The sequence below is a fragment of the Kitasatospora herbaricolor genome (assembly GCF_030813695.1).
GTDB lineage: Bacteria > Actinomycetota > Actinomycetes > Streptomycetales > Streptomycetaceae > Kitasatospora > Kitasatospora herbaricolor.
Genome location: NZ_JAUSVA010000002.1, coordinates 5,879,264 through 5,994,606, shown reverse-complemented (window position 1 = coordinate 5,994,606; position 115,343 = coordinate 5,879,264). Strand labels below are relative to the sequence as shown.

The window sequence follows — 115,343 nt, the reverse complement described above, 5'->3', positions numbered from 1 at the left end:
GGTCAGCGCAGGTCGACCGAGCGGGCGAACTTGGCGCCGATCTCGGCCGCGATCGCCGACAGGACCTCCTGCGGGATCTGGCTGTCGACGGTGATCGAGGCGAGCGCGCCCTCACCGTCACGGGCGACCTGCATGCCCGCGATGTTGATGCCCGCGTCACCGAGGTGACGGCCGAGGATGCCGACCACGCCGGGGCGGTCCTCGTACTTGAAGAAGGCCATGTGGTCGGTGAGCGCCACGTCCACGTCGAAGGCGTCCACGCCGACGATCTTCTGGATCTGCTTCGGGCCGGACAGCGTGCCCGAGATGGCGATCTCGCCGCCGCCGGAGAGCGTGCCGCGCACGGTGATGACGTTGCGGTGCTCGGGGCTCTCGCTGCTGGTCGTCAGGCGGACCTCCACGCCGCGCTCCTGCGCGAACAGCGGCGCGTTGACGTAGCTGACCGTCTCGGCCACGACGTCCTCGAACACACCCTTGAGCGCGGAGAGTTCGAGCACCTTGACGTCGTGCTGGGTGATCTCGCCGCGGACCTCGACGTCCAGGCGGACGGCGACCTCGCCGGCCAGCGCGGTGAAGATCCGGCCGAGCTTCTCGGCGAGCGGCAGGCCCGGGCGCACGTCCTCGGCGATCACGCCGCCCTGGACGTTGACCGCGTCCGGCACCAGCTCGCCGGCCAGCGCCAGGCGGACCGACTTGGCCACCGCGATGCCGGCCTTCTCCTGCGCCTCGTCGGTGGAGGCGCCCAGGTGCGGGGTGGCGACCACGTTGTCGAAGGCGAACAGCGGGGAGTCGGTGCAGGGCTCCTTGGCGTACACGTCCAGGCCGGCGCCGGCCACCCGGCCGTCGCGCAGGGCGCTGGCGAGCGCGGCCTCGTCCACGATGCCGCCGCGGGCCGCGTTGACGATGCGCACGGTCGGCTTGACCTTGTGCAGCGCCTCGTCGCCGATCAGGCCGATGGTCTCGGGGGTCTTCGGGAGGTGGACGGTGATGAAGTCCGACACCTCCAGCAGCTCCTCCAGGGTCAGCAGCTTGACGCCCATCTGGGCCGCGCGGGCGGCCTGGATGTAGGGGTCGTACGCGACGATCTTCATGCCGAAGGCGGACATCCGCTGGGCGACCAGCACGCCGATCCGGCCGAGGCCGACGACACCGAGCACCTTCTCGGAGAGCTCGACACCGGTGTACTTGTTGCGCTTCCACTCGCCCTGCTTGAGAGCGGCGTTGGCGGGCGCGATGTGCCGGGCGCTGGCGATCAGCAGGCCGCAGGCCAGCTCGGCCGCGGTCACGATGTTGGAGGTCGGCGCGTTGACGACCATCACGCCTGCCTTGGTGGCGGCGGAGACGTCGACGTTGTCGAGGCCGACGCCGGCCCGGGCGACGACCTTCAGCTTCTTCGCCGCGGCGAGCGCCTCGGCGTCCACCTTGGTGGCGCTGCGGATCAGGATCGCGTCCACGTCGGCGATGGCGGTCAGCAGCTCGGTACGGTCCGCGCCGTTGCAGTGGCGGATCTCGAAATCCGGACCGAGGGCGTCAACGGTGGCGGGCGACAGCTCTTCGGCGATCAGTACGACGGCGTTTTTGGAAGTCACAGTGCTCACGACAGTGTGTCCTTAACTGTCCGGTTCTCCCCGGTCCATGGCACGAAGGTGGCGTGACCAGCGGGGGAAGGTGGCATGCCGCGTAGATAGACGCACGACGCTGTGGGCCTGACGCGCACTCGGAAGTGTATCGACGGGCGGAGGGCCGGGCTGCTCCCGTACGGCGAAATCACTCGCACGGGATCAACCAGATGTACAGACGGGGCAGGCCTGGCCCAGGCCTGCCCCGGCGCAGCTGCGCGTCGCGCCCGGCGCGCGCCCCCGTGGGGTGCGCGCCGGGCGCGACGGGAGGCCTACGCCTCTTCCTTGACCCAGCTCATGAGCTTGCGGAGCTTCTTGCCGGTGGTCTCCAGCAGGTGCTCGGAGTCGGCGTTCTTGTACTCGTTGTACTTCGGCAGGCCGGCCTTGTACTCGGCGATCCAGGTGTTGGCGAAGGTGCCGTCCTGGATCTCGGCGAGGACCTTCTTCATCTCGGCCTTGGTGTCGGCGGTGATGATGCGCGGGCCGGTGACGTAGTCGCCCCACTCGGCGGTCTCCGAGATGGACCAGCGCATCTTCTCCAGGCCGCCCTCGTACATGAGGTCGACGATGAGCTTCAGCTCGTGCAGGCACTCGAAGTAGGCGATCTCCGGCTGGTAGCCGGCCTCGACCAGGGTCTCGAAACCGGCCTTGACCAGGGCGGCGGTGCCACCGCAGAGGACGGCCTGCTCACCGAACAGGTCGGTCTCGGTCTCCTCGGTGAAGGTGGTCTTGATGACGCCGGCCTTGGTGGCGCCGATGCCCTTGGCGTACGAGAGCGCCAGGTCGAAGGCCTTGCCGGTGGCGTCCTGCTCGACGGCGACGATCGCGGGGACGCCGCGGCCCTCGACGTACTGGCGGCGGACCAGGTGGCCCGGGCCCTTCGGGGCGACCATGCAGACGTCGACGTCGGCCGGCGGCGTGATGAAGCCGAAGCGGATGTTGAGGCCGTGGCCGAAGAAGAGGGCGTCGCCCGCCTTCAGGTTCGGCTCGATGGCCTCCTTGTACACGTCGCCCTGGATGGGGTCCGGCACCAGGATCATGATGACGTCGGCCTCGGCCGCGGCCTCGGACGGCGACACGACGCGCAGGCCGGCCTCCTCCGCCTTGGCACGGGACTTCGAGCCCTCCAGGAGGCCGACACGGACGTCCACGCCCGAGTCGCGCAGCGACAGCGCGTGGGCGTGGCCCTGGCTGCCGTAGCCGATGACCGCGACCTTGCGGCCCTGGATGATGGACAGGTCGGCGTCGTCTTCGTAGAACAGCTCGGCCACGGGGGCACATCTCCTTGCGTGATGGTGATGCCGGGTGGTGCGGTACCCACGGTACGTGGACCCGGCGGGGGTGTGGGGCGTTGCTTCAGGTGGTGAGACGGGTCGCGTCGCCGGGGCGAGCGCCCGTCACTACGCGCTGCGGTCGAGGGCGCGCAGCGAGCGGTCGGTGATCGAACGGGCGCCGCGCCCGATGGCCACCAGGCCGGACTGCACGAGCTCCTTGATGCCGAAGGGCTCCAGCATCCGGAGCATCGCCTCCAGCTTGTCGGAGCTGCCGGTGGCCTCGATGGTCACCGCATCGGGTGACACGTCGACCGTCTTGGCGCGGAACAGCTGGACGATCTCGACGATCTGCGACCGGGTGTCGTTGTCGGCGCGGACCTTCACCAGGACCAGTTCCCGCTGGATCGCAGCGGACTGGTCGAGTTCGACGATCTTTATCACGTTGACCAGCTTGTTGAGCTGCTTGGTGACCTGCTCCAGCGGGAGGTCCTCGACGTTGACCACGATGGTCATCCGGGAGATGTCCGGGTGCTCGGTCGGGCCGACCGCGAGGGAGTCGATGTTGAATCCCCGACGGGAGAACAGGGCGGCGATGCGGGCGAGCACGCCGGGCTTGTTCTCGACCAGGACGGAGAGGGTGTGCTTGGACATTTCGTAGCTCTCTCTGGTTCTGGTGGTCGGGGGTCAGTCGAGGTCGTCGCCGAAGTCCGGGCGCACGTCCCGGGCGGCGAGGATCTCGTCGTTGCTGGTGCCGGCCGCGACCATCGGCCAGACCATGGCGTCCTGGTGCACGATGAAGTCGATCACGACCGGGCGGTCGTTGATCTCCATCGCCTGCTTGATCACCGCGTCCAGGTCCTCCGGGCGCTCGCAGCGCAGGCCGACGCAGCCCATCGCCTCGGAGAGCAGCACGAAGTCCGGGATCCGGGTGCCCTGGGCCGGTGCGGCGATGCCGTCGTGCTCCGGGCCCGCGTGCAGGACGGTGTTGGAGTAGCGCTGGTTGTAGAAGAGGGTCTGCCACTGGCGGACCATGCCCAGCGAGCCGTTGTTGATGACGGCGACCTTGATCGGGATGTTGTTCAGCGCGCAGGTGACCAGCTCCTGGTTGGTCATCTGGAAGCAGCCGTCGCCGTCGATGGCCCAGACCGTGGCCTCGGGCCGGCCGGCCTTGGCGCCCATCGCCGCCGGGACGGCGTAGCCCATGGTGCCCGCGCCGCCGGAGTTCAGCCAGGTGGCCGGCTTCTCGTAGCTGATGAACTGCGAGGCCCACATCTGGTGCTGCCCGACGCCCGCCGCGTAGATCGCGTCGGAGCCGACCAGCTGCCCGATCCGCTCGATGACCTGCTGCGGGGCGAGCCCGCCGGCCGGGGCGGGCTCGTAGCCCAGCGGGTAGGTGGTCTTCCACTCGTTGAGCTTGACCCACCAGTCGGTGTAGTCGGCCTTGTGGCCGGCGTCGAACTCGGCCTGGACGGCCACGATGAGGTCGGCCAGCACCTCGCGGGCGTCACCGACGATCGGCACGTCCGCCGGGCGGTTCTTGCCGATCTCGGCCGGGTCGATGTCGGCGTGGACGACCTTGGCGTACGGCGCGAAGCTGTCCAGCTTGCCGGTGACCCGGTCGTCGAAGCGCGCGCCGAGGGTGAAGAGCAGGTCCGACTTCTGCAGCGCGGTGACGGCCGGGACGCTGCCGTGCATGCCGGGCATGCCCAGGTGCTGCGGGTGGCTGTCGGGGAACGCGCCGAGCGCCATCAGGGTGGTGACGACGGGGGCGCCGGTCAGCTCGGCGAGGATCCGCAGCTCGGCCGTGGCGTTCGCCTTGAGCACGCCGCCGCCGACGTACAGCACCGGCTTCTTCGCGGAGACCAGCATCTTCGCGGCCTCGCGGATCTGCTTGGCGTGCGGCTTGGTGACCGGGCGGTAGCCGGGCAGCGAGGTCTCCACCGGCCAGCGGAAGGTGGTGGTGGCCTGCAGCGCGTCCTTGGCGATGTCGACCAGGACCGGGCCGGGGCGGCCGGTGGCGGCGATGTGGAAGGCCTCGGCGATCACCCGGGGGATCTCGGCCGGGTCGGTCACCAGGAAGTTGTGCTTGGTGATCGGCATCGTGATGCCGCAGATGTCCGCCTCCTGGAAGGCGTCGGTGCCGATCGCCTTGGAGGCGACCTGGCCGGTGATCGCGACCAGCGGGACGGAGTCCATGTAGGCGTCGGCGATCGGGGTGACCAGGTTGGTCGCACCGGGGCCCGAGGTGGCCATGCAGACGCCGACCCGGCCGGTGGCCTGCGCGTAGCCGGTGGCGGCGTGCCCGGCGCCCTGCTCGTGGCGGACCAGGATGTGACGGACCTTCTGCGAGTCCATCAGCGGGTCGTACGCGGGAAGGATGGCCCCGCCCGGGATCCCGAAGACGGTGTCCGCGCCCACGGCCTCCAGCGAGCGGATGAGCGACTGCGCGCCGGTCATGGTCTCGACAACGTGCTGGGGACCCGGCGCGTGGGCGGCCGGGGTGTCCCCGCGGCGGGGGGATGCGGCGTGCTCAGTCATCTGCCTGTCTCTTCTCGGGTTCTGCCGGCCCCGGTGGTGTGCCCTCCCAGAGGAGAGGGATGCCTGGGTGGGCCGGTCGCCGGCTCTGCCTCAATCGTCCGCCTGTTCCCGTCGGAACGGGAGGTGCGGACCTCATGGTCAGTGGTCTTGCAGTGTTTCAACAGCTGTGCCGCACCGGGTGTCAGTGCAACAAAAAACCCCTCGTGCCCAGGGCATGCGAGGGGTGGCGCGTCGGTCTGTCACGAGCGGGGCGTCTCAGCCCGCTCAGCCGACGCGCCCGCCAAGTACGAGAATTCGGGTGCGCATGGCAACGACCTTCCTCCCGGGCGGTGTCGAGTGTCAAGCGGGTGGGACGGCGGTCTCACCATGCGGACCATGTCCCGGACCGCCCACCGAGCGGCGTTCCGGCAGGTCGGAGGCCACGTGGTGATGTACGACACGCCCCGGTCCGGGCTCCGTCCGGCCACCCGAACGGGCCTCTGCGGCCAGGTACGCGCGGCGGGCCGACAGCGCTCCGAGCGGTCTCGGCAGCGGGTAGACCCGCCGTCCCAGGGCCCGGCGCAGCCGCTGCTCGTCCATCGGCTGCGCGAAGGCGGTGCCCTGCCCCTGCCGGCAGCCCAGCTCCTGCAGCACCACCACCTGGCGCGGCAGGTCCACCCCCTCCGCGGCGGTGACCAGGCCGAGGTCCCGGCCGAGCCGCAAGGCGTGGCCGGCCAGCGCGCGGCTGAGCGCCGACTCGGCGAGGTCCTGGACCAGCGTCCGGTCCAGCTTCAGCGAGTCGAACGGGAGCCGGGCGAACGCGCCCAGCGAGCCGCCGCCGGCGCCGAAGCCCGCGATCGCGGTGGACACCCCGAGCCGGCGCAGCGCGGTCAGCCGCCGGCCCAGCTCGTCCGCCGTCGCGTCCGGGCCGGTCCTGGCCACCTCGATGACCAGCTGCGCGGCCGGCAGGCCGGTGTCCCGCAGCGCGGACGCGATGGTCTCGTACATCCCCGGGGCGCAGAGCCGCTCCGCGGAGAGCCGCACCGACACCGGGACGGCCGCACCCCGTGGGCGCGCCTGGGCGGCCCCGCGCAGGGCGGCGGCGGCCACCACCTCCTGGACCAGCCACCGGGAGAACCGGGTGGCGCCGTCGCCCTGCTCGGCGCTGCGCAGGAACTCCGCCGGGGTGAGCAGCAGGCCCTGCGCCGAGCGCCAGCGGGCCTGCGCCTCGACCGCGGCGACGGCGCCGGTGGTGAGGTCCACCACCGGCTGGTGGAGCAGGGTGAAGCCGCCCTCCCGGACGGCCACCCGCAGCCGCTCCTCCAGCTCGCTGCGGCGCTCCAGGTCGGCCCGCATGCCCGGGGAGTACAGCACCACCCGGCCCTTGCCCTCGGACTTGGCCCGGTACATCGCCAGGTCGGCGTTGCGCATCAGCTCGTCGGTGGCGGCCTTCGGGTCCGCGGCGGCGGCCCGGGACGGCGCCGCGAAGGCGATCCCGATGCTGGCCGCGACGCCCAGCTCGGCGCCGCCGATCCAGTAGGGCTCGGAGAGCGCCGAGCGCAGCCGCTCGGCCAGCTCCTGCACCTGGACCCGGCCCAGCCGCCCGCAGACCAGGGCGGCGAACTCGTCCCCGCCGAAGCGGGCCACCGTGTCGCCGGAGCGCACCACGCTCTGCAGCCGCCGGGCGGCCTGCACCAGCAGTTCGTCGCCGACCTGGTGCCCGGCGGTGTCGTTGACCGCCTTGAAGCCGTCCAGGTCGAGGAAGAGCACCGCGACGGTGGCGCCGTCGGCCGCCCGCTCCCCGCGCGGCCGGCCCTCGGCCCGCTCCGCCGCGGCCCGCTCGCCGAGCGCGGCCCGCACCCGCTGGGCGAACAGGGCCCGGTTGGGCAGGTCGGTGAGCGGGTCGTGGAAGGCGTTGTGCTGCAGCTGGGCCTGGAGTATCACCCGCTCGGTGACGTCCCGGCTGTTGAGGATCAGGCCCTCGCGGTAGCGGTTGACGGTGGACTCCACGTGCAGCCACTCGCCGCTGCCCGAGCGGATCCGGCACTCGACCCGGGCCGAGGGCTCGGGGGATCCGGGGGTGCGGTGGGCCGTGTGCTGGCACTTCACCAGCAGCCGGCGTACCTCCAGCAGCACCCGGTCCACGTCGTCGGGGTGGACCAGGTTGAGCAGGTTCCCGCCGACCAGTTCGGCCGGGTCGCGGTTGTAGACCCGCAGCGCAGCCGGGCTGACGTAGGAGAGCACGCCGTTCGCCCCGGCGATCATGATGACGTCGCTGGAGCCCTGCACCAGGGAGCGGAAGTGCGCCTCCTTCTGGGCGAGTTCCTGCGCCAGCGAGAGGTTGTCCAGCAGCATCACGCCCTGACGCAGGATCAGCGCCAGCCCGACGGTGCAGGCCGCCGAGGCGACCACCCGGTCCAGCGCGTGGCCGCCGAGGGCGTTGTACAGGATGCCCGCCGTGCAGACCGCCGCGGCGACGTACGGCGTGAGCGCGCTGAAGGTGGTCGAGACCCGGCGCAGCGGGGCGCCGGCCGCCGACGGGTGCTCACGGCTGGGCCGGCGCCGGCGCGGCGACCACGGGGCCCAGGCCAGCAGCAGGCTGCCGGCGAACCAGCCGGCGTCCAGGAGTTCGCCGGAGTGGTAGCTGCTGCGCAGTTCGGGCGAGGTGAACAGGGCGTCGCAGACCACGGTGAGGGCCAGGCCCACCATGGCGGTGTGCACGGCCGCCCGGTTGCCGTCCCGGCTGCGGAACCGCAGGCCGACCACCAGGCTGACCAGCAGGATGTCCAGCACCGGGTAGGCCAGGCCGAGGGCGAGGCGCAGCGGGTCGCCGGTCTCGCCCTCGGCCGTGCGTCCGAGGGCCAGGCTCCAGCTGAGCGTGAACAGCGAGCCGGCCACCAGCCAGCCGTCCAGCACCAGGTAGACCCAGCCGGCGGCGGTCCGGGGGCGCTGGGCGAGCACCAGCAGGCCGGTGATGGCCAGCGGGGCGAAGAGCAGGAAGGCGTACTCGGCGAGCGAGTCCTCGGGGAGGGTGGTGCCGAGCACCACCTCGTACCAGCCCCAGGTGCCGTTCCCGAAGGCCACCATGGCGGAGGAGAGGCCGAAGAGCAACCAGGCCTGGCGCAGGTGGCCGCCGACGGTGCAGCCGTGCACCAGGCAGGAGAGGGTGGCGGCCAGGGCCGCGGCGGCGAGGCCGAAGTCACCCATGAAGACGGCGAGCCCGGGCGAGCCCCAGCCGACGGCGGCGCCCAGGGCGTACGCCAGGCAGAGCGCCGCCAGCAGGGCGCCGGGCAGCCGGGGGTTGCGCAGCAGTCCGCGGAGCCGGGCCCGGTGGGACTCGGCGGCCGGTCGGGGACCGGGGATGCGGCCGGTCGGCCGGAACGGGCCGGGGTGCGCGTTCGGGCCCGCGGCCGGATACGCGTCCGGTCCGGCGCAGGGGTACTCGGGGCCGGGGCCCGGTTGCGGGCCCGGTGCGGGGGGAGGACCGTCCTCGGGGGCGTCGGAGCCGGCCGGCCCGGGCAGCACCGCATCGGTGGAGCTCACTGGACATCTCCCCCTCCGGCCCGGGGCCTGGCGGCATCCGGGCGTGGGCCGCGCCGCCGACCGGTGTGGCCATGGGCCACCCGCCGCGCACAGTGACCCGGCACCCCGTCAGGGCGGTGGCCCAGGGTGCCGGCGGCCCTGGGACCGCCGCGCCGCACCGATGTTCCCAACCGGGACACTACACCACTTCCGTCACTCAATGACACGCACACTCCACTTAGAGTAATGGTCGAAGCGTGCGGAAACAGGCCTGTTCCGGGCGGATCCACCCCATTCGGCGGCGGCGCCCGCCCAGGGGCTCACACGGCGCGCACGGGAGCACGGCGGCGGCCGGCCGGCGCTCCCGGCGGCCGTCAGCGCGCCGCCGGGATGAGCGTGTCGGGGAAGAGCCGCAGCCGGTGGGCCATCGCCGCGGCCTCGCCGCGGCCGGTCACGGCCAGCTTCGCCAGGATGTTGGACACGTGCACGCTCGCGGTCTTGGGGGAGATGAACAGTTCCTCGGCGATCTGCCGGTTGGTCCGGCCGAGCGCGAGCAACCGGAGCACGTCCCGCTCACGGGGGGTGAGACCGAGCGCCTCGGCCGTCGCCGACACGCCCGGCGACGGCGCGCCGCCGGGCGTGTCGGCCCCGGCCCGGTCGGCGTCGCCGGCCGGTGCCGGACGCGCCGGGCCTTCGATCGTCGCTCGGTCGAGGCCGGCCCGGTCCGCGAGGTGGCCGATCTCGCCGAGGAGGAAGACGTCCCCCCGGCGGCCGGCCAGCCCGGCGGCCTCCCGGAGCAGTGCGGCGGCCGCGTCCCGGCGACCGGCGGTGGCCTCGGCCCCGGCCGCCCGGAGCAGGGCCAGGGCCAGCGGGTAGGGCAGGCCCGTCCGCCGCAGCGGATCGAGCGCCGCCGTCCAGTGCTCGGGCGTGTCGGCGCCCACCGCGCGGGCCAGCTCGGCGTCCAGCAGCCGGGCCCAGCCGATGTGCAGCGGCACCTTGGGGGTCAGCCCGGCGGCGGCCGCGGCGATCCGCTCCAGGACCGCCGGACGCTCCTGGTCCGCCGCCGGCAGGCCGCGCGAGTCGGCCTCGGCGCCGGCCGCCAGCGCCAGCAGCGGGAGCAGCAGTGCCTCTCCCCCGGCCGGGAGTTCGCCGTCAAGCACCGCGAGCAGCTCCGCCCTGGCGGTCAGCGGCTGCCCGGTGCGGGTGGCGACCTCGACCGCCAGCAGGGCGATCGGCAGGGTGTGCTGGAGCTGGCCCAACCGGTGCGAGGCGCGGGCCTGGGCGAGCAGCCCGGACGCGGCCCGGACGTCCCCGCGCATCAGGGCGAGGTCCGCGCGCAGCCGGTCCAGGAACTCGGCGTGGGTGCCGCTCGGGCGGCCCGTCTCCGAGGCCTCCAGCAGCTCGGCGGCCTCCTGCGGGCGCCCGGTGGCGATCAGCGCCTCGGCCAGGTTGCCGGTGAGGATGGCGCCGGTGTTGCGCAGCAGCCCGGTGCCGCCGGCCGCCTCCAGCCCCTCCCGGGCGTACTCGGCGGCCTCGTACGAGCGGCCCTGCGAGTGCAGCAGGCTGGCCAGGTTGTTGAGCCCGCGCAGCAGCAGGTCGGGGGAGGCGCCAGCCGTCCTGGTGGCGGCGACCGCCTCGGTGAGCAGCGCGACGGCCGCCTCCGGGTCCTTGCCGAGTTCGCTGCGCAGGGTGCCCAGCGTCATCAGGGCGTGCTGCTCGACGTCGCAGGCGCCGACCTGCCGGGCGATCTCCACCGCCCGCTCGGCCAGCTCGATGTGCTGCCGGGTGGGGTTGCTGAGCATCCCGGCGGCGGCGTCCAGGGCCAGCACCTCGGCCTGCACCGCGGACGGCGGCAGGCCCTCGACCAGCCGGCGGGCGTACGCGAGCTCCTCGTCGTGGCCGGGCCGGTTGAGGTGGCCGAGCATCCGGGAGCGGTACATCCGGAACCAGGCGGCGCGGGCCGGGCCGGCCGTCTCGTCCACCAGGTGCAGGGCCCGCTTGGCCAGGCTGAGGCCGCGGTCGCGGTCCCCGCTGCGGCGGGCGGCGACCACAGCCTCGGCCAGCACGTCGACGAGCTGCAGTTGCTCGCAGGTGTTGTCGTGGGTGCCGGGGGCGCAGCCGCACGGCGGGTAGGTCTCGGCCCAGTCGTGGGGGCGAAGGGTGTTCTGCAGCACCTCGGCGGAGACCTGGTCCCAGAGTTCCAGGGCGCGCTCCAGCATCCGCAGCTGCTCGGCGAAGGCGTTGCGGCGGCGGGCCGCCCGGGCGGCGTCCAGCGCGCTCGGCAGGGCCCGGGCGCTGTCGTGCGCGTGGTACCAGTAGTTGGCCAGCCGGGCCGGCCGGACGTCGGGGCCGACCAGCGCGGGCTGTTCCTCCAGCGCGGTGGCGTAGCGGCGGTTGATCCGGTGGCGCTCGCCGGGCAGCAGGTCGTCGGAGACCGCCTCACGGACCAGGGCGTGCCGGAACCGGTAGCCGTCGCCGTCGGTGTCCGGGCGCAGGATGTTGGCGCCGACGGCGGTGCGCAGCGCCTCGATCAGCGCCTCCTCGCCGTCGTCCAGCACGGCGGCGAGCAGCGCGTGCTCGACGTAGGAGCCGCCCTCGGCGGCGATCCTGACCACCCGTTGGGTGTCCTCCGGCAGGGCCTCCACCCGGACCAGCAGGATGTCGCGCAGGGAGTCGGTGAGGCCGGCCGAACAGCCGCTCTGGAAGGAGGTGGCGAGCTCCTCGACGAAGAAAGGGTTGCCCTCGGAGCGGCGGTGGATGCGGTCGACCAGCTCGCGGTCGGGGGCGGCGGTGCCGAGGATGCCGGCCAGTTGCTCGGCCACCTCGCCGCGGACGAAGCGCTCCAGCTCCACGCGCTGGACGGTGCGCAGCCGTTCGAGCTCGACCAGGAAGGGCCGCAGCGGGTGGCGGCGGTGCAGGTCGTCGGTGCGGTAGGTGGCGACGATCAGGACCCGGCTGCGGTGCAGGGTGCGCAGCAGGTAGGCGAGCAGTTCCCGGGTCGAGCGGTCGGACCAGTGCAGGTCCTCCACGGCGAGGACGAGTGTGCGGTCGGCGCCGAGCCGTTCGAAGAGGCGCGCGGTGTGCTCGAAGAGATGGGCCCGGCCGTGCTCGTCGTTGGGTCCGCCGTCGGGTTCGCCGAAGTCGGGGAAGAGCCGGGCGAGATGGCCCTCCATCCCGGCGGCGGCGGCCTCCAGTTCGGGGCCGAGCGAGCGGTGCAGCCGGCGCAGCGCGGTGACCAGCGGCGCGTACGGCAGGCCCTCGGCGCCGATCTCGGGGCAGCTGCCGAGGGTGGTGACCACGGTGCCGGCCCCGCCCGGGCCGACGTTGCAGGCCTGGTCGAGGAACTCCTCCAGCAGGCGGGTCTTGCCGACGCCGGCCTCGCCGCCGATCAGCACGGCCTGCGGGCGGCCCTCGCCGGCCCGGCGCAGCGCGTCCGTCAGGGTGGTGATCTCGGGGTCACGGCCGACGAAGACGGGACTCACCGATATCTGCTGCATGGGCCAGAGCATGCCACAGGGCCCGGCGGCGGGCCGAGTAGTTATTGCGGTCGCCGGGCGGCCCGAGGGGGAGGCGCCGGTGGCGTCCTCCCCCTCGTCCTGCACGGTGGCACCTGTCGTGTGCCGGTCCGTCAGCATCCTTCGGCGCGGGCCGTGCGGGCCGGGCGGGCGACCCGCGGCTCGGCCTGCGGCCGGGCGGCGGTGGTGCGGCGCACCGCTCCGGCGAAGCGGCCGAGCAGGCCGTCGGTGCGGCCGGCCCCGTCGGTCCGGGCGGCCCGGACCATGCGCTCGCGCTCGGCCCTGACCCGCAGTTCCTGGGTCCGCTGCTGGATGAGCTCGTACTCGATCATGGTGTTCCCCTCGGTTGAGGACGCTTCTTCGTCCTGGGAAGAGCCTCCTCCCCCAGGGGGGTGCACCACATCGGCAGCCTGCCGCATCTTCCGGGCCCCGGGGGCCTTAGCCGGGGGTGCCCGGACACGGCGGGAGCCCGTACGCACCCGTGGGAACGGGGTACGTACGGGCTCCGGTGCCTTACCCGGGCCCACCCGGGGGCCCGCCGTCGCCGGCGGGGCCTAAGGGGGCCTTAGGAGGGTGCCTACTGCGCCTCCACGCCGAGGCGCTCCAGGATGAGGTCCTTCACGCGGGCCGCGTCGGCCTGGCCGCGGGTGGCCTTCATGACCGCGCCGACCAGCGCGCCGACCGCGGCGACCTTGCCGTCGCGGATCTTGTCGGCGATGGCGGCGTTGTCGGCGATGGCCTGGTCGACGGCCGCGCCGAGCGCCGAGTCGTCCGAGACGACGGCCAGGCCGCGGGCGGCGACGACCTCGTCCGGCTCGCCCTCGCCGGCCAGCACGGCCTCGATGACCTGGCGGGCCAGCTTGTCGTTGAGCTTGCCCTCGGCGACCAGCGCGGTGACCCGGGCCACCTGCGCCGGGGTGATCGGCTGCTCGGCGAGGTCGGTGCCGGTCTCGTTGGCGCGGCGGGCCAGCTCGCCCATCCACCACTTGCGGGCCTGGTCGGCGGGGGCGCCCGCGGCGATGGTCTCCAGGATCGGCTGGACGGCGCCGGCGTTCAGCACCGACTGCATGTCCTTGTCCGACAGGCCCCACTCGCCCTGCAGGCGGGCCCGGCGGACCCGGGGCAGCTCGGGCAGGGCGGCGCGCAGTTCCTCGACCCAGTCGCGGGCGGGCGCGATCGGCACCAGGTCCGGCTCGGGGAAGTACCGGTAGTCCTCGGCGTTGTCCTTGATCCGGCCGGCCGTGGTGGAGCCGTCCTCCTCGTGGAAGTGCCGGGTCTCCTGGACGATGGTGCCGCCGTCGGTGAGGACGGTGGCGTGCCGCATGATCTCGAAGCGGGCGGCCCGCTCGACGCTGCGCAGCGAGTTGACGTTCTTGGTCTCCGAGCGGGTGCCGAACTTCTCGGTGCCGTTGGGGCGCAGCGACAGGTTGACGTCGCAGCGCATCTGGCCCTTGTCCATCCGGGCCTCGGAGACGCCGAGCGCCTTGATCAGCTCGCGCAGCTCGGCGACGTACGCCTTGGCGACCTCGGGCGCGCGGGCGCCGGCGCCCTCGATCGGCTTGGTGACGATCTCGATCAGCGGGATGCCGGCCCGGTTGTAGTCGAGCAGCGAGTGCGAGGCGCCGTGGATGCGGCCGGTCGCGCCACCGATGTGCGAGGACTTGCCGGTGTCCTCCTCCATGTGGGCGCGCTCGATCTCGACCCGGAAGATCTCGCCGTCCTCCAGCTGCACGTCGAGGTAGCCGTTGAAGGCGATCGGCTCGTCGTACTGCGAGGTCTGGAAGTTCTTCGGCATGTCCGGGTAGAAGTAGTTCTTCCGGGCGAACCGGCACCACTCGGCGATCTCGCAGTTCAGGGCGAGGCCGATCTTGACGGCGGACTCCACGCCGACCGCGTTGACCACCGGCAGCGAGCCGGGCAGGCCGAGGCAGGTCGGGCAGACCTGGCTGTTCGGCTCGGCACCCAGCTCGGTCGAGCACCCGCAGAACATCTTCGTCTTGGTGCCCAGCTCGACGTGGACCTCAAGGCCCATCACCGGGTCGTAGGAGGCGAGTGCGTCGTCGTAGGAGACCAGGTTACTGACGCTCACAGCGTCCCCTTCACTAAAAAAGTCTTCGGAGGTACGGGCCCGGCCCCCGGTGTCGGGGGCCGGGCCCGGGCGGGCCTCTCAGCCCAGCAGTACGTCGTCGTCGCCGAGCTGCTTCAGCTCGCGGATCAGCAGCGCGGCGCCGGTGACCAGGGCCAGGGCGCCGACCACGGCGTTGATCAGCTTCAGGTTGTCGTGCTCGTCCTGGGCCTTCCGGACGTCCTTCGCGATCGAGATCGCACCGAACGCGGTCGTCCCGAGGGAGAGCCAGAGACCGGGCTTCGAGTGCTTGAAACCCTTGGCCTTCGCGATGCTGCTCACAGTGCCGGTGCCTCCTCCAGCAGGGTGTGCCCCCACTTGTCGTTGAGTGCGGCCTCGACGGCGCCGCCCACGCGGTACAGGCGGTCGTCCGCCATCGCGGGTGCGATGATCTGCAGGCCGACCGGGAGATTGTCCTCCGGAGCGAGCCCGCAGGGCAGCGACATGGCCGCGTTGCCCGCGAGGTTGGACGGAATCGTGCACAGGTCGGCCAGGTACATCGCCAGCGGGTCGTCGGCGCGCTCGCCGATCGGGAAGGCCGTGGTCGGGGTGGTCGGGGAGACCAGCACGTCCACGCCGGCGAAGGCCGCGTCGAAGTCCCGCGAGATGAGCGTGCGGACCTTCTGCGCCGAGCCGTAGTAGGCGTCGTAGTAGCCCGAGGAGAGCGCGTAGGTGCCGAGGATGATGCGGCGCTTCACCTCGGGGCCGAAGCCGGCCTCGCGGGTGAGGGCGGTGACGTCCTCGGCAGAGCGGGTGCCGTCGTCGCCGACCCGCAGGCCGTAGCGCATGGCGTCGAAGCGGGCCAGGTTGGAGGAGGCCTCGCTCGGCGCGATCAGGTAGTACGCCGGCATCGCCAGGGTGAAGGACGGGCAGGAGACCTCGACGACCTCGGCGCCCAGCTCGCGCAGCAGCTCCACCGACTCGTTGAAGCGCTGCATCACGCCGGCCTGGTAGCCCTCGCCGGCGAACTCCTTGACCACGCCGATCCGCATGCCGCGCACGTCGCGCAGCTTGGCGGCCTCGACCACGGCCGGCACCGGCGCGTTGATCGAGGTGGAGTCCAGCGGGTCGTACCCGGCGATGGCCTCGTGCAGCAGCGCGGTGTCGAGCACCGTGCGGGCGCAGGGGCCGCCCTGGTCCAGCGAGGAGGAGAAGGCGATCAGGCCGTAGCGCGAGACCGAGCCGTAGGTCGGCTTGACGCCGACCGTGCCGGTGACGGCGCCGGGCTGGCGGATCGAGCCGCCGGTGTCGGTGCCGATCGCCAGCGGCGCCTCGAAGGCGGCCAGCGCCGCGGCCGAGCCGCCGCCGGAGCCGCCGGGGATGCGGGAGAGGTCCCACGGGTTGCCGGTCGGGCCGTAGGCGCTGTTCTCGGTGGAGGACCCCATGGCGAACTCGTCCATGTTGGTCTTGCCGAGGATGACGATGCCGGCGTCCTTCAGACGGCCGGTCAGCGTCGCGTCGTACGGCGGCACCCAGCCTTCGAGGATCTTGGAGCCGGCCGTGGTCGGGACGCCCTTGGTGGTGAAGACGTCCTTGAGCGCGAGCGGGACGCCGGCCAGCGGGCCGAGCTCCTCGCCCTTGGCGCGCTTCGCGTCGACCGCGCGGGCCGCGCTCAGCGCGCCCTCGGTGTCGACGTGCAGGAAGGCGTTGACCCGCTTGTCGACGGCGTCGATCCGGTCCAGGTGCGCCTGGGCCACCTCGACGGCGCTGACGTCGCCCTTGGCGATCGCCGACGCGGTCTCGGCGGCGGTGTAACGGATGAGGTCGGTCATGGGTGTTAGTCCTCCCCCAGGATCTGCGGCACGCGGAATCGCTGCTCCTCGGCGGCCGGCGCGCCGGCCAGGGCCTCTTCCGGGGTGAGCGACGGCCGCACCTCGTCCGCGCGCATGACGTTGGTCAGCGGCAGCGGGTGGGAGGTCGGCGGGACGTCCTGTCCGGCGACCTCGGAAACGCGGGCGACCGCGCCGATGATCACGTCGAGCTGCTCGGCGAAGTGGTCCAGCTCTTCGGCCTGCAACTCAAGACGCGACAGCCGGGCGAGGTGGGCGACCTCCTCGCGCGTGATGCCAGGCATGCAGCGATCCTCAAGGTGAGTTCTGGTGGAGCCGGAGCCGTGTCGACACGGCACCCGGCCGGACGGGAGCCGGCGGCACCGCCGCCCGACCTGACCGTCCTGGTGGTCTGTGGGCCCCATCCTATGGGGCGCCGCCCCGCCACCGGCCACGCGACGGCGTCAGGCCCGGTTCGCCGGCGGCGGGACGGCCGCCGCTATCTCCGCCTGCACCGCCTGGACGGGCTGGCCGACCTGCTGCCAGCGACTCGGCGGCAGCGCCGATGACAGGCCCGCGGCCAGCCCGGAGGCGAGGCCGGCACCCAGCTGCGGGGGCAGCGCCGGCAGCGGCGCGGGCAGCGCGGCGGGCGGCGCCATCCGCTCGACCGGCGGCGCGCCAGTGCGGTGCACCCGCAGCCAGGCGGTGGCCTGCTCGGCCGGCAGCGCCGCCGACACCAGCCAGCCCTGGACGGCGTCCACCCCCATCGAGTGCAGCCGCTCCCAGGTCTCGTCGTCCTCGACGCCCTCGGCCACGACCGTCAGTCCCAGCGAGTGGGCCAGTTCCACGGAGCAGCGCACCACCGCCGCGTCGTGGTCGTCGGCGACCATCCGGGAGACGAAGGAGCGGTCTATCTTCAGCTCGCCGACCGGCAGGCTGCGCAGCCTGACCAGCGAGGAGTACCCGGTGCCGAAGTCGTCCAGGGACATCCCGACGCCGTACTCGCGCAGCTCGGCGAGGGTCTCCGCGGCCAGCCGGGAGTCGTCCAGCAGCAGCCGCTCGGTGATCTCCAGCTGCAGGGCGTGGGCCGGCACGCCGTGCCGGACCAGGTGCCCGGCGACCCGCTGGGCGAAGCCCGGGTTGAGGACGTCGCGCGGCGAGACGTTGACGGCGACCTGGACCTGCAGGCCCTGCCCCCGCCAGAGGGCCAGCTGGCCGACCGCCGACTCCAGCACGTAGTCGGTCAGCCGGGGCATCAGCCCGCTGGACTCGGCCAGCCCGACGAACTCGTCCGGCGAGACCCTGCCCTGGCCGGGCCGCTCCCAGCGCAGCAGCGCCTCCAGGCCCACCACCCGGCCGTCGAATGCCACCTTCGGCTGGTAGTGCAGCTGCACCTCACGGGTCTCCAGGGCGCGGCGGAGATCGCCCAGGAGTCCGATCCGGTACGGCGTGTCGGCGTCCTGGGACTCGTCGTAGCGCTCCACGCCGCTGCGGCCGCGCTGGGCGTGGCCCATCGCCACGTCGGCCCGGCGCAGCAGCGACTCGGCGTCCTGCGCGTGCTCGGGGTAGACGCAGACGCCGGCGCTGGCCTCCAGCACCAGCAGCAGGCCGTCCAGCCGGATCGGGGCGGCCAGCTCGGCGATCAGCGTCTTGGCGACCCGTTCCAGGGTGTCCGGGCAGCCGATGCCGGGCATCAGCACGGCGAACTCGTCGCCGCCCATCCGGGCCACCACCGGCCTGCTGCTGCCGCGCTCGGGCGGCGAGAGGGCGGCGAAGGCGTCGTCGACGGACTCGCCGCCCAGGCCGCTCGGGGCGCCGGGGCGCAGCGCCCGGTGCAGCCGGCGGGCGATGTGCACCAGCAGCCGGTCGCCGGCGGTGTGCCCGAGGGTGTCGTTGAGCGAGCGGAACCGGTCGAGGTCCAGCAGGATGAGCCCGACGCTGTAGTTGTCGCCGTGGTCGGCGATCGCCTCCTGGGTGGCCAGCAGCAGTGCCTGACGGTTCGGCAGATCGGTCAGCGGGTCGGTGAGTTGATCCCGTGCGCGGTCCCGGGCGATCCGCCAGGCCGCGACCAGGACGGCCAGCGGCACCGCGAAGAGCGGCAGCAGCTCGGGCTCGTAGCGGTAGACCAGGACGGCCAGCGGGATCAGCGGCGCCGCCCCGGCCAGCAGCACGCCGAGCAGCAGGACCGCACCCGCCACCCCCTGCGGCGGGCGTGTGGGCGCGCCGCCGGTCGTACGATCCATAAGCCCTGTCCTCCGTCGGGCCCGCCCCGTTTCAGGCCGCCTTACGGTGAGGCACCTCGCCGGCGCCGGCAGCTGCCGGGCATGGAGCGGCCCCGCGGATACCGGCTCAGCCGGTGCCCCCACCCCTGCTGACACTCTGTTGGGCACCAGGGTAAGCCGGGGCCCACCGGAAGGGCAGACTTTCGGGCAACCGGGAATGCCGCACGGATGTGCGCAAGGGCACAGTGACAGAATGCCCGCCGCCGCCGCTGCCGGGCGAAAGTGACGCCCTCTCAGGACGGCGGCGGGCACTGCCGGTCACTGCTCGGCGGGCTGCCCGGGCACCTCGGAGGCCGGCCCGGCCGGCTGCTCGGCCGCGTCCGGGGCCGCCTCGGCGCCGGTCTCCCCCTCGGGGGCGGACGCCTTGGCCCTGCGCCGGGCGGCCGGCTTGGCCGCGGGCTCCGGGGTCTGCGCCTGCTCCGGCAGGCCGAGGTGGGCCCGGGCCGCCTGCGGGCCGCTCTCCAGCAGGACGGCGAACCCGGCGTCGTCCAGCACCGGCAGGCCCAGCTGGACGGCCTTGTCGTACTTGGAGCCCGGGTTGTCGCCGGCCACCACGAAGTCGGTCTTCTTGGACACCGAGCCGGTGACCTTGGCCCCGCGCGAGGTCAGCGCCTCCTTGGCGCCGTCCCGGGTGTGGCCGGCCAGCGTGCCGGTGACCACCAGCGTCAGGCCCTCCAGCGGGCGCGGGCCCTGCTCCTCGGCGGCGGCCTCGGTGAAGACCACCCCGGCGGCCCGCCACTTCTCCAGGATCTCCCGGTGCCAGTCCTCCTCGTACCACTCGCGGATGGCCCGGGCGATGGTCGGTCCGACGCCCTCGGCGGCGGCCAGCTCCTCCTCGGTGGCGGCGAAGATCCGGTCCAGGTCGCGGAACTCGGCGGCCAGCGCCTGGGCGGCGACCGGGCCGACGTGCCGGATCGACAGGCCGTTGACGTACCGCCAGAGCGGGCGGTCCTTGGCCTTGTCGAGGTTCTCCAGCAGCAGGGCGGCCGACTTCTTGGGCTCGCCCTTCAGGTTGGCGAAGAAGGTCATGACCTTCTCCTCGCCCGTCCGGTCGTCCAGCTTGGGCATGCCGGACTTCTGGTCGCGGACCTTGACCTTGATCGGCAGGAGCTGCTCCAGGGTCAGGCCGAAGATGTCGCCCTCGTTGCCGACCGGCGCCTCGGCGGGCTCCAGCGGCTGGGTGAGCGCCGTCGCGGCGACGTAGCCGAGGCCGTCGACGTCCAGCGACTCGCGGCCGCCCAGGTAGGCGATCCGCTCCCGGACCTGGGCCGGGCAGAACCGGGCGTTGGGGCAGCGCAGGTCGATGTCGCCCTCGGACATCGGGCGCAGTTCGGTGCCGCACTCGTGGCAGTGCGAGGGCATCACGAACTCCTGCTCGGTGCCGTCGCGCAGGTCCTCCACCGGGCCGAGGATCTCGGGGATGACGTCCCCCGCCTTGCGCAGCACCACGGTGTCGCCGAGCAGCACGCCCTTGGCCTTCACCACCTGCTGGTTGTGCAGCGTCGCGTACTGGACCATCGAGCCGGCCACCTTCACCGGCTCGGCGAGCACCGCGAACGGGGTGGCGCGGCCGGTGCGGCCGATGCCGACCTGAATCCGGGCCAGCTTGGCGGTGACCTCCTCCGGCGGGTACTTCCAGGCGATCGCCCAGCGCGGCGACTTGGACGTGGAGCCGAGCCGGCCCTGCAGGGCGATCTCGTCCACCTTGACGACCACACCGTCGATCTCGTGCTCGACCGAGTGCCGCTGCTCGCCGTACTGGCCGATGAACGCCCGGACCTCCTCCAGCGTCCCGACCACCCGGTTGTGCCGGGCGGTGGGCAGGCCCCAGCCCTCCAGCAGCCGGTAGGCGTGCGACTGGCAGTCGATGTCGAAGCCCACCCGGGCGCCGATGCCGTGCACCACCATGTGCAGCGGCCGCGCGGCGGTGACCAGCGGGTCCTTCTGGCGCAGCGATCCGGCGGCGGCGTTGCGCGGGTTGGCGAAGAGCTTCACCATGGCGTGCGGGCGCCGGCCCTCCTTGGCGCGCTCCTCGTTCTCCAGCCGGCGGCGCTCGTTCTCCGCCGCGAAGGAGGCGTTGAGCTCGGCGAAGGCCTCGGTCGGCAGGTACACCTCGCCGCGGATCTCGACCAGCTCGGGGATGTCCTCGCCGGCGAGCTGGTGCGGGATCTCCTTGATGGTGCGGACGTTGGCGGTGATGTCCTCGCCGACCCGGCCGGTGCCGCGGGTGGCGGCCAGCACCAGCCGGCCGTGCTCGTAGGTGAGGTTGACGGCCAGGCCGTCGACCTTGAGCTCGCACAGGTAGTGGTAGTCGAGGCCGTCCAGCTCGCGGGCCACCCGCTCGGCCCAGCCGGACAGTTCCTCGTCGTCCATCGCGTTGTCCAGGCTGAGCAGCCGCTCCCGGTGCTCGACCTTGGTGAAGCCCTCGGCGGCGCCGCCGCCGACCTTCTGCGAGGGCGAGTCGGGGGTGACCAGCGCGGGGTGCTCCCCCTCCAGTGCCTCCAGCTCGCGCATCAGGGCGTCGAACTCGGCGTCGCTGACGACGGGCGCGTCCTGCTCGTAGTACCGGGTGCGGTGGTCCTCGATCTCGGCCGCCAGTTCGGCGTGCCGCCTGCGCACCTCCGGCGGGATCTCCTCCCAGCCCTCGACAGCCACCACTGCAAGCCTCCTACCGTCTCACTCCGGATTGTCCACCAGGCTCCGCGCCGCCCTCACGCTGTGTGACAGCGCGGTGCGCGCGTACGCGGGGCTCGCCCCCGCCAGCCCGCAGGACGGTGTCACCAGCACCTGGCGGCCCAGGAGTTCCGGGGCCAGCCCGAGCCTGCGCCACAACGTCCTGACACCCTGGACACTACCGGCAGGGTCTGACACTCCCGCTGATTGAGCGGCCGCCCGGGGCCGGGCGCCGGGCGGCGCGGGCACCGCGGCCGGCTCGGTGGACGGCACCACGCCGGCCAGGATCCGGGTGCCGGCCTCGATCGCCTCGCCCAGGTCCTCGTCCTCACGCTCCGTCAGGAACGAGAAGTCCAGCGAGACTCCGGCCGCGCCCGCCCGGCGCAGCAGCGGGATCGGCACCTGCGGGGCGCAGCAGTGCACCACCACCGGGACGTCCAGCCGGGAGATCACCCCGCGCAGCAGCTCCTCGGCGACCTGCCGGTCGACCGAGCGCAGCCGCTGGAAGCCGCTCGCCGTCTTCACGCCGCCGGCCAGCACGGCGGGCAGCGAGGGCTCGTCGAGCTGCAGGACGACCTGCGCGCCGGGCACCCGGCGGCGGACGTCCTCCAGGTGGCGGCGCAGGCCTTCGGTGAGGGAGTCGGCGATGCCCCGGCAGGCGCCGCGGTCACGGAGCGCCTTCTCGCCGTTGCGCAGCTCGATCGAGGCGGCCAGCGTCCAGGGGCCCACCGCCTGCACCTTGAGCGCGCCCCGGTGCCCCTGGGTGAACTCCTCCAGGGCGTCCAGGTCCTCGCCCAGCCAGGAGTGGGCCCGCCGGGTGTCGCGCCCGGGGCGGTCGGCGAACCGCCAGCCGCTCGGCTCGGTCTGCGCGAACAGCTCGACCAGCAGACCCGCCCCGCGTCCGATCATGTCGGCGCCGGGCCCGCGGGCGGGCAGCTCCGGCAGGAACGGGAGGTGCTCCAGGGCGCCGACCGACGTCCTGGCGGCCTCCCGGGCGTCGGTGCCGGGCATCGAGCCGACGCCGGTGGCGGCGCCGTACAGCTCCGGGAAGGCCTGCGGGTCGAGGGGTGCGTCTTCGCTGCTCACCCCGCGAAGCCTACGGCGTCCGGGCCCCGGCCGGGCCCGGACCCGGCGGCCCGGCAGGGCCCCGGCGGTGTCAGCGGCCGGGGCGGACGGTGATCTCGGTGATCTCGGCGTCGCGCGGCAGGTCGAGCGCGGTCAGCACGGCCTTGGCCACCGACTCCGGGTCGATCCAGCGCTCGGGCTCGTACTCCTTGCCCTCCTGCTGGTGCACCTTGACCTGCATCATGGTGGCGGTGCGGCCGGGGTACACCGAGGTGACCCGGACGCCGTTGCCGTGCTCCTCGGCGCGCAGCGCGTCGGCGAGCGCCCGCAGGCCGAACTTGCTGGCCGCGTAGCCGCCCCAGTTGGCGTGCGCGGTCAGGCCGGCGCCGGAGTTGACGAAGACCACGTGGCCGCGGACCAGCCGCACCGAGGGGAGCACCAGCCGGGTCAGCTCGGCCGGGGCGACCAGGTTGACGTTCAGCTGCTCCTGCCAGGCCTTGACCGGGAGGTCCCCGATCTCACCCAGCTGGACGACGCCCGCGATGTGCAGCAGGGAGTCGATCTCGACCGGGAGCTCCTGCTGACCGAGGGTCCAGGAGAGCTTGGCCGGGTCGGCGAGGTCGGCGACCAGGGTCCGGGCGGTGGGGAAGCGCTCGCGCAGCTCGGCGGCCCGCCGGGCGTTGCGGGCGAACAGCCAGAGGTTCTCGCCGCGCTCGGCGAGCCGCTCGGCGACGACGGCGCCGATGCCGGATCCGGCGCCGGTGATCAGATGATTTCCCATGATCGGGGTCGCTCTCAGTCGCGGGCTTCGAGGTGGGTGAACACCTCGGCCGGGTCGGCGGTGAAGGTGATCAGCTCGGCCAGCGGCCGGGGCAGGAAGCCCTCCTGGTCCATCCGCTGCAGTTGCAGGCGCAGGCCCTCGTAGAAGCCGTCGGTGTCGAGCACCACGACCGGCTTGTCGTGCAGGGCGTGCTTCTTCAGCTCCAGCACCTCGGTGACCTCGTCCAGCGTGCCGAGACCGCCGACCAGCACCACCACGGCGTCCGCCCGGGCCAGCAGCTGGGCCTTGCGCTCGGCCAGGTCACGGGTGGTGACCAGTTCGTCCGCGCCCTCGTAGGCCTTGTGGGCGAGCATCTCGACGGAGATGCCGACCAGCCGGCCGCCGGCCTCCTTGACGCCGTCGGCGAGCAGGCCCATCAGGCCGGCGTGCGAGCCCCCCCAGACCAGGGTGTGGCCGCGCCCACCGAGCAGCCGGGCGAACTCGGCGGCCGGCTCGGTGTAGCGCTCGTCGAGCGAGAACGCGGAGCAGAAGACGGTGATGTTCATGGTTCCCCAGGTCCGCCGCGGCCGCGGGGCCGCGATCTTGGTGGTTCAGGGCCGTACCGGGCGCCGGCCGGGGCCGCGCCGGACCGGCTCAGGCGTTGACGACCCGCCGCTCGGTGGCCGCGATGGTGGCCGAGCCGACCACCCGGGTGCCGTCGTACAGCACCACGGCCTGGCCGGGGGCGATGCCCCGGGCGGGGGTGTCCAGCTCGACCCGCAGCTCGCCGTCGACGACGGCCGCGCTCACCGGCACCTCCTCGCCGTGGGCGCGCAGCTGGGCGGTGTAGCGGCCGTCGGCGGCGGGCACGCCGGAGCACCAGCGGGGGCGGATCGCGGTGAGCGACAGCACGTCCAGGCCCTCGACCGGGCCGACCGTGACGGTGTTGTCCACCGGCGAGATGTCCAGCACGTAGCGCGGCTTGCCGTCGGCGGCGGGCCGCCCGATCCGCAGGCCCTTGCGCTGGCCGATGGTGAAGCCGTAGGCGCCGTCGTGCTCGCCGAGCTTGGTGCCGTCCGCGTCGACGATGTCGCCGGTGGCGGTGCCGAGGTGCTTGGCGAGGAAGCCCTGGGTGTCGCCGTCGGCGATGAAGCAGATGTCGTGGCTGTCGGGCTTCTTCGCGACGGCCAGGCCCCGGCGCTCGGCCTCCTCGCGGATGACGTCCTTGGTGGTGTCGCCGAGCGGGAAGAGCGAGTGGGCGAGCTGGTCGGCGTCGAGCACGCCGAGGACGTAGCTCTGGTCCTTGGCCGCGTCGACGGCGCGGTGCAACTCGCGCTCGCCGGTGGGCAGGTCGACGATCCGGGCGTAGTGGCCGGTGCAGACGGCGTCGAAGCCGAGCGCGATCGCCTTGTCCAGCAGCGCCGCGAACTTGATCTTCTCGTTGCAGCGCAGGCAGGGGTTGGGGGTGCGGCCGGCCGCGTACTCGGCGACGAAGTCGTCGATCACGTCCTCGCGGAAGCGCTCGGCGAGGTCCCAGACGTAGAACGGGATGCCGATCACGTCGGCGGCCCGGCGGGCGTCCCGGGAGTCCTCGATGGTGCAGCAGCCGCGCGCGCCGGTCCGGAAGGACTGCGGGTTGGCGGAGAGCGCGAGGTGCACGCCGGTCACCTCGTGGCCGGCCTCGGCGGCGCGGGCGGCGGCGACGGCGGAGTCGACGCCGCCGGACATCGCGGCCAGCACGCGCAGGCGGCGGCCGCCCGCCGCGTCGATCGGGCTCGGACCAGTGGGGGCACCCGGGAATTCAGTCATGATGCCTCCAAGAGTACGGGGTGCTCCTCGCCGCCCCGACGGCAATGACCGCGGGCCGGCCCGGGCGCCGGGGGGGCGGGCGGGTGCCGTGTGCCCGGCGTCACGTCCGGCGCCGTACGGCGGGGCAGCGGCCGGGCCGGCGGAGGGCTCAGCGGCGGGCGGCCGCCGCGACCCCGGCGTTGCGGGCCCGCAGGACGGCCGGGCCGATCGCCGCGGCGAGCGCCTCGACGTCCGCCCGGGTGGAGGTGTGGCCGAGCGAGAACCGCAGCGAGGCCCTGGCCAGCAGCGGGTCGGCGCCCATCGCCAGCAGCACGTGGCTGGGCTGCGGCACCCCGGCCGAGCAGGCCGAGCCGGTGGAGCACTCGATGCCCTGGGCGTCGAGCAGCATCAGCAGGGCGTCGCCCTCGCAGCCGGGGAAGGAGAAGTGCGCGTTGGCGGGCAGCCGGCCGGCGGGGGCCGGGTCGCCGTTCAGCACGGCGTCGGGCACCGCGGCGAGCACCTCGTCGACCAGTTCGTCGCGCAGCGCGGCGACGGTCGCGGCGTGCTCGGCCCGGCGCCCGACCGCGACCCGGGCGGCGGCGGCGAAGCCGGCCGCGGCGGGGGCGTCCAGGGTGCCGGAGCGGACGTCCCGCTCCTGGCCGCCGCCGTGCAGCAGCGGGACGGGGGTGGCGCCGCGGGAGAGCAGCAGCGCGCCGATCCCGTACGGGCCGCCGATCTTGTGGCCGGTGACGGTGAGCGCGGTCAGGCCGGACTCGGCGAAGGAGACCGGCACCTGGCCGAGCGCCTGCACCGCGTCGGCGTGCATCGGGATGCCGTACTCGCGTGCGACGGCCGCGAGTTCGACGACCGGCTGGACGGTGCCGACCTCGTTGTTGGCCCACATCACGGTGACCAGCGCCACCGAGCCGGGGTCGGCCTCGATCGCCTCGCGCAGCGCCGCCGGATGCACCCGGCCGTAGGCGTCCACCGGCAGGTACTCGACCCGGGCGCCCTCGTGCTCGGCGAGCCAGTGGACGGCGTCCAGCACCGCGTGGTGCTCGACCGGGCTGCTCAGCACCCGGGTGCGGGCCGGGTCGGCGCCGCGGCGGGCCCAGTAGAGGCCCTTCACCGCGAGGTTGTCGGACTCGGTGCCGCCACCGGTGAGAACGATCTCGCTCGGCCGGGCGCCCAGCGCCTCCGCCAGCGACTCCCGGGACTCCTCGACCACGCGGCGGGCGCGCCGGCCGGCCGCGTGCAGGGAGGAGGCGTTGCCGACGACACCGAGGTGCGCCGTCATCGCGGCGATCGCCTCGGGCAGCATCGGCGTGGTCGCCGCATGGTCCAGGTATGGCATAACCCGTCGATTGTAGAGGGCCGCCGGGTCACGATTCGGCCATTGCACCCTCTGCAACGCGTCGTTAGCCTGGCGCAACAACCGGACCGTCCGAGAACCGGGACGGGCCGGGCCACGGCCGCCGGCCGGACCACGGGCCCAACTCCCGGCGGAGCAACGCCCGGACGGCCGGCCGGGCCCGCCGGCCGCACATCCGCGGCCCCGCGTCCGGCCAGCACCCTCGGCCGGCCCGCCCGGCCCGCAGAACCCTTCAGCAGGAACAGCCCAGCACGACGCTCCGGGGGGCGCCATGTCACAGTCGGTCGACCGCGCACTGACCATCCTGGCCTCGCTCGGCGACGGCCCGGCCTCGCTGGAGCAGGCCGCCGCCTCCATCGACGTGCACAAGTCGACCGCCCTGCGGCTGCTGCGCACGCTGGAGTCGCACGGCTTCGTGCACCGGCAGTCCGACCACCGCTACCGGCTGGGCGGCCGGCTGATCTCGCTCGCCCAGCAGGCCCTGGAGGAGGTCGACGTCCGCCAGGTGGCCGCGCCCTACCTGGCCTCCCTCAACGAGCGGTACGGCCACACCGTGCACCTCGCGGTGCTGGAGGGCGGCGAGGTGGTCTACCTGGACAAGGTGGAGAGCCGATACCCCGTCAGCCCCGGCTCCTGGCTGGGCCCGGCGTCCCGGATCGGGCGCCGGGTGCCGGCCAGCGCGACGGCGCTGGGCCGGGTGCTGCTGGCCGACCTGCCCGAGGACCAGCTGACGGCGCTGCCGGTGACCCGGGAGTTCGAGGCCCGGGCCGCGCGGCGCCCGGCCGCCGGGGCCCCGCGCGGCGACAAGCAGCACTCGGAGGAGCTGCTGGCCGACCTGGCGGCCGTCCGGCGGCTCGGCTGGGCGATGGACCGCGGCGAGAACAAGGAGGCGGTCACCAGCGTGGCCGCGCCGATCTCCGGCAGCGGCGGGCGGGCCGTCGCGGCCTGCGCCATCTCCGCCCCGGCCGACGTCGCCCCGGCCACCGTGCTCACCCGGCTGCTGCCCGAACTGCTCTGCACGGTCGAGGCGATCTCGCTGGCGTACGGCGGCTCCCCTACTCCTCGCTGGTGCGAGAACCGTTGCGGTGCCAAGCACGAGGTGCCCGCCAGCCGAACTTGAGCGCGAACATCCGCAGCAGGAAGGCGGTCAGCGCGGCGGTCGTCCCGGTGGCCGCCGTCAGGTGGTCGACGGCGATCAGGACGGCGGTCGTCGCCGAGCCGATCAGCGCGGGCACCGCGTAGATCTCGCGGTCCCAGCGCAGCAGCGACGGGATCTCCTGCGCCAGCACGTCACGCATCACCCCGCCGCCGGCCGCGGTGACCATCCCGAGCGCCACCGAGGCGACCGAGCCGAGGCCGTAGTCGTGCGCCTTCGCGGTGCCGGTGACGCAGAACAGGCCGAGCCCCAGCGCGTCGAGGGTCTGCACGCTGCGGTTGATCCGCTCCACCTGCGGGTGCAGGAAGAACACCACCAGGCCGGCGGCCAGCGGGGTGGAGAAGTACCCGAGGTTGCTGAACGCGGCCACCGGCGTCGCGCCGATCACCAGGTCGCGCATCACCCCGCCGCCGAGCGCCGTGACCTCCGCCAGGACGCAGATGCCGAAGATGTCCATGTTCTTGCGCACGGCCAGCAGGCCGCCGGACAGGGCGAAGACGAAGATGCCGACCAGGTCAAGGGTCTGCTGCACGTCGGTGGGGAAGATCTGCGAGGTCACCGCACCAGTCTCCACCGCGCCGGACGCCATCCGGACCGCGGGCCTCCGGATCGGCCGCCGGGTCGCCGGGAGGCCCTCGCGCCGGGGCGGCAGCGCCTAGCGTGGTGCCATGACACTGAACTGGGAACAGGTGGTCGTCGACGCGAAGGACCCGGTGGAGCTGGGGCGCTGGTGGGCGCGGGCGCTCGGCTGGGTGACCGTCGACGACGATCCGGACGAGTACGAGATCCGCTCCGCGCCGGACCGGCTGCCGAGTCTGCTCTTCATCCGGGTGGACGACCCCCGGGTGGTGAAGAACCGGCTCCACCTGGACTTCCGCCCGGACACCGGGCAGGCCGCCGAGGTGGAGCGGCTGCTGGCGCTCGGTGCCCGGCTCGCCGACGTGGGCCAGGGCGAGCGGTCCTGGACGGTGCTGGCGGACCCGGAGGGCAACGAGTTCTGCGTGCTGAGCGCCCGTAACTGATCCCCCTGGGCGACGCCCGGGCACGGAAGGCGGTGCGGCCCCGACCGGGTGGTCGGGGCCGCACCGCCTTCCCACGCCCGGAGACCGCCGGGCGGGGCCGTTCAGCCGGCCGTCAGGGTCTTCGTCTGCTCCGGGGTGTTCTCCGGGAAGTGGCAGGCGACCTGGTGGCCCGTCTTGAGCGCGACCAGCGGCGGCTCCTGGGAGGCGCAGACGTCCTGGGCCTTCCAGCAGCGGGTCCGGAAGCGGCAGCCGCTCGGCGGGTTGATCGGGGAGGGGACGTCGCCGGTGAGGCGGATCCGCTCGCGCTGCTCCTTGCGCCGGGGGTCGGGCACCGGCACGGCCGACATCAGGGCCGTGGTGTAGGGGTGCATCGGCGTCTTGTAGAGCGAGTCCCGATCGGCGATCTCGACGATCTTGCCGAGGTACATCACCGCGACCCGGTCCGAGACGTGCCGGACCACCGAGAGGTCGTGCGCGATGATCAGGTAGGTGAGGCCGAGCTCCTTCTGGAGGTCGTCCAGCAGGTTCACCACCTGGGCCTGGATGGAGACGTCCAGGGCCGAGACCGGCTCGTCCGCGACGATCATCTTCGGCCGCAGCGCGAGCGCGCGGGCGATGCCGATGCGCTGGCGCTGGCCGCCGGAGAACTCGTGCGGGTAGCGGTTGTAGTGCTCCGGGCTGAGGCCGCAGAGTTCGAGCAGCTCCTGGACGGCCTTCTTGGTGCCGCCCTCGCTCTTCACGTTCTGCAGCCGGAACGGCGCGCCGACGATGGTGCCGACGGTGTGCCGCGGGTTCAGCGAGGAGTACGGGTCCTGGAAGATCATCTGGATGTCGCGGCGCAGCGGCCGCATCGCCCCGGTGCCCAGGTGGGTGATGTCGGTGCCCTCGAACTCGACGGTGCCGGAGGTCGGCTCGTCGAGCCGGGTGACCAGCCGGCCCATCGTGGACTTGCCGCAGCCGGACTCGCCGACCACGCCGAGGGTCTCCCCCGGGTTGACGGTGAAGTCGATGCCGTCGACCGCGCGCACCGCGCCGGACTGGCGCCGCAGCAGGCCCTTGGTGATCGGGAAGTGCCTGGTGAGCCCGGTGACCCTGAGCAGCGGTTCGCGGTCGGAGGCGGGCGCCGGTGACGGGATCGCCGCTACCTGAGTGTCCGTCATGAGGTCTCTCCTGAGGGGTGGTACGTGCTCACAGCCGGGGCGCGATCTCGTCGGTGAAGATCCGGTGCCGTTCGGCGGCCGGGATGTGGCAGGCCGCGCGGTGGCCGGGGGAGGCCTCCGCGAGCACCGGCACCTCGGTCGTCGAACGTCCGCCGGTGAGGCCGGCGTACGGGCAGCGCGGGTGGAAGGCGCAGCCGCTGGGCACGTTGATCAGGCTGGGCGGGGTGCCCTTGACCGGGATCAGCCGCTCCTGGAGCTCGCGGTCCAGGCGCGGCATCGAGCCCAGCAGGCCCCAGGTGTAGGGGTGCTCGGGGCTGTCGAAGAGGGTCCCGGCGGGGCCGTGCTCGATGCACTTGCCGCCGTACATGACCAGGATGTCGTCGGCGAGTTCGGCGACCACCCCGAGGTCGTGGGTGATGATGATGACGGCCGAGCCGAACTCCTGCTGGAGGTCGCGGATGAGGTCCAGGATCTGCGCCTGGACGGTGACGTCCAGGGCGGTGGTGGGCTCGTCGGCGATCAGCAGGGACGGGTCGTTGACCAGGGCCATCGCGATCATCGCGCGCTGGCGCATGCCGCCGGAGAACTCGTGCGGGTAGGCGTCGACCCGCTTGTCGGGCTGCGGGATGCCGACCCGGTCGAGCATCTCGATCGCGCGCTTGCGGGCTTCCTTCTTGCTCGCACCGGGGTGGTGCGCCCGGTAGCCCTCGACGATCTGCGCGCCCACCGTGTAGTAGGGGTGCATCGCGGTGAGCGGGTCCTGGAAGATCATGGCCATCTTCTGGCCGCGCAGCTGCCGGACCCGGTCGGGGTCGGCGCCGATCAGCTCCTCGCCGTCCAGCCAGACCTCGCCGGAGATCTGCGGTGCGCCGCGCTTGGTGCCGGTGCGGTGCAGGCCCATGATCGAGAGCGAGGTGACGGACTTGCCGGAGCCGGACTCGCCGACGATGCCGAGGGTCTTGCCCTTCTCCAGCGTGAAGTTGAGGCCGTCGACGGACTTCACCAGGCCGTCGTCGGTGGGGAAGTGCACCCGCAGGTCGCGGACGGTGAGGAAGCCCTCGGGGGCGCCGGCCGCCTTCTGGAGCCGGCTCTGGGCCTGGGTCTGGGTCTTGCTCATGTCAGCCTCACCCGAGGATCGACAACGGCGTACAGCAGGTCAACCAGCAGGTTGGCCAGGATGATGAAGAAGCCCGCGAAGAGGGTCACGCCCATGATCACCGGGAGGTCGCTGCCGCTGATGGCGGCGACCGCCTCGTAACCGAGCCCGCGGAAGTTGAAGGTGGTCTCGGTGAGCACCGCGCCGCCGATCAGACCGCCGAGGTCCATGCCGAAGACGGTCAGGATCGGGGTGAGGGTGGAGCGCATCGCGTGCTTGCCGATGACCGTCCGCTCGCCGAGGCCCTTGGCCCGGGCGGTGCGGATGTAGTCCTCACCGAGCACGTCCAGCAGGGTGGCGCGGGTGAGCCGGGCGTAGGTGGCGGCGTAGAGGAAGGCCAGGGTGATCCACGGCAGCAGCAGGTTCTGGAACCAGGCCACCGGGTCGTCGGTCAGCGCCACGTAGTCGTGCGGGAACCAGCCGAGCTGGTAGACGAAGATCGCGCTGGCGAGCATGCCGGTGAAGTAGATCGGCAGCGAGACACCGGCCAGGGCGGTGGTCATCGTGAAGCGGTCGAGCAGGGTGCGGCGGCGCAGCGCGGAGACCACGCCGGTCGCGGTGCCGAAGACCAGCCACAGCACGGCCGCGCCGAAGGCGAGCGAGGCGGTGACGCCCAGGCGGTCGAGCAGCACCGGCCAGACCGCGCGCTCGGTCTTGAAGGAGTAGCCGAGGCAGGGGGCCGAGCAGTGGGTGACGTCGACCCCGGTGCTGTAGTCCCGGCCGGCGAAGATGCCCTTCAGGAACAGGAAGTACTGCTCGATGATCGACTTGTCCAGGCCCATCTTGTGCCTGATGCCCTCGATCGCCGCCTTGTCCGCGATCTTGCCCACGTAGAGCAGTGCGGGGTCGCTGCCGGTGATTTTCGGCACCATGAAGAAGATGCCAAAGGTGACCGCGGAGACCACCAACAGCATGGCGACGACGTTGACGAGCCGTCGGATGAGATACACGAGCACTGCGGCCGGCGCCGCCGGTGACCGGCCGAGCCCCCTTGTGGGGGGCCCGGCCGGCCCGGCGAAGCCTTCACCTGCCCTTCGGACTAGCGATACGAACTACGGGAGCGGGTAGAGCAGGTCACTTGCCGTCGGAGACACCGAGCGCCTGGAAGTCGATCTCGCCGCCCAGGGCGTCCTGGGTGTAGACGTTGGTCAGGCGCGGGTTGCGGTAGTTGAGCGCCTTGTCCGCGACGATCGGCAGGTAGTAGCCGCTGTCGATCACCTTGTGGTTGATCTTCTTGTAGAAGTCGGCGGCCTTGGCCGGGTCGGTCTCGGCGGTCGCCGAGTCGAACCAGCCGTTGATCTCCGGGTCGTTGATCTCGGAGTAGTTGCTGTTGCCGTTCTGGGTGATGAACCGGCCGTCGGTGAGCGGCTGGAGGTAGCCGCTGCCGTTCGGGTAGTCGGCGGCCCAGCCCATCACGATCAGGCCGTAGCCCTTGGTCGCGACGACGCTCGGCGAGCCGATCTCGGAGGCGATCAGCTTGCCGTCGTACTGGTCGACGGTGACGTCGACGTTGATGGCCTTCAGCGCGCTCTGCAGGGCGACGGCGGAGTTGACTTCCTTCTCCTTGTTGCCGCGGACCGCGATGTTGGTCTTGAAGCCTTCCGGCTTGCCGCAGAGCTTCAGCTCCTCCTTGGCCTTCTCCACGTTGGGCTTGCCCTTGGTGAAGCCGAACGGGTCGTAGTCGTCCGAGCCGAGGATGTTCGGGGGCAGCATGGAGCCGTAGGTGGAGCCGGCCGTCGACCCGCCGCGGGCGGTCTGCAGGGCGGTGGTGTCGGCCGCGTAGAGGACGGCCTTGCGGCAGTGCTCGTTGTCGAACGGCGCGACCTTCGGCACCACCGAGATGTAGCGGATGAAGCCGTTGTAGGCGTCGTCGGTGTTGGCCTTGAGCTTCGGGTCGGTGAGGACCTTGGCGCCGGCGGCCTGGGAGAGGCCGGTCTGGCTGAAGTCGATGTCGGCCGAGCCGTCGAGCAGACGGGCGTCCATGTCGTCGGCGTTGGTGGTGATGGTCAGCTTGACGGTGTCCGGCAGGGCCTTGCGGACGGTGTCGGTGGCCTGGTCCCAGTTCTCGTTGCGGACCAGCTCGACGGACTTGCCGGGCTCGATCGACTTGAACTTGTACGGGCCCGAGGAGACCGGCTTGTCACCGTACTTGGAGCCGGTGTCGAGCTTCTGCGGCACCGGGGAGGCGCTGCCCATGGCGAGCAGGTAGAGGAAGGACGAGTCCGGCTTGGCCAGCTTGAAGACGATGGTGGTGTCGTCCGGGGTCTCGACCGTCTTCAGGCCCAGCTTGTTCGGGTCCGCGTCGGTGTACGGGCCCTTGTAGTCCTGGCCCTGGTCCAGGGACTGGATCAGGTAGGTCGGGCCGCCGCTGATGACGTCCTGGGCGAAGATGCGCTCGATGCCGTACTTGATGTCCTTCGAGGTGATCGGCGAGCCGTCCTCGAACTTCAGGCCGGCCTTCAGCTTGAAGGTGTAGGTCTTGCCGTCGGCGGCGATCTCCGGCTGGGCGGCCGCGAGGTCGGGGACGAGCTTGAGGCCGTCCTTGCCGGGCTTGGAGTCGTACGTCAGCAGGGTGCGGGCGTAGTAGCGCTGGAAGTTCCACACCGAGGCGTAGTAGGCGCGGCCCGGGTCCCAGGAGTCGGCGTCCGTGCTGGTCCACAGGTTGATGGTGCCGCCCTTCTTGTCCGAAGGGTTGAGCACCTTGCCGACCGCGGCGTTGAAGCCGCCCTCTGCACCCTTGCTGGCGTCGCTGCTGCCGCCGCCCTTCGAGCCGCCGCAGGCGGTCGCGGTGAGCGCCAGGGTGGCCACCAGGGCAGCGGCGGCGAGCGTCCGGTTACGCGTCATGAGTACGGTTCCTCCTGAAGATGTGCGGGCCCGATCGGTCCGCCGAGGGGGGTGCTGTCCCCTGGTGTGGGGGGTGGGTCTGAAGGGGCTCAGTTGCCCTTGGGGTCGAGCGCGTCACGCAGCCCGTCGCCGAAGAGGTTGAAGGCGAGCACGGTGATGAAGATCGCGAGACCGGGGACGACCATGTAGGTCGGGTCCACCTGGTAGATCTTGGTGGCCTGGGAGAGCATCTGCCCCCAGGAGGGCGTGGGCGGCTTGACGCCCGCGCCGAGGAAGCTGAGCGCCGCCTCGCTGAGGATGTTGGTCGGGATGATCAGCGTCGTGTAGACGAGGATCGGGGCGACCAGGTTGGGCAGCAGCTCGCGCAGCAGGATGTGCACCGGGCCGGCGCCGAGGCTCCGGGCCGCGTCGACGAACTCGCGTTCGCGCAGCGACAGGGCCTGGCCGCGGACGATGCGTCCGATGTAGGGCCAGCCGAAGAAGCCGATGACCAGGATCAGGATCGCCATCCGGACGCCGCTGCCGCTCAGGCCGAGCAGGTCGTTGGGCATCACCGAGACCAGCGCGATCGAGAACAGCAGCTGGGGGAAGGCGAGCAGGACGTCCATGACCCGGCTGATCGCGGAGTCGATCCAGCCGCCGAAGTAGCCGGCCGCGACGCCCATCAGGACGCCGATGACGACCGAGACCCCGGCCGCGAGGAAGGCCACCAGCAGCGAGATCTGGGCGCCGTAGAGGATCCGGCTGAAGACGTCCCGGCCGAAGGTGGGGTCGACACCCAGCAGGAAGTCACCGCTGATGCCGCCGAACGCGCCCTTGGGCAGCCCCAGTTCGGGGTTGATCTGATCCGGGTGCGGTTCGTCGACCGGGTGCCCGAAGAGCGAGCTGAGCACCGGCGCGAACAGCGCGGCGAGGATCAGCAGCATCACCACGACGCCGCCCGCGAGGGCGACCTTGTCGCGTTTGAGGCGGTCCCAGGCGATTCTGCCCGGGGAACGGCCTTCGATCTTCTTGACCGGCGCCGCTGCGGGTGCCGCTCCGGTCTCGGCCGGGCCGGCGGATCCGGTGGTGTCGATGGGTGTGGTCATGAGTCAGTTCGGTCCCCTCGCCGACGGTGGCCGGCCCACGGTGCCCGGTCGCGCGAGGTGTTCCGACCCGGTCCGGGTCGGGACTGCGTGAGCGGGTTGCGCTACTGGTGCGTTTTGCATCGGTGCGGTGGTGCTGGTCGCCGGATCGGCGGTACGGCGGTGCGGAAGACAGCGGAACGGGGTGCTGAGGTGCTCCGTGCGGGATGGGCGTCGCGCGGATCATTCGGTCTGCGTGCGCGTTCGCCCTTGTGGGGCCCGGTGCGAGCACTGCATTGCGCAGAACTCTCTGCCATCCCCCCGGGCTTGCGCCAGCCCTGACAACCGAAGGATGCCCAACTGTGATCTGTGGGCATGCACAGCCTCAGGAGCCGCATACGCTTCTTCACATATCTGTTACATGCATGTCAAGATCAATGACGAAAATGGCTGGCGAATGCCCCTGGGAACGTCACGACCGGCCTGACATGACATCAGGCCGGTCGGGTGCGAAATGAATGTTTCGTGGCCGTACAGGACGGGAATTGCGGCGCCCGGACCTCAGCGGCCCGGATAGCCCGGCCACGGCTGCTGCGGCCACCCCGGGCCCGCCGGCGGTGGCTGGGTGCCGTACGGGTACGAGGCCTGCGGCGGGTACGCCTGGGCCGGGTACGGGGCCACCGGCGGCCGGCCGGCCGCCTCCCGGTCGAAGAACGGGCGCGCGTTGGCCCGCATCCACATCGCCACCGGGTCGTACTCGTCGCCCATCGCCACGGTCGACACCGCGAGCCCCTCGGGGGCCACCGCGATCGCCCGCTGCATCAGTGCCCGGACCGCCTCCACCGCCGGCGGCGAGGTGTCGTACAGTTCCAGTCCGATCGCCAGGTACGGCTCCCCCACGGCGGGACGCACCCAGGCCCGGCGCAGCGCCCGGACGGCCCGCACCTCCAGCGCCTGGTGCTCCAGCAGCCCGTAGAACTGCGGTGCCTGGACCTGCGGTTCGCTCAGGTGCAGCGGCCCGGCCGGCAGCCGGTCCAGACCCGCCGCGATCCGCCGCAGGTCCGCCCAGGGGATGCCGACACCGCCGCCGGGGGCGTGCGGGTTCAGCCACAGGCCCCAGCGGGTGCGGTACAGCGAGGCGGCGATCTCCTGCCCGGAGATCACCTCGTGCCCGCGGGCCCAGCCGCTGGACGCCAGTTGCTCGGGCGAGGTGACCGCGGGCGCGTACCCGTGCCCGGAGACGTCCATGTTCCCGTACTGCGCGTCCGGGCTGCCCGCGGAACCGTGCCAGAGCAGCATCCAGACCTGGCCCTCGGCCAGCGCCCGCAGCATGCCCTCGTACGCCTCGTACCGCTCCGGCGCGACCTCGCGCAGGGCGCGTTCCAGCGCCCCCGGGTCACCCCCGGGGCGCGCCGCGGGAGGCGGGCCCCAAGGCCCCGGTGCTCCGCCGCCGGCCGCTGCCGCGTTCATACGCCCACCTCGATGGCCGCCACGCGAAACGCGCACCTTCTGCCGGCGCGCTCGCCCCGCTCGCCCACTTCGAGCCCTCTTCCTGGTCTGCCGCCGCCGGTGTGGCAGGGGTGTCCGTCCCGGGGTGTCCGGACGCAGCCTATGGGGCGCTGCGGACAGTCGCCATGCCGACGTGCCCCGACCCCGCCGGTCACATCCTTGTGTAGAAGGGCTGTACCCGGCCGAGCAGCCACTCGACCACCGGGTCGTCCACGAGGTCGAGCAGCACGAGGTGGACGCCACCGGGAAGCGGCGCGGTTCCCAGCGCCCGCCCGAGCGCCTCGTTCACCGCGCCCGGGTCGGCCGGCCAGGCCTGGTCGAGCTGGACCCCGACGAACATGACGGTCGGCTCCCCCTCCACGCTGGCCAGCGCCCGACGTGCCGTCAGCACCCCCGGCAGCGCGGCCAGTTCGGCGGCCGCCGCGGAGAGGAAGGCGAACGGCTCCTCCTCCGGCGCGGGCTCCCGCAGCGCCACCCGGCCACCGGCACCGGCGTCCGTCTGGGTGTCCCAGCGGTCCTCCCGCGGCCCGCGGCGCAATTCGGCCACCCCGGCCGGCGGCACCGGGATGCCCACCGGCGCGTCCGGGTTGACCGCGATCCCCAGCCCCAGCGGCAACCCCCGCGCGAACTCCCACACCGGGGCGACCGCGAAGGCCAGCCCGGGGGCGTGCTGCAGGAACTGCTCCTGGGAGGAGAACACCGGGACGTACGGCGCGCCCGCCAGTTCGATGGTCGGCAGGTCCAGCGACTGCCCCTGCGGGTCGGCGCCGGCCGGCAGGGGGATCCAGACCTGGCTGCGCGCCAGCACCTCGATCACCCGCGGCGTGGCACCCGGGTCGCCCAGCGCGGCGGTGAGCACCTGCTCCAGCTCGTTGGCGGGCCAGCTCCCCCCGGGCGGCGCCGCCTCCGGCCCGCCCCATGCCTGCGTCTCCTCCGCCGGGTAACCCATACGCCCCTGTACCGCCCCATCTCTAGCCGCCGGCCTCCCAGCCTATCGGCCCGTCCCCCCGCCGGACCGGGCGCACGGGATCAAGGGGAGGCCTCCACGTCCCGCCTACGAGCCCCGCGTACGAACAGCCCCCGCGCCGCTTCGCAGCACGGCCGGGCGGCGGCCCAGGGCCGCGGAAACCGGTCCGTGCCCGCACCGGCCGGCGGACCCGCGGATTCCCGGGACCCCCGGCCGGCCGGAGGCCACGACCACGAGCGAGCCTTTAAGACCCACCGCCCGGCATGCCATGATGTGCCCGTCCCCGTGAGTCGCTTCGGCGGGGCGCCCAACTCCATACAGGCCGCTCGAACCCGCGCGGGAGAGTCCGGAGTGCCCCCTGGGGTACGGCCGGCGCCGAAGGAGCAAGTCCTCCCCGGAATCTCTCAGGCACCCCTACCGCACGGGCGAGGCACATCTGGAAAGCGGACACGGCCCTGCCGTGCGCCCACCCACGGTGCAAGCCGCCATGCTGTCCCCAGGGCAGCGCGCGGTGAAGCTCTCAGGTTGTGACGACAGATGGGGAGACCCAGCCGCCGCATGCCCGCGCGCAGGTCAGGTCCCCGTCGGGGCCGGTCCGGCGTGCGCTCACCTGAGTGCCCAGCCCAAGGAGTACAGGCCATGTCGTCCCCCCGTCTCACCGCGCTCGACGCGCTGCACCGCGCCCTCGGCGCCACCATGACCGACTTCGCCGGCTGGGACATGCCGCTGCGCTACGGCAGCGAGCGCGAGGAGCACCTCGCCGTCCGGACGAAGGCCGGCCTGTTCGACCTCTCGCACATGGGTGAGATCACCGTCTCGGGCCCGCAGGCGGGCGAGCTGCTGGACCACGCGCTGGTCGGCTTCATCTCCGCGCTGGGCGTGCTCCGCGCCCGCTACACCATGATCTGCGCCGAGGACGGCGGCATCCTGGACGACCTGATCGTCTACCGGACCGCCGAGGACGAGTACATGGTGGTCGCGAACGCCTCCAACGCCCAGGTGGTGCTGGACGCGCTGACCGCCCGCGCCGAGGGCTTCGACGCGGTGGTGCGCGACGACCGCGACGCGTACGCGCTGATCGCCGTGCAGGGTCCGGAGGCGAACGGCATCCTGGCCTCCGTCACCGACGCCGACCTGCCGGGCCTCAAGTACTACGCGCTGCTGCCCGCGACCGTGGCCGGCAAGCAGGTCTGGCTGGCCCGGACGGGCTACACCGGCGAGGACGGCTTCGAGATCTTCTCGGCCCCCGCCGACGCCGAGCACCTGTGGAACGCGCTGACCGAGGCGGGGCAGGGCGTCGGCCTGGTCCCGTGCGGCCTGTCCTGCCGGGACACGCTGCGCCTGGAGGCGGGCATGCCGCTGTACGGGCACGAGCTGAACACCGAGCTGACGCCGTTCGACGCGGGCCTGGGCCGGGTGGTGCGTTTCGACAAGACCACCAACGGCGGCGCCTTCGTCGGGCGCAAGGCGCTGGAGCAGGCGGCCGCCGAGGCGGAGACGAACCCGCCGCGGGTGCTGGTCGGCCTGGTCTCCGAGGGCCGGCGGGTGCCGCGGGCCGAGTACGCGGTGGTGGACGCCGAGGGCGCCCCGATCGGCCGGATCACCTCGGGTGCGCCGTCCCCGACGCTGGGCAGGCCGATCGCGATCGCCTACGTGGACGCGGCGCACGCGACGCCGGGCGGCACCGTCGCGGTGGACGTGCGCGGCAAGCACGAGCCCGTCCAGGTGGTCGCGCTGCCGTTCTACAAGCGCGCCCGCTGAGGCCCGTCACCGGTCCGCACCGCCGAGGCCGCGCGGCCGGGCCCGCACGCCGGTGCGGGCGCCCGCCCGCGTGAGCGCGGTCACCCACCGTCACCCCTGTCCGGGCCGCCGGGCCGATCCGGCGACCCCGCATTTCCACCGACTGCTTCCCATCCTGGAGAATGACGCCATGAGCAACCCCCAGCACCTGCAGTTCAGCAAGGAGCACGAGTGGCTGACGGCCGCCGAGGGCGGTGTCTCGACCATCGGCATCACCGCCCACGCGGCGGACGCCCTCGGTGACATCGTCTACGTGCAGCTGCCCGAGGTCGGCGACACCGTCACCGCAGGTGAGACCTGTGGCGAGCTTGAGTCCACCAAGTCGGTCAGCGACCTGTACTCCCCCGCCACCGGCGAGGTCGTCGAGGTCAACCAGGCCGTCATCGACGAGCCGGCCCTGGTGAACTCCGCCCCCTTCGAGGGTGGCTGGCTGTTCAAGGTCCGGCTCGACGGTGAGCCCGCGGACCTGCTGAGCGCCGACGAGTACACCGCCCTCACCGGCGGCTGAGTCCCCCGACGGGGCGGCCGCAGCGCGGCGGCCGCCCCCGCCCGGCCCCTTGCCCGCTCCCGCCCGCCGCCCGGCCGTCCCCGCGGCCGACGAGCTGCGCGCGGCTGCCCCATGACGGGAAGACCACACCATGACTGTCCTCAACCAGTCCCTGCACGCTCTCGACCCGGAGATCGCCGCCGCGGTCGACGCCGAGCTGCACCGTCAGCAGACCACCCTGGAAATGATCGCCTCCGAGAACTTCGCCCCGGTGGCGGTCATGGAGGCCCAGGGCTCGGTGCTGACCAACAAGTACGCCGAGGGCTACCCCGGCCGTCGCTACTACGGCGGCTGCGAGCACGTCGACGTGGCCGAGCAGATCGCCATCGACCGGGTGAAGGCGCTGTTCGGCGCCGAGCACGCGAACGTCCAGCCGCACTCGGGCGCGCAGGCGAACGCCGCGGCGATGTTCGCGCTGATCCAGCCGGGCGACACCATCCTGGGCCTGAGCCTGGCGCACGGCGGCCACCTGACCCACGGCATGAAGATCAACTTCTCCGGCAAGCTCTACAACGTGGCCGCGTACCACGTGGACGAGAAGACCAACACGGTCGACATGGCCGAGGTCGAGCGCCTCGCCAAGGAGCACCAGCCCAAGCTGATCATCGCGGGCTGGTCCGCCTACCCGCGCCAGCTGGACTTCGCCGAGTTCCGCCGCATCGCGGACGAGGTCGGCGCGCTGCTCATGGTCGACATGGCGCACTTCGCCGGCCTGGTGGCCGCGGGCCTGCACCCCAACCCGGTGCCGTACGCGGACGTGGTGACCACCACGACCCACAAGACCCTCGGCGGCCCCCGCGGCGGCGTGATCCTCTCCAAGGCCGAGTACGCCAAGAAGATCAACTCCGCGGTCTTCCCCGGCCAGCAGGGCGGTCCGCTGGAGCACGTGATCGCCGGCAAGGCCGTCGCGTTCAAGGTCGCCGCCTCCGAGGAGTTCAAGGAGCGCCAGGAGCGCACCCTGGCCGGCGCCAAGATCCTCGCCGAGCGCCTGCTGAAGTCGGACGCCACCGAGGCCGGCGTGTCCGTCCTGTCCGGCGGCACCGACGTCCACCTCGTCCTGGTCGACCTGCGCAACAGCGAGCTGGACGGCCAGCAGGCCGAGGACCGCCTGCACGAGGTCGGCATCACGGTCAACCGCAACGCGATCCCGAACGACCCGCGTCCGCCGATGGTCACCTCCGGCCTGCGGATCGGCACGCCGGCGCTCGCCACCCGCGGCTTCCAGGCCGAGGACTTCCGCGAGGTCGCCGACATCATCGCCGAGGCGCTGCTGCCGACCTTCGACGAGGCCAAGGCCACCGCCCTGAAGACCCGGGTCAGCGCGCTGGCCGCGAAGTACCCGCTGTACCCGAACCTGTAGGACCCGAAGCAGCAGGGCCCGAAGCTGCACGGCCCTCATCTGCAGGGCCCGCTTCACCTCTCGTGAGTCCCGGCACGCACCCGCCGAGCCTCCCGAAACCCCGGGGCACCGCGCACACTGGAACGTGGCGCGCGGTGCCCCGACGCGTGTACCCGCTTGTCCTTCCACGAGACCAGACAAGGACGTCCCCCCGTGGCCATCAGCGTCTTCGACCTCTTCTCCATCGGCATCGGCCCGTCGAGTTCCCACACCGTCGGCCCCATGCGGGCGGCCCGGATGTTCGCCCGCCGCCTGAAGTCCGAGGGGCTGCTGGCCCAGACCGCCGCCGTCCGGGCCGAACTGTTCGGCTCGCTCGGCGCCACCGGCCACGGCCACGGCACCCCCAAGGCCGTCCTGCTCGGCCTGGAGGGCAACTCGCCCCGGACCGTCGACGTCGACCAGGCCGAACTGGACGTCGAGCGGATCAGGGCGACCAAGCAGCTGCGGCTGCTCGGCCACGACCTGGCCGACGCCCACCAGATCGCCTTCGACACCGACACCCAGCTGATCCTGCACCGCCGCCGCTCGCTGCCGTACCACGCCAACGGGATGACCCTGGCCGCGTACGACGCCGACGGCGTGCCCGTGCTGGAGAAGACCTACTACTCGGTCGGCGGCGGCTTCGTGGTCGACGAGGACGCCATCGGCGCCGACCGCGTGAAGCCGGACGACACCGCGCTGCGCTACCCCTTCCGCACCGGCGAGGAACTGCTGCGCCTCACCCGGGAGACCGGGCTGTCGATCTCCGGCCTGATGCTGGAGAACGAGAAGGCCTGGCGCAGCGAGGCCGAGATCCGCGCCGGGCTGCTGGAGATCTGGCGGGTGATGCAGGAGTGCGTCGCCGCCGGCATGTCCCGCGAGGGCATCCTGCCGGGCGGCCTGAAGGTCCGCCGCCGCGCGGCCTCCGGCGCCCGGGCGATGCGGGCCGAGGGCATAGGGCCGGCCAACGCGATGGAGTGGGTGACCCTCTACGCGATGGCGGTGAACGAGGAGAACGCCTCCGGGCAGCGCGTCGTCACCGCCCCGACCAACGGCGCGGCGGGCATCATCCCCGCCGTCCTGCACTACTTCATCAACTTCATCCCCGGCGCGGACGAGGACGGCATCGTCCGCTTCCTGCTCGCGGCCGGTGCGATCGGCATGCTCTTCAAGGAGAACGCCTCGATCTCCGGCGCCGAGGTCGGCTGCCAGGGCGAGGTCGGCTCGGCCTGCTCGATGGCGGCCGGCGGCCTCGCCGAGGTCCTGGGCGGCTCCCCCGAGCAGGTCGAGAACGCCGCCGAGATCGGCATCGAGCACAACCTCGGCCTCACCTGCGACCCGGTCGGCGGCCTGGTCCAGATCCCGTGCATCGAGCGCAACGGCATGGCCTCGGTCAAGGCGATCACGGCGGCCCGGATGGCACTGCGCGGCGACGGCCGCCACCACGTCTCCCTCGACAAGGCGATCAAGACCATGAAGGAGACCGGCGCCGACATGAAGGTCAAGTACAAGGAGACCTCGCGCGGCGGCCTCGCGGTCAACGTCATCGAGTGCTGACCGGCCGACGCGGCGGCGCGTGACAGCCTCACACCGTGGCGGGGCCTACCGGTTCGTCCCGGTGGGCCCCGCCACTGGCGTGAGGCCCGTCAGACGGCCGGGAGATCGCCCGCCTTGACCCCGGCGACGAAGGCCGACCAGGCCTCGGCGCGGAACAGCAGTGCCGGACCCTCGGGGTCCTTCGAGTCGCGGACGGGTACCACTCCGGGAAGCCCGTCAGCGACCTCAACGCACTCTCCCTGGCCGTTGCTGTAGGTGCTCTTGTGCCACTTGATACCAAGGTCGCCCTGTTTCACTTGTACTCCTCTGCGACTTCCCTCAACCAAGAGACTGACTTCTCCGGCTGGACCGACGACGCCATGAGACGGAGAAACGTGTCCTCATGACGTGCGATCTCCGACTCCCGCTCGGTATAGATACTGATGGTTGTGACTTCGGAGTAGGCCACACGTCCGGGAAGATCACTGAACGAAAGGATGGAGGACGAGGAGCCCATGGCAGCATGTGCGCCTGCCGAGAACGGCAGCACCTGAATCGTCATGTTGGGCCGGCCCTCGGCCATGTCCGCCATGTGATGGAGCTGACCACTCATCTGCGAGGGATCGCCGACCTGGCGCCTCATGACAGCCTCCCCGATGATCGCCCAAATGCGCGGCGGCTGAGGTCGATCGAGAATCTGCTGCCGCTCCATGCGCAGCGCCACCCTGCGCTCGATGTCCTCTGAGGCCTCTCCGGGATTCATCGCTCGGATGACCTGCCGGGCATAGTCCTCGGTCTGCAACAGCCCGGGCACCAGCTCACATTGAAATGTCTCGATCTTCGTGGCGTCGGCTTCAAGTCCGATGTAGGCCCTGAACCAGTCAGGAAGCGCATCACCGTAGGCGTGCCACCAGCCCTGCTGTCGACTCTGCCGGGCCAGGTTGATGAACTGCTTCACCTCTGCCGGATCGTCGACTCCATAGTGAGCAAGAAGCCTCGCCGCATCGCGATCTTGCAAGGGCACGCTGCCGCTTTCGATCCTGCTCAACTTGGAAGCGGACCAACCCAGCGTGGCGGCAACGTCTTTGGCAGCCATCCTGCTCGCCGCGCGCAACTTGCCCAGCTCGGTGCCGAGCCTACGCCGCAGCACGGTCGGACTGTCCACTCGTCACCATCCCCAACAGGTCGCCTCGATACACAGTCTGCCACCCCCTCCAAGGGCCGAGTCGCTTCTCCCTTCGTGCAATTGCTTGAGAGGAGCACTTGCACGACGAGCCTTCAGCGGAGCATGCTACTCGCAGTAGTCCACTGCTCGACACGCAGTAGTCGAGCGCGACAGGCCACCGGGCATCCCCATGCCCGTTCCAGGCCACCAGGCCCGTCCGTCCAGGCACACCCGAAAGGGGCTCCGCCATGCCCGAAACCCTCCACCCCACCCCGTCCGCCGTCACCGAACAGACCTGCTGGCTGCCGCGCCGCCGCAGATCCGCCAGGGCGGCCCGCCGACTGCTGGGCGCTTTCCTCTCCCGGCACGAGGGCGGCGAACACTACGTCGAGGTGGGCGAGTTGCTGCTCAGCGAGCTGGTCACGAACGCCATCGAGCACGCCCATGTACCGCCCGACCGCCTGATCATGGTCCACTTCGCGCTCACCGAGGGACGGCTGCGGATCGAGGTCCACGACCCCGGCGACCACCATCTCGACACCGGTGCGGCCGTCGCCCTGCCCGCACCGGACGAGGAATCCGGACGCGGACTGTGGCTGGTGCGCCACCTGTCGGACCAGTGGGGCTGCCAGGCCCGTACGAGCGGCATCGGCAAGGCCGTCTGGTGCACGGTCGCCCCGGCTCCCTCCAGCACCCCGACCGCCCGCAGGAGCGCCGCATGACCTCCTGCCCCGGCCCTGACGCGGACGGAGCGGTCTACGTCGAGATCGAGGACGTGGCCGCCCCCGCCCGGTTCCAGCACCTCCCGGACGCCCTCGCCGCGCTCTGGCGCTCGTTGCGTGAACTCCCGCTCGGGGCCGACCAGTCCGACGCCTTCGAGTACTTCCTCACCCGGCGCGGGGCCGCCGCCCGGGTCCGCGAGTTCCTCGTCCGGGACGGGTCGCTCACCCTCACCCTGCGGATGGACGGCCGCCTGCACTCCGTCCTGATCCGCCCGGGCGGGGACGACCGGGCCCGCCCCCGCCCGACGACGCACCCCATGCTGTGACCGGCCCACCGAGCAGCCTCCACGGATCACGCCGCAGCGCCGGGGAAGAGCAGCCGCCCACCGGCGGCCGAGCCACCCCGCCGACGGTGAACAATCAAAGGCCTGCATGCGAGTTCATGCGCGCAGCAAAGGTGAACTAGGTTACAAACCTTCCATTCCAAGCTGTCCGGTTTGCTCACATCCTGAGACGCATGCGATAGTCGAAGCAGTCCGGGGCGTGACGACGCCCCGGACGCGAACCACGGCCGACCCCGACCTGGCACGGCCGTCCCCATCGCGCGGTACGCACCCCCTTGACCGGCGCGATGACCTGCACGGGCCTCCACGCCGCACCACGGCGACGGGGGCCCTGCGTGGTTTCCGGGGCGGGACGAACAACACTTCCGCCGACGGTGTCAGCCGCGCTCGCGGATCTTCAGCTCGAACCAGACGGCCTTGCCGCGCGGCAGCAGGTCGGCGCCCCAGCGGTCCGCCAGGTCGTCGACCAGCTGGAGGCCGTAGCCGGCCTCGCCGCCGGGCTCGGCGACGATCCGGCAGGGCAGGGCCCGCGAGGAGTCCCGGACCTCCACCCGTAGCCAGCCGGCCCGGCGCTGGACCTGGAGGCCGATGGTACGGCCGGCGGCGTGGCGGACGGCGTTCGCGATCAGCTCGCCGGCCAACAGCTCCCCGGCTTCCAGCAGTTGGTGCAGACCCCAGGACTGCAGGACGGACAGGACCAGCCGCCGGGCCACCGAGGCGGACTGGGGCCGGGAGGGCAGCACCACCTCGTCGGACCCGTCCTGCTCGCACATCCGGCCGAAGTACACCTGCTCCAGCTCGGTCGGACTGAGCCGCTCCAGGGCTGCCAGCGCCAGGGGCCGGTTCTCCGACGGGGCGTCACCCAGCAGGCCGGACCCAGGATGTGATGACTGTTCCGCTTCGCCCCATCCCGCCATGTGCCCATCATTGCGGAACGCATGCGGCCGCGTACGGACAATGAGCAAACAATCACTATTCGAGGGGCATATGCCGACAGCAAGCCTCCGAAACAGCACTGCCGGGCACCCCGCGAGGGGAGCCCGGCAGTGGCCGCACGCCGTCCGCTACCAGGATCCCCAGGGCAGGTTCCAGCCGCTGAGGCCGTTGTCCGGCTCCACCTGGCCGCGCTTGGAGTTCTGCACCGTGACCACGTCGCCGACCAGCGAGGAGTCGTAGAACTTCCCCGCCACGGTGCCGGCGCCGCCGCCCTTCACGTCCTGCAGGCCGACGCAGCCGTGGCTGGTGTTGTCCTCGCCGAAGGAGTGGCCCCAGTAGTTTCCGTGCACGTAGGTGCCGGTGTCGGTGAGCCGCATCGAGTGCGGCACCATCAGGTCGTACGGCTCGCCGGTCATCCCCGGGAGGGTGCTGGAACGCATGTTCACCACGCCCTCCTTGGCGGAGATCACCATCGTCCCGTTCCAGGTCGGGTGCTCGGGCGAGCCCGAGGTGATCGGGATGACGGAGGTCTGGCCGTCCCGCACCACGGTCATCTCGTGGGTGTTCGCGTCCACCGTGGAGACCTGCGAGCGGCCGATGGTGAACGGCTCGTCGCGGTCCACCCCGCCGTACACGCCGGGCGCGATCTCCACGCTCTTCAGCCGGTAGTGCACGGTGACCTTGGTGCCGGGCTTCCAGTACGCCTCGGGGCGCAGGTCCAGCCGGCGGTCGCCGAACCAGTGGCCCTTGACCACGGTGCCGTTGTCGGTCTCGAAGGTGATGCCCTTCGCCACCTCGGCCTTGTTCTTCACGTCCTTGTCGAAGGCCACCGAAAGGATCATCCCGACCCCGTAGGTCTCGCCGTCGGAGATGTTGTCGGTGGGCGAGGCCTCGCTCTGCGGCGTCAGGGTGGTGAAGCCGCTCTCCGCCGTGGCCGGCACCCCGGCCGGGTCGGACGCCTGCGCGCTGACCCGGTACGCCGTGCCGACGGCCAGCGGCGCGGCCGGTGTCCAGGCGGCGCCGTCGGCGGTGGCGGCCCCCGGTACCTCCCGGCCGTCCTTGTCGGTGACCTTGACGGCGGTGAGCCTGCCGCCAGCCACCGAGACCCGCAGCGCGCCCGGGGCCACGCCCTCGGCGCCGTTCTTCGGGGTGATGTCCAGCACCGCCGCCGAGACCTTCGGCTGCGGCTGCTCCGACCTCGCGCCGGCCGGCGCCGAGGCGCCTCCGCCCGCTCCGCCGGCCCCGCCCAGTGCCGCCCCCGCGGGGGGCTGCTGACCGCTGCCGGCCGCCCCGCCGCCCCCGCCGCACGCGGTGGTCAGCACCAGCACACCGCCCAGCACCGCGACGGCCGCTGCCCTGCGTATCGACCCGACGGGCCTGCGTATCGACTCCACGGCCGACTCCCTCCCTTGATCCCCAGCTGAGTACACGCCGTCCGATCGGGAAAAGTTGCGCCCGTCTCCCGACCGTTACCGCAGGGGTGGGGAACCGTTGCCGGACGGGTGGGAACCGCCCCCGGACCGGCCCGGACCAGGCCCGGACCAGGCCCGGAACGGACCTGCCGGAAGCGGGCCGGTCGGGCCGGCAGGGGCCGTCCGGCGGGCAGGGGGGCGAGGTCGGGCCCGGAAACGCGGACGACCGGGCCGGTCCCCCTCGGCGGGGGGCCGGCCCGGTCGCGGTACCGGGATCAACGCTCGGGCACGGGGACTACCAGTTCTTGAAGTCCATCGTCCAGCCGCTGAGACCGTTGTCCGGCTTCACCGTGGCGCTGGTGGAGTTCTTGATCGTGACCGGGTCGCCGATCATCGAGTCGTTGAAGAACTTGCCCGCCACCGACGTGTCGCTGCCGCCCTGGACGTCCTGCATGGAGACGCAGCCGTGGCTGGCGTTGCTCTTGCCGAACGGGTTGGCCCAGTAGTTGCCGTGCACGAAGGTGCCGGAGTCGGTCAGCCGCATCGCGTGCGGGACGTCCTGGATGTCGTACTCCGCGCCCAGGCCGACGGTCTGGGAGTTCATCCGGGTGACCTTCTCCTTGCTGGAGATCACCATGGTGCCGTTCCAGGACGGGTTCTTGGCGTCGCCCAGCGTCACCGGCAGGACGGTCGACTTGCCGTCGCGCACCACCGTCATCTGGTGCGTGGCGGAGTCGGCGGTGGAGACCTGCGAGCGGCCGATCACGAACGGCTCGTCCTTGTCCACGTCACCGTAGATGCCGGGCGCCACCTCGACGTTCTTGAGGCGGTACTTGATCGTCACCTTGGTGCCGGGGTTCCAGTACTTCTCCGGCCGGAAGTCCAGCCGCTGGCTGCCGAACCAGTGGCCCTTGACGGTGGTGCCGTCGCTGGCCACGAAGGTGATGCCGTTCAGCACCGCGTCCTGGTTCTTGATCGCCTTGTTGAACTTCACCGAGACGATCATGCCGACGCCGTACGTGGCGTTGTCGGCGATGTTGTCGTTGGTGGAGACGGTCTTCGCCGGCGTCAGGGTGGTGAAGGTGGTGGTCGACGCCGACACCAGCCCGGCCGGGTCGGTCGCCTGGACGTTCACCTTGTACGCCATGCCCACGGTCAGCGCGCCCGAGGGCGCCCAGCCGAGGCCGTCCGGGGTGATCGTGCCGGCCACGGCCTTGCCGTCCTTGTCGGTCACCTCGACCGCGGTCAGCTTGCCGCCCGTGACGCCCACCTTGACGCCGTTGGTCGGGTTGACGTCGACGGCGCCGTCCTTGGGCTCGACGTTCAGCACCGCGGTGGAGACCTTGGGGGTCTCCTGCGAGGGCGCGGCCGCCCCGCCCGTGGCACCCCCGGTCGCGGCCGTGTCGTTGCTCCCCCCGCCGGCGGTGCTGCCACCGCCGCCGTTCGACGAACAGGCGGCCCCCAGCAGCAGCACACCGCCCATCATCACCGCCACGGCGCCACGGCGCCCTCGGTGGTTGGTCCTACGTATCGCGGCGTTGCCCGCCTGAACCGGCTTCACTCGGTCTCTCCCCTCCCGGTATCCACCCTGAATACACGCGCTGGTGCCCGGAAGGGTTGCACCGGGAGCAGATCTTCTCCATACCGGGCCCCGGGGGCGAGGAGCAGGATAACCGGGGACGATGAGTGAATCTTCGGCGGGAGCCGGGTGCCTCCTGGGTGCCTGCTCAGTGAAGCGTCGGCGAGCCGCTGGACGCACCGGACGCACGAGCCGTCCCGGAGGCAGCGGACGCACCGGACGCCGGCCTCCTCCCGGCCGGAGAGGTCGAGGGCGACGCGGGCGAGGGCGACGCGGGCGCGGGCGAGGGTGACGCGGTCGGCGCCGGCGTGACCGGACCGCCCGGGACGAGCGCGCTGCCGGCCAGCCACTGTGCCCAGGGCAGGTTCCAGCCGTTCAGCCCGTTGTGCGGTGGCACCGCGTCGCCCGCCGAGCCGCGGACCTCGACCACGTCCCCGGTGAGGGTGTGCTCGAAGAGCCAGCCCGCCGGGGTCTCGCCCGACCCGCCACCCTTGGCGTCGGCCAGGCCGATGCAGCCGTGGCTGGTGTTGTCGTTGCCGAAGACCTCCGGGTCGGCCCAGTAGTTGCCGTGGATGAAGGTGCCGGAGGTGGTCAGCCGCATCGCGTGCGGGACGTCCTTGATGTCGTACTCGTCGCCGAGGCCCACCGTCTGCGAGTTCATCCGGGTGACCTTGAACTTCTCCGAGACGACCATCGCCCCGAGGTAGGTGCTGTGCTCGGGCGTGCCGCCGGAGATCTTCAGCTGCCGCACCACCTTGCCGCCCTGGCGGACGGTGAGCGTGTGCTCGTCCAGGTCGACCACGCTGACCTGGGAGCGGCCGACGGTGAAGCGGACGTCCTTGGTCTGGGTGCCCAGCTCGCCGGGCGCGCCCCGCACGCCCTTGAGGCGCAGCGCCACGCCGACCTTCGTCCCGGGCGCCCAGTACTGCTCCGGGCGGAAGTCCAGCCGCTGGTCGCCGAACCAGTGCGCGGCCACCGGCACGGCCGGCTCGGCGGTGACCCGCACCGCCCGCTCCACCGCCGCGCGGTCCGCGATCGGGCGGCTGAAGCGCAGCGAGACGGGCATCCCCACGCCGACCGTACTGCCGTCCTCCGGGGTGAAGAAGGCGACGAAGGTGCGTGCCCTGGCGATCGTGCTGAACTTGGTGTGCCGGGTGGCGCGGGCGCCGTCGCGGTCCACCGCGGAGGCGTCCAGCGAGAAGGTGCCGCCCAGCGGCAGCAGGCCGTCCGGCGTCCAGGACGCGCCGTCCTCGGCGAGCGTGCCGGGCAGCTCGGCCCCCTTGTTGTCCCGGAACCGGACGGACTCCAGCCGCCCGCCGGGGGCGACCGTCACCTTCACCGGCCCCTCCGGGGCGACCTCCCGGCTGCCGTCGCCCGGCGTCACCAGGATCGCCGGCGAGGAGGCGGGCGGCGGCGGCGCCGGGTCGTCCCCGCCGCTCAGCACCCCGCTCCCGTCGCAGCCGGTGAGCAGGCACAGCCCGAGGGCGGCCGCCCTCCGTACCCAAACCCGCAGTCCGGGGCCCATCCGGCCTCCCGCTGTGTCCGTCGTCCGCCAGCTCGCCGCCGTCCGGCAGGGCGGTCCGCCGACGAACCCTCACCGACCGTCCGTCTGCCAGCGTAAGGGTCCAACCGCTCGATACCGGGCATAACGACCGCGACCCCGGCCGGACACGAACGAAGCCCTGCGGACGGCCTACGCCGTCCGGGCGCGTCCGGGGGCAGAATCGTTCACGGTCCGTCACAAGATGATCCGCCACGTGACAGCGGCATCCGATCAGGGAACAAGTGTGGGACGGGGTACGGGACACCCCCGTACTGGGAGGGTGCGGTCATGACGGCAGGGCAGGAGCTGGGACCAGGCGCACGACCGGAGGAAGCGGCCGACCGGGGCCGGGCCGGGCCGCGCGCCGCACCGCCCGCGGGCGCCGGCCCCGCCACCCCCTGGCCGGGCAGCTGGCAGCCGCTCGGCGCCCGCTTCCGCACCGGCCCCGACGGCACCCGGGGCACCAACTTCGCGCTCTGGGCGGCCGGCGCCGAGGCCGTCGACCTCTGCCTCTTCGACGAGGACGGACGGGAGAGCCGGCACCGGCTGACCGAGCAGAACTTCCAGACCTGGCACGGCTACCTGCCCGACGTTCTGCCCGGCACCCGCTACGGCTTCCGGGTGCACGGCCGCTGGGACCCGTGGACCGGGGCCCGCTGGAACCCGGCGAAGCTGCTGCTCGACCCGTACGCCCGCGCCGTCGACGGCGACTACACCGCCCACGACGCCACCTGCGGCTCGGTCCGCGACTGGCCCGAACGCGAGGTCGCCGACACCGTCCGGGACAACCGCGACTCGGCCGCGTACGTCCCCAAGGGCGTGGTCGTGCACGACGACGACGACTGGTACGACGACCAGCGCCCGAAGACCCCCTGGGCCGAGACGGTGCTCTACGAGGTGCACGTCCGCGGCTTCACCATGCGCCACCCCGGCGTGCCGCCCGAGCTGCGCGGCACCTACGCCGGCCTCGCCCACCCGGCCGCGATCGAGCACCTGACCGGTCTCGGCGTCACCGCCGTCGAACTGCTGCCCGTCCACCAGTACGCCAGCGAGGACCACCTGCAGGCCCGCGGGCTCACCAACTACTGGGGCTACAACAGCATCGGCTACTTCGCGCCGCACGCGGGCTACTCGTCCTCCGGCAGCCGCGGACAGCAGGTCGGCGAGTTCAAGCGGATGGTCCGGGCCCTGCACGCGGCCGGCATCGAGGTCATCCTCGACGTGGTCTACAACCACACCGCCGAGGCCGGCGAGCTGGGCCCCACCCTGTCGCTGCGCGGCATCGACAACGCCGGCTACTACCGCCTCCCGCTGAACCGCCGGCGCGGCTACGCGGACTACACCGGCTGCGGCAACACCCTGGACACCCGTCAGCCGCAGACCGTCCGGCTGATCACCGACTCGCTGCGCTACTGGGTCACCGAGATGGGCGTGGACGGGTTCCGCTTCGATCTCGCCGCCGCCCTCGCCCGGGGCAGCGACGGCGTCGAGATGCACCACCCCTTCCTCGCCGCCGTCTCCCAGGACCCGGTGCTCAGCCGGGTCAAGCTGATCGCCGAGCCCTGGGACGTCGGCGCCGGCGGCTACCAGGTAGGCGGGTTCCCGCCGCTCTGGGCCGAGTGGAACGACAAGTACCGCGACACCGTCCGGGACTTCTGGCGCGGCGCCCGTCCGGACGTCCGCGAGCTCGGCTACCGGCTCTCCGGTTCCTCCGACCTGTACCAGCGCGGCGGCCGCCGCCCCTACGCCTCCGTCAACTTCGTCACGGCCCACGACGGCTTCACCCTGCGCGACCTGGTCAGCTACCACCAGAAGCACAACGAGGCCAACGGCGAGGACAACCGGGACGGCACCAACGACAACCGGTCATGGAACTGCGGCGCCGAGGGCGAGAGCGGCGATCCGGCCGTCCAGGAGCTGCGCCGGCGCCAGCTGCGCAACCTGCTGGCCACCCTGCTGCTCTCCACCGGCGTCCCGATGCTCACCGCCGGCGACGAGCTCGGCCGCACCCAGGGCGGCAACAACAACGCCTACTGCCAGGACAACGAGGTCAGCTGGCTCGACTGGTCGCTGCTGGACGACCCCGGCTGGCGCTCCCTGCGCGACCTCACCGCCCGGCTGGTCCGGCTGCGCCGCGACCACCCGGTGCTGCGCCAGCGGGCCTTCTTCTCCGGCCGGGCCGCCGCCCCCGACGGCCGGCCCGACCTCGCCTGGTTCGGCCCCGAGGGCCGGGAGATGACCGAGGCGGACTGGTTCGCCCCCACCACCGGCCTCGGCATGCTGCTCTCCGGGGCCGCGATGTCGGAGCGCGACCAGCGCGGCCGCCCGCTGCGCGACGACAGCTTCCTGCTGCTGCTCAACGCCGGCGACCGCGAACTGCCGTTCACCCTGCCCGGCGGCGCCCGGACCACCGGCTACGAGAGCGTCCTGGACACCTCGCTGCCCGACCAGTCCGCGCCGCCCGCCGCGCAGTACCCGGCGGCGGCCGCGCTGCCGCTGCCGGCCCGCTCGCTGCACCTGCTGCGGCTGCTCCCGGCCTCCACCAACGGCGACCACCCGCGGTAGCCGGCCCGCGGGGGACGGGCGGGGGACGGTCGGCAGGGACGGGCGTCCGCCCCGGCCGTCCACGACCGGGAACGGCCCGCCCGGTGGCCGGTTCCCGCCGCCGCCGGGCCCCCGCCGGGTGGCCGGTTCTCGCCGACAGGGGCAAAAAACCTGGTGAGAAATGACCGTGCACCGACTTACCCTCACCACGATGGCCGAGAACCAAGAGTCCACGCTGCCGCAGTCGCCACCCCGACCGGAGCAGGAGGACCCGGACCCACCCACCCCGCGGTCCGGGCGACCTCCCCGCAGCACCCCCGCAACCGCGCCCGCACACCGGTCGACGGTCCGGTCCCTGCTGCGCCTGTGGCCCTACGCCCGGGTGATCCGCTGGCGGCTGGCCGCCTCGATCTCCGCGGCGCTCGTCGCCATGCTCAGCGTGCTCGTCGTGCCGCTGGTGCTCGGCCGGATCGTGGACGGCCCGATCGCCCGTCACGACCTCTCCGCGCTCTGGCCGCTCGCCGGCGCGCTGCTGCTGCTCGGCCTGATCGAGGCCGGCCTCTTCTACACCAGACGGGTGGTCCTGGCCGGCCCGCTGGCCGGGCTGGAGACCGCCATGCGCGGCGACCTCTACGCCAAGCTCCAGCGGCTCCCGGTCTCCTTCCACGACCGCTGGGCCTCCGGCCAGCTGCTCTCCCGGGCCACCTCCGACATGTTCACCATGCGACTGTTCCTGGCCTTCCCGCTGGTCTTCCTGGTGGTCAACTCGCTGATGTTCGCCGCCGGCACGGCCGTGATGTTCGTGCTGGACTGGCGGCTGGCCCTGATCACCCTGCTGCCCGCACTGCCGCTGATCGTGCTGACGAGGCACTTCGAGTCCGGCTACTCGCTGGCGGCCCGCCGCGCCCAGGACCAGACCGGCGACCTCGCCACCGTGATCGAGGAGTCCGTCCTCGGCATCCGGATCCTCAAGGCCTTCGGCCGGCACCGGACGATGGCCGAGCGCTTCCGCAGCCAGACCCACGAGCTGCGCGAGACCGAACTGCACAAGGCCGGCCTGCTGGCCAACCTGTGGGCCGTCATCGTCGGCCTGCCGGAGCTGGCGCTCGGCTGCGCGCTGGCCGTCGGCGCCTACCTGGTCGCCCAGGACGAACTGACCACCGGCACCCTGGTGGCCTTCCTGTCCACCGCGCTCGCCCTGCGCTGGCCGGTCGAGTCGCTCGGCTGGCTGCTCGCGTACGCCAACGAGGCGGCGACCGCCACCGACCGCTACTTCGAGGTGCTGGACGAGCCGGAGGACGGCGGCGACCGGACCACGGCCGCCGGCGCCACGACCACCGGCACGGCCACCGAGACGTCCACCGCCGAGGCCACGGCCGCCGGCGCCACGGACGAGGGCATCCGGCTCACCGGCGTCCGGTTCCGCTACCCCGACGCCCCCGACGACACCCCCGACCTGCTCCGCGGGATCGACCTGCACGTCCGCCGCGGCGAGACGATGGCACTGGTCGGCGCCACCGGCAGCGGCAAGACCACGCTGACCGCGCTGCTGCCCCGCCTCTACGAGGCGACCGGCGGCACCATCACCCTGGACGGCCGGGACATCCGGGAGATCCCCCGGGCACGGCTGCGCGAGCTGGTCTCGGTGGCCTTCGAGGAGCCCACCCTGTTCTCCGCCTCGGTCGGGGAGAACGTCCTGATGGGCGCCCCCGACGCCTCCGACGAGCAGCTGCGCCGGGCCCTCGACACCGCCCAGGCCGACTTCGTGGAGCGGCTCCCGGCCGGCACCGGGACCCAGGTCGGCGAGCAGGGCCTGAGCCTGTCGGGCGGTCAGCGGCAGCGGCTGGCCCTGGCCCGGGCCGTGGTCGGCGACCCCGCCTTCCTGGTGCTGGACGACCCGCTGTCCGCGCTGGACGTGCACACCGAGGCGCTGGTCGAGCAGGCCCTGCGCGAGGTGCTCGGCTCCACCACCGCGCTGGTGGTGGCGCACCGCCCGAGCACCGTCCTGCTGGCCGACCGGGTGGCCGTGCTGGCCGACGGCCGGATCGCCGCCGTCGGCACCCACCAGGAGCTGCTGCAGTCCTCCGCCGTCTACCGCGAACTCATGTCGGGCGAGGCCGCCCCCGTGCTGGAAGGAAGCCCCGCCCGATGAGCACCACCACCGTCCGGCCGACGAAGGAGGCCCGGGGCCCCGAGGAGCAACCGGACCCGCCCGAGGCCGAGCTGCTCGCGCCGCCCTCCGACGACGAGGACATCCCCGTCCCGCCCGGCGCGGCCCGCACCCTGCTGGCCGCGCTGCTCGGCCCGCACCGGGGCAGGATCGCCCGGGCCATGCTGGTCATCCTGGTCCAGCAGGCCGCCCTGCAGGCCGGCCCGCTGCTGGTGGCCATCACCATGGACCGGGCCGTCCCGGCGCTGCGCGACCACGACAGCGGCCCGCTGATCGCCGTGATCGGCGCGTACCTGGGCTGCGCCGCGCTGAGCACCGTGCTGCAGCGCGCCTTCATCCGGATGAGTGCCCGGATCAACCAGGACATCCTGCTGGAGCTGCGCGGCCGGATCTTCCGGCACGCCCAGCGGCTCAGCCTGGACTTCCACGAGCGCTACACCTCGGGGCGGATCACCTCCCGGGCCACCAGCGACGTGGACGCCCTGCGCGAGCTGCTCTCGGAGGGCCTGCAGGAGCTGCTGACGGTCTTCCTGTCGGTGTTCTACATCTCGGTGCTGCTGCTGGTGATGGACTGGCGCCTCGGCCTGGTCTCGCTGGTCTCCTTCCTGCCGCTGTACCTGATCACGCGGTCCTTCCGGCGCCGCTCGCTGCGGGTCTACCGGCGTTCGCGCACCGCGACGGCCACCCTGATCGTGAAGTTCACCGAGACCATGAACGGCATCCGCCCGGTCCAGGCCTTCCGCCGGGAAGCCGCCAACGAGGCGGCGTTCGGCGTGCTCAACCGCCGGTCGGCGACCGCCCAGGCGGAGGGGTTCCGCGAGCTGGCCCGCTTCGTCGGCCTGTCCAGGACCACCGCCAACGTCTGGGTCACCGGCGTCGTGGTGCTGGGCGCCTTCCTGGTCACCGACGGCAGCCTGGAGCTCGGCGTGCTCACCGGCTTCGTGCTGTACCTGCGCCGGCTGTACGACCCGATCGACCAGCTGGCGATGTTCCTGAACAGCTACCAGTCGGCGGCCGCCGCCCTGGAGAAGATCGCCGGTCTGCTCGCCCACGAGCCGACCGTCGCCGAGCCGGCCACGCCGGTGACCCTGCCGGCCGGCACGGGCACCGGAAGGGAGGTGGCCTTCCAGGGCACCCGGTTCGCCTACCGGACCGGCAAGGAGGTGCTGCCGCCGTTCGACCTGGTGCTGCCCGCCGGGCGGACCACCGCCGTGGTCGGCGCCACCGGCGCGGGCAAGTCGACGCTGGCCAAGCTGCTCGCCCGGTTCTACGACCCGACCGAGGGCCGGATCACCCTGGACGGCGTCGACCTGCGCGACCTCTCCACCGCCGACCTGCGGCGCGGGGTGGTGATGGTGACCCAGGAGTCCTTCCTGTTCTCCGGGACGGTCGCCGAGAACATCGCCATCGGCAAGCCGGGCGCCACCCGCGAGGAGGTCGAGCAGGCGGCCCGCGCGATCGGCGCGTACGAGTTCGTGGCCGCCCTGCCTGAGGGCTTCGACACCGACGTGCGCAAGCGCGGCGGCCGGATCTCGGCCGGCCAGCGGCAGCTGGTCGCCTTCGCCCGGGCGCTGCTGGCCGACCCGGCGGTGCTGATCCTGGACGAGGCGACCTCCTCGCTGGACGTGCCCGGCGAACAGGCCGTGCAGCGCGCCATGCGGACGGTGCTGGCCGGCCGGACGGCCGTGATCATCGCCCACCGGCTCTCCACCGTGGAGATCGCCGACCGGGTGCTGGTGATGGAGCAGGGCCGGATCGTCGAGGACGGCACCCCCGCCGAGCTGATCGGCGGCACGGGCCGGTTCGCCGACCTGCACCAGGCCTGGCGGGCCAGCCTGGTCTGAGCCGGGCCCGCCGCGGGCCGGCCGGCCACCGCCCCGGCCGGGCCGCCCCGGACACGCCGGAGGGCGCCGGGCCCTGTGCACGGGCCCGGCGCCCTCCGGTGTTTCTGTCCTCCGGTGTTTCTGTCCTGCGGTGTTTCTGTCCCGCGGTCGTTCGGCCCTGCGGTCGTTCGGCCCTGCGGTGCGGTCAGCGCAGCAGGCCGGTGTCCATCCCGGCCGACTCCGCCGGCAGCGCCACCAGGCCCAGCTCGGCCGGGGAGGCCAGCAGCGGGTGGGCCGGCAGCACCCGGACGGTGTAGCCGAAGGGACCGGTCCGGCTGAGCTCCAGCTGGCCCTCGTAACGCGTCCGGCCGTCGAGGTCGGGGCCGCCGGCCGGCTTGAGCGCGAGCAGGGCGGCGTCCGAGATGCCGTCCCGCTCGTCCACCCGGCCGGAGACCACCTGCACCTCCACGTCGGCCGGCTCCAGCGGGCCGAGCGAGACCTGCACCCGCAGCGACAGCGCGCTGCCCAGCTCCTGCGCCTCGTCCGGGCACTCGGCCTCGACGTGCTCCACCCGGACGGCCGGCCAGGCCTGGCGGACCTTGGCCTTCCAGTCGGCGAGCGCCCGGGCCCCGGCGTGGCCGGTGCCGCCCGGCGCGGGGGCGGCCAGCTCGCGCTGGGCCAGCGCGGCCGGCGTGTAGAGCCGCTCCACGTACTCCCGGACCATCCGGCCGGCCAGCACCTTGGGCCCGAGGGTGACCAGGGTGTGCCGGACCATCGCGATCCAGCGGTGCGGCAGCCCGTCCGCGCCCCGGTCGTAGAAGCGCGCCGCCACCTGGTGCTCGATCAGGTCGTACAGGGCGGCGGACTCGATGTCGTCGCGGCGCTCGGCCTCGGCGCTCTCCGGGTCCAGCACGCTGCCGACGCCGTCGGCGGTGGGGATCGCCCAGCCGTTCTGGCCGTCGTACCACTCGTCCCACCAGCCGTCCAGGACGGACAGGTTCAGGCAGCCGTTGAGGGCCGCCTTCATCCCGGACGTCCCGCAGGCCTCCAGCGGCCGCAGCGGGTTGTTCAGCCAGACGTCGCAGCCCGGGTAGAGCCGCTGGGCCATCGCCATGTCGTAGTCGGGCAGGAAGACGATCCGGTGGCGGACCGCCGGGTCGTCGGCGAAGGCGACCATCTGCTGGATCAGCCGCTTGCCGCCTTCGTCGGCCGGGTGCGCCTTGCCGGCCACCACGATCTGCACCGGCCGGGTCGGGTGCAGCAGCAGGGCGCGCAGCCGCTCCTGGTCGCGCAGCATCAGGGTGAGCCGCTTGTACGAGGGCACCCGGCGGGCGAAGCCGATGGTGAGCACGTCCGGGTCGAGCACCGCGCCGACCCAGCCGAGCTCCGCGTCGCCGGCGCCGCGCTGGCGCCAGGAGGTGCGGACCCTGCTCCGGGCCTCGTCGACCAGCTGGGCCCGCAGGGCGCGCCGCAGCTCCCAGATCTCGCTGTTGCCGATCCGCTCCAGACCCGTCCAGCGCTTGGTCTCGCCGGTGGTCATGGCGTCCTCGGCGCGTTCGGTGCCGATCTCGGCGGCGCCGAGCCGCACCACCGCCGGGTCGATCCAGGTCGGTGCGTGCACGCCGTTGGTGACCGAGGCGATCGGCACCTCCGCGGCGTCGAAGCCCGGCCAGAGGCCGTTGAACATCGACCGGCTGACCTCGCCGTGCAGGGTGGAGACGCCGTTGGCGCGCTGCGCGAGCCGCAGGCCCATGGCGGCCATGTTGAACAGCTTGGGGTCGCCGCCCCGCCAGGTCTCGGCGCCGAGCGCCAGCACCTGCTCCACCGGGACGCCGGCCAGCGCCGCGTCGCCGGTGAAGTGGCGGGCGACCAGCTCGCGGTCGAATCGGTCGATGCCGGCCGGTACGGGCGTGTGGGTGGTGAACAGGGTGCCGGCCCGGACGGCCTCCAGGGCCGCGGCGAAGTCCAGGCCCTGCGCGCCCTCCTCGCCCTTCTCCGCGGCGGTGACCAGTTCCCTGATCCGTTCCACCCCGAGGAAGCCGGCGTGGCCCTCGTTGGTGTGGAAGACCTCGGGCGCCGCGTGGCCGGTGAGGCGGCAGTACGTGCGGACGGCGCGGACGCCGCCGATGCCCAGCAGCATCTCCTGGAGCAGGCGGTGCTCGCTGCCGCCGCCGTAGAGGCGGTCCGTCACATCGCGCTCGGCGGGCGAGTTCGCCTCGATGTCGGAGTCGAGCAGCAGCAGCGGGACCCGCCCGACCTGGGCCTTCCAGATGTGCGCGGCCAGGGTGCGGCCGGCGGGCAGGGCGAGGTCGATCCGTACCGGGCTGCCGTCCGCCTCGCGGAGCAGGCTGACGGCGAGTTCGTCGGGGTCGAGCAGGGGGTAGCGCTCCTGCTGCCAGCCGTCGCGGCTGAGCGACTGGCGGAAGTAGCCGTGCCGGTAGAAGAGGCCGACGCCGATCAGCGGCACGCCGAGGTCGCTGGCGGACTTGAGGTGGTCGCCGGCCAGGATGCCGAGGCCGCCGGAGTACTGGGGCAGCGCGGCGGCGATGCCGTACTCCGGGGAGAAGTAGGCGACCGCGGCGGGCAGCGCGGCGCCGTCCTCGGCGGACTGGTACCAGCGCGGGCCCGACAGGTATTCGCGCAGGTCGTCGGCCTGGTCGCCGAGCCTGCGCAGGAAGCGCCGGTCCGCGGCGAGGGCGGCGAGCCGGGCGGCCGGCACCTCGCCGAGCAGGCGCACCGGGTCCTCCCCGGTGGCGGCCCAGACCTCGGGGTCGACGGAGCGGAAGAGGTCTCTGGTCTCCGAGTGCCATGACCAGCGCAGATTGAGCGCGAGCTCGTGCAACGGCTGGAGTTGTTCGGGCAGGACGGTGCGGACGGTGAATCTGCGGATTGCCTTCACGGCGTGAAGCGTAGACCCGTCATTGGCCCTGATGGTGTGTCACCTGACGTATTGGTGATCCGTTCGGCCTATTGATGAGATCGCATTCAGCGCATTGGGCTGCGCGGGGGGCGCGCGGGGCGCACTTTTCCAAGTCCCGCACCACCAATGCGTGAACAGTGTGGAACAGCCTGATTTCCGCTGGCCGATATACCCCTCGGGTAGTCCGAAAGTGTCGCACTACCGCTGCGTAGGTCTTGTCGGCGGTGTCACTATGAACAAAGGTCGTTGATGCTGCGGGGTGTGCGGCGACGGGTGGCGCCCCCCGACTGCCGCACGCCCGAATCCTTCCGCTTCGACAAACCCTCACCTTCCTTAGCCCATTCGGCCCTAGCCGCGTTTCCGTTGCGTGTCCTCGTGCTGCCTCCGCTCGTTCACGGGTGGGTTGGGTCGCACTGGGGCGCGCCCGGAGAGGCGCGCGCCGGGACGCGCGCGGGCTCTCGGACTCGCGGCCGCAGGCATGACCGGAGTCGGGCAGGTTGCCGGGTGCGGCGACATGGGCAGGCTCCGGGCGCGGCACGACCTCCCCCCACCCAGCAGTTCTCCCGGTACTCCCCTGGCCCCGGACCGGCCGGCGGGAGCTGCCGCCGATCTCGGGCAGGAGTTTGGCATGCACGGCGACACGCGGGACCAGTCCACACCGGTGGCCGACACACTCGACGCGGCGCTCGCGGAATCCGCCGAACGGGCGGAATCCGACGGCCCGTCGGACGCGGCGATGCCCAAACCGCGGGCCGCCGCGGCACCCCGGCCCCAGCGGGCGGCCGGCGGCCGAGAACCCGTGGCCGACGACGCCCGGCCCGCGGCCCCGCGCAAACGCGCCACCCGTTCGGCGGACGGCCAGGCCGGCCAGGCCACGGCGGCCCGCCCGGCCGGGGCGGCGGCGCGGACCACCACCGGGGCGGCCGCCCGGAGCACCGCGCCGAGCGCGAGCACGCCCCGGAAGACCACCACCCGGAAAACCTCCGCCCGTAAGACGACAGAGAGCGACACCGTGATCGGCCGCATCCCCGTCCTGGACGTCAGCCCCCTCGTCGACGCCGGCCGCCGGCCCGCCAAGGCGGTGGTCGGCGAGGCCTTCGAGGTCACCGCGACCGTGTTCCGCGAGGGCCACGACGCGGTCAACGCCAACGTGGTGCTGCGCGACCCGCGCGGCCGCAGCGGCCCCTGGACGCCGATGCGGGAGCTGGCCCCCGGCACCGACCGCTGGGGCGCCGGCGTGACGCCGACCGCCCCGGGCCGCTGGTCCTACCTGGTGGAGGCCTGGAGCGACCCGGTGGCCACCTGGCGCAAGGCCGCCGCCGTGAAGCTGCCGGCCGGCATCGACACCGCGCTGGTCCTGGAGGAGGGCGCGCAACTGCTGGAGCGCGCCGCCGCGGGCGTGCCGAAGAAGGAGGGCCGCTCGCACGTCCTGGCGGCCGTGGACGCGCTGCGCGACCCGGGCCTGCCCCCGCTGTCCCGGCTGGCGGCCGCGCTGGTCCCCGAGGTGACCGAGCTGCTGGCCCGTCACCCGCTGCGCGAGCTGGTCAGCTCGACCCGCCCGATGCCGCTGCAGGTCGACCGGGAGCGGGCCCTGTTCGGCTCCTGGTACGAGTTCTTCCCCCGCTCCGAGGGCGCCGTGGTGGACCCGTCGGGCGTCGAACCACCGCGCTCCGGCACCCTGCGCACCGCCGCCGAGCGCCTGCCGGCGGTGGCCGCGATGGGCTTCGACGTGGTCTACCTGCCCCCCGTGCACCCGATCGGCCGGGCCTTCCGCAAGGGCCCGGACAACACCCTGACGGCCGGCCGGCACGACGTCGGCTCCCCCTGGGCGATCGGCTCGCCGGAGGGCGGCCACGACGCCGTCCACCCGGACCTCGGCACCATCGAGGACTTCGACCACTTCGTCGCCGAGGCCACCGCCCTGCACCTGGAGGTGGCGCTGGACTTCGCCCTCCAGTGCTCCCCCGACCACCCCTGGGTGAACAAGCACCCGGAGTGGTTCAGCCACCGCGTCGACGGCACCATCGCGTACGCCGAGAACCCCCCGAAGAAGTACCAGGACATCTACCCCGTCAACTTCGACCAGGACTTCGACGGCATCGTCAAGGAGACCCTGCGCCTGCTGCGGTTCTGGATGGGCCACGGGGTGCGGATCTTCCGGGTCGACAACCCGCACACCAAGCCGGTGGTGTTCTGGGAGAAGGTGCTCGGCGAGATCGCCCGCACCGACCCCGACGTGATCTTCCTCGCCGAAGCGTTCACCAGGCCGGCCATGATGCACACCCTGGGGAAGATCGGGTTCCACCAGTCGTACACCTACTTCACCTGGCGCACCACCAAGCAGGAGCTGACCGAGTACCTCACCGAGCTGTCCGGGGAGCCGGCCGCCTACATGCGGCCCAACTTCTTCGCGAACACCCCGGACATCCTGCCCGAGCACCTGCAGACCGGCGGCCGGGCCGCCTTCGCCGTCCGGGCGGTCCTGGCCGCCACGCTGTCCCCCAGCTACGGCGTGTACGCGGGCTTCGAGCTGTTCGAGAACGAGCCGGCCGAGCCGGGCTCCGAGGAGTACCTGCACTCGGAGAAGTACGAGCTGCGCCCGCGGGACTGGACCCGCGCCGACACCCTCGCCCCGCTGCTGACCGTGCTGAACCGGCTCCGCCGGCGGCACCCGGCCCTCCAGCAGCTGCGCGACCTGCGGTTCCACCCGACGGACAACGAGCAGGTGCTGGCGTACTCCAAGAGCGCCAGCACCGAGGACGGCCTCACCGACCGCGTGATCACCGTGGTCAACCTGGACCCGCACCACGTCCAGGAGGCCACCGTCACCCTCGAAGGCGACGGCCCGTACACCGTGCACGACGAGCTCACCGGCGCCGCCTTCAGCTGGGGCCGGCACAACTACGTCCGGCTCGACCCCTCCGCGGAGCCGGCCCACCTCCTCACGGTTCGGAGGAACCCAGCGTGACAGTGAACGAGCCCGTCCCCGACACCTTCGCCGAGACCTCGAAGAAGGACCTGGACCCGGAGTGGTTCAAACGTGCGGTCTTCTACGAGGTCCTGGTGCGGTCCTTCCAGGACAGCAACGGAGACGGCGTCGGCGACCTCCAGGGGCTCACGTCCAAACTCGACTACCTGCAGTGGCTCGGTGTGGACTGCCTCTGGCTGCCGCCCTTCTTCGCCTCCCCGCTGCGCGACGGCGGCTACGACGTGGCCGACTACAAGTCGGTGCTCCCGGAGTTCGGCGACCTGGCCGACTTCATGGTGTTCGTGGACGCCGCGCACGCCCGCGGCATGCGCGTGATCATCGACTTCGTGATGAACCACACCAGCGACCAGCACCCGTGGTTCCAGGCCTCCCGGGAGGACCCGGACGGCCCGTACGGCGACTTCTACATGTGGGCCGACGACGACAAGCAGTACCCGGACGCCCGGATCATCTTCGTCGACACCGAGACCTCCAACTGGACGTACGACCCGGTGCGCAAGCAGTACTTCTGGCACCGGTTCTTCTCCCACCAGCCGGACCTCAACTACGACAACCCCCGGGTCCAGGAGGAGATGATCGCCGGGCTCCGGTTCTGGCTGGACCTCGGGATCGACGGGTTCCGGCTGGACGCGGTGCCGTACCTGTTCGCCAGGGAGGGCACCAACTGCGAGAACCTCCCGGAGACCCACGAGTTCCTCGCCCGGGTCCGCAAGGAGATCGACGCGGACTACCCGGACACCGTGCTGCTCGCCGAGGCCAACCAGTGGCCGGAGGACGTGGTCGACTACTTCGGCGACTTCGGCTCCGGCGGCGACGAGTGCCACATGGCGTTCCACTTCCCGGTGATGCCGCGGATCTTCATGGCCGTGCGACGGGAGTCCCGCTACCCGGTCTCGGAGATCCTCGCCAAGACGCCGACCATCCCCGGCGGCTGCCAGTGGGGCATCTTCCTGCGCAACCACGACGAGCTGACCCTGGAGATGGTCACCGACGAGGAGCGCGACTACATGTACGCGGAGTACGCCAAGGACCCGCGGATGCGCGCCAACGTGGGCATCCGCCGGCGCCTGGCGCCGCTGCTGGAGAACGACCGCAACCAGATCGAGCTGTTCACGGCCCTGCTGCTGTCGCTCCCCGGCTCCCCGGTGCTGTACTACGGGGACGAGATCGGCATGGGCGACAACATCTGGCTGGGCGACCGGGACGGCGTGCGCACCCCGATGCAATGGACGCCCGACCGCAACGCGGGTTTCTCCTCCGCCGACCCGGGCAGGCTCAGTCTGCCGCCCATCATGGACCCGGTGTACGGCTATCAGGTGACCAACGTCGAAGCGCAGCAGAGCAGTTCGAGTTCTCTGCTGCACTGGACGCGTCGCATGATCGAGATCCGCAAGCTCAACCCCGCGTTCGGCCTCGGCACCTACACCGAGCTCCCGTCCAGCAATCCCGCGGTGCTGGCCTTCGTGCGCGAGTACGAGGGTGACCTGGTCATGTGCGTGAACAACTTCTCGCGGTTCGCGCAGCCGACCGAACTGGACCTGCGACGGTACGGAGGCCGGTACCCGGTCGAACTGATCGGCGGGGTGCGCTTCCCCTCGATCGGCGAGTGGCCGTACCTGCTCACCCTCGCGGGGCACGGCTTCTACTGGTTCCAGCTCCGCAAGCCGCCCCGCCCCGACGGGGCCCGCCCCACGGGTCTGCAGTAACGGTCCCTCTGGGCCCCAGGGCCCAAGCACTTCGGGGCGCGCGGGAGTTCGCGCCCGCGCCCCCCGGAGGTGCCTGCACCACCGCGTACGGAGAACAGCCCAACGGCCCACCACACTATGGCGTGACACCCGAGCCCCGCTCGCGTGCCGTCGCCGCCGCGCAGCCGAAATCCGGAAGACTGACGGGCCCGGCCAGACCCGTCGGGCAGTCGGCCCGCTTCCGGGGAAAGGGAGTCATGTCCGAAACCTCCCGGTCTCAAGCCCATGTGCACCGCGACACCCCCACCGGCACGGCCGTGCCGGCCGGACCGCGGAGCCCCGGGGTACGCAGAACCGCCTTGGGAGTCAGCGAGCTGATCCAGGCCGCGCTGCCGCTGATCACCGATTGGCTCCCCACCCAACGCTGGTACGCCGGCAAGGGGCGCGCCATCACCGGCCTCACGCCGATGGTCGGCACCCCCCTGCAGGTCGGCGACCCCTCACTGCTGCACCTGCTGCTGCGGGTCGAGCACGGGGCGGCCGGCGGCACCCCGCAAGGGGACATCTACCAACTGCTGCTCGGCACCCGCTCGGAGGAGCCCGCCGGGATCGGCCCGGGCGCCGTGCTCGGCCGGCTCACCCAGGGACCGTACGACGGCGCCGTGCTCTACGACGCGGTGCACGACCCGGAGCTGACCGGCCGGCTGCTGGAGCACCTGGCGACCGGCGACCGGTTCGGCTCGCTGTCCTTCCGCCGCACCCCGGGCCCCGGCCTGCCCGCCAACCTGCCGGGCCGGGCCAGCACCGCCGAGCAGAGCAACAGCTCGGTGATCTACGGGACCTCGCTGATCCTCAAGCTGTTCCGCCGGATCAGCCCCGGCACCAACCCGGACCTCGAACTCTCGCTCGCCCTCTCCCGGGCCGGCTCCACCCGCATCCCGCGGGTCGCCGCCTGGTTCGAGAGCCGGCTGGAGCGCGCCGAGCCGGCCACCCTCGGCCTGCTCCAGCGCTACCTGCCGGACGCCGAGGACGGCTGGGAGCTGGCCCTGGACCAGGTCGGCCGGCTCAAGGGCGACCCCTCCCCCGGCAACTTCGCCATTGAGGCGCACCGGCTCGGCCGGGCCACCGCCGAGGTGCACCGGGTGCTCGCCCGCTCGATGCCGGTGGCGCGCCTGGACCGCACCCAGACCAGACAGCTGGCCACCGCGATGGCCGACCGGCTGGACAGCGCCGTCGCCGCCGTCCCCGGCCTGCTGCGCTACCGCTCCGCGCTGCGCAGCGCCTTCCAGCAGCTCGCCGACGCCCACCCGGACGGCATGCCGGTCCAGCGGATCCACGGCGACCTGCACCTGGGCCAGGCGATGCGCACCCCGCAGGGCTGGGTGCTGCTGGACTTCGAGGGCGAGCCCGCGAAGACGGTGGCCGAGCGCCGGGAGCCGCAGACCGCCCTGCGGGACGTCGCCGCGATGCTGCGCTCCTTCGACTACGCCGCCGCGCACCTGCTGGCCGGCGGCCCGGTCGACCCGGAGCTGGCGCACCTGGCGGCGGCCTGGGCGGCCCGCAACCGCACCGCGTACTGCGCGGGGTACACGGCCGGCGGGGGCACCGACCCGGCGGCCTCGCCGGAGCTGATGCGCGCGCTGGAGATCGACAAGGCGGTGTACGAGGTGGTGTACGAGGCGCGGCACCGGCCCAGCTGGCTGCCCATCCCGCTCGCCGCCATCAACCGGCTGGCCCTGACCGTCTGACCCGGCCCGGCCGACCGTCCCCGGCCGGGCCGACCGCTCCCTCCTCCGCTCCGCCCGCCCACCCGCCCCCTCGGCCCCGTTCGCCCGCCCCATCCGTCCGCAGGATCCGCCCCCCGCCGTACCGACCCCGCAGGAGGACCCCGTCGTGACTCCGCTCGACCTGCCAGGCCGCACCACCACCCCCGCCGTACCCGCGACCTTCCTCGCGGGCAAGGACTCACCGAGGCGAGAGCCCGTGGTGCCCCAGCGGGCCGAGCCGGAGCGGACCGCCCCGGCCCCGAGCACCGGCCGCGCGAGCGCCGCTCCGCCCGGCACCGGTGCGGCCGAGCCCGCTGTCACCACGCCTCCCGCCGCCACGCCCGCCGTCGCGACGCCGGCCACCGCGGAAGCCGTCGGCCCGCCAGTCGCGCCCGGCATCGCCGCGGACGCCGCCCAGGCGGGCGCGCTGCGGCTGCCGGAGGCCCCGCTGCCGCCCTCCGAGGTCGACCGGCTGGTCTCCGGCGCGCACCACGACCCGCACGCCCTGCTGGGCGCCCACCCGACCAACGGCGGCACCGCGATCCGGGTGCTGCGCCCGTTCGCCGAGCGGGTGGTGGTGGAGACCGGCCAGGGCCCGGCCGAACTCACCCACCAGCAGAACGGCCTGTTCACCGGCCTGCTGCCCGGCAGCGGTCTGCAGCGCGCCACCCTGGCCGAGCACCGGCTGCTGGTCACCTACCCCGGCGGCGGCCCGCTGCCGCAGTACGACGGCTACCGGGCCCGCCCGACCCTCGGCGAGCTCGACCTGCACCTGATCTCCGAGGGCCGGCACGAGCAGCTCTGGCGGGCCCTCGGCTCGCACCTGCGCACCGTGGACGGCGTCGACGGCACCGCCTTCGCCGTCTGGGCGCCCAACGCGGCCGGCGTCCGGCTGATCGGCGACTTCAACCACTGGGACGGCACCGGCCACCCGATGCGGTCGCTGGGCTCCTCCGGCATCTGGGAGCTGTTCGTGCCCGGCCTGGCCGAGGGCACCCAGTACAAGTACGAGATCCGCACCCGGGACGGCCGCACCCTCGACAAGGCCGACCCGCTGGCCCGGGCCACCCAGTGCCCGCCCGGCACCGCCTCCGTCGTCACCTCCTCCTCGTACGACTGGCAGGACGCCGACTGGATGGCGCGCCGCGCCCGGGCCGTCCACCACCGTGCGCCGATGTCGGTCTACGAGCTGCACCTCGCCTCCTGGCGGCCCGACCTCACCAGCTACCGCGAGATCGCCGAGGTGCTCCCCGGCTACCTCAAGGAGCTGAACTTCACCCACGTGGAGTTCATGCCGGTGATGGAGCACCCCTTCGGCGGCTCCTGGGGCTACCAGGTCTCCGGCTTCTACGCACCGACCGCCCGGCTGGGCGGCCCGGACGACTTCCGCCACCTGGTCGACACCCTGCACCGGCACGGGATCGGCGTGATCGTCGACTGGGTGCCGGCGCACTTCCCCAAGGACGACTTCGCGCTCGCCCGCTTCGACGGCGAGCCGCTCTACGAGCCGGCCGACCCGCTGCGCGCCGAACACCCCGACTGGGGCACCCTGGAGTTCGACTACGGCCGCACCGAGGTCCGCAACTTCCTGGTCGCCAACGCGGTGTACTGGTGCGAGGAGTTCCACATCGACGGCCTGCGGGTGGACGCCGTCGCCTCGATGCTCTACCTCGACTACTCCCGCGAGGGCGGCGCCTGGACCCCGAACCAGTTCGGCGGGCGGGAGAACCTGGACGCCGCGGCCTTCCTGCAGGAGATGAACGCCACCGTCTACCGGCGCTGCCCCGGCGTGATCACCATCGCCGAGGAGTCCACCGCCTGGGACGGCGTCACCCGCCCCACCGACAGCGGGGGCCTCGGTTTCGGCCTGAAGTGGAACATGGGCTGGATGCACGACTCGCTGGTCTACATCTCCAAGGAGCCGGTGCACCGCAAGTACCACCACAACGAGATCACCTTCTCGATGGTGTACGCGTACTCGGAGAACTACGTGCTGCCGATCTCGCACGACGAGGTGGTGCACGGCAAGCAGTCGCTGGTCTCCAAGATGCCCGGCGACTGGTGGCAGCAGCGCGCCAACCACCGCGCCTACCTGGGCTTCATGTGGGCCCACCCCGGCAAGCAACTGCTTTTCATGGGGCAGGAGTTCGCCCAGGGTGCCGAGTGGGACCACGAGCACGGACCGCAGTGGTGGGTGCTGGCCGACGACTGGCCGGCCGCCGCCGACCACCGGGGCGTGCGCGAGCTGGTCCGCGACCTCAACGGCGCCTACCTGGACGCGCCCGCGCTGTGGGAGCAGGACACCACCCCCGACGGCTTCCGCTGGCTGGACGGCGGCGCCGCCGAGGACAACCTGCTCTCCTTCGTCCGGTACGCCGCCGACGGCACCCCGCTGGTGGCCGTCTGCAACTTCTCCCCCGTGGTGCGGCACGGCTACCGGGTCGGCCTGCCCACCCTGCCCGGCTCCGAGCAGCTCTGGGAGGAGGTCCTGAACACCGACGCCGAGGCGTACGGCGGCAGCGGGATCGCCAACTCCAGCCCGGTGAAGGCGGAGAAGGTCTCCTGGAACGGGCAGGACCGCAGCGCCGAGCTCGTCCTGCCGCCGCTGGCGACGGTCTGGCTGCGCCCGGCCTGACGGCGCGCCCGCCCTCACCACACCCCCGCACCGCCAGGCGCACACCGCACACCCCGGGATCCGCCGCCGCGGAACCGGACGGCAGCACCGGGACGTCGGACGTCCCGGTGCTGCCGTGCGTCCGGCCCCGGCCCCGGGAATTCACCCGAGTGCAAACGCCCGTCCTAAATGCGAAGGTAGGGTCAATATGACCATCTGAAGCAGCGGGAAGCGGAGGCGACCACGTGGCGCGCAGCGTGTACGTGACCGGGATCGACCGGGGCGACGGCCGGCAGGCCGTCGAACTGGGGGTCATGGAACTGCTCACCCGCCAGGTGGACCGCGTCGGCGTCTTCCGCCCGCTGGTGCACGCCCACGCACCCGGCGGCGACCACGTGGTCGAGCTGCTCCGCGACCGGTACCGGCTGGACCTGCCCGCCACCGAGATGTACGGCCTCACCTACGAGGCGGCCGCCGCCCTGCAGGCCGCGCAGGGCCAGGACGAACTGGTCGGCGCCCTGGTGGAGCGGTTCCGCGCGCTGGAGCGCGACTGCCAGGCCGTCCTGATCCTCGGCACCGACTTCGCCGGCACCAACATCCCGGATGAACTGGCCTTCAACGCCCGCCTGGCGAACGAGTTCGGCGCGGCCGTGCTCCCGGTGGTCGGCGGGCACGCCGAGGACCCGCAGGCCGTGGTCGCCGAGGTGCGCAACGCCTACCGGGCCTACCGCGACCTGGGCTGCGCCACCCTGGCCATGATCGCCAACCGGGTCGCCCCCGGGGCCAAGGAGGAGGTCCTGCGGGCACTGGCCGCGAAGCTGCCGATACCGGCGTACGTGATCCCCGAGGAGCCGGCGCTCGCCGCGCCGACGGTCGCCCAACTGGTCGAGGCGACCGGCGCGGAGCTGCTGCTCGGCGACGCCGCGGGCCTGGCCCGGGACGTCCGCGGCTTCGTCTTCGGCGGCGCCATGCTGCCGACCTTCCTCACCGCGCTGACCGAGGGCGCCCTGGTGGTCACCCCCGGGGACCGCGCCGACCTGGTGATCGGCTCGCTGGCGGCGCACGCGGCCGGCGCCCCGCCGATCGCCGGCGTGCTGCTGACGCTCGGCCAGCACCCCGGCCCCGACGTGATGGCGCTGGCCGCCCGGCTCGCCCCCGGCACCCCGGTGGCGGTCGTCCCGGAGGGCAGCTGGATCACCGCCGCCGCGCTGACCCACCTGGAGGGCCGGCTCGACGCGGCCGGCCCGCGGAAGGCCGAGATCGCCCTGGGCCTCTTCGAACTGCACGTCGACACGGCCGAGTTGACCAAGCGGATCGAGCTGAGCCGGTCCGAGCGGGTCACGCCGATGATGTTCGAGCACGAGCTGCTGGAGCGGGCCCGCGCCGCCCGCCGGCACGTCGTCCTGCCGGAGGGCACCGAGGAGCGGGTACTGCGCGCCGCCGAGGTGCTGCTGCGCCGCAACATCTGCGACCTCACCCTGCTCGGCGACCCGGAGGAGGTCCGCCGCAAGGCCTCCTCGCTCGGCCTGGACCTGCCGGCCGAGCCCGCCGGGGACCGCGCCCGGCTGCGGATCGTCGACCCGGCGACCAGCCCGCTGCGCCAGCAGTTCGCCGAGCTGTACACCCGGCTCCGCGCGCACAAGGGCATGACGGTGGAACTCGCGTTGGACGTGGTCACCGACGTCTCGTACTTCGGCACCCTGATGGTCCAGGAGGGCATCGCCGACGGCATGGTCTCCGGCGCCGTGCACTCCACCGCCGCGACCATCCGGCCCGCCTTCGAGGTGATCAAGACCTCGCCGGGCGCGGCCATCGTCTCCTCGGTCTTCTTCATGTGCCTCGCCGACAAGGTGCTGGTGTACGGCGACTGCGCGGTCAACCCCGACCCGGACGCCCGGCAGCTCGCCGACATCGCCGTCCAGTCCGCCGACACCGCGGCCCAGTTCGGCGTCGAGCCGCGGGTCGCGATGCTGTCCTACTCCACCGGCACCTCCGGCTCGGGCGCGGACGTGGACAAGGTCCGCAAGGCCACCGAGCTGGTCCGCGAGCTGCGCCCGGACCTCCTGGTGGAGGGCCCGATCCAGTACGACGCCGCGGTGGACGCCCATGTCGCGGCCACCAAGCTGCCGGGCTCGGCGGTGGCCGGACGGGCGACGGTGCTGATCTTCCCCGACCTGAACACCGGCAACAACACCTACAAGGCCGTCCAGCGGTCGGCCGGCGCGGTGGCGGTCGGCCCGGTGCTGCAGGGCCTGCGCAAGCCGGTCAACGACCTCTCGCGGGGGGCGCTGGTCGAGGACATCGTCAACACCGTGGCCATCACCGCGATCCAGTCGCAGACCGGCCGGACCGCCGACGGCGTCGGTGCCGAACCCCGCACGGACAGCCCCCGCACGGATCGCCCCGAAGGAGCGCAGCAGAGTTGAGCGAAGGCACCCGGGTCCTCGTCCTGAACGCGGGATCGTCCTCGGTGAAGTACCAGCTGATCGACATGCTGGACGGCTCGCGGCAGGCCTCCGGCCTGGTGGAGCGGATCGGCGAGCCGGCCGGCCGGCTGGTGCACACCCCGCCCGGCGGGCAGCGGCGCGAGTCGCTGCAGGCCTTCCCCGACCACGGCGCCGCGCTGAAGGCCGTCGCCGGCGAGCTGGCCGCCGACGGCCTCGACCTGGACTCCCCGGAACTCGCCGCGATCGGCCACCGGGTGGTGCACGGCGGCCTGCGGTTCACCGAACCCACCCTGGTCACCGACGAGGTGCTGGCCGAGATCCGCCGGCTGATCCCGGTCGCTCCGCTGCACAACCCGGCCAACATCACCGGCATCGAGGTGGCCCGGGCGCTGCGGCCGGACCTGCCGCAGGTGGCCGTCTTCGACACCGCCTTCCACACCGGCATGCCCGAGCACGCGGCCCGGTACGCGATCGACCGGCAGGTCGCGGACGAGCACCGGGTACGCCGCTACGGCTTCCACGGCACCTCCCACCAGTACGTCTCCCGGGCCACCGCCCGGCTGCTCGGCAAGGACCCGGCCGAGGTCAACGTGATCGTGCTGCACCTCGGCAACGGCGGCTCCGCCTCGGCGGTGGCCGGCGGGCGCTGCGTGGAGACCTCGATGGGGCTCACCCCGCTGGAGGGGCTGGTGATGGGCACCCGGTCCGGGGACGTCGACGCCGGCGTGGTGTTCCACCTGCACCGGGTCGGCGGGCTGTCGGTCGACGAGATCGACGACCTGCTGAACCGCCGCAGCGGCCTGCTCGGCCTCTGCGGGGACAACGACATGCGGGAGGTCCTGCGCCGCTCGGAGGAGGGCGACGCGGACGCCCGGCTGGCCTTCGAGGTGTACGTCCACCGGCTGCGCAAGTACATCGGCGCCTACTACGCGGTGCTCGGCCGGGTGGACGCGATCGCGTTCACCGCGGGCGTGGGCGAGAACGCGGCGCCGGTGCGGGCCGCGGCGACCGCCGGCCTGGAGGCGCTGGGCATCGCGGTGGACCCGGCGCTGAACTCGATCCGCTCCGACCGGGCCCGGGTGATCTCCCCGGAATTCCTGCGCACCGGGGGGGCTCCACGGGTGACCGTCGCCGTGGTGCCCACCGACGAGGAGCTGGAGATCGCCCGGCAGGCCTTCGCGCTGGTCCGCGCGGAGGCCTGAGAAGACCGCAGGTCCACGCGCCGTCCCACCCCTCGGAATGCTTCGTCGGCGATCCCTGGTGATTCGCGCCGAATGCCCCCATAACACGAACGGATAGACTGACCCATATGCGCCGAGCGAAAATTGTCTGCACCCTGGGTCCGGCGACGGACTCCTACGAACAGCTGAAGGCCATCGTCGAGGCGGGCATGAACGTCGCCCGACTCAACATGAGTCATGGCTCCCACCCGGAGCACGAGGAGCGGTACCGCAAGGTCCGCCAGGTGTCCGAGGACACCGGACGCCCGATCGGCATCCTCGCCGACCTGCAGGGTCCGAAGATCCGCCTGGCGACCTTCGCCAACGGGCCGGTGACCGTCGACAACGGCGACGAGTTCACCATCACCACCGAGGACGTCCCCGGTGACCAGCACATCTGCGGTACCACCTACAAGGGCCTGCCCGGCGACGTGAAGCCCGGCGACCCGGTCCTGATCAACGACGGCGTCATCGCGCTGGAGGTCGTCAGCGTCGACGGCCCCCGCGTGAAGACCGTCGTCGTCGAGGGCGGCGTGCTCTCGAACAACAAGGGCATCAACCTCCCCGGTGCCGCCGTCAACGTCCCCGCCCTGTCCGAGAAGGACAAGGACGACCTGCGCTTCGCGCTGGAGCTGGGCGTCGACATGGTCGCGCTGTCCTTCGTCCGCAACGCCGCGGACATCGACGACGTGCACAAGGTGATGGACGAGGTCGGCATCCGCGTGCCGGTCATCGCCAAGATCGAGAAGCCGCAGGCCGTCGAGGCGATGGAGGAGATCGTCCTCGCCTTCGACGCCATCATGGTCGCCCGTGGCGACCTCGCCGTCGAGTACCCGCTGGAGCGGGTGCCGCTGGTCCAGAAGCAGCTGATCACCCTGGCCCGCCGCAACGCGAAGCCGGTCATCGTCGCCACCCAGATGATGGAGTCGATGATCCACGCCTCGCGCCCGACCCGCGCCGAGGCCTCGGACGTCGCCAACGCCATCCTGGACGGCGCCGACGCGGTCATGCTGTCCGCCGAGTCGAGCGTCGGCAAGTTCCCGGTCGAGACCGTGCGCACCATGAGCCGGATCGCCGAGACCGCCGAGGAGCAGTTGCTGGAGCAGGGCCTGCAGCCGCTGAACCCGGGCCGCAAGCCGCGCACCCAGGGCGGCTCGATCGCCCGCGCCGCGTGCGAGCTGGGCGACTTCCTCAACGCCAAGTCGCTGGTGGCCTTCACCAAGTCCGGTGACACGGCCCGCCGGCTGTCGCGCTACCGCTCGCCGATCCCGGTGGTCGCGTTCACCCCGGACGCCGCCACCCGCAACCAGCTCACCCTGAGCTGGGGCGTCGAGTCGCACGTGACCGAGCAGGTCGGCTCCACCGACGAGATGGTGCTGCAGGTCGACCGCGAGCTGCTCAACATGGGTGACCTCGCCGAGGGCGACACCGTGATCGTGACCGCCGGTTCGCCCCCCGGCGTCCCCGGCAACACCAACATGGTCCAGGTGCACCACCTGGGCACGCGCGCCGACGTCTGATCCGGCGCCCGACGCCCGCAGGGCGGCCCCTCCGATGCCGGAGGAGCCGCCCTGCGGCGTTCCCGGGCCGCCCCGGGCCGCCCCGGTGGGCGCGGTGGCCGGGCGGGGCCCGCCGCCCCCTGAGGCCCTCCCCGGGGCCCGTACGCCTCAGGCCCGACCGGGCGAACCGGTCGGGCCTGAGGCGTACGGCGAACAGAGGCGGACGGCCCGTCAGTTGGTGTAGGGCTCGTCGTCCTTGTAGAGGTGCATGCCCGGGATCTTGAGCGTGCCGCGGAACTGGCCGGCCTGGACCGCCTCGACCTTGGTGAGCTCGATGTCGAGCGGGATCGGGACGGCGCCGATGAGGTCCCAGAGCCAGCGCGGCAGGGTGTCCGGGGTGAGGGTGATCTCGCCCAGGTCGATCGGGATCGGCAGGCCGAGCAGCTTCGACAGGTGGCCGGAGAGCCGCTCGACGTACATGGTGACCGGACCGTTGCGCATGGTCGAGGTGGTGCCGGGGCCGCCCTTGACGTGGAAGGTCTTGCCGTTGCCCTGAAGGGTCGACATGTCGAGGTTCTCGATGTCGACGCTGGAGACGGTGAACTTGAGCACCCGCTTGGTGCCGGCGACCGTCCGGACGTCGTACACGCCGTTGAACACCGCGCCGTGCAGGCCGAGCCGGCTGCTGCGCAGCGTCCAGTTCTGCTCGGGCACCACGTCGCCGCCGGTCGCCGCGCGGGCGGCCACCGAGCTGGTGTCCACCGCGCAGTTCGGGTTGGCGGTCGGCGAGGCGGACGGCTTCGGCGAGGCGGACGCGGCGGCCGCCGGGGCGCTCGCGGCCGGCTTGGCGCCGGTGGTGGCCTTCGGACTCGCGGTGGCCTTCGGGGTGGCCTTGGCGGTGGCGTCCGGGGAGGGCGCCGGAGCGGCGGAGACCGTACCGGCGGCGGGCCGCGCGGGGGCCACGGCCTGGGCCCCGAGCGGTGCGGGCGCGGCGGCGGAGGGCGAGGGCGAGGCGGACGGCGAGGGGCTCGCCTTGCCGCCGGGGGTCAGCAGATCGCCGATGCCGCCGATGATGTCGCCGATCAGGCCGGCCGGGGCCACGGCCGGGGCCGCCGCGGTGCCCACGGCGGGCACCACGTACGCCGCACCGACCACCTGGCCGCCGGTGGCGCTGCCGCTCTTGGCGGCGGGGGCCTGCGCGACGGGGCTCTGCGCGGCGGGGCTCTGCGCGGCGGACGTGGAGGGCGCCGGGGCGGCGGTCGGGGCGGGCGCCTCGGACCCCGGCAGGGACGGGCCGGGCAGCGGCGTGAGCTCGTTCTTGGGGACCGGCGTCTCCGACAGGACGGTGTCCTGGGCCGGCTCCGGCGCCTGGCTCGACGGGGCGAGGTCCGGGGCGCTGGCGCAGGCCTTGCCGGCCGGGGTGTCGGCCGAGGCCATCGAGGGCGCGTAGACGGCTCCCATCAGCAGCGCGGTCGGCACCGCGGCCATCGCGAGCGCCCGCCCGCGCAGCCGGCTCCGGGCCGGGACCCGCGGGGCCGCGTGCCGGGCACCGGAGCGCCGGTCCGGGATCCCGGGCTCGGTGCGGTCCTCCGTGGTCACCGCGCCTCCTCCGGTTCCCCCGCCTGGGCGGGGATGTCGGTACGGGCGGCCGGGGCCGCGTGCCTGGGGCCCTGGACCGGTTCGGCGTCGGCCTGCTCGGCGACGGCCAGGACGACCTCGGTCGCGCTCCCGTCGGCGGCGTGGGCGGCGCCCTCGGTTCCGGCGGCCTCGTCGGCGGTGCCGTCACCGGCGGCCGGCAGGTCGGTGGCGGCCCGCTCCTTGAGCGGCGCCCAGGAGACCATCAGCCCGCCGCCGACCAGGCCCGGGATCAGCGCCAGGCCGAAGCCGGCCAGGTTGGAGACCGGGATGGAGACCAGGGTGAGCAGGGTGGTGGCCACACCGGCGAAGACCCGGACGGCCGGCTGGTACCAGGCGGTGAGGCCGAGCACCATCAGCAGGATGCCGATGATCAGGGATCCCGCGCCGGCCGTGGTGGACATCGCCACCGTCATGCCGCCGAGGGAGAGGTGCGCGTAGGGGAGGTACATGATCGGAACGCCGGCGATCATGGCCAGTAGTCCGGCCCAGAACGGCCGGGTGCGGCGCCAGCTACGGAACCGCAGCCGCAACCGGGTGAAGAGGTTCTCGCCTTCGGACCACGCGTCGGCCGTTGCGCTGGACATGATGCAGCTCCTCGATGATGTGAACGAGGTAGGAAAAATCGGTGACGCGGCCGGGAGCGGCGTCTGAACGCCGCTCCCGGCCGCCGGGCCTGCTACCCGGCCGCGCCGTCAGGCGCGCCCGCGGTCATCGGCTCAGTAGCACTCGTGGCCGCTGTCGGTGTAGAGCTTGAGGCTCAGGCCGTTCAGCTTGAAGTTGCCGGCCGAGGTGGCCCAGGCACGCTGCTTCACGTTGTACAGGTCCGCCTTGTCGGCGGCCTGGGCGAAGCCGACGCCACCGGTGGGCTTGGTGCCGCCGAGGGCGGACTTCCAGTCCTTGGTGGCCGTGCCGGTGAGGGTGGACGCGTCCTGGCCGATGTTGATGTTGGTGAACTCGGCGTCCGCGTACAGCTCGTCCAGGTCGATCAGCAGGTTGCTGGCGACGACCTGCTTCTTCGGGTCGGCGCTGTCACCCGCCTCCAGGCGCAGCGTGATGACCGGGAGCTTGAACGGCAGCGGGATGATGTTGGGGTCGGTGACGACCGACTGGCACATCTTCTTGATGGTGGCGCTGTCGAACGCGGAGACCGCGACCGGCACGGTGGTGTTGTTCTTCTGCACGTCGATCGTGCCGAACTGGGCGAACTTCTCGCCGTGCAGCTCCTCGGCGGTGACCTTGAAGCTCTGGCCGGAGATGCTGAACGAGGCCGCGAGGGCGCTGTTCGCCAGGCCGACACCGATGGCGCCGGTGGCCGCCAGGCTCGGGAGCATCACCAGGGCGAAACGCTTCCAGCGGGTCTTGCCATAAGTCTGGGACATGCGAGTCCTCCTTCTAGGACGTACATCTCCGGCACCTCCCGGTGCGTGCCGCACCGGCGGTGGCCTGGGATGGGAGAGAGCTACGTCCTCGGTAGCGGAGAGCGCCATGAGTGCCGTCGGAGTCGGGCGCGGCCGTCCGTGACGGCACTCCCGGTCCTGCACCGGCCACCTGTGGGATGGCGGGTACGGCCGACGACATCGGCGATCACCCCCGAGCGACAACCAGCGACCGCGCGGGCTGCGCGGCCGTTCGAAGGACAGGAACCGCCGTGGGACCGCGGATACCCCCCTGCCCTCCCCGCCGGCGGCCGGAGCCGTCGGCTTGCCCGGTGGGGATCCCGTGCTCCGCTTCTCCGGCCGGCTGCCGGGAGGTGAAGTGTGGGGACCAGGCGTCGCCGATCGTGCTTGAATCCCGGGCGAAGCACAAGAGGTTCGTTACTGACGGGTAATCCAACAACAGGCGACGTTGATCATGGTTTTGGCCCGTCGTGCACCCAGTGTGACGAAATGAAGGATTCGTGCCGGGGAAATCCCCCAGAAACACCGAGGAAACACCCCTGGACGGTCACCGGCGGTGACCGTCCAGGGGCGTTGTCAAGATTTGGTAAACCTCGGCGGGGATGACCGGAATGTCGCCAAATCGCCAGCGACACCGCAGGTCACCCGCCGTGCCAGTACCACGGCGACCGAACGGGCCGGCCGGGCCCGCAAGGAGCCGCGGGGGCGCTCCGGCCGGGCCCGCCGGCAGGGCTCAGAAGAGCACCCGGGCCAGCGCGCCACGGGCCGCCGTCACCCGGGAGTCCTCGGCGCCGATCACCTCGAAGAGCTCCAGCAGGCGGAGCCGGGCCTTGTCGCGGTCCTCCCCGAAGGTCCGGCCGACGGTGTCGACCAGGCGCCCGAAGGCGTCCTCGACGTGCCCGCCCACCAGGTCCAGGTCGGCCGCGTCCAGCTGGGCCGCGACGTCCTTGGGGTCGGCGGCCGCGGCCGCCCGGACGGCCTGCGGGTCGAAGGCCTCCACCCGGCGCAGCAGCTGCGCCTGGGCCAGGCCGAGCTTGGCCTCGGTGTTGCCGGGCTGGTCCAGCAGCACGTTCTGGTAGGCCTGGATCGCGCCACCCAGGTCGCCCCGGTCCAGCGCGTCGTGCGCGGCGGCCAGCGCCGGGTCCTCGGGGACGTACGGAAGCTGCTCGCCGCCGGCGGGCGCGCCCGCGCCCGCGCCGCCGACCACGCCGAAGCGCTGCTCGGCCACCATGATCAGCTGGTCGAGCACCTGACGGATGTTGGACTCGCTCTCGGCGCCCTGGAAGAGCGGCACCAGCTGGCCGGCCACCACGGCCATCACCGTCGGAACGGCCTGCAGCCCGAACTGCTGGGCGATCACCGGGCTGGTGTCCACGTCGATCCGGGCCAGCACGATCCGGCCGGCGTACTCCTCGGCCAGGCTCTCCAGGACCGGGCTGAGCTGCGCGCTGAGGGCGCTGCGGCCGGACCGGAAGTCGATGACGACCGGGACCTCGCCCGAGAGCTGGACGACCTCGGCCTCGAAGGTGTCCGCGGTGACGTCGATGACGAGCGGGTAGGCCGGGCCGGCCGGGGCGATCCCGGCCTCCTCGGCGGCCGCCGCCTGGCGGGCCCGCTCGGCCCTGGCCTGCTCGGCCTTCTGGGCAGCCTCGCCGGCTGCCTTCACTGCGGCGAGGTCGACCGCGCCGCGCAGGGCGGAGCTGTTCAGATGCGAATTCCGTGGCTGCATGGCACTATCCTCCCCCGTCCGTGCTGGTGGCGGGCGCCATCCGCCGGGAAAGTCGCGCCGCGCTGGTCTGCGTGGCCCGAACCGCCCGGGCGGGAACACCCCGCCCCCGGTGAAACTGAACCCTTCGGTGCGGATCCCCACCCGCACCGCGCGCCATCTCGTCCCACGAGGCTCCCCGGCAGAGGAGCGATGGCGCTCGGTCGTCACTCTTTCGCTACGAGTCGTAGCGTAACTGCACCGAGGCCCCCCGCCGCAAGCCCATGCCGTCAACGCGGGACGTGAGCTGCCCCACTTTCGCGGCCCGGGCGGCTGCCATCGGGCACGATCAGTCGCTACCGTTACGTCCCCCACCCAAGTTACTTACTGGTAGAACGCAAGGAGGCCCGGTGTCCGCCGCCCAGATCCCCGTGGCCCAGGACGCCGTGACCCAGGACGCCGTCGGCCCGCGGCCGACGGACCGGCCGGCCACCGCCCCGGAGGGCGCCCCGGGCGCCGCCGGCACCACGGCGGAGGACACCGCAGCGGGGAGCCCGGGGCCGGAGGGCGCCGCCCGGGCCAAGGGCCGGCCGCGCAGCGCCGCCGCCGACCGCGCGATCCTGGACGCCACCCGGGAGACCCTCGCCGAACTCGGCTGGGGCGGGCTCACCATGGGACACGTCGCCACCCGCGCCGGCGTCGCCAAGACCACCCTGTACCGCCGCTGGCCCTCCAAGAACGAGCTGGTGGTCGACGCCGTCGCCACCCTCTTCGACGAACTGGTGCTGGCCGACCTGGGCAGCCTGCGCGCCGACATCGAGGCCGTGGTACGGGAGTTCGCCGAGCTGCTGGCCCGGCCGGAGACCCAGGCCGCCCTGCTGGCGCTGTTCGCCGAGGGCACCCGCGACCCGCAGCTGCGCCGCCGCATCCGCGAGGCCATCGTCGACCCGCAGAAGCAGCTGGTCCGCCAGGGCCGGGCCTACGCCCAGGCCCGCGGCGAGCTCGACCCGGACCTCGACGAGGAGGCGGCGGCCGAGGAGATCGACATCATCTTCGACACCGTCGCCGGCACCGTCGAACACCGGATCCTGGTCAGCGGCGAGCCGGTCACGCCCGAGTGGATCCGCCGGTTCACCACGCTGCTGCTCGGCCCCTTCCCGCACCTCGCCGGCGGCGGCGCGGCCTGACCGCCGCGCCGGCGGCCCCTCCCGCCGGCCCCCGCCCCCCGACCGCCCGGCGCCGGACACGGCCGGGCACGCCGCCCGCTTCCGGGCACGCCGGAACCCGGGACGGCCGCAGGGCCGTCCCGGGTCGGGTCCGGGGCGTGGAGCCGGACGGCGTCCGGTCAGGTGTCGACCGCCCGGCCGCCAGGCGTCAGAACCTGGCGGTCTCCCGGTAGATGCCCCACTCCTCGCGGAGCAGGTTGCAGATCTCGCCGAGGGTGGCCTCGGCCCGCACGGCGTCCAGCATCGGCGGGATCATCGACTCGCCGGAGCGGGCCGCGGCGAGCATCGCGTCCAGCCCCGCCTTGACGGCCGCCTCGTCGCGCGCGGCCCGGCGGGCGGCCAGCACCCGCACCTGCTCGCGCTCGACCTCGTGGCTGACCCGGAGGATCTCCAGCTCCGGGGTGACGCTCCGGGGGTGGCAGTTGACGCCGACGACGCGCTTGTCGCCCTTCTCCACGGCCTGCTGGTACGCGAAGGCGGCCTCGGCGATCTCGCCGGTGAACCAGCCGTCCTCGATCCCGCGCAGGATGCCGGTGGTGATCGGGCCGATCTCGTGCTCGTCGGCGCCCTTCGCCCGGCCGCCGTGCGCCTGCTCGGACTTCCGCAGGATCTGGGCGAAGATCTCCTCCGCCTGCGCCTCGATCCGGTCGGTCAGCGCCTCGACGTACCAGGAGCCGCCCAGCGGGTCGGCCACGTTGGCGACGCCGGTCTCCTCCATCAGCACCTGCTGGGTGCGCAGGGCGATCTCGGCGGCCTGCTCGGAGGGCAGCGCCAGGGTCTCGTCCAGGGCGTTGGTGTGCAGCGAGTTGGTGCCGCCGAGGACGGCGGAGAGCGCCTCGACCGCGGTGCGGACCACGTTGTTGTACGGCTGCTGGGCGGTCAGCGAGACGCCGGCGGTCTGGGTGTGGAAGCGCAGCCACTGCGCCTTGTCGGTCCTGGCGCCGAAGCGGTCGCGCATCCAGCGGGCCCAGATCCGGCGGGCGGCGCGGAACTTGGCGATCTCCTCGAAGAAGTCCAGGTGCGCGTCGAAGAAGAAGGACAGGCCGGGCGCGAAGACGTCCACGTCCAGCCCGCGCGACAGGCCCAGCTCGACGTACGCGAAGCCGTCCGCCAGCGTGTAGGCGAGCTCCTGCGCGGCCGTCGCCCCGGCCTCGCGGATGTGGTAGCCGGAGACGGACAGCGGCTTGTACGCGGGGATGCCCTCGGCGCAGTAGGCCATCAGGTCGCCGATCAGGCGCAGGTGCGGCTCGGGGGCGAAGAGCCACTCCTTCTGGGCGATGTACTCCTTGAAGATGTCGGTCTGCAGGGTGCCGTTGAGCACCGCCGGGTCGACACCCTGGCGCTCGGCCGCGACCAGGTACATGCAGAAGATCGGCACGGCCGGGCCGCTGATCGTCATCGAGGTGGTGACCTCGCCGAGCGGGATGCCCCGGAAGAGCACCTCCATGTCGGCGGCCGAGTCGATGGCGACCCCGCAGTGGCCGACCTCGCCGAGCGACTTGGCGTCGTCGGAGTCGTAGCCCATCAGGGTCGGCATGTCGAAGGCGACCGAGAGGCCGCCGCCGCCGGCCTCCAGGATCATCCGGTAGCGCTCGTTGGTCTGCTCGGCGTTGCCGAAGCCGGCGAACTGGCGGATGGTCCAGGTCCGACCGCGGTAGCCGGTGGCGTGCAGGCCCCGGGTGTAGGGGTACTCGCCGGGCCAGCCGATCCGCTCGAAGCCCTCGACGGGCTGGCCGGGCGGCGGGCCGTACATCGGCGCGACCTCGTCGCCGGAGAGCGTGCTGAAGTCCGCGTCGCGCTTGCGCGCGCTGTCGTAGCGCTGCTGCCAGCGCTGTCTGCCGCGCTCGATCTCTTCGGCGTCCATTGAGCCGAACTCCGCTCCGTACGGCCGCCACTGCGTCGGGGCGGCAAAGCTGGTAGGACGTCCTGACAATTTACTAGGATGTCCTAGTAATTGTCGATGGCACCACACCGGGGAGCGGACGCCCGCCCGGGGGCACCGGCTCGCACCCGCTTCGGCTTCGACCCCGGCGCGAACCCCCCGCGGGCATGCGGAAGGGCGCCCCTCCCCCGGCTGGGGGGAGGGGCGCCCTCGACGCGTACGGGCCCGGCGCTCCGGTCAGACGCCGGCGGTCTGCTGCGCGGCGCCGACCGGGGGCTGCTCGGCGGCCTCGCGCACCACGCGCCGCTCGGCCACGAAGGAGGCGAACGGGATGCAGCCCGCGGCCAGGGTGAAGATCAGGCGGCCGAGCGGCCACTTGAGCTTCTGGCCGAGCATGAACGTGACCACGAAGTACCCGATGTAGAGGTAGCCGTGGAGCATCGCCACATAGGTGGTGATCTCTTCGGCCGAGCCGAAGCCGTACTTCGCCACCATGAAGCCGCAGAAGACCAGCAGCGCACAGCCGGTCGCCACGGCCAGGGCCCGGTACCAGCCCAGCAGGGGGGTCGCCTTCATTCCTACATCGCCTCGCTCGGCAAGATCGGTTGGTACGTCCGGATCTGCGCACCGCTCCCCCGAGGGTAGCCGCCGCCCGGCGCCGCCCCGCGCGCGCCCCCGCCGTGGCGCGACCACCGGCCGGACGCCCCGCCGGGCGCCCGTGCGGGCGGTGCCGGTCAGCGGTCGGCCCGCTCCTCGTCCGGGACGAAGTCGCCCGCCGACACCCGCAGCGGCCTGAGCAGGTCGAACACCTGCCGGCACTGGTCGGCGTCGTAGTCCTCCATGCCGAACTCCATCGCGACCAGCTCCCTGGTCGCCTCCTCGACGACCTGGCGGCCGCGGTCGGTGATCGAGGCGAGCACGCCGCGGCCGTCCAGCGGGTTGGGCCGGCGGGTCACCAGGCCGGCCCGCTCCAGCCGGTCGACGGTGTTGGTGACGCTGGTGGGGTGCACCATCAGCCGCTCGCCGATCTTGGAGAGCGAGAGCTCGCCGGTCCGGCTGAAGGTGAGCAGCACCAGGGCCTCGTAGCGGGCGAAGGTCAGCCCGTACGGCTTGAGCACGGCGTCGACCCTGGCGAGCAGGATCTGGTGGGCGCGCATGACCGAGGTGATCGCCGCCATCGAGGGGACGCCGCCCCAGCGGCGGGTCCAGAGCTCGTCGGCGCGGGCGATCGGGTCGAAGTCGAGTGCGAGGGGCTTGGCCACGTCCTTACCGTACCGGCGGGCACCGGGGCGGGTACCAGGCGTCCCTGATGGTGGACAAGCCCGGGGCGCTGGCGGGATCTCGCCAAGCCCTCACCCAGGTACATACCAGGACATTACAAGGGTGTGAACCGGCGTCAACCGTGCGGCGAAGCGTGGACGTTCGCCGGATCGCCGCCGACCCGGCCGTCAGCAGGGACGAAACCTCCGGCCGGGGAGGCGTTGCGGCCCGTCCACCGGTCGGACACCGGCGCCGGAGTTGGCGAGCTGTGGCCAATCAATGAGCAAGACCTGTCATTTCACTTCATGGATTGTCATGCTTCTGGCCAGCCCCGTACGGCAGTCGCCGCCCACCCCAGCGGCCGCTGCCGCGTGACCGCACGGAGCAGCACGTCAGCGCCCGTTCCGCCCCACGGCACTAACCCCGGTGCCCCGGAGCGCGGCGCGCGACCGCGCACAAGCGGTTGTCCCGGAAGGAATCCGTACGTGAAGCGAAAGCTCGCAGCCGGCGCCGTACTCTCCGCCACCGCCCTGCTCACCGGCGTCATCCAGGTGAGCGCCACGGCCCAGGCCGGCCCCGTGCCCGCCCCGCAGGCCCAGGCCGCCCAGCAGCGCGCCACCCTGATCGCCCTGGCGAACGGCCAGTCCGTGCAGCTGGCCAAGGCACTGACGCTCGGCGGCCAGGAGCAGCTCGTCGCCAAGGACGCCGTGGTGGACGCCGACGGAGCCCGCCACCTGCGCTACGAGCGCACCCTCGGCGGGCTGCCGGTGCTGGGCGGCGACCTGATCGTGCACCAGCGCGCCGACGGCTCGGTGACCTCGGTCGACAAGGCCGTCGAGGGGCAGCTGTCGCTGCCGAGCCTCACCCCCGCCCTGTCCGCGGACAAGGCCACCGCGCAGGCCGCCGGCGCCGTGGCCGCCACCGTCGGCGTCGCCGCCGACAAGGACGAGCAGCCGCTGAAGGAGGTCGGCCAGGCCGGCGCCGCGAAGCTGGTCGTCTGGGCCGCGTCCGGCAGCCCGCGGCTCGCCTACCAGACCGTGGTCGAGGGCGTGCGGGCCGACGGCACGCCGAGCCGGCAGACCCTGGTCACCGACGCGGCCAGCGGCGAGGTGCTCGCCACCCACGAGGACATCCAGACCGCGAGCGGCACCGGCAGGGGCGTCTTCGTCGGCTCCGTCCCGCTGACCACCACGCTGAGCGGCTCGACGTACCAGCTGAAGGACGCCACCCGCGGCGGCCAGTACACCACCGACCTCAAGCACAAGACGTCCGGCACCGGGACCCTCTACACCGACGCCGACAACGCCTGGGGCGACGGCACGGTCTCCAACGGCCAGTCGGCCGCCGTGGACGCCCAGTACGGCGTGGCCGCGACCTGGGACTACTACAAGAACACCTTCGGCCGCAACGGCATCAAGAACAACGGTGTCGGCGCGTACAGCCGGGTCCACTACGGCAACAACTACGTGAACGCCTTCTGGGACGACTCCTGCTTCTGCATGACGTACGGCGACGGCGCGAGCAACACCCACCCGCTGACCGCGCTGGACGTGGCCGGGCACGAGATGAGCCACGGCGTCACCGCCGCCACCGCCGGCCTGAACTACTCGGGCGAGTCCGGCGGCCTCAACGAGGCCACCTCGGACATCTTCGGCACCATGGTCGAGTGGTACGCCAACCTGCCCTCGGACGTGCCGGACTACCTCATCGGCGAGAAGATCAACATCAACGGGAACGGCACCCCGCTGCGCTACATGGACAAGCCCTCCAAGGACGGCGGCTCCGCCGACTCCTGGTACTCCGGGGTGGGCAACCTCGACGTCCACTACTCGTCGGGCGTCGCCAACCACTTCTTCTACCTGCTGTCCGAGGGCAGCGGCGCGAAGACCATCAACGGGGTCAGCTACAACAGCCCGACCTCCAACGGCTCCACGGTGACCGGCATCGGCCGCACCAAGGCCGCCGCGATCTGGTACCGCTCGCTGAGCGTCTACTTCACCTCCACCACCAACTACAAGGCCGCCCGCACGGCGTCCCTGAAGGCGGCGACCGACCTGTACGGCGCCACGTCCGCCGAGTACAAGGCGGTGGCGGCCGCCTGGAGCGCCGTCAACGTCAACTGACGCTCCCCCGAAACGGACGGTGCCGGGCGCCTGCGGAAGGCGCCCGGCACCGTCACATGTCACGGGCCGGTCAGGCCGCGGCGGGCTCGCGCTCCGCGGCGGGGCCGGCCGGGTACTCGCCGCGCTCCTCCTTGGCGAGCATCCGCTCGGCGAAGAAGCCACCGGTCGGCAGGACCGAGAGGACGAACAGCAGGGCGCCCCGCTTGAGGTCCCACTTCTGCTGCTGCCAGGCCAGGATCAGGAAGACCACGTACAGGACGAAGAGGATCCCGTGGATCATCCCCATCACCGGCACGCCGTTGAAGCTGGTGGTGCGCTTCAGCACCGAGCAGACCATCAGCAGGATGAAGGAGAGGCCTTCGGGGCCGGAGACAAGGCGCAGGCGGTGGACGGCGCTGCTGGTCTTCACGTTCGGTACCTCATTGCGACGGGGGCGACGGGGGCGCGAGGGTAGGGGCCGACGGGCCGACTCCGGTGAGCGGCCACTGCGGACCGACTCTTGTGAATCGACTCACAAGCCCGTCGTCCATTATCACCGAGCCTTACGCCCGCCCCGGGCCCGGACCCCCCGTCGTGCCCGACGTCACAGCCGCGCCACAGAACCGGACGCCCGGACCGGGCCGGCCCCGGAGGGCTCTATCCTGCTGCCGCACGGCCCGTGAACAGGGCCGACCGCGACGGATACGGGGGACCACCAGATGTTCAAGCCGGACTGGGACCGACGGACGTGCTCGCGGCGCGGGCACATCACCTACGCGCCCACCGAACCCGAGCTGCGCCGGCGCCTGCACACCGCCACCGCCGTCGGCGACGCCTGGCGCTGCCTGCGCTGCGGCGACTTCGCGCTCGGCGAGCCGCACGGCTCCGGGCCCGCGGACGAGGCCCCGCTCGTCCCCCGCGGCAAGGCCCTGCGCGACCTCTTCATCCTGCGCTTCCTCGCGGTCGAGCGGTTCCTGCGCGGACTGCTGATCGTCCTCGCCGCCTGGGCGGTGTGGAAGTTCTCCAACAGCCAGGACTCGGTGCGCCGGCTGTTCGACGAGAACCTGACCGTCTTCCGGCCGGTCACCGACCACTTCCACTGGGACCTCGAACACTCCCCGGTGGTCGACACCATCCGCAAGACCTTCGACTACGAGCACCGGACCCTGCTGGTGGTCGCGCTGGCACTGGTCGTCTACGCCCTGGTGGAGATCGTCGAGGCGGTCGGGCTCTGGATGGGCCGGCGCTGGGCGGAGTACCTCACCGTGGTGGCCACCGCCGCCTTCCTGCCGCTGGAGGTGTACGAGCTCACCGAGCACGTCTCCGCGTTGAAGGTCTGCACCCTCCTGCTGAACGTCCTGGCGGTGCTCTGGATCCTGCTCTCCAAGCGACTCTTCGGGCTGCGCGGCGGCGTGGTGGCGTTCGAGGCGGAACGGCACTCGGCCTCGCTGCTGGAGGTCGAGCAGGCGGCCGGGACGGTCCCCGACGGGGCGACGGCCGCGGTCTGAGCGGGGGGCGGCCGGGGCGCGGACTTTGTCGCAGCTGGGTACCAGAACGCCCCGCCCACTCCCACCCGGGCACCCGGGCCCGCTACATTCAGCCGGTGGCACAGTTTCGACTCCAAGGATCCAAGGTGCTCGCCGTCGACATGACGGGCGACGCCGTCAAGGCCAAGAACGGCTCGATGGTCGCTTACACCGGCCAGATCGCCTTCAAAAAACTGTCCGGTGGCGGTGACGGCCTGCGTGGCATGGTCACCCGCAGGCTGACCGGTGAGCAGATGGTGGTCATGGAGGCGAAGGGGCAGGGCACCTGCTACTTCGCCGACGCGGCCACCGAGATCAACCTGGTGCGGTTGAACGGCGAGACGCTCTACGTCGAGTCGGACAACCTGCTGTGCACCGAGGCGACCCTGCACACCGGCACCAGCTTCACCGGCCTCAACGGAATCTCGTCCGGCAACGGCCTGTTCACCACCAAGGTCGAGGGGCACGGCTGGGCTGCCGTCACCTCCAAGGGTCCGGCGATCATCCTGCGCGTCTCCCAGGGCATGCCGCTGCGGGTCGACCCGGGTGCGTACGTCGCGCACACCGGCAATCTCAACCGGAGCCTGAAGTCCGGCGCGGGCTGGACCACGCTGATGGGCGAGGGCGGCGGCGAGGCCGTGCAGGTGGAGTTCGCCGGCGACGGACTGGTCTACGTCCAGCCGTCCGAGAAGCTGACCGTCGGGGGTGACGTCTGATGCCGTTCACGAAGATCGACAACAAGATGGTCGAGGCACAGATGGTGCCCGGCCAGCGGGTCTTCAGCCAGCGCGGCGCGATGCTCGCCTACCGGGGCGAGGTCACCTTCACCCCGAACCTCACCGGCGGCCAGGGCGGCGTCATGTCGATGATCGGGCGCCGGGTGGCCAACGAGGACACCCCGCTGATGACGGTCGAGGGCCACGGCACCGTGATGTTCGGCCACGGCGGCCACAACATCCACGTGATCGACCTGACCGGCGACACCCTCTACGTGGAGGCGGACCGCCTGCTGGCCTTCGAGGGCTCGCTCCAGCAGTCCACCATGTTCATGGGCCAGCAGGGCGGGGTGATGGGCATGGTCCGCGGCCAGGTAACCGGCCAGGGCCTGTTCACCACCAAGCTGGACGGCCGCGGCGCGGTCGCCGTGATGGCGCACGGCGGCGTCATCGAACTGCCGATCACCCCCAACCAGCCCGTCCACGTCGACCCGCAGGCGTACGTCGCGCACCGCGGCGACGTCCGCAACAAGCTGTCCACCGCGCTGGGCTGGCGCGACATGGTCGGACGCGGCTCGGGCGAGGCGTTCCAGCTGGAGCTGTCCGGCCACGGCATGGTGTACGTGCAGGCGAGCGAGGAGAAGCTCTGATGTCCTACCCTCCCCAGCAGCCGCCGTACGGCCAGCCCGACCCGTACGGGCAGTCGCCCTACGGCCAGCCGACCCAGCCCGGGTACAACGCGCCGCCCCCGCAGGGCTACCCGCAGCAGGGCTACCCGCCGCCGCCCCCGCAGGGCTACCCCCCGCCGCCGCCCCCGCAGGGCTACCCGCAGCAGGGCTACCCGCCCCAGCAGCCCCAGCAGAACTACGCCCAGGAGCAGTTCGGCGGGGCCCAGGCGCCGCTGCCCAAGGCGCAGGACGGCTCCGGCCCGGTGGTGCACGACGCGCACAGCCTGCCGGCCAACGACAACGTCAACCCGTACGCCTTCTCGGTCGACCTGAACGGGTCGTACTTCCTGCAGAAGGGCAAGATGATCGCCTACTACGGCGACATCAGCTTCAAGGGCGTCGGCGCGGGCGCGGTCGACCGGATGCTCGGGCGGCACTTCAACTCGCCGCTGCACGCCTCGGACTGGGTGGTCGCCGAGGGCCGCGGCAAGATGCTGCTGGCCGACCGGGCCTTCGACCTCAACTCGTACGACCTGGAGAACGGCAACCTCACCGTCCGCTCCGGCAACCTGCTGGCCTTCGAGCCGACGCTGCAGCTGAAGCAGTCGATCATCCCGGGCTTCCTGACCCTGATCGGCACCGGCAAGTTCGTGGCGGCCTCCAACGGGCCGGTGCACTTCGTCGAGCCGCCGATCCGGGTCGACCCGCAGGCCCTGGTGGGCTGGGCGGACTGCCCCGCGCCGTGCCACCACTACGACGAGGCCTACATGCACGGGCTGATCGGCGGCCTGCGCCGGCTGACCGGCCTGGGCGGGGCGTCCGGCGAGGAGCACCAGTTCGAGTTCATCGGGGCCGGCCAGGTGCTGCTGCAGTCCTCCGAGACGCTGATGGCCGACCGCTCGGTGGGCCAGGTGCACGCCGAGGCGGGTGTCCCGATGGGCGGGGTGCCGCAGCAGCCGGGCGGTCACGCCGGCGGCCAGCAGTTGCCGAACGTGAACATCCCGGGGCTCGGTAACCTGGGTGACCTCGGACGACGGTTCGGTCTTTAATTTTGTACAACATTTAACCAATCGGGCTATGCTGTCCGTATGGACACGCACACCCCTCACTCCGCCGTCGTCTCCTCCTCGCCGTCGACCGACACCGAGGAGGAGACGACACCCTGGCTCACCGCCCGGGAGCAGCGGCTCTGGCGTGCCCACCTCGAGGTCAGCAAGCTGCTCGACTACCAGCTCGGCCGCGAGCTGCAGCCGCACGGCCTGGCGATCAACGACTACGAGATCCTGGTCGTGCTCTCCGAGGCTCCCGAGCGGCGGATGCGGATGACCGACCTCGCCACCGCCACCCTCCAGTCCAAGAGCCGCCTCTCGCACCAGATCACCCGGATGGAGACGGCCGGCCTGGTGCTGCGCCAGGAGTGTCCGGGCGACCGCCGCGGCCTCTACGCCCACCTCACCGAGCTGGGCTGGGAGACCATGCAGCGGGTCGCCCCCGACCACGTCCGCAGCGTCCGCCGGCACTTCATCGACCGCTTCACGCCCGAGCAGCTCGACGCCATGTACGCGGCGCTGGGCCCGGTCGCCGAGCACCTGCGCGACCTGCGCGGACGGGCCTGAGACCGGCCCCGGCGGGGCGGGCGCCCCGCGCGGGCCGGATGAAGTCCGGTCAGCCGGTCGCGGATGTCGCGCTCGCGAAGTTCGGTGACCACCCGGGCGGGCGTGGCGAAATCCCGGTCGACGTGCAGGACCGTCATGTCGTTGTGCACGGCGGTGGCGGCGACCAGCAGGTCCACGACGCCTGCGGAGCGATGCCGCCCCTTTTCGCGTCAGCCGGTACCGGGCACGGTCGGCCCGGTCCGTCGCATCCTCGGAAAGGCCCACGACAGAACCGAACAGGTCGTACAGGTCCTCTTCCGAGGCGTCCCGGCGGGCCGGGTCGCCAGCTGCACGGTGGGCCGGAGGTTCGGGGTACGGCGGATCAGCCGGGAAGGCCCTCCTGAGCACCGGCCGCACGGGCCGCCGGCGGCCGCTCAGGCCCCGGTGAGCCCCGCGACCAGCTGGTCGGCGGCGCCGTACGGGTCCAGCTCGCCGGCCGCCACCCGCTCCGCCAGGGCGTCCAGGTGGCGGTCCCCGTGCAGGTCGCCGATCCGGGCCCGCAGGGCGGTCAGGGCGATCGCCTCGATCTCGTCCGAGGCGCGCCGGCGCCGGCGGGCGGCCAGTTCGCCGTGCTCCTCCAGCCAGGCGCGGTGCTTCTCCAGCGCCTCGACCACCTCGTCCACGCCCTCGCCGCGGGCCGCCACCGTCTTGAGGATCGGCGGCCGCCAGGCGCCCGGCTCGCGGGCCTCGCCCAGGCCGAGCATGTGGTTGAGCTCGCGGGCGGTGGCGTCCGCGCCGTCCCGGTCGGCCTTGTTCACCACGAAGAGGTCGCCGATCTCCAGGATCCCGGCCTTGGCCGCCTGGATGCCGTCCCCCATGCCCGGTGCCAGCAGCACGACCGTGGTGTCCGCCTGGGCGGCGATCTCCACCTCGGACTGGCCGACGCCGACGGTCTCGACCAGGATCACCTCGCAGCCGGCCGCGTCCAGCACCCGCAGGGCCTGCGGAGCCGTCCAGGAGAGCCCGCCGAGGTGGCCGCGGGTGGCCATCGAGCGGATGAACACCTCCGGGTCGGTGGCGTGGTCCTGCATCCGGACCCGGTCGCCGAGCAGCGCGCCGCCGGAGAACGGCGAGGACGGGTCGACGGCCAGCACCCCGACCCGCTTGCCGAGCCGGCGGTAGGCCGAGACCAGGGCCGAGGTCGAGGTGGACTTGCCGACGCCAGGGGATCCGGTCAGCCCCACCGTGAAGGCCTGCCCGGTGTACGGCGCGAGGGCGGCCATCACCTCGCGCAGCTCCGGGGCGCCGTTCTCGACCAGCGAGATCAGCCGGGCCACGGCGCGCGGGCGGCCCGCCCGGGCCTGCTCGACCAGTGTCGGCACATCGACCATCAGGGCACTCCTCGATCGGGCTGCGGTTCTCGCCGCCGAAGACGGGTGGGCTGCGAACCGCTGCCGCCCCGCGCCGGTGGGCGCTTCGGGCGGGCCCGCGGTTCGCAGCCCAGAGGCTACGTCAGGTGGTCCCGGCCCGTCAGGCCTTGGGGACCCGCACGATCAGCGCGTCACCCTGGCCGCCGCCGCCGCACAGCGCGGCCGCACCGGTGCCGCCGCCGCGCCGCTGCAGCTCCAGCGCGAGGTGCAGCACCACCCGGGCACCGGACATGCCGATCGGGTGGCCGAGCGCGATGGCGCCGCCGTTGACGTTGACCTTCTCCTCGGTGACGCCGAGGTCCTTCATCGACTGGTGCGCGACCGCGGCGAAGGCCTCGTTGATCTCGATCAGGTCGAGGTCGGCGACCTCGATGCCCTCCTTGGCGACCGCGTGCAGGATCGCGTTGGACGGCTGCGACTGCAGCGAGTTGTCCGGGCCGGCCACGTTGCCGTGGGCACCGATCTCGGCGATCCAGCTCAGGCCCAGCTCCTCGGCCTTGGCCTTGCTCATCACGACCACGGCGGCGGCGCCGTCGGAGATCTGCGAGGAGGTGCCGGCGGTGATGGTGCCGTCCTTGACGAAGGCCGGGCGCAGCTTGGCGAGGCTCTCGACGGTGGTCTCGGCGCGGATGCCCTCGTCCTGGCTGAACAGGACCGGCTCGCCCTTGCGCTGCGGGATCTCCACCGGGACGATCTCGGCGTCGAAGACGCCGTTCTTCTGGGCGGCCGCGGCGCGCTGGTGCGAGCGGGCGGCGATCTCGTCCTGGACGTCGCGCGGGATGCCGAGGCGGGTGTTGTGCTTCTCGGTCGACTCGCCCATCGGGATGTTCTCGAAGGCGTCGGTCAGGCCGTCGTACGCCATCGCGTCGAGCATCTCGATCGCGCCGTACTTGTAGCCCTCACGGGACTTCGGCAGCACGTGCGGGGCGTTGGTCATGGACTCCTGGCCGCCGGCCACCACGATGTCGAACTCGCCGGCGCGGATCAGCTGGTCGGCGAGCGCGATGGCGTCCAGGCCGGAGAGACAGACCTTGTTGACGGTCAGCGCCGGGACGTTCATCGGGATGCCGGCCTTGACGGCGGCCTGGCGGGCGGGGATCTGGCCGGCGCCGGCCTGCAGCACCTGGCCCATGATCACGTACTGGACCTGCTCACCGGTGATGCCGGCCCGCTCCACGGCGGCCTTGATCGCGAAGCCGCCGAGGTCGGCGCCCGAGAAGCCCTTGAGCGAGCCGAGCAGCCGGCCCATCGGGGTGCGTGCGCCTGCGACGATCACAGAGGTGGTGTTGGTCATGGGACGGGCCCCTTCGCACGTCGTGGCCAGGTGTGAGGATGCGCTCAATGTACTGACACGTAACCCTTCCGTCACCGGAGCGGCGGTGTGATCAGGCGCACTGGCACTGTCCAGTCAACACCGTGTCAGGGCGGTCCGGGCGAACGGGCGCGGACGACCCGCCCGGGGCGCCCGGCGGGGGTCGGCGCGGATTGTGAGCAGGCTCGCACCGGCCACCCTGGCGTGCGCCGGTCGGATGCGCTGCACTGAGGTCATCCCGTCCGGCGGCCCCGCCGCCCCAGCCCTGGAGGCCCGAAGTGCTGACCCGCATCGACCACATCGGCATCGCCTGCTTCGATCTCGACAAGACGGTCGAGTTCTACCGCTCCACGTACGGCTTCGAGGTGTTCCACAGCGAGGTCAACGAGGAGCAGGGGGTGCGCGAGGCGATGCTGAAGATCAACGACACCGGTGACGGCGGCGCCTCCTACCTGCAGCTGCTGGAGCCCACCCGCGAGGACTCCACGGTCGCCAAGTGGCTCGCCAAGAACGGCGAGGGCGTGCACCACATCGCCTTCGGCACCGCCGACGTGGACGGCGACGCGGCCGAGATCCGCGGCAAGGGCGTGCGGGTGCTCTACGACGAGCCGCGGATCGGCTCGATGGGCTCGCGGATCACGTTCCTGCACCCGAAGGACTGCGGCGGGGTGCTCACCGAGCTCGTCACCTCGGCCGGCACGGAGCACTGACCGGGCCGCCGTCAAGCCCCGAAGAACGCGTCGGCGAGCCGTCGGGGCAGGCGCCGGGCGGGGCTCCGACCGGGGCTCCGCCCGGCCCGGCAGGCGCGCGCCGGGCTCCCGGGGGCCCGCCCCGGGGGCCGTCCCGGCACGATCCTTCCGGGCCGCCCGGGGCCGTCCGGCCGCCCCGGACCGGAGGTGACCGGCCGGTAACGTCTGGAAGGACCCCAAAAACCCCTACGTGGCCATTCCCCCGAGGTGCGCGACCACTACAATGCCCAGGTGCGCGAAGGCCTCGGGGAGGAAGAGGTCCGACGGGCACGGCCGAAGGCGGGTCAGGCCGGTGGAACTCCGGTCTTTCGCGCCGCCAGGGGAGTCCACAACGCGGGCACGGCTCAACAGTCGCAGTCCGGATCTGTCACCATTCTCCACAAGGCAAGAGTTCGCCCAGGAGTCCACCCGGACGGGGGAGCGCGGAAACACCGCGTACCACCGGCCAGGACCCCGACCGTGGCGGGCGGCCCCAGCAGGTCAGGGGGCGTCCACCGGCCGCGGATGCAAGGACCAGCCGCACCGGCTCCCGGACAGTACGGGGACGTCGGACGGCCGGGTCGAGGACGCGACCAGGAGATGGATGGGACCGCGGAGTGCGGGGCTACGACCGCTACGAGGCTGACGATCACCTCTCCCAGTTCGAGGCCGACATGGATCGGACTCGCAAGGAGCGGGACAAGGCCGTCGAGCATGCCGAGGACCTCGCCTACCAGGTGGAGGTGCTTCGGGCCAAGCTGCACGAATCCCGTCGGCAGCTCGCTCAGCCGCGCGCTTTCGACTCCGTCTCCGGCCAGGCCGAGCAGCTCCTGCGCAACGCCGAGATGCAGGCCCAGCAACTGCGCGCGGATGCCGAACGGCAGCTGCGCGAGTCCCAGGCCGCCACCCAGCGGCTGATGGCCGAGGCCGCCGACCGCACCGCCCGGCTGGAGGCCGAGCTCGCCGACCGCCGCCGCCAGCTCGACGCCGAGCTGGCCGAGCTGCGCCGCAGCGCCGAGCGCCACGTCAACGAGAACGTCTCCTGGGCCGAGCAGACCCGGGCCGGCACCGAGCAGGAGGCCCAGCGCCTGCTCCAGGAGTCCCGCGCGGAGGCCGACCGGCTGGTCGCCGCCGCCCGCGCCGAGGCGGCCGCCCTCGCCGACCAGGCCCGCGCGCAGACCGCCGCCGACGTGGACGCCGCCCGCGGCGAGGCCCAGGCCGCCGCCGAGGCCGCCCTGCACCGCGCCCAGACCGACGCCGAACGCCTGCTGCGGGCCGCCTCCGAGCAGGCCCAGCAGGCCAGCGCCCAGGCCGAGGAGATGCGCGGCACCGCCGCCAACCAGGCCCAGCAGCAGCTGGCCGGCGCCCAGGCCGCCGCCGAGCACCAGCTCGCCGCCGCCCAGGCCGAGATCGGCCGGCTCAAGGAGCAGGCCGTCGCCGACCAGGCCCGCGCCGAGGAGACCCTCGCCCGCGCGCAGGCCGAGATAGAGCGACTGCGCGCCGAGGCCCTGGCCGAGGCCGAGCGGGCCCGCCAGGAGGCCGCCGAACTGCGCGCCCGGGCCGAGGAGGCCGCCGAGCAGCTGCAGGCCGACGCCGAGGCCGCCGTCGAGCGGCTGGTGGCCGGTGGCGAGGCCGCCAGCGAGCAGCGCTCGCAGACCGCCCGGGCCGAGATCGCCCGGATGGTCGCCAACGCCACCAAGGAGACCGAGCGGATCAAGGCCGAGGCGGCCAACGCCAAGGCCGAGGCCGACGCCGCCAAGGCCGCCGCCGCCGAGGAGAGCGAGCGGCTGCGGGCCACCGCCGAGAGCGTCGCCGGCCAGCTGCGCGCCGAGGCCGAGGCCGCCATCGCCGAACTGCGCGCCGAAGCCGAGCGGGACGCGGCCGACCTGCGCGCCCAGGCCGAGGCCACCGCCGAGCAGTTGCGCAACGAGGCCCAGGAGCAGGGCCGGGCCGCGGGCGCCAAGGACGCCACCGTGCACCTCGCCAAGGCCGCCAAGACGGCCGAGGAGGTGCTCGGCCGGGCCGAGCGGGACGCCGGGACGGCGCGCGGCGAGGCCGCCGCCGAGGCCGAGCGGATCCTGGCAGCGGCCGCCGCCGAGGCCGAGCGGCTGCGCGAGCAGGCCCAGGCCGCCGTCGAGCAGGCGCAGAACGCCGCGCTGGACGACGCGGCCGGCATCCGCGAGCGGATGCAGCAGATGCAGGACGAGGCCGCCGGGCTGCGCGCCGAGGCCGAGGAGCTGCGCTCGCAGGCCGCCGCCGAGGCGGAGCGGGTGCGCGGCGAGGCCCGCCGGCAGGCCGTGGTGCAGATCGAGGAGTCGGCGAAGAACGCCGAGGAGCTGCTCACCCGCGCCAAGACCGACGCCGACGAGCTGCGGGCCGGCGCCGCCGACGAGGTCGAGCGGCTGCGCGGGCAGGCCAAGGAGCGGGCCGCCGAGATGCAGGGCCGGGCCGAGCAGACGCTCAGCCGGGCCCGCGCCGAGGCCGAGAAGCTGGCCGCCGCCGCCGAGCAGCAGCACCGGGACGCGATCGCCGCGGCCAAGGCCGCCGCCGCCGAGAACCGCGCCGCCGCCGAGCGCGAGACCGCCGAACTGCGCCGCGAGGCGACGGAGTTCGACGAGCGGGTGCGCAGCGGCGCGAGCGCCGACGCGCAGGCCCTGCGGGCCGAGGCCGAGGCCGCCGCCCAGGCCCTCGCCGCCACCGCCGAGGCCGAGGCCGAGCGGCTGCGGACGGAGACCGGCACCGAGCTGGCCGCGCTGCGCGCCGAGGCCGAGGCCGCCGCCGAGGCGCTCCGCGAGGAGAGCCGCCAGGCGTACGAGGACGCCGCCGCCGGGCTGCTGCGGGAGCGTGAGCTGACCGCCGAGCAGCTGGCCGCCGCCCAGGCCGCGCACGAGCGGGCCGAGGCGGTCGCGGCCGAGCTGGCCGAGCGCACCGAGGCCGAGGCCACCGCCGTCCGGGAGGCCGCCGAGAGCGAGGCCGCCCGGCTGCGGGCCGAGGCCGCGCAGGCCCTGGAGGCCGCCCGGACCGCCGCCGTCGCCCAGCTCACCAAGGCCGAGGACGCCTCCGGCAAGCTGCGCGAGCAGGCCGAGCAGGCGCTCGTCCGGGCGAAGGAGCAGGCCGAGGCGCTGACCGCCGAGGCGACCGCCGCCGCGGACACCGCCCGGGCCGAGGCCGAGCAGGCGCTCGGCGAGGCCCGGGAGCGGGCCGCCGAACTGGCCGCCGAGGCGCAGGCCGCCGCCGAGGCCCTGCGGGCCGAGGCCGCCGCCGAGCTGGAGCGGGCCCGCGCCGAGGCGGAGAAGTCGGCCGCCGAGGCCGCGCGCACCGCCAAGGAGCTGGTCGCCGCCGCCGAGGACGAGGCCGCCGAGGTCCGCCAGTCGGTCGCGGGGATGCACGAGGCCGCGTCCCAGCAGGTCGCCGAGGTGCGGGCGGCCGCCGAGCGCGAGGCCGCCGAGACCAGGGAACTGGCCGCGCTGGAGAGCGCCGAACTGCGGGAGAGCGCCGAGCGCGACAGCGCCGAGCTGCGCGGGACCACCGACCGGGAGACCGCCGGGCTGCGCGAGCGCGCGGAGCGCGAGACCACCGAGCTGCGCGCGACGGCCGCCGCCGAGACCGAGGCGCTGCGCGAGCGGACCGCCCGGGAGCTCACCGCCGACCGCGAGGCCGCCGAGGCGGAGCTCGGCCGGCTGCGGGCCGAGGCGCAGGCCTACGACGAGCGGCTGCGGGCCGAGGCGCAGGCCGAGCTGCGCGGCGCCCAGGAGCTCGCCGAGCGGCAGCGCGCCGAGTCCGAGGAGCTGGCCCGGCGGACGGTCGCGGAGGCCGAGCAGCGGGCCGACGCCACCATCGCCGAGGCCGAGGAGCTCGCGGCCGGCCTGCGGGCCGAGGCCGAGGAGTACGCGCTGGCCACCCGCTCGCTGGCGGACGACTACGACAGTTCGACCCGGGCCCGCGCCGAGGTGTTCGACACCGAGACCCGGGACCAGGCCGAGCAGTTCGACCGGTCCACCCGCGAGCAGGCGAAGTCGGTGCTGGAGAAGGCCTTCGCGGACGCCGAGTCGCTCGGCGAGGACGCCCGGACGACGGCCCTGGCCACCACCGCCGCCGCCGAGGAGCAGGCCGACGCGATGGTGGCGGCGGCCCGCAAGGAGTCCGACCGCCTGGTGGCGGTCGGCGAGGCGGCCGGCCAGGCCGAGGTCGAGCGGGCCCGCGCCGACGCGGACGCCCTGCTCTCCGAGGCCCGCCGGGACGCCACCGCGATCCGCGAGCGGGCCGAGGAACTGCGCGAGCGGACCGACTCCGAGGTGGAGGCGCTGCACGAGCGGGCCCGCAAGGAGAACGCGCAGGCCATGAAGTCGGCCGGCGAGCGGGTGGACGCGCTGGTGACGGCGGCCCAGGAGCAGCTGACCGAGGCCGAGGAGCTGGCCGTCGCGGCGGTCGCCGAGGCCGAGGAGCGCGCGGCGGCCCTGGTCGCCGCGGCCGAGGAGCGGGCGGCCGAGCTGGCGTCCGAGGCCTCGGCGGAGGCGAGCAAGGTCCGGATCTCGGCCGTCCGCAAGGCCGAGGGCCTGCTGAAGGGCGCCGAGCAGAAGCTCGCCGACTCCACCGACCGGGCCGAGGCCCTGATCGCCAAGGCCCAGGCCAGGCTGAAGGAAGCCCAGGACGAGGCCGAGGAGCGGATCGAGGCGGCCTCCACCGAGGCCGAGAAGAGGCTCCGGGCGGCGGACGAGACCGCGGACGAGCAGATCGCGCTGGCCGCCGAGGAGGCCGAGCGGCTCCGGGCGGAGGCCCGGGCCGAGGCCGAGCGGGTCACCGACGAGGGCCGGCGCGAGCTGGACGAGCTGGTCCGGCGGCGCAAGGACATCAACACCGAGATCTCCAGGGTCCAGGACGTGCTGTCCGCCCTGGAGGCCTTTGAGGCACCGTCACCGGTCGCGCAGGCGGCCACCGGCGGATCTGCCGGCGGGGGATCGGCCAACGGGGGATCGAACAGCAAGAACAGCGGCTCCGGAGGCCGCGAGGCGGCGCCCAAGGCCGGCGCCGGGGTGGGCGCTCCCCGTTCGGGTGGCAATCGCTCCGGTGGCGCGCCACCCGATTGAGCGGTCATTGTCCGCGAAGCATCGGCATTTCGCCGATGACACTCCGGTAACGTGTCAGGATTCCCTCAACCACCTCAGCGGTTTGACGACAGGAAGCCCAAAATCCCATGAGCGACAGTCACTCCCCTCACGGCTTCGACCTGGTGCGCCGTGGGTACGAGCGTGCCCAGGTCGACGAGCGGATCACCAAGCTGGTGGCCGACCGTGACAGCGCCCTGACCCGCATCGGGGCCCTGGAGAAGCGCATCGAGGAGCTCCACCTGGAGACCCAGAGCGCCCAGGCCGCGGTCACCGAGTCCGAGCCCTCGTACGCCGGTCTCGGCGCCCGGGTCGAGAAGATCCTCCGTCTCGCCGAGGAGGAGGCCGCCGACCTGCGCAACGAGGCGCACCGCGCGGCCGAGCAGCACCGCGAGCTGGCCGAGGCGGCCTCGCAGCAGGTGCGCACCGAGGCGGAGAACTACGCCAAGGACCGCAAGGCCAAGGCCGAGGACGAGGGTCTGCGGATCGTCGACAAGGCCAAGAGCGACAGCGCCCAGCTGCGCAACGAGGCCAACAAGGACGCGGCGACCAAGCGCGAGGAGGCGGACGCCCTCTTCGAGGACACCCGCACCAAGGCCGCCCAGGCCGCGCTGGAGTTCGAGACCAACCTGGCCAAGCGCCGCGAGCAGTCCGAGCGTGACCTGGCGGCCCGCCAGGCCAAGGCCGAGAAGCGCCTCGCCGAGATCGAGCACCGGGCGGAGCAGCTGCGCCTGGAGGCCGAGAAGCTGCGCACCGACGCCGAGCGCCGCGCCCGCCAGACGGTGGAGACGGCCCAGCGCCAGTCCGAGGACATCGTGGCCGACGCCAACGCCAAGGCCGACCGGATCCGCAGCGAGTCCGAGCGCGAGCTGGCGGCGCTCACCAACCGCCGCGACAGCATCAACGCGCAGCTGACCAACGTGCGCGAGATGCTCGCCACGCTGACCGGCGCGGCCGTGGCCGCCGCCACGCTGCCGACCGACGACACCCTGGGCGTGCCGGCCCAGCAGTCGCGCTGACGCTCCGGCCGACGGACCGTCGGCGGGCCCCCATCCTTCGGGGTGGGGGCCCGCCGCGTTTTCCCGGCGCGTTTCCCGGTGGGCCGGACCGGGCGCGCGGCCCGGCCGCTCAGATCGGGTAGGCGCCGTCCGGGCGCTGGTGGCCGCAGCTCAGCTGGTTGCCGTCGTCGTCGGAGACCGTCCCGAACCACGAGGTGCACCAGACCGAGATGGAGTCGGGCCAGTACTGCACCTCGAAGGGGTGGCCGAGGCCGTGGTCGCCGTACGAGGTGACGATGAAGGTCTCGCCGGGCTTCAGCCAGTAGTCCTCGCCGAGCGGTTCGAGGGTCAGCTCGGTCAGTTTGTCGCCGCAGTTGGTGACGGGCATCCGCCCGGACACCTCCAGTGCGGAGAAGTCCCAGGTGGCGGCCTCGTCCCCCGGCGCTCCCGGCCGGTCCGGCCGGTCGGGGCCCGCGCCGCCGCCCGCTCTGCCGCCCGCCCCGCCGTCGGTCCCGCCGCTGTCGCCGTTCCGCATTCCGCCGCCCCTTCCCTGCCCGCCGGTCCCCTGTCCGCCCGTCCCCTGCCCGCCCGCGCTCCCGCCGCCGCCCCGGCCGTCCCCGGTCACCGGGCCACCCGGGCGAGCAGGGCGCGGACGGCCGCGTTGAAGGCCTCGGGAGCCTCGATCGCGCTGAGGTGGCCCGCGTCGGGGATGACGGTCAGTTCGGCGTCCGGTAGCGCGTCGGCCATCAGCCGGGCCTCGGCGAGCGGGGTCACGGTGTCCGCCGCGCCGACCACCACGGCCGCCGGGACGTCGAGGCCCGGCAGCACGTCCAGGGTGTCGGGCCGGGCGGCCATCGCGCGCTGGGCCCAGGCGACGGCCTGCGGGGAGGCCTCGGCGATCATGCCCCGGACCCGCTCGGCGAGGTGGCCGGAGGCCGGCCCGAGCAGGTTGTCCTCCATCCGCTCCTCGGCCAGCAGCCGGACGCTGTCCCGGGCCAGCACGGCGGCCGCGATCCGCTCCCGGTTGGCGCGGGCGGCGTCGGTGTCGGCGGTGGCCTTGGTGTCGGCGAGCAGCAGCCCGGCGAGCCGGCCCGGGTGGCGCCGGGCGAAGGCCAGCGCCACGTAGCCGCCCATGGAGAGCCCGCCGAGCACGGCGCGCTCGATCCCGGCGGCGTCCAGCAGCAGGGCGACGTCGTCCGCGACGAGGTCCAGCGAGGGCTGGTCGGTGCCCAGTTCGGTCCGGCCGAAGCCGCGCTGGTCGGGGGCCAGCACGCGGGCCTCGTCGCCGGTCAGGCCGGGCAGCGCGTCCAGTTGCGCGCTCCACATCGAGGCGCCCAGCGGGAAGGCGTGCAGCAGGACGAGCGGGGTGCCGGTGCCGCTCTCACGGACGGCCAGTGCGGTGGGGAGCCGGTTCATGAGGCCCACCGTAGCGGCACACCGGGCGGGCGCGGCCGATGAGCCCTTATGTCCGGATTGTCGTAATCTGACGGAGAGTGAGGGAGAACCGATGATCGAGTTGCACGAGCTGACGAAGCGGTACGGCGACACGCTCGCCGTCGACCGGCTGAGCTTCCAGGTGCCGCAGGGCGTGGTGACCGGGTTCCTCGGCCCCAACGGCGCCGGCAAGTCCACCACCATGCGGATGATCCTCGACCTGGACCGGCCCACCAGCGGCTCGGTCACCATCGACGGCCGGCGCTACGGCCGGCTCAGCGAACCGCTGAAGTACATCGGCGCGCTGCTGGAGGCCAAGGCCGTCCACCCCGGCCGGACCGCCTACGACCACCTGCTCTGGCTGGCCCAGAGCAACCGCATCCCCAGGCCCCGGGTCGACGAGGTGCTGGACCTCGTCGGCCTCACCTCCGTCGCCCGCAAGCGCTCCCGCGGCTTCTCGCTCGGGATGGGCCAGCGCCTGGGCATCGCCTCCGCACTGCTGGGCGACCCCGAGATCGTGATGTTCGACGAGCCCGTGAACGGCCTCGACCCCGAAGGCATCCTCTGGATCCGCAACCTGATGAAGCGGCTCGCCGCCGAGGGCCGGACGGTCTTCGTCTCCTCGCACCTGATGAGCGAGATGGCGCTCACCGCGGACCACCTGGTGGTGATCGGCCGCGGCCAGCTGCTCGCCGACCTCTCGATGCCCGAGTTCATCCGGCAGAACTCCCGCACCGCCGTCCGGCTGCGCACCCCGCAGCCCGAGCGGCTGCTGGACGCCCTCGACAGCGCGGGCATCCGGGTCGAGGGCGGGCCCGAGGGCTCGTACGAGGTGGTCGACGGCGACCTCGCCAAGCTCGGCGAGCTGGCCGCCGCCAACGGGGTCGTGCTGCACGAGCTGAGCCCGCAGCAGGCCTCGCTGGAGGAGGCCTTCATGCAGATGACCGCCGACTCGGTGGAGTACCACGCCGGCGGCGGCGCCCCCCGGCCGGCCGGGGCCGTCGGGCCGGCCGCCGGCGCGCCGGGCGCCTGGGGCGCCGCCTGGCAGTCCGGCAAGGCGGGGCCGGGCGGAGGGCCCGGCCCCGGCACCGCGCCCCCGAACGCGAAGCCCGAGGAGGAGAACTGAGATGGCGTCCTTCCCCGCGGTCCTGCAGTCCGAGTGGACGAAGGTCCGCAGTGTCCGCTCGACGATCTGGACCCTGGCGCTGACCTTCGTGGTCACGGTCGGCCTCGGCGCGCTGCTGTCCCTGCTGACCAACAACAACTTCGAGGAGTTCACCCGGGGCGACAACGGGCCCTTCGACGCCACCGGCACCGCCTTCTCCGGCATCATGCTCGGCGAGCTCGCCATCATCGTCTTCGGCGTGCTGGCGGTCGGCAACGAGTACAGCACCGGGATGATCCGGGTGTCCCTGGCCGCCGTGCCGCAGCGCGGCACCCTGCTAACCGGCAAGGCCGTGGTGCTCGGTGCGCTGGCCTTCCTGGTGGCGCTGGTCACCGCCTTCGTGACGTTCTTCCTCGGCCAGTCGCTGCTCGGCAGCCACTCCACCGGCCTGGGCGAACCGCACGTGCTGCGCGCGGTGTTCGGCGCGGCGTTCTACCTGACGATGCTCTGCCTCTTCTCGGCCGGCGTCACCGCGATGCTGCACAACCAGACGCTGGCCCTCGGCGTGCTGGTGCCGTTCTTCTTCCTGCTCTCGCCGATCCTCTCGGCCGTGCCCAAGGTGAAGACCCTGGCGCACTACTTCCCCGACTACGCGGGCTCCCGGATGCTCCGGGTGTACGAGCAGAGCGGCCAGCCGTACGGGCCGTGGGCGGGCTTCCTGATCTGCCTCGCCTGGACGCTGGCGGCCCTGGTGGGCGGCGCCCTGGTGCTCCAGAACCGGGACGCCTGACCCACGGCGGCCGCGGGGCCGCGCACTCGGCCGCGGGCGCGGCGCCCCTCAGTAACGCGGGGCGCCGCGCCCGCGCTGGATGTTGGAGGCGCGCCGCTCACGCGCACCCCAGCAGGCGCGGTGCCAGTGCCGCCGGTCGTCCACCCCGGCGCCGAACTCCGGCCAGGCCACCACGTGCCCGACCCCCGGCGGGATCTCCTGGTCGCAGCCCGGGCAGCGGTAGTAGCGCCCGGCGGTGCCGGCCACCGTCTGCACCACCCACTCCTCGCCCTGGTAGCTCTCGGTCCGCCGCAGGGAGCCGCCGAGCGGCCCCGGGCCGGGCTCCTCGCGGTCGGCGTTGCTGATCCGGTTGCGGCGGGGAGACACGTGGGCGACCTCTCTGCAGGGGCTCGGAAACCCTTCCAGGGTACGGGCCCCGCGCGATCCTCCGTGGCCCTACCACGGCTTCGGCCGGCACTCCGGTGTTTCCGGTGAGATCCACCCGATCTTCCGCGAAATAGGTGAATCCGCGTGCCATTGGCACATGACATGGGTTACTCACGAGGTGACGAGGCGGGGCCCGCAGACCCTGCGCGACCCCCAGGAGGCTGCCCATGACCAAGACCAGCGCCCGCGCCGAGGCACACCCGACCGTCGGCGTCCGGCCGCCCGCCGTACCCGCAGGGGCCAAGTCGCTGCCCGGCCGGCCCGGTGCGCCGCTGCCGGCCGGCCCGGCGCCGCTGGCCGAGAGCGGCGGCACCCGGCCGGCGGCCACCGAGGCACTACGGGTCGGCGCCTTCCTGCTGTCCGCGCAGTTCCCCGGCCAGAGCCACGCCGAGGTGCTGGAGCGCACCGTCGGCGCCACCGTCACGGCCGAGCGCGCCGGCCTGGACGCCGTCTGGCTGGCCGAGCACCACTTCGTCCCGTACGGGGTATGCCCGGACGCGGCCACCCTCGCCGCGCTGCTGCTCGGCCGCACCCGGCGGATCGGCGTCGGCACGGCGGTGAGCGTGCTCTCCACCCGGCACCCGGTGGCCCTCGGGGAGCAGGCCGCGCTGCTGCACCTCACCTCCGGCGGACGGTTCACGCTCGGGGTGGGCCGCGGCGGGCCGTGGATCGACCTGGACGTCTTCGGCAGCGGGCTGGACGCGTACGAGCAGGGGTTCCCCGAGCGGCTGGACCTGCTGCTGCGCTGGCTGCGCGAGTCCAGGGTCGGCGCGGACGGCCCGCAGTTCAGCTTCCCCGAGGTCGCCGTGGTGCCGCGGGCGGGCGAGCCGCTGCGACGGACCGGGCTGTCCTCCTGGCTCGGCCTGGAGCCGGGTCAGGCCGTGCTGCCGGGCCTCGCCGGGCGGCTCCCCCGGCAGCGGGTGGACGGGCTCCGGCCCGAGCCGGCCGAACAGCGCCAGGCCCCCGAGACGGCCGGCGAGCGGCCCCAGGCCGGCCCGCCGCTCGTGGTGGCCTGCACCTCCCCCGGCGGCGTCCGGCTGGCGGCCGAACGCGGCCTGCCGATGCTGCTCGGCATGCACTCGGGGGACGAGGACAAGCAGGAGATGCTGGCGCTGTACAGCGCCGCCTGGCGGGCCTGCGGCCGCTCCGAGGAGCAGCTGGCCCGGATCCGCGGGGAGCACGTCGCGGCGGGCGTGGCCCAGGTCGAGGACGGCCCCTCGGCGGCCCGGGCGACCCTGCTGCGTTCGATGCCCGGCTGGTTCGAGTACGGGCTCGGCGCGCACCGCACGGTGGACGGGCGCGAGCGCAAGATGCGCGACCCGCACGAGTACACCGCGCTGCTCTGCGACCTGCACGCGGTGGGGACACCGCGGCAGTGCGCGGACCGGCTGCTCGCCACCGCGGAGCGGACCGGCATCCGGCGCTTCGCGCTGCTCACCGAGGGCAGCGGCGACCACGAGGCCACCCTGCACAACATCGCCCGGCTGGGTTCCGAGGTGCTCCCGCAGCTGTCCTGAACGCGCGGACGCCCGGGCCACCCTGCCCCACCTCCGGTGACGCGCTCGGCGCGCGCGGAGCTGGAGCGGGGTGACCCGGGTCGTTCGGCCCGCTCGATGACGGGTCAGCAGTCCCGCAGTTCCTCGGACTGGTTGAGCAGCTGCTCCCGGACGGACGTGAAGCGCTGGTAGCGCGCCACGTTGTTCTCCGACGGTGCGAAGACCGCGACCCGGTGGCAGTTCTGGAAGGCCAGCTGGACGCCGAAGTGCCGTTGCAGGGCCCCTCGGATCGCGTCGCTGGCCAGGGCGCGCAGCAGCTGGCCGCGGGCCTGCTCGCTGGGCGGCGGAACGTGGTTGTCGGCGAAGTCGGTGCCGTCGACCTTCAGCTGGGCGACCAGCGAACTGATCAGCTCCCAGGCGTACGGCAGGGAGACGCGGACGCAGTCGACGAATTCCCGCTCGTCGACCTCGCCCCGCTCGGCCTTCTCCAGGAGGGCCGGTGAGACGTCGAGCGACATGGGTTCTCCTCTCGCGGTCCACCCGCGCGCGGCGCCCGGGTGGTGGTGCGTGTGTACGGATGGTGCCGTTCCTTGCTCAGGTTGGTGCTTCAGGTGGTGCCGTTGTTCCCGTTGTTCCCGATCGCCGATTCGTGCACGATCGTGGTCCTTGGCCGATCGCCGGTGGTGCGCGATCACCGGGCCCCATTCGACCGCCGGTCGTGCGCGATCACTGGGCCAGGGGCTGGTGGGGCTCATGCGACGGGGGGTGTCCGGTGAATGTCGGTGGTGCGGAAATTGCACCGAGGGAATGCGGTGAGGGCCTACGACCACCCGGGGCGGACACCGGCCCGTCGGCCCGGCCAACTGGCCCGACGCACCGGCGGACCGACGGTCGGACGATGCCGGACCACCCGGGCCACCCCTGGTCGGCTCCGCCGGGTGGGGGCGGCAGCCGCTCGGAACAGCGTGTCAGCCATTGGCCCGCAGAACAGGCGAATCCGCTGATTTCCTAGGAATTCGCGCGCCGCCGGAGCAGGTTTGGCCGGATTCGGCCGGATCTCGCATCCCGTGTCCCCATCCCCGTGTCTCCGTCCCCGTCGACGACTCGTCCCGCAAGCACTCAGTCACACACCGTAGCCGCCAGTGGGTAAGCGCGCCAGAGTGCGGCGGGCAACCGGTCGGACCGCCGAACCTCCATGTTCGCCGTCCCCCCGGTTTCTTCACCCCGCCGTACCGGAATCGCATCAACTGGCCCCGGTGGGCTAGCGTGGTCGACCGTGCGTCTCGTAATTGCCCGTTGCTCAGTCGACTATGCCGGTCGGCTCTCCGCCCATCTGCCGTCCGCCACCAGGCTCATCCTGGTCAAGGCCGACGGCAGCGTCAGCATTCATGCCGACGACCGCGCCTACAAGCCGCTCAACTGGATGTCGCCACCGTGCTCCCTGAAGGAGACGGAAGGCACCTGGACGGTCGTGAACAAGGCCGGCGAAAAGCTGATCATCACTTTGGAGGAGGTGCTGCACGACTCCTCGCACGAACTCGGGGTGGACCCGGGACTCGTCAAGGACGGCGTCGAGGCCCACCTCCAGGAGCTGCTCGCCGACCGGATGGAGGTGCTCGGCAGCGGCTGGGCGCTGATCCGCCGCGAGTACCCGACCGCGATCGGCCCCGTCGACATCCTCTGCCGCGACTCCGACGGCGCCACCGTCGCCGTCGAGATCAAGCGACGCGGCGAGATCGACGGCGTCGAGCAGCTCACCCGCTACCTGGAGCTGCTCAACCGCGACCCGCTGCTCGCCCCGGTGAAGGGCGTCTTCGCCGCGCAGGAGATCAAGCCGCAGGCCCGCGTCCTGGCCACCGACCGGGGCATCGGCTGCGTGGTGCTGGACTACGACGAGCTGCGCGGCATCGAGGACGACAAGCTCAAGCTGTTCTGACCCGCGGGCGCTACAAGGGCGGCGCGGCCGACGTCGTGCTCGGGTTCGGGGTGGTCGGCGTGACGCTGGGCGTCGGAGACGAGGGCGTCGGCGACGGAGTCGACACCGGAGGGGGTGTCGTCGTCACCGGCGGGACCACCACCGGCGGCTGGCTCGTCCCCGGCGGCTGCGGGCCGCCCGGGCTCGGGCTCGCCGACTTCGTCGGCGTCTTCTTCGGCGAGGGCGACGCCGACGCGGAGCCCGAGGGGGACGGACTGCCGCTGGTCTCCGAGGCCTCCGGCGACGGGGAGTCGGTCCCGCCGGGCGAAGCGCTGTCGGAGGCCGAGTCGCTCGGGGCGGGGATCGTGTAGTTGCCGGTCAGACTGCCCGGCTGGTCCGGCGCACCGTTGTGCGGGGTGGTACCGCCCTTGGGGGTGTCCTGGCCGGCCACGCTCAGGCCGACCGCCGTACCGAGCACGCCGAGCGCCAGCACGGCCGCCGAGGCGGCGATGACCGTCCGGCCCCGGCCGCCCGCCTTCGGGATCATGCCGAAGCGCCAAGGCACCTGCGCGATGGCCCGGATGACGGGCCGTCGGGTGACCGCGGGAAGGTCCCCCTCCCCCGCCGTGAGCGCCTGGGTGTCCTCGCGCAGCAGGTCCAGCATCCGGCGGGCCGGCGCGGCGCCGCGCTGCTCGCCGAGCGCGACCCGCAGGGCCACCGCGGCCTCCAGCTCCGCCACCGCGCGCTCGGGCGTCCGCCGGCAGAGCGCGTACACCCCCAGCTCGTGGTGGAACCAGGCCTCGTCCGGGCCGGAGCCGACCGCGCGGGCGGCCTCCAGCCCCAGTTGCAGGGCCCGCTCCCAGGCTCCCCAGCGCAGCGCCAGGGCCAGCGCCGGGGCGGCCGCGCGGGCCAGCCGCAGCACGGCGGCGGGGCGGCCGGCGGCGCGGTCGGCGAGCATCGCGCCGATCACCACCTCGGCCTCGGCCGCGACCTGCTCGATGCTGACCGAACTGTGCCCGACCCACCAGGCGAAGTGGGTGGCGGCGCCGTTGGTGCTGCCGGCGGACGGCCAGTGCGGCTCCAGCAGCTCCAACGCGCCTGCGGTCAGCCGGTGGTGGCCCCCGATGGAGACCGCCAGGCCGCAGTCGGTGAGCTCGTGCAGGGCGCTCTCGCCGTGGCCGACGTCGATCAGTGCGGGCAGGTGCGGCGCGGTCGGACACTCGCCGCCGAGCGCCACCGCGAGCCGCAGCACGGCCTGGGCGGGCTCGCTGAGCCCCTCCGCCAGCCGCAGCGCGGGCGCGGCGCTCTCGGCGACCGTCGGCAGCGCCACGGTGCGGCGCAGCTCGGCCTCACGGACGGCCGGGTCCTCGTCCACCTCCGGGTGCTCGACCGCGCCGAACACCCCGCGGCGGTCCTCCTCGGCGGCGACCAGGGCGTCCACGGCGACGTCCCGCTGACGCAGCAGGGCGGCGGCCTGGACGAAACGCAGCGGCAGACCCTCGGACTCGAACCACAGGTCGACGGCCCAGGCCCGCTCGGCCTCGTCCAGGGCGCGGCCGGCCAGCCGGGCCGTCAGGGCCAGGCAGGCGGCGCGGGACAGCCCCGCGACCAGGTGGTCCTCCAGGCGGGAGTCCAGGGCCAGTGCGGGGCTGTCGGGGGCGACCGAGATCAGGAAGGCGCAGTCGGGCGCGGACGCCAGCAGCGCCTCCAGCTCCTCCCCGGCCGACTCGACCTCGTCCACCACCACGACGGCGCCGACGGTGGCGAGGTGGCGGGCGAGCTGCTGCGGGTCCGGGCGGAAGCCGGGGGCGTGGTGGGTGGCCGAGAAGAGGGCCTGCAGGAGGTCGGCGGCGCTGCGACGGTGGCCGCAGAGCTGGACGACGCCGTCGGGGGCCAGCTCGCCGGCCGCCGCGGCGACGGCGGACAGCAGGGCGCTGCGTCCGGAGCCGGCCTGGCCGACCAGGCGTATCGAGCGGCCTTCGGCCAGCTTGCCGAGCAGTTGGGCGATGTCCGCCTCGCGGTCCAGCAGCGGCAGGTCGGCGGGGCCGGCGCCGAGGGCCAGCGGGCCGACGGCGGGGCTGGGGCCGAGCGTGCCCCGGCTCGGACCACCGCGCTCAAGCCGGCGCGGGCGGGGGCGCCAGTCGTCGGGGCAGGGCCGGGCCTCCGAGCCGTCGGTCGAGCCGACGGTCACCAGCAGGTCGCCGGAGACGAGTTCGCCGGTACGCGGGCGCACGCCCTCCTGCCGAAAGTCGCCGGTTGGCTGTCCCACGTATCGCTCCGCCCATGCTCGGCCGCCCGGCCCGGGGCCGGGGCGTTGACGACGTTCGAGCGGCCTTGCGCGGGCAGGCTTTTGGGTCCCGGCGGCCGTCTCCTGACCGCAGACTCTCGCACATTCGTGCCGCCTCGTGCAGCGCGGGCCCCTGGTGGGGGCGCCGAGGCTGCCTGTGACCTGCCCCGTTCGCACCCGACATGTACGCGACGGCGGCCCGGCGGGGGCCGACCGGGCCGTACGACGGGCCGCCGGGGGCGGTGCGTGGGCCGTGGGAGGGGTCCGGGAGGGGTGCGCGGGAAGGGCGGGCCGTGCGGGCGGCGGGAGGACCTGGGCGGTCAGAGCAGCGGGGCCACGACCGGCTGGCCGGCCACCGGGCCGAGCCCGGGGAGAGTGGCGCCGCGAACGTCCGACACCGTGCCCTCGACGGCCAGGATGCGGTGCAGCCGGGTGGCCACCAGCAGGCGCTGCAACTGCGCCGGGACGGCCCGCAGGACGAGCCGGCGGCCGAGCCGCCCGGCCCGGCGGTGGGTGCCCATGATGACGCCGAGGCCGGTGGCGTCCCAGGACTCCAGCCGGCCCAGGTCCAGCACGAGGTCGCCCTGCCCGCCGTCCACGGCCTGGTGCAGCAGGACCCTGGCGTCGGCGGCGCTGCGCACGTCGAGGTGGCCTTCGAGGGCCAGGGCGGTGTGGTCACCGATGATGCGCATGCTCTCCTCCTCCGCTCGTAGGCCTGCCCGAGGGCCTCGGCCTGCCGCCGGCCGCCCGCCACGGGCTGCCGGCCGCAGGTTGCCTTGTCGTGCCGGTCGGTCCGCGCCGGCCTGGGTGCGGCCGGTCCCGGTCCGACAGGTTCTCGTACGGGGTTCCGTGCCGCAGGGATTCCTCCGGACGGGCCGGGCGGCACCTGCCCGGGCCCGGACCCCGGCGCGCGCACCGGGGCTCCCCCTCATCTGACGGTGAACCAGCTCCGCAGGTTGCTGCTGCGGCCCAGACCTGAACCAACTTCACTCGTCCGAGGGAATATACGCAGTAAGTCCCCATACCTACGCTCGATTACCGCCCAAATCACCCGTCTGCGGCACCTGCGTGAGGAAACTCACCCACCCCCGGGCGGGCGGGCCGTACGATGTCCGATCCGCACGGCCCGCCGGGCACCGGCGCCCCGATCCGGGCACCTTCCCGACTAGCTCCCGTACGGGTAGAAACCGCGGCCGCTCTTGCGGCCGAGGTCGCCCGCCGTGACCATCCGCGCCATGATCTCCGGCGCGGCGAACTTCTCGTCCTGGGTCTCCTCGTAGATGTTGCGCGCGGCATGCAGCAGGATGTCGACGCCGGTGAGGTCGGCGGTCTGCAGCGGGCCCATCGGGTGGCCGAAGCCGAGCCGGCAGGCGGTGTCGATGTCCTCGGCGGAGGCGACGCCCGACTCGTACAGCTTGGCGGCCTCGACGACCAGCGCGGTGATCAGGCGGGTGGTGACGAAGCCGGCCACGTCGCGGTTGACCACGACCACCTCCTTGCCCACCCCCTCGGCGAACTCGCGGACCACGGCCAGCGTCTCGTCACTGGTCTTGTAGCCGCGCACCAGCTCGACCAGCTTCATCAGCGGCACCGGCGAGAAGAAGTGCACACCGACCACGGACTCCGGGCGGGCGGTCGCGGCGGCGATCCGGGTGATCGGGATGGCCGAGGTGTTGGAGGCCAGCACCGCGCCCTCCTTGACGATCTTGTCGAGCTCCCGGAAGACGCCCTCCTTGACGTCCAGCCGCTCGAAGACCGCCTCCACCACGATGTCGGCGTCGGCGACCGCGCCCAGGTCGGTGGTGGTGGTGATCCGGCCGAGCGCCGCCTCGGCGTCCGCCGCGTCGAGCTTGCCCTTGGAGACGAACTTGTCGTACGAGGCGCGGATCCCGTCCAGGCCCCGCCGCAGCGCCTCCTCGGTGACGTCCCGCAGCACGACCGGGTGGCCGGCCTGGGCGGCGACCTGGGCGATGCCGGCGCCCATCAGTCCGGCGCCGATCACGGCAATCTGCTTGCTGGGTACGTTGCTCATGGCTGGTCTCCCGGGGTGCCGTTTGACCGCCCCCGGCCGCCGGGCCCGATGCTCGGGCGGTCGGCTCAGGGCGGTGCCTGAAGGCGGCCCTGGGCAGGGGTCACCCCCAGGAGCCGCGCCGCTCACCGCCGGACTCTAACGCCCCGGCAGGCTCCGTGGTGAGATTGGCCGGTGTGATCTGCGTCCGGCGGGGCGCACCGGCGCAAGGAGGGATCGTGCGGAGCCTGGCGTTCCTGCTGCTGACCGCCGCCGTGATGGCGGTGCTGGTCCTGCTGCTGCGCTGGACGTACGGCGGCGGGTCCTCCCTGGTCGAGCGCCGCCCCCGGACGGGCCGCCCGGACGAGTACGGACTGCTGGTGGCCGTCGCCGCGCCGCCCGACGCCGAGCAGGCCCGGCGGCTCGCCGCCCGGCTCGACGCGGCCGGCCTGCGGCACACCCTGGTGCGGACCGCCGAGGGGCCGCGGCTGATGGTCTGGCCGGCCGACGCGGAGGCCGCCAGGCACCTGCTGCGGCGCGGCTGAGCGAGCGCCGGCGCGGGCCGGCGTCCGCCACCGGCCCGCGGCCGCCGGTACTCAGCCCGCGATCAGGCCCAAGTCCTGCGCCAGGATGGCCGCCTGGACCCTGCTGCGCAGCTCCAGCTTGGCCAGGATCCGGCTGACGTGCGTCTTGGTGGTCGCCTCCGCCATCGCCAGCCGTCCGGCGATCTCGCCGTTCGACAGGCCCGCGCCGATGCAGGAGAGCACCTCCCGCTCGCGCGGGGTCAGGGCCTCCACCGCCGCCCTCGCCTCGGCCCCCACGGTCCGCCCCGGGCGGGCGAAGGTGCCGATCAGCCGCCGGGTCACGGAGGGCGCCAGCATCCCGTCGCCGCGGGCGACCGTGCGGATCCCCTCGATCAGCGTGTCCGCCTCCAGGTCCTTCAGCAGGAAGCCCGCGGCGCCGGCCCGCAGCGCCCCGTAGACGTACTCGTCGAGGTCGAAGGTGGTCAGCACCAGCACCTGCGCGGCGCCCGCGGCCACCACCTGGCGGGTCGCCGAGACACCGTCCAGCCGGGGCATCTGGATGTCCATCAGCACCACGTCCGGCCGCAGTTCCAGGGCGAGGCGCACCGCCTGCTCGCCGTCGGACGCCTCGCCGACCACCTCCAGTCCGGGCTCCGCGCCCAGGATCATCACCAGCGCGGCCCGCACCGCCGCCTGGTCCTCCGCCACCAGCACCCGGATCGTCATGCCCGGCCCTTCCCTTCCGCCGTCGCCACACCCCGCGGCAGCACCGCGCGGACCAGCCACCGGCCGCCCCGCGCCCCCGCCTCGAAACTCCCGCCGAGCAGCGCCGCCCGCTCCCGCATACCGACCAGCCCGGCCCGGGCCCCGGGGAGCACCCGGCCCTCCCCCGCCCGGTACGGGCTGTCCACCACGATCTCCAGGTCCTCCGGCCCGTACGTCAGCCGCAGCCGGACCGTCCCCGGCGCGGCGTGCTTGAGCGCGTTGGTCAGCGACTCCTGGACGATCCGGTAGGCGGCCAGCCCGACCGGCACCGCGAGGAGCCCGCGCTCGCCCTCCTCGGACGCCTCGAAGGCCAGCCCGGCGTCCTGTCCGGCCGCCCGCGCGTTCTCCAGCAGCGAGTCCACGGCGCCGAGTTCGGGCGCCGCGTAGGACTCCTCCTCGCCCTCGCCGCCGCCGCTGGAGCGGAGCAGGCCGATCATCCGGCGCATCTCGGTCAGCCCCTGCACGCTGTTCTCCCGGATCACCGCGAGCACCTCCACCAGCGGGTCGTCCGCCGGCCGGCGCTGACGGCGGGCCAGGGACTGCGCGCCGGTCGCGTGGATCGCGATGGCGGAGAGGTGGTTGGCGATGACGTCGTGCAGTTCCCGTGCCATCCGGGCCCGTTCGGCGACCACCGCACCGCGCCGGTCCATCTCGGAGAGCAGCGCGGTCTGCTCGGCGCGCAGCCGCTCCGAGACGGCCTCGTCCCGGTGCCGGCGCAGCAGGTCCGCCGTCCAGACCGGGGCGATGAACACCAGCCCGCCGAGGACGACGACCAGCAGCGCGGCCGAGACCGTACCGTAGAGCAGGGTCAGGCCGCTCAGCACCAGGGTCGACCCGGCGCCGGTGAGGTGCAGGATCGCCGACATCCGCTTGGAGCCGTAGAGCACCGCCGCGTAGAGCAGGTCGGTGTACATGATGACGGTGGCCAGCACCGAGCCGGCGAAGATGTTCCCGGCGAAGACCAGCCCGCCCAGGCAGACCGTCCACACCGGGTGCGTGCGGCGCAGCAGCTCCAGGCCGGCCATCGCGCACAGCGGCAGCACCGCGAGCCAGGGCGAGACCGAACCGGCGTTGTCGTAGGCACCGGTGGCGATCAGCACCAGGCCGCCGAGCAGCCCGGCCAGGGCGATCGCGCGGTCCTCCTGGCGCGGGGTGAGGCTGAGTCCGGTCACAGGGTCCACCCAACCACCCGGCGGGCCCGCGCGCGCGGACCGCCGGGACGATCCGTCGTACATCGAAGGATGCAGGGCCCGCTCCCCACCGGTGACGACGACCGGGAGGGCCGGGGCGGCCAGGCTGGAGGGCGGAGCGGCGAGGAGAGGAGCCCACCATGATCGTGACCGTCGTCCTGGCCGGCGAGGCCGGCTTCTGGATCGTCCTCGCCCTGGGGCTGGCGGCCCGCTACCTGCTGCGGTGGCGCCGGACCGGCGCGGCGCTGCTGCTCTGCCTGCCGCTGGTGGACCTGGTCGTCCTCGGCGCCACCGTGCTGGACCTGCGGGGCGGCGCCGACGCCCAGGCCTCGCACGGGTTGGCGGCCGCCTACGTGGGCTTCACGGTCGCCTACGGGCACTCCCTGGTGGTCTGGGCCGACGGCCGGTTCGCGCACCGGTTCGCGGGCGGCCCCAAGCCGCCCGCCGCGCCGAAGTACGGCCGGGCGCGGGCCGCCCACGAGTGGCGGATCTTCCGGCGCACCCTGCTGGCGGCCGGCATCACCGTCGTCCTGATCAGCCTGCTGATCCTGCTGGTGGACGATCCGGCCCGGACCGTCGCGCTCACCGCCTGGTACCCCCGGACGGCCTGGGTGACGGGAATCAGCCTGGTGGTCGCGGCCAGCTACACGGTCTTTCCGAAGCGGCCCCGGTAACTCGGCCCTCGGCTTTCGGGAGATCCCGGGGGTTCCCGGGGTTCCCAGGGTTCCAACGGTTCTAGCGGTTCTCGCCGGGCACCCAGAGCACGTCGCCGCGCTCCTTGTTGGCGGACCTGGCCAGGATGAACAGCAGGTCGGAGAGCCGGTTGAGGTACTTCGCGGTCAGCGGGTTGACGCTGTCGCCGTGCACCTCGATCGCCGCCCAGGTGGACCGCTCGGCCCGGCGCACCACGGTGCAGGCCAGGTGCAGGTACGCGGCGCCGGCCGTACCGCCGGGGAGGATGAAGCTGCGGAGCTTCTCCAGCGACTCCAGGTGGAGGTCGCAGTCCGCCTCCAGCCGGTCGATGTAGCTCTGCAGCACCCGCAGCGGCGGGTACTTCGGGTCCTCGACCACCGGCGTGGCGAGGTCCGCGCCCACGTCGAACAGGTCGTTCTGGACCCGGGTCAGCACCGCCGACACGTCCTCCGGCAGTCCGCCGGCCGCGATGGCCACCCCGATCGCGGCGTTCGCCTCGTTGGCGTCGGCGTAGGCGATCAGCCGGGGGTCGGTCTTGGTGGTGCGGCTCATGTCGCCGAGCGCCGTGGTGCCGTCGTCGCCGGTGCGGGTGTAGATACGCGTCAGATTGACCATGAGCAGCAGACTACTCAGGCCCGGCGGGGCTCACCCGTGATTGCGACGCCGATCACAAAGCCCTTCGCCGGGCCCTCCGGGACGGTCACCTCGGTGCCGTAGGGGACGCGGATCTCGGCCTCGTACGTCGCCCGGTCGGGATGCGGGTCGGTCAGGACGGTGACGTGCCCGTCGCCGTCGAGATCGTCGACGATGACGTGGACCGGGATGCCGGCACGCGCGTGGGCACGCCGCTTGCGGACGAGGTCCCGCTTGCGAGCACGAGTGATCCAATCGTGCGACGTTGACCTCCCCCAGCCTCCGGCCGGGAGGTACCCCCACCCCAGCCTCCGGCCGGGAGGTACCCCCACCCCAGCCTCCGGCCGGGAGGTACCCCCGGCCCGAGAGTCCCGTCGCTACGCGACGTTGACTCTCTGCCCGGGCGGGGCGGCCTCCAGCCAGGCGAGGAAGCCGGTGAGGGCGTCGTCGCTCATGGCGAGTTCCAGGGGGGCGCCGTTGTGCAGGCAGCGCAGGACGACGGAGCCGGAGAGCAGGGCGAGCTCCTCCTGGCCCTCGGGGTAGCGGCGGCCGAGCACCTCGATCTCGCGGCGCGGCAGGACCCGGCGGGGGCGGGGGGCGTAGGAGAACACCCGGAACCACTCGATGGAGTCGCCGCTGTACCGGCCGATACCAAAAACCCACCCCTTGCCGTCGGTCTGCGGAACCGGGGCTGAGGTGGGTTTGCCGTTCTCGTCGAGGTCGGGCTGGGTGGAGGCGTCGGCCGGCATTTTGAGCCGGTAGCTGCAGTCGAACGTTCCGCCGACCCGCTGGATCACCCGCCGGCGTACGGCGAAGGCCACCAGGCCTGCCACCCCGAACGCCACGACCGCCGCGCACACCACAAGGGCGAGGACCATGCTCACCGACCTCCTCGCTACCCGCGTACCCCGGATCGGCCGTGACGAGCGGCCGCGCTGTCCTACCAACTGATACGACAGTCCCGGGGTCACGCTCGCGCGTCCCCGGGACC

The 115,343-nt window shown here is 73.1% G+C and carries 88 protein-coding genes, 1 pseudogene and 1 riboswitch; of the genes and pseudogenes, 34 read left to right on the top strand and 55 right to left on the bottom strand.

Going from position 1 to position 115,343, the window contains the following annotated elements; all coding sequences use genetic code 11:
- Nucleotides 1–2: 2 nt before the first annotated feature.
- The 18 genes and pseudogenes from serA to J2S46_RS26390 all read right to left on the bottom strand — a co-directional run bounded on the left by serA (nt 3) and on the right by J2S46_RS26390 (nt 26,263).
- Nucleotides 3–1,589: a phosphoglycerate dehydrogenase gene (gene serA / locus J2S46_RS26475; RefSeq protein ID WP_190214719.1), complete on the bottom strand. Its 1,587-nt coding sequence runs from the start codon at nt 1,587–1,589 to the stop codon at nt 3–5.
- Between the two features lie 302 nt (nt 1,590–1,891).
- A complete protein-coding gene (gene ilvC / locus J2S46_RS26470) occupies nt 1,892–2,890 on the bottom strand; it encodes a ketol-acid reductoisomerase (protein WP_190214696.1) in 999 nt (332 codons plus the stop codon).
- 129 nt (nt 2,891–3,019) lie between these two features.
- On the bottom strand, nt 3,020–3,544 hold the full coding sequence (gene ilvN / locus J2S46_RS26465) for an acetolactate synthase small subunit (protein WP_191289570.1): 525 nt from the start codon (nt 3,542–3,544) through the stop codon (nt 3,020–3,022).
- Nucleotides 3,545–3,577: 33 nt separating this feature from the next.
- Nucleotides 3,578–5,431: an acetolactate synthase large subunit gene (locus J2S46_RS26460; protein WP_191289569.1), complete on the bottom strand. Its 1,854-nt coding sequence runs from the start codon at nt 5,429–5,431 to the stop codon at nt 3,578–3,580.
- Nucleotides 5,432–5,770: 339 nt separating this feature from the next.
- A complete protein-coding gene (locus J2S46_RS26455; protein WP_229912629.1) occupies nt 5,771–8,722 on the bottom strand; it encodes a putative bifunctional diguanylate cyclase/phosphodiesterase in 2,952 nt (983 codons plus the stop codon).
- Between the two features lie 584 nt (nt 8,723–9,306).
- The gene (locus tag J2S46_RS26450; protein WP_229912618.1) at nt 9,307–12,429 is read right to left on the bottom strand and encodes a helix-turn-helix transcriptional regulator; all 3,123 of its coding nucleotides are present in this window, start codon (nt 12,427–12,429) and stop codon (nt 9,307–9,309) included.
- 131 nt (nt 12,430–12,560) lie between these two features.
- Nucleotides 12,561–12,779: a hypothetical protein gene (locus J2S46_RS26445; RefSeq protein WP_191289567.1), complete on the bottom strand. Its 219-nt coding sequence runs from the start codon at nt 12,777–12,779 to the stop codon at nt 12,561–12,563.
- A gap of 245 nt (nt 12,780–13,024) precedes the next feature.
- Nucleotides 13,025–14,536, bottom strand: a complete 1,512-nt coding sequence (gene gatB, locus J2S46_RS26440; protein ID WP_191289566.1) for an Asp-tRNA(Asn)/Glu-tRNA(Gln) amidotransferase subunit GatB — start codon at nt 14,534–14,536, stop codon at nt 13,025–13,027.
- A gap of 78 nt (nt 14,537–14,614) precedes the next feature.
- Nucleotides 14,615–14,854, bottom strand: coding sequence for a hypothetical protein (locus J2S46_RS26435; protein WP_079198072.1), 240 nt, complete (start codon nt 14,852–14,854; stop codon nt 14,615–14,617).
- Nucleotides 14,851–16,344, bottom strand: coding sequence for an Asp-tRNA(Asn)/Glu-tRNA(Gln) amidotransferase subunit GatA (gene gatA, locus J2S46_RS26430; protein WP_191289565.1), 1,494 nt, complete (start codon nt 16,342–16,344; stop codon nt 14,851–14,853). Before gatA ends, J2S46_RS26435 begins: the two co-directional genes overlap by 4 nt.
- A gap of 5 nt (nt 16,345–16,349) precedes the next feature.
- Nucleotides 16,350–16,646, bottom strand: coding sequence for an Asp-tRNA(Asn)/Glu-tRNA(Gln) amidotransferase subunit GatC (gene gatC, locus J2S46_RS26425; RefSeq protein ID WP_191289564.1), 297 nt, complete (start codon nt 16,644–16,646; stop codon nt 16,350–16,352).
- Nucleotides 16,647–16,949: 303 nt separating this feature from the next.
- A pseudogene (locus tag J2S46_RS26420) lies at nt 16,950–18,524 on the bottom strand (putative bifunctional diguanylate cyclase/phosphodiesterase); the annotation flags it as partial.
- 357 nt (nt 18,525–18,881) lie between these two features.
- The gene (gene ligA, locus J2S46_RS26415) at nt 18,882–21,281 is read right to left on the bottom strand and encodes an NAD-dependent DNA ligase LigA (RefSeq protein ID WP_191289562.1); all 2,400 of its coding nucleotides are present in this window, start codon (nt 21,279–21,281) and stop codon (nt 18,882–18,884) included.
- An 18-nt stretch (nt 21,282–21,299) separates the two neighbouring features.
- Nucleotides 21,300–22,307, bottom strand: coding sequence for a methionine synthase (locus J2S46_RS26410; RefSeq protein ID WP_191289610.1), 1,008 nt, complete (start codon nt 22,305–22,307; stop codon nt 21,300–21,302).
- A 145-nt stretch (nt 22,308–22,452) separates the two neighbouring features.
- Nucleotides 22,453–23,142, bottom strand: a complete 690-nt coding sequence (locus J2S46_RS26405; RefSeq protein WP_073926054.1) for an SDR family oxidoreductase — start codon at nt 23,140–23,142, stop codon at nt 22,453–22,455.
- A 14-nt stretch (nt 23,143–23,156) separates the two neighbouring features.
- The gene (locus J2S46_RS26400; protein ID WP_191289561.1) at nt 23,157–23,687 is read right to left on the bottom strand and encodes an LOG family protein; all 531 of its coding nucleotides are present in this window, start codon (nt 23,685–23,687) and stop codon (nt 23,157–23,159) included.
- An 88-nt stretch (nt 23,688–23,775) separates the two neighbouring features.
- Nucleotides 23,776–24,930: a tRNA 2-thiouridine(34) synthase MnmA gene (gene mnmA, locus J2S46_RS26395; RefSeq protein WP_191289560.1), complete on the bottom strand. Its 1,155-nt coding sequence runs from the start codon at nt 24,928–24,930 to the stop codon at nt 23,776–23,778.
- Between the two features lie 148 nt (nt 24,931–25,078).
- Nucleotides 25,079–26,263: a cysteine desulfurase family protein gene (locus J2S46_RS26390; protein WP_073926056.1), complete on the bottom strand. Its 1,185-nt coding sequence runs from the start codon at nt 26,261–26,263 to the stop codon at nt 25,079–25,081.
- Nucleotides 26,264–26,552: 289 nt separating this feature from the next.
- Here J2S46_RS26390 and J2S46_RS26385 point away from each other — a divergent pair, with 289 nt between their 5' ends.
- A complete protein-coding gene (locus tag J2S46_RS26385; RefSeq protein ID WP_191289559.1) occupies nt 26,553–27,401 on the top strand; it encodes an IclR family transcriptional regulator in 849 nt (282 codons plus the stop codon).
- Here J2S46_RS26385 and J2S46_RS26380 read toward each other — a convergent pair.
- On the bottom strand, nt 27,337–28,026 hold the full coding sequence (locus J2S46_RS26380) for a trimeric intracellular cation channel family protein (RefSeq protein ID WP_191289558.1): 690 nt from the start codon (nt 28,024–28,026) through the stop codon (nt 27,337–27,339). The two genes, J2S46_RS26385 and J2S46_RS26380, sit on opposite strands and share 65 nt — an antisense overlap.
- A 79-nt stretch (nt 28,027–28,105) precedes the next feature.
- Between J2S46_RS26380 and J2S46_RS26375 the strand changes: the two genes are divergently transcribed.
- Complete coding sequence (locus tag J2S46_RS26375) at nt 28,106–28,459, top strand: VOC family protein (protein ID WP_191289557.1); 354 nt, start codon at nt 28,106–28,108, stop codon at nt 28,457–28,459.
- Between the two features lie 101 nt (nt 28,460–28,560).
- On the opposite strand, the gene J2S46_RS26370 is transcribed toward J2S46_RS26375, so the two are convergent.
- The 7 genes from J2S46_RS26370 to J2S46_RS26340 all read right to left on the bottom strand — a co-directional run bounded on the left by J2S46_RS26370 (nt 28,561) and on the right by J2S46_RS26340 (nt 37,141).
- Nucleotides 28,561–29,619, bottom strand: coding sequence for an ABC transporter ATP-binding protein (locus J2S46_RS26370; protein ID WP_191289556.1), 1,059 nt, complete (start codon nt 29,617–29,619; stop codon nt 28,561–28,563).
- 28 nt (nt 29,620–29,647) lie between these two features.
- Complete coding sequence (locus tag J2S46_RS26365; RefSeq protein WP_191289555.1) at nt 29,648–30,736, bottom strand: ABC transporter ATP-binding protein; 1,089 nt, start codon at nt 30,734–30,736, stop codon at nt 29,648–29,650.
- Nucleotides 30,733–31,731: an ABC transporter permease gene (locus J2S46_RS26360; protein WP_073926062.1), complete on the bottom strand. Its 999-nt coding sequence runs from the start codon at nt 31,729–31,731 to the stop codon at nt 30,733–30,735. Before J2S46_RS26360 ends, J2S46_RS26365 begins: the two co-directional genes overlap by 4 nt.
- 118 nt (nt 31,732–31,849) lie before the next feature.
- Nucleotides 31,850–33,619 (bottom strand): ABC transporter substrate-binding protein, encoded by a 1,770-nt coding sequence (locus tag J2S46_RS26355; RefSeq protein ID WP_191289554.1) that lies wholly within the window; start codon nt 33,617–33,619, stop codon nt 31,850–31,852.
- 89 nt (nt 33,620–33,708) lie between these two features.
- The gene (locus tag J2S46_RS26350; protein ID WP_191289553.1) at nt 33,709–34,707 is read right to left on the bottom strand and encodes an ABC transporter permease; all 999 of its coding nucleotides are present in this window, start codon (nt 34,705–34,707) and stop codon (nt 33,709–33,711) included.
- 537 nt (nt 34,708–35,244) lie between these two features.
- Nucleotides 35,245–36,153: an enhanced serine sensitivity protein SseB C-terminal domain-containing protein gene (locus J2S46_RS26345; protein WP_079198073.1), complete on the bottom strand. Its 909-nt coding sequence runs from the start codon at nt 36,151–36,153 to the stop codon at nt 35,245–35,247.
- Nucleotides 36,154–36,343: 190 nt separating this feature from the next.
- Nucleotides 36,344–37,141, bottom strand: coding sequence for an enhanced serine sensitivity protein SseB C-terminal domain-containing protein (locus J2S46_RS26340; RefSeq protein ID WP_191289552.1), 798 nt, complete (start codon nt 37,139–37,141; stop codon nt 36,344–36,346).
- 345 nt (nt 37,142–37,486) lie between these two features.
- Nucleotides 37,487–37,589: riboswitch (glycine riboswitch) on the top strand.
- A gap of 209 nt (nt 37,590–37,798) precedes the next feature.
- On the opposite strand from J2S46_RS26340, the gene gcvT reads away from it, so the two are divergent.
- The 4 genes from gcvT to J2S46_RS26320 all read left to right on the top strand — a co-directional run bounded on the left by gcvT (nt 37,799) and on the right by J2S46_RS26320 (nt 42,441).
- The gene (gcvT, locus tag J2S46_RS26335) at nt 37,799–38,920 is read left to right on the top strand and encodes a glycine cleavage system aminomethyltransferase GcvT (RefSeq protein ID WP_191289551.1); all 1,122 of its coding nucleotides are present in this window, start codon (nt 37,799–37,801) and stop codon (nt 38,918–38,920) included.
- Between the two features lie 169 nt (nt 38,921–39,089).
- Nucleotides 39,090–39,467, top strand: coding sequence for a glycine cleavage system protein GcvH (gcvH, locus tag J2S46_RS26330; RefSeq protein ID WP_073926067.1), 378 nt, complete (start codon nt 39,090–39,092; stop codon nt 39,465–39,467).
- A 130-nt stretch (nt 39,468–39,597) separates the two neighbouring features.
- A complete protein-coding gene (gene glyA, locus J2S46_RS26325) occupies nt 39,598–40,866 on the top strand; it encodes a serine hydroxymethyltransferase (protein ID WP_191289550.1) in 1,269 nt (422 codons plus the stop codon).
- A gap of 192 nt (nt 40,867–41,058) precedes the next feature.
- Nucleotides 41,059–42,441: an L-serine ammonia-lyase gene (locus J2S46_RS26320; RefSeq protein ID WP_191289549.1), complete on the top strand. Its 1,383-nt coding sequence runs from the start codon at nt 41,059–41,061 to the stop codon at nt 42,439–42,441.
- Between the two features lie 89 nt (nt 42,442–42,530).
- Here J2S46_RS26320 and J2S46_RS26315 read toward each other — a convergent pair whose 3' ends face one another.
- On the bottom strand, nt 42,531–42,737 hold the full coding sequence (locus J2S46_RS26315) for a DUF397 domain-containing protein (RefSeq protein ID WP_073926070.1): 207 nt from the start codon (nt 42,735–42,737) through the stop codon (nt 42,531–42,533).
- Nucleotides 42,734–43,585 carry a helix-turn-helix domain-containing protein gene (locus tag J2S46_RS26310; RefSeq protein ID WP_307351351.1) on the bottom strand — a complete coding sequence of 284 codons (852 nt, stop codon included), beginning with the start codon at nt 43,583–43,585 and terminating at the stop codon, nt 42,734–42,736. The genes J2S46_RS26315 and J2S46_RS26310 overlap by 4 nt, the downstream gene beginning before the upstream one ends.
- Nucleotides 43,586–43,833: 248 nt before the next feature.
- Here J2S46_RS26310 and J2S46_RS26305 point away from each other — a divergent pair, with 248 nt between their 5' ends.
- Complete coding sequence (locus J2S46_RS26305; RefSeq protein ID WP_191289548.1) at nt 43,834–44,307, top strand: ATP-binding protein; 474 nt, start codon at nt 43,834–43,836, stop codon at nt 44,305–44,307.
- Nucleotides 44,304–44,633, top strand: coding sequence for a hypothetical protein (locus tag J2S46_RS26300; protein ID WP_191289547.1), 330 nt, complete (start codon nt 44,304–44,306; stop codon nt 44,631–44,633). The genes J2S46_RS26305 and J2S46_RS26300 overlap by 4 nt, the downstream gene beginning before the upstream one ends.
- Before the next feature lie 395 nt (nt 44,634–45,028).
- Here J2S46_RS26300 and J2S46_RS26295 read toward each other — a convergent pair whose 3' ends face one another.
- The 4 genes from J2S46_RS26295 to J2S46_RS26280 all read right to left on the bottom strand — a co-directional run bounded on the left by J2S46_RS26295 (nt 45,029) and on the right by J2S46_RS26280 (nt 50,103).
- Entirely contained in the window at nt 45,029–45,568 is a 540-nt protein-coding gene (locus J2S46_RS26295) for an ATP-binding protein (protein ID WP_229912616.1), read from the bottom strand.
- Nucleotides 45,569–45,715: 147 nt separating this feature from the next.
- Nucleotides 45,716–46,981 carry a L,D-transpeptidase gene (locus J2S46_RS26290; protein WP_229912615.1) on the bottom strand — a complete coding sequence of 422 codons (1,266 nt, stop codon included), beginning with the start codon at nt 46,979–46,981 and terminating at the stop codon, nt 45,716–45,718.
- A gap of 313 nt (nt 46,982–47,294) precedes the next feature.
- Nucleotides 47,295–48,560 (bottom strand): L,D-transpeptidase, encoded by a 1,266-nt coding sequence (locus J2S46_RS26285; RefSeq protein ID WP_229912614.1) that lies wholly within the window; start codon nt 48,558–48,560, stop codon nt 47,295–47,297.
- A 166-nt stretch (nt 48,561–48,726) separates the two neighbouring features.
- Entirely contained in the window at nt 48,727–50,103 is a 1,377-nt protein-coding gene (locus J2S46_RS26280) for a L,D-transpeptidase (protein WP_191289546.1), read from the bottom strand.
- Nucleotides 50,104–50,409: 306 nt separating this feature from the next.
- On the opposite strand from J2S46_RS26280, the gene glgX reads away from it, so the two are divergent.
- From glgX to J2S46_RS26265, 3 genes are all read left to right on the top strand, one after another.
- Nucleotides 50,410–52,686, top strand: a complete 2,277-nt coding sequence (gene glgX / locus J2S46_RS26275) for a glycogen debranching protein GlgX (protein WP_191289545.1) — start codon at nt 50,410–50,412, stop codon at nt 52,684–52,686.
- Nucleotides 52,687–52,876: 190 nt separating this feature from the next.
- The gene (locus tag J2S46_RS26270) at nt 52,877–54,817 is read left to right on the top strand and encodes an ABC transporter ATP-binding protein (protein ID WP_191289544.1); all 1,941 of its coding nucleotides are present in this window, start codon (nt 52,877–52,879) and stop codon (nt 54,815–54,817) included.
- Complete coding sequence (locus J2S46_RS26265; RefSeq protein WP_191289543.1) at nt 54,814–56,679, top strand: ABC transporter ATP-binding protein; 1,866 nt, start codon at nt 54,814–54,816, stop codon at nt 56,677–56,679. Before J2S46_RS26270 ends, J2S46_RS26265 begins: the two co-directional genes overlap by 4 nt.
- Nucleotides 56,680–56,863: 184 nt before the next feature.
- Here J2S46_RS26265 and glgP read toward each other — a convergent pair whose 3' ends face one another.
- Nucleotides 56,864–59,557 (bottom strand): alpha-glucan family phosphorylase, encoded by a 2,694-nt coding sequence (glgP, locus tag J2S46_RS26260; protein ID WP_191289542.1) that lies wholly within the window; start codon nt 59,555–59,557, stop codon nt 56,864–56,866.
- Between the two features lie 1,033 nt (nt 59,558–60,590).
- On the opposite strand from glgP, the gene J2S46_RS26255 reads away from it, so the two are divergent.
- The 7 genes from J2S46_RS26255 to pyk all read left to right on the top strand — a co-directional run bounded on the left by J2S46_RS26255 (nt 60,591) and on the right by pyk (nt 73,819).
- Nucleotides 60,591–62,546 (top strand): alpha-1,4-glucan--maltose-1-phosphate maltosyltransferase, encoded by a 1,956-nt coding sequence (locus tag J2S46_RS26255; protein WP_191289605.1) that lies wholly within the window; start codon nt 60,591–60,593, stop codon nt 62,544–62,546.
- Complete coding sequence (gene treS / locus J2S46_RS26250) at nt 62,543–64,273, top strand: maltose alpha-D-glucosyltransferase (RefSeq protein ID WP_191289541.1); 1,731 nt, start codon at nt 62,543–62,545, stop codon at nt 64,271–64,273. Before J2S46_RS26255 ends, treS begins: the two co-directional genes overlap by 4 nt.
- Before the next feature lie 236 nt (nt 64,274–64,509).
- Nucleotides 64,510–66,000 carry a maltokinase N-terminal cap-like domain-containing protein gene (locus J2S46_RS26245; protein WP_191289540.1) on the top strand — a complete coding sequence of 497 codons (1,491 nt, stop codon included), beginning with the start codon at nt 64,510–64,512 and terminating at the stop codon, nt 65,998–66,000.
- Between the two features lie 145 nt (nt 66,001–66,145).
- On the top strand, nt 66,146–68,653 hold the full coding sequence (glgB, locus tag J2S46_RS26240) for a 1,4-alpha-glucan branching enzyme (RefSeq protein ID WP_191289539.1): 2,508 nt from the start codon (nt 66,146–66,148) through the stop codon (nt 68,651–68,653).
- Between the two features lie 224 nt (nt 68,654–68,877).
- Nucleotides 68,878–71,058 carry a phosphate acetyltransferase gene (gene pta, locus J2S46_RS26235; protein WP_191289538.1) on the top strand — a complete coding sequence of 727 codons (2,181 nt, stop codon included), beginning with the start codon at nt 68,878–68,880 and terminating at the stop codon, nt 71,056–71,058.
- Nucleotides 71,055–72,281: an acetate kinase gene (locus J2S46_RS26230; RefSeq protein ID WP_191289537.1), complete on the top strand. Its 1,227-nt coding sequence runs from the start codon at nt 71,055–71,057 to the stop codon at nt 72,279–72,281. Before pta ends, J2S46_RS26230 begins: the two co-directional genes overlap by 4 nt.
- Before the next feature lie 107 nt (nt 72,282–72,388).
- Nucleotides 72,389–73,819 carry a pyruvate kinase gene (pyk, locus tag J2S46_RS26225; RefSeq protein WP_191289536.1) on the top strand — a complete coding sequence of 477 codons (1,431 nt, stop codon included), beginning with the start codon at nt 72,389–72,391 and terminating at the stop codon, nt 73,817–73,819.
- A 210-nt stretch (nt 73,820–74,029) separates the two neighbouring features.
- Here the strand turns inward: pyk and J2S46_RS26220 are convergent, their stop codons facing one another.
- The 4 genes from J2S46_RS26220 to J2S46_RS26205 form a co-directional block, all read right to left on the bottom strand.
- Entirely contained in the window at nt 74,030–75,397 is a 1,368-nt protein-coding gene (locus J2S46_RS26220; protein WP_191289535.1) for a ribonuclease E domain-containing protein, read from the bottom strand.
- On the bottom strand, nt 75,394–76,020 hold the full coding sequence (locus J2S46_RS26215) for a DUF6114 domain-containing protein (protein ID WP_191289534.1): 627 nt from the start codon (nt 76,018–76,020) through the stop codon (nt 75,394–75,396). The genes J2S46_RS26220 and J2S46_RS26215 overlap by 4 nt, the downstream gene beginning before the upstream one ends.
- 132 nt (nt 76,021–76,152) lie before the next feature.
- Entirely contained in the window at nt 76,153–76,815 is a 663-nt protein-coding gene (locus J2S46_RS26210; RefSeq protein ID WP_191289533.1) for a DUF6230 family protein, read from the bottom strand.
- A gap of 751 nt (nt 76,816–77,566) precedes the next feature.
- Nucleotides 77,567–78,562 carry a tetratricopeptide repeat protein gene (locus J2S46_RS26205; RefSeq protein WP_191289532.1) on the bottom strand — a complete coding sequence of 332 codons (996 nt, stop codon included), beginning with the start codon at nt 78,560–78,562 and terminating at the stop codon, nt 77,567–77,569.
- Between the two features lie 593 nt (nt 78,563–79,155).
- On the opposite strand from J2S46_RS26205, the gene J2S46_RS26200 reads away from it, so the two are divergent.
- Entirely contained in the window at nt 79,156–79,725 is a 570-nt protein-coding gene (locus J2S46_RS26200) for a TetR/AcrR family transcriptional regulator (protein ID WP_229912627.1), read from the top strand.
- 187 nt (nt 79,726–79,912) lie between these two features.
- Here J2S46_RS26200 and icmA read toward each other — a convergent pair whose 3' ends face one another.
- The 3 genes from icmA to J2S46_RS26185 form a co-directional block, all read right to left on the bottom strand.
- On the bottom strand, nt 79,913–81,628 hold the full coding sequence (icmA, locus tag J2S46_RS26195; protein WP_191289530.1) for a coenzyme B12-dependent isobutyryl-CoA mutase large subunit: 1,716 nt from the start codon (nt 81,626–81,628) through the stop codon (nt 79,913–79,915).
- A gap of 255 nt (nt 81,629–81,883) precedes the next feature.
- On the bottom strand, nt 81,884–82,222 hold the full coding sequence (locus J2S46_RS26190) for a DUF3817 domain-containing protein (protein WP_191289529.1): 339 nt from the start codon (nt 82,220–82,222) through the stop codon (nt 81,884–81,886).
- A 158-nt stretch (nt 82,223–82,380) separates the two neighbouring features.
- Complete coding sequence (locus J2S46_RS26185; protein WP_191289528.1) at nt 82,381–82,908, bottom strand: MarR family winged helix-turn-helix transcriptional regulator; 528 nt, start codon at nt 82,906–82,908, stop codon at nt 82,381–82,383.
- Between the two features lie 483 nt (nt 82,909–83,391).
- On the opposite strand from J2S46_RS26185, the gene J2S46_RS26180 reads away from it, so the two are divergent.
- Nucleotides 83,392–85,029 carry a M4 family metallopeptidase gene (locus J2S46_RS26180; RefSeq protein WP_229912612.1) on the top strand — a complete coding sequence of 546 codons (1,638 nt, stop codon included), beginning with the start codon at nt 83,392–83,394 and terminating at the stop codon, nt 85,027–85,029.
- A 70-nt stretch (nt 85,030–85,099) separates the two neighbouring features.
- Here J2S46_RS26180 and J2S46_RS26175 read toward each other — a convergent pair whose 3' ends face one another.
- Entirely contained in the window at nt 85,100–85,438 is a 339-nt protein-coding gene (locus J2S46_RS26175; RefSeq protein WP_191289526.1) for a DUF3817 domain-containing protein, read from the bottom strand.
- 289 nt (nt 85,439–85,727) lie between these two features.
- Here J2S46_RS26175 and J2S46_RS26170 point away from each other — a divergent pair, with 289 nt between their 5' ends.
- From J2S46_RS26170 to J2S46_RS26150, 5 genes are all read left to right on the top strand, one after another.
- Entirely contained in the window at nt 85,728–86,516 is a 789-nt protein-coding gene (locus J2S46_RS26170; RefSeq protein WP_191289525.1) for a DUF2127 domain-containing protein, read from the top strand.
- 95 nt (nt 86,517–86,611) lie between these two features.
- A complete protein-coding gene (locus J2S46_RS26165) occupies nt 86,612–87,250 on the top strand; it encodes an AIM24 family protein (RefSeq protein WP_073926094.1) in 639 nt (212 codons plus the stop codon).
- Nucleotides 87,250–87,900: an AIM24 family protein gene (locus J2S46_RS26160; protein WP_191289524.1), complete on the top strand. Its 651-nt coding sequence runs from the start codon at nt 87,250–87,252 to the stop codon at nt 87,898–87,900. Before J2S46_RS26165 ends, J2S46_RS26160 begins: the two co-directional genes overlap by 1 nt.
- Nucleotides 87,901–88,151: 251 nt before the next feature.
- Nucleotides 88,152–88,967: an AIM24 family protein gene (locus J2S46_RS26155; RefSeq protein ID WP_191289604.1), complete on the top strand. Its 816-nt coding sequence runs from the start codon at nt 88,152–88,154 to the stop codon at nt 88,965–88,967.
- A 39-nt stretch (nt 88,968–89,006) separates the two neighbouring features.
- Nucleotides 89,007–89,534, top strand: a complete 528-nt coding sequence (locus J2S46_RS26150) for a MarR family winged helix-turn-helix transcriptional regulator (protein WP_191289523.1) — start codon at nt 89,007–89,009, stop codon at nt 89,532–89,534.
- A gap of 413 nt (nt 89,535–89,947) precedes the next feature.
- Here the strand turns inward: J2S46_RS26150 and meaB are convergent, their stop codons facing one another.
- Together meaB and J2S46_RS26140 are read right to left on the bottom strand one after the other, a co-directional pair.
- Nucleotides 89,948–90,904: a methylmalonyl Co-A mutase-associated GTPase MeaB gene (gene meaB / locus J2S46_RS26145; RefSeq protein WP_191289522.1), complete on the bottom strand. Its 957-nt coding sequence runs from the start codon at nt 90,902–90,904 to the stop codon at nt 89,948–89,950.
- 139 nt (nt 90,905–91,043) lie between these two features.
- Nucleotides 91,044–92,237: an acetyl-CoA C-acetyltransferase gene (locus J2S46_RS26140; RefSeq protein WP_191289521.1), complete on the bottom strand. Its 1,194-nt coding sequence runs from the start codon at nt 92,235–92,237 to the stop codon at nt 91,044–91,046.
- Nucleotides 92,238–92,533: 296 nt separating this feature from the next.
- Here J2S46_RS26140 and mce point away from each other — a divergent pair, with 296 nt between their 5' ends.
- The 3 genes from mce to J2S46_RS26125 all read left to right on the top strand — a co-directional run bounded on the left by mce (nt 92,534) and on the right by J2S46_RS26125 (nt 99,107).
- The gene (mce, locus tag J2S46_RS26135) at nt 92,534–92,965 is read left to right on the top strand and encodes a methylmalonyl-CoA epimerase (protein WP_073926099.1); all 432 of its coding nucleotides are present in this window, start codon (nt 92,534–92,536) and stop codon (nt 92,963–92,965) included.
- Nucleotides 92,966–93,600: 635 nt separating this feature from the next.
- Nucleotides 93,601–98,070, top strand: a complete 4,470-nt coding sequence (locus tag J2S46_RS26130) for a polarized growth protein Scy-related protein (protein ID WP_191289520.1) — start codon at nt 93,601–93,603, stop codon at nt 98,068–98,070.
- A 107-nt stretch (nt 98,071–98,177) separates the two neighbouring features.
- Nucleotides 98,178–99,107, top strand: coding sequence for a coiled-coil domain-containing protein (locus J2S46_RS26125; RefSeq protein ID WP_073926101.1), 930 nt, complete (start codon nt 98,178–98,180; stop codon nt 99,105–99,107).
- A gap of 109 nt (nt 99,108–99,216) precedes the next feature.
- Here J2S46_RS26125 and J2S46_RS26120 read toward each other — a convergent pair whose 3' ends face one another.
- Nucleotides 99,217–99,621, bottom strand: a complete 405-nt coding sequence (locus J2S46_RS26120) for a hypothetical protein (protein ID WP_191289519.1) — start codon at nt 99,619–99,621, stop codon at nt 99,217–99,219.
- Between the two features lie 86 nt (nt 99,622–99,707).
- Nucleotides 99,708–100,502, bottom strand: coding sequence for an alpha/beta fold hydrolase (locus tag J2S46_RS26115; protein ID WP_191289518.1), 795 nt, complete (start codon nt 100,500–100,502; stop codon nt 99,708–99,710).
- Nucleotides 100,503–100,593: 91 nt separating this feature from the next.
- Here J2S46_RS26115 and J2S46_RS26110 point away from each other — a divergent pair, with 91 nt between their 5' ends.
- Together J2S46_RS26110 and J2S46_RS26105 are read left to right on the top strand one after the other, a co-directional pair.
- Nucleotides 100,594–101,646, top strand: a complete 1,053-nt coding sequence (locus J2S46_RS26110; protein ID WP_191289517.1) for an ABC transporter ATP-binding protein — start codon at nt 100,594–100,596, stop codon at nt 101,644–101,646.
- Nucleotide 101,647: 1 nt separating this feature from the next.
- Nucleotides 101,648–102,415, top strand: a complete 768-nt coding sequence (locus J2S46_RS26105) for an ABC transporter permease (protein ID WP_191289516.1) — start codon at nt 101,648–101,650, stop codon at nt 102,413–102,415.
- A gap of 48 nt (nt 102,416–102,463) precedes the next feature.
- Here J2S46_RS26105 and J2S46_RS26100 read toward each other — a convergent pair whose 3' ends face one another.
- A complete protein-coding gene (locus tag J2S46_RS26100; protein WP_191289515.1) occupies nt 102,464–102,781 on the bottom strand; it encodes an Rv1322 family protein in 318 nt (105 codons plus the stop codon).
- 227 nt (nt 102,782–103,008) lie between these two features.
- Between J2S46_RS26100 and J2S46_RS26095 the strand changes: the two genes are divergently transcribed.
- Nucleotides 103,009–104,358: an LLM class flavin-dependent oxidoreductase gene (locus J2S46_RS26095; protein ID WP_191289514.1), complete on the top strand. Its 1,350-nt coding sequence runs from the start codon at nt 103,009–103,011 to the stop codon at nt 104,356–104,358.
- Nucleotides 104,359–104,462: 104 nt separating this feature from the next.
- Here J2S46_RS26095 and J2S46_RS26090 read toward each other — a convergent pair whose 3' ends face one another.
- A complete protein-coding gene (locus J2S46_RS26090; RefSeq protein WP_073926107.1) occupies nt 104,463–104,855 on the bottom strand; it encodes an SCO5389 family protein in 393 nt (130 codons plus the stop codon).
- 758 nt (nt 104,856–105,613) lie between these two features.
- Between J2S46_RS26090 and nucS the strand changes: the two genes are divergently transcribed.
- On the top strand, nt 105,614–106,273 hold the full coding sequence (nucS, locus tag J2S46_RS26085) for an endonuclease NucS (RefSeq protein WP_191289513.1): 660 nt from the start codon (nt 105,614–105,616) through the stop codon (nt 106,271–106,273).
- Nucleotides 106,274–106,283: 10 nt separating this feature from the next.
- Here the strand turns inward: nucS and J2S46_RS26080 are convergent, their stop codons facing one another.
- The 3 genes from J2S46_RS26080 to J2S46_RS26070 form a co-directional block, all read right to left on the bottom strand.
- Complete coding sequence (locus J2S46_RS26080) at nt 106,284–108,521, bottom strand: ATP-binding protein (RefSeq protein WP_191289512.1); 2,238 nt, start codon at nt 108,519–108,521, stop codon at nt 106,284–106,286.
- A 338-nt stretch (nt 108,522–108,859) separates the two neighbouring features.
- Nucleotides 108,860–109,231 carry an STAS domain-containing protein gene (locus tag J2S46_RS26075; protein WP_191289511.1) on the bottom strand — a complete coding sequence of 124 codons (372 nt, stop codon included), beginning with the start codon at nt 109,229–109,231 and terminating at the stop codon, nt 108,860–108,862.
- Nucleotides 109,232–109,704: 473 nt separating this feature from the next.
- Nucleotides 109,705–110,571: a 3-hydroxyacyl-CoA dehydrogenase family protein gene (locus J2S46_RS26070; RefSeq protein ID WP_191289510.1), complete on the bottom strand. Its 867-nt coding sequence runs from the start codon at nt 110,569–110,571 to the stop codon at nt 109,705–109,707.
- A gap of 215 nt (nt 110,572–110,786) precedes the next feature.
- Here J2S46_RS26070 and J2S46_RS26065 point away from each other — a divergent pair, with 215 nt between their 5' ends.
- On the top strand, nt 110,787–111,092 hold the full coding sequence (locus tag J2S46_RS26065; RefSeq protein WP_229912611.1) for a hypothetical protein: 306 nt from the start codon (nt 110,787–110,789) through the stop codon (nt 111,090–111,092).
- Between the two features lie 51 nt (nt 111,093–111,143).
- Here J2S46_RS26065 and J2S46_RS26060 read toward each other — a convergent pair whose 3' ends face one another.
- On the bottom strand, nt 111,144–111,797 hold the full coding sequence (locus J2S46_RS26060) for a response regulator (protein ID WP_191289509.1): 654 nt from the start codon (nt 111,795–111,797) through the stop codon (nt 111,144–111,146).
- On the bottom strand, nt 111,794–113,008 hold the full coding sequence (locus J2S46_RS26055; protein ID WP_229912610.1) for a sensor histidine kinase: 1,215 nt from the start codon (nt 113,006–113,008) through the stop codon (nt 111,794–111,796). The genes J2S46_RS26060 and J2S46_RS26055 overlap by 4 nt, the downstream gene beginning before the upstream one ends.
- A gap of 158 nt (nt 113,009–113,166) precedes the next feature.
- Between J2S46_RS26055 and J2S46_RS26050 the strand changes: the two genes are divergently transcribed.
- The gene (locus J2S46_RS26050) at nt 113,167–113,700 is read left to right on the top strand and encodes a hypothetical protein (RefSeq protein ID WP_191289507.1); all 534 of its coding nucleotides are present in this window, start codon (nt 113,167–113,169) and stop codon (nt 113,698–113,700) included.
- Between the two features lie 61 nt (nt 113,701–113,761).
- Here the strand turns inward: J2S46_RS26050 and J2S46_RS26045 are convergent, their stop codons facing one another.
- The 3 genes from J2S46_RS26045 to J2S46_RS26035 are packed head-to-tail and all read right to left on the bottom strand — an operon-like array spanning nt 113,762 to nt 115,230.
- Nucleotides 113,762–114,334, bottom strand: coding sequence for a cob(I)yrinic acid a,c-diamide adenosyltransferase (locus J2S46_RS26045; RefSeq protein ID WP_073926114.1), 573 nt, complete (start codon nt 114,332–114,334; stop codon nt 113,762–113,764).
- A 14-nt stretch (nt 114,335–114,348) separates the two neighbouring features.
- A complete protein-coding gene (locus tag J2S46_RS26040; RefSeq protein ID WP_191289506.1) occupies nt 114,349–114,684 on the bottom strand; it encodes a hypothetical protein in 336 nt (111 codons plus the stop codon).
- A gap of 45 nt (nt 114,685–114,729) precedes the next feature.
- Nucleotides 114,730–115,230: a DUF2550 domain-containing protein gene (locus tag J2S46_RS26035; protein WP_073926115.1), complete on the bottom strand. Its 501-nt coding sequence runs from the start codon at nt 115,228–115,230 to the stop codon at nt 114,730–114,732.
- Nucleotides 115,231–115,343 lie beyond the last annotated feature (113 nt).

Coding starts and splice junctions, on each gene's coding strand:
- J2S46_RS26270 (WP_191289544.1), top strand. CDS start 52,877: ATGGCCGAGAACCAAGAGTCCACGCTGCCGCAGTCGCCACCCCGACCG.
- J2S46_RS26340 (WP_191289552.1), bottom strand. CDS start 37,141: ATGGGTTACCCGGCGGAGGAGACGCAGGCATGGGGCGGGCCGGAGGCG.
- J2S46_RS26070 (WP_191289510.1), bottom strand. CDS start 110,571: ATGAGCAACGTACCCAGCAAGCAGATTGCCGTGATCGGCGCCGGACTG.
- J2S46_RS26210 (WP_191289533.1), bottom strand. CDS start 76,815: ATGTCCCAGACTTATGGCAAGACCCGCTGGAAGCGTTTCGCCCTGGTG.
- J2S46_RS26350 (WP_191289553.1), bottom strand. CDS start 34,707: ATGACCACACCCATCGACACCACCGGATCCGCCGGCCCGGCCGAGACC.
- gatC (WP_191289564.1), bottom strand. CDS start 16,646: ATGCCTGGCATCACGCGCGAGGAGGTCGCCCACCTCGCCCGGCTGTCG.
- J2S46_RS26125 (WP_073926101.1), top strand. CDS start 98,178: ATGAGCGACAGTCACTCCCCTCACGGCTTCGACCTGGTGCGCCGTGGG.
- J2S46_RS26110 (WP_191289517.1), top strand. CDS start 100,594: ATGATCGAGTTGCACGAGCTGACGAAGCGGTACGGCGACACGCTCGCC.
- J2S46_RS26345 (WP_079198073.1), bottom strand. CDS start 36,153: ATGAACGCGGCAGCGGCCGGCGGCGGAGCACCGGGGCCTTGGGGCCCG.
- J2S46_RS26280 (WP_191289546.1), bottom strand. CDS start 50,103: ATGGGCCCCGGACTGCGGGTTTGGGTACGGAGGGCGGCCGCCCTCGGG.
- J2S46_RS26370 (WP_191289556.1), bottom strand. CDS start 29,619: ATGACGGACACTCAGGTAGCGGCGATCCCGTCACCGGCGCCCGCCTCC.
- meaB (WP_191289522.1), bottom strand. CDS start 90,904: ATGGTCGATGTGCCGACACTGGTCGAGCAGGCCCGGGCGGGCCGCCCG.
- J2S46_RS26215 (WP_191289534.1), bottom strand. CDS start 76,020: ATGTCCAGCGCAACGGCCGACGCGTGGTCCGAAGGCGAGAACCTCTTC.
- J2S46_RS26170 (WP_191289525.1), top strand. CDS start 85,728: ATGTTCAAGCCGGACTGGGACCGACGGACGTGCTCGCGGCGCGGGCAC.
- J2S46_RS26365 (WP_191289555.1), bottom strand. CDS start 30,736: ATGAGCAAGACCCAGACCCAGGCCCAGAGCCGGCTCCAGAAGGCGGCC.
- gcvH (WP_073926067.1), top strand. CDS start 39,090: ATGAGCAACCCCCAGCACCTGCAGTTCAGCAAGGAGCACGAGTGGCTG.
- pyk (WP_191289536.1), top strand. CDS start 72,389: ATGCGCCGAGCGAAAATTGTCTGCACCCTGGGTCCGGCGACGGACTCC.
- J2S46_RS26150 (WP_191289523.1), top strand. CDS start 89,007: ATGGACACGCACACCCCTCACTCCGCCGTCGTCTCCTCCTCGCCGTCG.
- J2S46_RS26385 (WP_191289559.1), top strand. CDS start 26,553: ATGTCACAGTCGGTCGACCGCGCACTGACCATCCTGGCCTCGCTCGGC.
- J2S46_RS26355 (WP_191289554.1), bottom strand. CDS start 33,619: ATGACGCGTAACCGGACGCTCGCCGCCGCTGCCCTGGTGGCCACCCTG.
- gcvT (WP_191289551.1), top strand. CDS start 37,799: ATGTCGTCCCCCCGTCTCACCGCGCTCGACGCGCTGCACCGCGCCCTC.
- J2S46_RS26380 (WP_191289558.1), bottom strand. CDS start 28,026: ATGGCGTCCGGCGCGGTGGAGACTGGTGCGGTGACCTCGCAGATCTTC.
- J2S46_RS26400 (WP_191289561.1), bottom strand. CDS start 23,687: ATGAACATCACCGTCTTCTGCTCCGCGTTCTCGCTCGACGAGCGCTAC.
- glyA (WP_191289550.1), top strand. CDS start 39,598: ATGACTGTCCTCAACCAGTCCCTGCACGCTCTCGACCCGGAGATCGCC.
- J2S46_RS26060 (WP_191289509.1), bottom strand. CDS start 111,797: ATGACGATCCGGGTGCTGGTGGCGGAGGACCAGGCGGCGGTGCGGGCC.
- J2S46_RS26140 (WP_191289521.1), bottom strand. CDS start 92,237: ATGACCAACACCACCTCTGTGATCGTCGCAGGCGCACGCACCCCGATG.
- J2S46_RS26190 (WP_191289529.1), bottom strand. CDS start 82,222: ATGAAGGCGACCCCCCTGCTGGGCTGGTACCGGGCCCTGGCCGTGGCG.
- J2S46_RS26450 (WP_229912618.1), bottom strand. CDS start 12,429: ATGCAGCAGATATCGGTGAGTCCCGTCTTCGTCGGCCGTGACCCCGAG.
- J2S46_RS26120 (WP_191289519.1), bottom strand. CDS start 99,621: ATGCGGAACGGCGACAGCGGCGGGACCGACGGCGGGGCGGGCGGCAGA.
- J2S46_RS26305 (WP_191289548.1), top strand. CDS start 43,834: ATGCCCGAAACCCTCCACCCCACCCCGTCCGCCGTCACCGAACAGACC.
- J2S46_RS26410 (WP_191289610.1), bottom strand. CDS start 22,307: ATGCCCGGCACCGACGCCCGGGAGGCCGCCAGGACGTCGGTCGGCGCC.
- J2S46_RS26075 (WP_191289511.1), bottom strand. CDS start 109,231: ATGCGCATCATCGGTGACCACACCGCCCTGGCCCTCGAAGGCCACCTC.
- J2S46_RS26445 (WP_191289567.1), bottom strand. CDS start 12,779: ATGATCGAGTACGAGCTCATCCAGCAGCGGACCCAGGAACTGCGGGTC.
- J2S46_RS26105 (WP_191289516.1), top strand. CDS start 101,648: ATGGCGTCCTTCCCCGCGGTCCTGCAGTCCGAGTGGACGAAGGTCCGC.
- mnmA (WP_191289560.1), bottom strand. CDS start 24,930: ATGACTGAATTCCCGGGTGCCCCCACTGGTCCGAGCCCGATCGACGCG.
- J2S46_RS26205 (WP_191289532.1), bottom strand. CDS start 78,562: ATGCAGCCACGGAATTCGCATCTGAACAGCTCCGCCCTGCGCGGCGCG.
- J2S46_RS26375 (WP_191289557.1), top strand. CDS start 28,106: ATGACACTGAACTGGGAACAGGTGGTCGTCGACGCGAAGGACCCGGTG.
- glgX (WP_191289545.1), top strand. CDS start 50,410: ATGACGGCAGGGCAGGAGCTGGGACCAGGCGCACGACCGGAGGAAGCG.
- J2S46_RS26265 (WP_191289543.1), top strand. CDS start 54,814: ATGAGCACCACCACCGTCCGGCCGACGAAGGAGGCCCGGGGCCCCGAG.
- icmA (WP_191289530.1), bottom strand. CDS start 81,628: ATGGACGCCGAAGAGATCGAGCGCGGCAGACAGCGCTGGCAGCAGCGC.
- gatA (WP_191289565.1), bottom strand. CDS start 16,344: ATGACCGACCTCATCCGTTACACCGCCGCCGAGACCGCGTCGGCGATC.
- J2S46_RS26045 (WP_073926114.1), bottom strand. CDS start 114,334: ATGGTCAATCTGACGCGTATCTACACCCGCACCGGCGACGACGGCACC.
- J2S46_RS26035 (WP_073926115.1), bottom strand. CDS start 115,230: ATGGTCCTCGCCCTTGTGGTGTGCGCGGCGGTCGTGGCGTTCGGGGTG.
- J2S46_RS26390 (WP_073926056.1), bottom strand. CDS start 26,263: ATGCCATACCTGGACCATGCGGCGACCACGCCGATGCTGCCCGAGGCG.
- J2S46_RS26300 (WP_191289547.1), top strand. CDS start 44,304: ATGACCTCCTGCCCCGGCCCTGACGCGGACGGAGCGGTCTACGTCGAG.
- J2S46_RS26050 (WP_191289507.1), top strand. CDS start 113,167: ATGATCGTGACCGTCGTCCTGGCCGGCGAGGCCGGCTTCTGGATCGTC.
- J2S46_RS26460 (WP_191289569.1), bottom strand. CDS start 5,431: ATGACTGAGCACGCCGCATCCCCCCGCCGCGGGGACACCCCGGCCGCC.
- J2S46_RS26295 (WP_229912616.1), bottom strand. CDS start 45,568: ATGGCGGGATGGGGCGAAGCGGAACAGTCATCACATCCTGGGTCCGGC.
- J2S46_RS26090 (WP_073926107.1), bottom strand. CDS start 104,855: ATGTCGCTCGACGTCTCACCGGCCCTCCTGGAGAAGGCCGAGCGGGGC.
- ilvN (WP_191289570.1), bottom strand. CDS start 3,544: ATGTCCAAGCACACCCTCTCCGTCCTGGTCGAGAACAAGCCCGGCGTG.
- J2S46_RS26095 (WP_191289514.1), top strand. CDS start 103,009: ATGACCAAGACCAGCGCCCGCGCCGAGGCACACCCGACCGTCGGCGTC.
- J2S46_RS26405 (WP_073926054.1), bottom strand. CDS start 23,142: ATGGGAAATCATCTGATCACCGGCGCCGGATCCGGCATCGGCGCCGTC.
- J2S46_RS26245 (WP_191289540.1), top strand. CDS start 64,510: ATGTCCGAAACCTCCCGGTCTCAAGCCCATGTGCACCGCGACACCCCC.
- J2S46_RS26115 (WP_191289518.1), bottom strand. CDS start 100,502: ATGAACCGGCTCCCCACCGCACTGGCCGTCCGTGAGAGCGGCACCGGC.
- J2S46_RS26160 (WP_191289524.1), top strand. CDS start 87,250: ATGCCGTTCACGAAGATCGACAACAAGATGGTCGAGGCACAGATGGTG.